General features: G+C 34.4%; 83 protein-coding genes, 5 pseudogenes and 1 riboswitch (1 of these 89 running past the window's edge). Of the genes and pseudogenes, 68 read left to right on the top strand and 20 right to left on the bottom strand.

Annotation, left to right across the window (positions count from 1 at the left end):
- From BAQ44_RS22165 to BAQ44_RS22155, 3 genes and pseudogenes are all read left to right on the top strand, one after another.
- The coding region (locus BAQ44_RS22165; protein WP_145925752.1) for an RNA-guided endonuclease TnpB family protein at positions 1-368 on the top strand (368 nt) is incomplete at its 5' end.
- An 83-nt stretch (positions 369-451) separates the two neighbouring features.
- Positions 452-1,243, top strand: a pseudogene (locus BAQ44_RS22160) (DinB/UmuC family translesion DNA polymerase); the annotation flags it as partial.
- Positions 1,240-1,581, top strand: coding sequence for a YolD-like family protein (locus BAQ44_RS22155; RefSeq protein WP_071723813.1), 342 nt, complete (start codon positions 1,240-1,242; stop codon positions 1,579-1,581). The pseudogene BAQ44_RS22160 and the gene BAQ44_RS22155, both read left to right, overlap by 4 nt.
- Before the next feature lie 497 nt (positions 1,582-2,078).
- On the opposite strand, the gene BAQ44_RS22150 is transcribed toward BAQ44_RS22155, so the two are convergent.
- The gene (locus tag BAQ44_RS22150; protein WP_063263345.1) at positions 2,079-2,669 is read right to left on the bottom strand and encodes a TetR/AcrR family transcriptional regulator; all 591 of its coding nucleotides are present in this window, start codon (positions 2,667-2,669) and stop codon (positions 2,079-2,081) included.
- A 213-nt stretch (positions 2,670-2,882) separates the two neighbouring features.
- Here BAQ44_RS22150 and BAQ44_RS22145 point away from each other — a divergent pair, with 213 nt between their 5' ends.
- Both BAQ44_RS22145 and BAQ44_RS22140 read left to right on the top strand, forming a co-directional pair.
- Entirely contained in the window at positions 2,883-4,397 is a 1,515-nt protein-coding gene (locus BAQ44_RS22145) for a DHA2 family efflux MFS transporter permease subunit (protein WP_071723811.1), read from the top strand.
- Positions 4,398-4,563: 166 nt separating this feature from the next.
- Positions 4,564-5,799: a cytochrome P450 gene (locus BAQ44_RS22140; protein ID WP_071723809.1), complete on the top strand. Its 1,236-nt coding sequence runs from the start codon at positions 4,564-4,566 to the stop codon at positions 5,797-5,799.
- 250 nt (positions 5,800-6,049) lie between these two features.
- Here the strand turns inward: BAQ44_RS22140 and cyoE are convergent, their stop codons facing one another.
- On the bottom strand, positions 6,050-6,967 hold the full coding sequence (gene cyoE, locus BAQ44_RS22135; protein WP_063263342.1) for a heme o synthase: 918 nt from the start codon (positions 6,965-6,967) through the stop codon (positions 6,050-6,052).
- 181 nt (positions 6,968-7,148) lie between these two features.
- On the opposite strand from cyoE, the gene BAQ44_RS22130 reads away from it, so the two are divergent.
- Together BAQ44_RS22130 and ppsA are read left to right on the top strand one after the other, a co-directional pair.
- Positions 7,149-7,766, top strand: coding sequence for a TetR/AcrR family transcriptional regulator (locus BAQ44_RS22130; RefSeq protein ID WP_071723807.1), 618 nt, complete (start codon positions 7,149-7,151; stop codon positions 7,764-7,766).
- A 1,021-nt stretch (positions 7,767-8,787) separates the two neighbouring features.
- A complete protein-coding gene (gene ppsA, locus BAQ44_RS22120; RefSeq protein ID WP_071723805.1) occupies positions 8,788-11,394 on the top strand; it encodes a phosphoenolpyruvate synthase in 2,607 nt (868 codons plus the stop codon).
- A 55-nt stretch (positions 11,395-11,449) separates the two neighbouring features.
- Here the strand turns inward: ppsA and BAQ44_RS22115 are convergent, their stop codons facing one another.
- Positions 11,450-12,067 carry a TetR/AcrR family transcriptional regulator gene (locus BAQ44_RS22115; protein WP_071723803.1) on the bottom strand — a complete coding sequence of 206 codons (618 nt, stop codon included), beginning with the start codon at positions 12,065-12,067 and terminating at the stop codon, positions 11,450-11,452.
- 131 nt (positions 12,068-12,198) lie between these two features.
- Between BAQ44_RS22115 and BAQ44_RS22110 the strand changes: the two genes are divergently transcribed.
- The 9 genes from BAQ44_RS22110 (at position 12,199) to BAQ44_RS22070 (ending at position 20,862) form a co-directional block, all read left to right on the top strand.
- Positions 12,199-13,419, top strand: a complete 1,221-nt coding sequence (locus BAQ44_RS22110) for a YhgE/Pip domain-containing protein (RefSeq protein WP_116758401.1) — start codon at positions 12,199-12,201, stop codon at positions 13,417-13,419.
- A gap of 181 nt (positions 13,420-13,600) precedes the next feature.
- Positions 13,601-14,035 carry a ferritin-like domain-containing protein gene (locus BAQ44_RS22105; RefSeq protein ID WP_071723799.1) on the top strand — a complete coding sequence of 145 codons (435 nt, stop codon included), beginning with the start codon at positions 13,601-13,603 and terminating at the stop codon, positions 14,033-14,035.
- A gap of 164 nt (positions 14,036-14,199) precedes the next feature.
- Positions 14,200-14,661: a DUF2691 family protein gene (locus BAQ44_RS22100; protein ID WP_071723797.1), complete on the top strand. Its 462-nt coding sequence runs from the start codon at positions 14,200-14,202 to the stop codon at positions 14,659-14,661.
- Positions 14,662-14,687: 26 nt separating this feature from the next.
- A complete protein-coding gene (locus BAQ44_RS22095; RefSeq protein ID WP_071723795.1) occupies positions 14,688-15,200 on the top strand; it encodes a GNAT family N-acetyltransferase in 513 nt (170 codons plus the stop codon).
- 4 nt (positions 15,201-15,204) lie between these two features.
- Positions 15,205-16,089 carry an aminoglycoside phosphotransferase family protein gene (locus BAQ44_RS22090; RefSeq protein WP_071723793.1) on the top strand — a complete coding sequence of 295 codons (885 nt, stop codon included), beginning with the start codon at positions 15,205-15,207 and terminating at the stop codon, positions 16,087-16,089.
- Between the two features lie 112 nt (positions 16,090-16,201).
- On the top strand, positions 16,202-17,530 hold the full coding sequence (locus BAQ44_RS22085; protein WP_071723791.1) for a YjiH family protein: 1,329 nt from the start codon (positions 16,202-16,204) through the stop codon (positions 17,528-17,530).
- Between the two features lie 478 nt (positions 17,531-18,008).
- Positions 18,009-18,596 (top strand): GNAT family N-acetyltransferase, encoded by a 588-nt coding sequence (locus BAQ44_RS22080; protein ID WP_071723789.1) that lies wholly within the window; start codon positions 18,009-18,011, stop codon positions 18,594-18,596.
- A gap of 330 nt (positions 18,597-18,926) precedes the next feature.
- Positions 18,927-19,559 (top strand): YdcF family protein, encoded by a 633-nt coding sequence (locus BAQ44_RS22075; protein ID WP_000662229.1) that lies wholly within the window; start codon positions 18,927-18,929, stop codon positions 19,557-19,559.
- Positions 19,560-19,713: 154 nt separating this feature from the next.
- The gene (locus BAQ44_RS22070) at positions 19,714-20,862 is read left to right on the top strand and encodes an acyl-CoA dehydrogenase family protein (RefSeq protein ID WP_071723787.1); all 1,149 of its coding nucleotides are present in this window, start codon (positions 19,714-19,716) and stop codon (positions 20,860-20,862) included.
- Between the two features lie 138 nt (positions 20,863-21,000).
- Here BAQ44_RS22070 and BAQ44_RS22065 read toward each other — a convergent pair whose 3' ends face one another.
- Positions 21,001-21,471, bottom strand: a complete 471-nt coding sequence (locus BAQ44_RS22065) for a DinB family protein (RefSeq protein ID WP_071723784.1) — start codon at positions 21,469-21,471, stop codon at positions 21,001-21,003.
- Positions 21,472-21,540: 69 nt separating this feature from the next.
- On the opposite strand from BAQ44_RS22065, the gene BAQ44_RS22060 reads away from it, so the two are divergent.
- The 5 genes from BAQ44_RS22060 (at position 21,541) to BAQ44_RS22040 (ending at position 26,068) form a co-directional block, all read left to right on the top strand.
- A complete protein-coding gene (locus tag BAQ44_RS22060) occupies positions 21,541-22,269 on the top strand; it encodes an ArsR/SmtB family transcription factor (RefSeq protein WP_071723782.1) in 729 nt (242 codons plus the stop codon).
- Positions 22,270-22,487: 218 nt separating this feature from the next.
- Entirely contained in the window at positions 22,488-23,633 is a 1,146-nt protein-coding gene (locus tag BAQ44_RS22055; RefSeq protein ID WP_071723780.1) for a stage II sporulation protein P, read from the top strand.
- A 195-nt stretch (positions 23,634-23,828) separates the two neighbouring features.
- Positions 23,829-24,506, top strand: a complete 678-nt coding sequence (locus BAQ44_RS22050; RefSeq protein ID WP_061676961.1) for a copper homeostasis protein CutC — start codon at positions 23,829-23,831, stop codon at positions 24,504-24,506.
- Between the two features lie 23 nt (positions 24,507-24,529).
- Positions 24,530-25,081 (top strand): signal peptidase I, encoded by a 552-nt coding sequence (lepB, locus tag BAQ44_RS22045; protein WP_061676960.1) that lies wholly within the window; start codon positions 24,530-24,532, stop codon positions 25,079-25,081.
- A 153-nt stretch (positions 25,082-25,234) separates the two neighbouring features.
- Positions 25,235-26,068 (top strand): DNA alkylation repair protein, encoded by an 834-nt coding sequence (locus tag BAQ44_RS22040; protein WP_071723778.1) that lies wholly within the window; start codon positions 25,235-25,237, stop codon positions 26,066-26,068.
- Between the two features lie 194 nt (positions 26,069-26,262).
- On the opposite strand, the gene BAQ44_RS22035 is transcribed toward BAQ44_RS22040, so the two are convergent.
- Positions 26,263-26,673, bottom strand: a complete 411-nt coding sequence (locus BAQ44_RS22035) for a hypothetical protein (RefSeq protein WP_071723776.1) — start codon at positions 26,671-26,673, stop codon at positions 26,263-26,265.
- A gap of 250 nt (positions 26,674-26,923) precedes the next feature.
- Between BAQ44_RS22035 and BAQ44_RS22030 the strand changes: the two genes are divergently transcribed.
- From BAQ44_RS22030 to BAQ44_RS21990, 9 genes are all read left to right on the top strand, one after another.
- Positions 26,924-27,676, top strand: a complete 753-nt coding sequence (locus BAQ44_RS22030; RefSeq protein WP_071723773.1) for an IclR family transcriptional regulator — start codon at positions 26,924-26,926, stop codon at positions 27,674-27,676.
- 14 nt (positions 27,677-27,690) lie between these two features.
- Positions 27,691-28,404 (top strand): 5-oxoprolinase subunit PxpB, encoded by a 714-nt coding sequence (gene pxpB / locus BAQ44_RS22025; RefSeq protein WP_071723771.1) that lies wholly within the window; start codon positions 27,691-27,693, stop codon positions 28,402-28,404.
- On the top strand, positions 28,395-29,384 hold the full coding sequence (locus tag BAQ44_RS22020) for a 5-oxoprolinase subunit C family protein (protein ID WP_071723769.1): 990 nt from the start codon (positions 28,395-28,397) through the stop codon (positions 29,382-29,384). The genes pxpB and BAQ44_RS22020 overlap by 10 nt, the downstream gene beginning before the upstream one ends.
- An 18-nt stretch (positions 29,385-29,402) precedes the next feature.
- Entirely contained in the window at positions 29,403-30,164 is a 762-nt protein-coding gene (gene pxpA / locus BAQ44_RS22015; protein WP_071723767.1) for a 5-oxoprolinase subunit PxpA, read from the top strand.
- Positions 30,165-30,335: 171 nt separating this feature from the next.
- Positions 30,336-31,031 (top strand): DUF969 domain-containing protein, encoded by a 696-nt coding sequence (locus BAQ44_RS22010; RefSeq protein ID WP_061676954.1) that lies wholly within the window; start codon positions 30,336-30,338, stop codon positions 31,029-31,031.
- Position 31,032: 1 nt separating this feature from the next.
- A complete protein-coding gene (locus BAQ44_RS22005; RefSeq protein ID WP_063260354.1) occupies positions 31,033-31,995 on the top strand; it encodes a DUF979 domain-containing protein in 963 nt (320 codons plus the stop codon).
- A 15-nt stretch (positions 31,996-32,010) separates the two neighbouring features.
- On the top strand, positions 32,011-32,658 hold the full coding sequence (pcp, locus tag BAQ44_RS22000; protein ID WP_071723765.1) for a pyroglutamyl-peptidase I: 648 nt from the start codon (positions 32,011-32,013) through the stop codon (positions 32,656-32,658).
- 243 nt (positions 32,659-32,901) lie between these two features.
- Positions 32,902-33,600: a YaaW family protein gene (locus BAQ44_RS21995; protein ID WP_071723763.1), complete on the top strand. Its 699-nt coding sequence runs from the start codon at positions 32,902-32,904 to the stop codon at positions 33,598-33,600.
- A 188-nt stretch (positions 33,601-33,788) separates the two neighbouring features.
- Positions 33,789-34,514, top strand: coding sequence for an NAD-dependent protein deacylase (locus BAQ44_RS21990; RefSeq protein ID WP_071723761.1), 726 nt, complete (start codon positions 33,789-33,791; stop codon positions 34,512-34,514).
- A 47-nt stretch (positions 34,515-34,561) separates the two neighbouring features.
- Here BAQ44_RS21990 and BAQ44_RS21985 read toward each other — a convergent pair whose 3' ends face one another.
- Positions 34,562-35,140, bottom strand: coding sequence for a hypothetical protein (locus BAQ44_RS21985; protein WP_071723758.1), 579 nt, complete (start codon positions 35,138-35,140; stop codon positions 34,562-34,564).
- 279 nt (positions 35,141-35,419) lie between these two features.
- Between BAQ44_RS21985 and BAQ44_RS21980 the strand changes: the two genes are divergently transcribed.
- Positions 35,420-37,573 carry a peptidoglycan D,D-transpeptidase FtsI family protein gene (locus tag BAQ44_RS21980; protein ID WP_071723756.1) on the top strand — a complete coding sequence of 718 codons (2,154 nt, stop codon included), beginning with the start codon at positions 35,420-35,422 and terminating at the stop codon, positions 37,571-37,573.
- An 82-nt stretch (positions 37,574-37,655) separates the two neighbouring features.
- Entirely contained in the window at positions 37,656-38,177 is a 522-nt protein-coding gene (lepB, locus tag BAQ44_RS21975) for a signal peptidase I (RefSeq protein WP_061676949.1), read from the top strand.
- Positions 38,178-38,210: 33 nt separating this feature from the next.
- On the opposite strand, the gene BAQ44_RS21970 is transcribed toward lepB (BAQ44_RS21975), so the two are convergent.
- Positions 38,211-38,834: a cephalosporin hydroxylase family protein gene (locus tag BAQ44_RS21970; protein ID WP_071723845.1), complete on the bottom strand. Its 624-nt coding sequence runs from the start codon at positions 38,832-38,834 to the stop codon at positions 38,211-38,213.
- 225 nt (positions 38,835-39,059) lie between these two features.
- Between BAQ44_RS21970 and BAQ44_RS21965 the strand changes: the two genes are divergently transcribed.
- Together BAQ44_RS21965 and BAQ44_RS21960 are read left to right on the top strand one after the other, a co-directional pair.
- Positions 39,060-39,245 carry an antitoxin VbhA family protein gene (locus tag BAQ44_RS21965; RefSeq protein WP_071723754.1) on the top strand — a complete coding sequence of 62 codons (186 nt, stop codon included), beginning with the start codon at positions 39,060-39,062 and terminating at the stop codon, positions 39,243-39,245.
- 208 nt (positions 39,246-39,453) lie between these two features.
- A complete protein-coding gene (locus BAQ44_RS21960; RefSeq protein ID WP_071723752.1) occupies positions 39,454-40,311 on the top strand; it encodes a PhzF family phenazine biosynthesis protein in 858 nt (285 codons plus the stop codon).
- Positions 40,312-40,360: 49 nt separating this feature from the next.
- Here the strand turns inward: BAQ44_RS21960 and BAQ44_RS21955 are convergent, their stop codons facing one another.
- A complete protein-coding gene (locus BAQ44_RS21955) occupies positions 40,361-41,122 on the bottom strand; it encodes a class I SAM-dependent methyltransferase (protein ID WP_071723750.1) in 762 nt (253 codons plus the stop codon).
- A 530-nt stretch (positions 41,123-41,652) separates the two neighbouring features.
- Here BAQ44_RS21955 and BAQ44_RS29940 point away from each other — a divergent pair.
- Complete coding sequence (locus BAQ44_RS29940; RefSeq protein WP_084669604.1) at positions 41,653-44,385, top strand: restriction endonuclease; 2,733 nt, start codon at positions 41,653-41,655, stop codon at positions 44,383-44,385.
- Positions 44,386-44,829: 444 nt separating this feature from the next.
- On the opposite strand, the gene BAQ44_RS21945 is transcribed toward BAQ44_RS29940, so the two are convergent.
- The 3 genes from BAQ44_RS21945 to BAQ44_RS21935 all read right to left on the bottom strand — a co-directional run bounded on the left by BAQ44_RS21945 (position 44,830) and on the right by BAQ44_RS21935 (position 47,520).
- Positions 44,830-45,600 carry a DNA alkylation repair protein gene (locus BAQ44_RS21945; RefSeq protein WP_071723748.1) on the bottom strand — a complete coding sequence of 257 codons (771 nt, stop codon included), beginning with the start codon at positions 45,598-45,600 and terminating at the stop codon, positions 44,830-44,832.
- A gap of 33 nt (positions 45,601-45,633) precedes the next feature.
- Positions 45,634-45,939 (bottom strand): iron-sulfur cluster biosynthesis family protein, encoded by a 306-nt coding sequence (locus tag BAQ44_RS21940; RefSeq protein WP_071723746.1) that lies wholly within the window; start codon positions 45,937-45,939, stop codon positions 45,634-45,636.
- Between the two features lie 114 nt (positions 45,940-46,053).
- The gene (locus BAQ44_RS21935; RefSeq protein WP_061676943.1) at positions 46,054-47,520 is read right to left on the bottom strand and encodes an amino acid permease; all 1,467 of its coding nucleotides are present in this window, start codon (positions 47,518-47,520) and stop codon (positions 46,054-46,056) included.
- 112 nt (positions 47,521-47,632) lie between these two features.
- Positions 47,633-47,825: riboswitch (Lysine riboswitch) on the bottom strand.
- Positions 47,826-48,212: 387 nt separating this feature from the next.
- On the opposite strand from BAQ44_RS21935, the gene BAQ44_RS21930 reads away from it, so the two are divergent.
- Complete coding sequence (locus BAQ44_RS21930) at positions 48,213-48,662, top strand: GNAT family N-acetyltransferase (protein ID WP_071723743.1); 450 nt, start codon at positions 48,213-48,215, stop codon at positions 48,660-48,662.
- A gap of 39 nt (positions 48,663-48,701) precedes the next feature.
- On the opposite strand, the gene BAQ44_RS21925 is transcribed toward BAQ44_RS21930, so the two are convergent.
- Positions 48,702-49,712, bottom strand: a complete 1,011-nt coding sequence (locus BAQ44_RS21925; protein WP_071723740.1) for a sulfite exporter TauE/SafE family protein — start codon at positions 49,710-49,712, stop codon at positions 48,702-48,704.
- Between the two features lie 97 nt (positions 49,713-49,809).
- Between BAQ44_RS21925 and BAQ44_RS21920 the strand changes: the two genes are divergently transcribed.
- The 5 genes from BAQ44_RS21920 to BAQ44_RS21900 all read left to right on the top strand — a co-directional run bounded on the left by BAQ44_RS21920 (position 49,810) and on the right by BAQ44_RS21900 (position 54,220).
- Positions 49,810-50,607: a VOC family protein gene (locus BAQ44_RS21920; RefSeq protein WP_071723738.1), complete on the top strand. Its 798-nt coding sequence runs from the start codon at positions 49,810-49,812 to the stop codon at positions 50,605-50,607.
- A gap of 14 nt (positions 50,608-50,621) precedes the next feature.
- Positions 50,622-51,560 (top strand): aminoglycoside phosphotransferase family protein, encoded by a 939-nt coding sequence (locus tag BAQ44_RS21915; RefSeq protein WP_071723841.1) that lies wholly within the window; start codon positions 50,622-50,624, stop codon positions 51,558-51,560.
- 13 nt (positions 51,561-51,573) lie between these two features.
- On the top strand, positions 51,574-52,317 hold the full coding sequence (locus tag BAQ44_RS21910; protein ID WP_071723736.1) for a metallophosphoesterase family protein: 744 nt from the start codon (positions 51,574-51,576) through the stop codon (positions 52,315-52,317).
- 260 nt (positions 52,318-52,577) lie between these two features.
- Positions 52,578-53,120, top strand: coding sequence for a GrpB family protein (locus BAQ44_RS21905; protein WP_071723734.1), 543 nt, complete (start codon positions 52,578-52,580; stop codon positions 53,118-53,120).
- A 275-nt stretch (positions 53,121-53,395) separates the two neighbouring features.
- Positions 53,396-54,220, top strand: a complete 825-nt coding sequence (locus BAQ44_RS21900) for a DUF2785 domain-containing protein (protein ID WP_071723732.1) — start codon at positions 53,396-53,398, stop codon at positions 54,218-54,220.
- Between the two features lie 119 nt (positions 54,221-54,339).
- Here BAQ44_RS21900 and BAQ44_RS21895 read toward each other — a convergent pair whose 3' ends face one another.
- Positions 54,340-55,212: a hypothetical protein gene (locus BAQ44_RS21895; protein WP_071723730.1), complete on the bottom strand. Its 873-nt coding sequence runs from the start codon at positions 55,210-55,212 to the stop codon at positions 54,340-54,342.
- A gap of 244 nt (positions 55,213-55,456) precedes the next feature.
- On the opposite strand from BAQ44_RS21895, the gene BAQ44_RS21890 reads away from it, so the two are divergent.
- Positions 55,457-55,771: a DUF3892 domain-containing protein gene (locus tag BAQ44_RS21890; protein ID WP_071723727.1), complete on the top strand. Its 315-nt coding sequence runs from the start codon at positions 55,457-55,459 to the stop codon at positions 55,769-55,771.
- An 84-nt stretch (positions 55,772-55,855) separates the two neighbouring features.
- On the opposite strand, the gene BAQ44_RS21885 is transcribed toward BAQ44_RS21890, so the two are convergent.
- Together BAQ44_RS21885 and pdxR are read right to left on the bottom strand one after the other, a co-directional pair.
- Entirely contained in the window at positions 55,856-56,296 is a 441-nt protein-coding gene (locus tag BAQ44_RS21885; protein ID WP_071723725.1) for a YaiI/YqxD family protein, read from the bottom strand.
- 81 nt (positions 56,297-56,377) lie between these two features.
- Positions 56,378-57,820, bottom strand: a complete 1,443-nt coding sequence (gene pdxR / locus BAQ44_RS21880; RefSeq protein WP_071723722.1) for a MocR-like pyridoxine biosynthesis transcription factor PdxR — start codon at positions 57,818-57,820, stop codon at positions 56,378-56,380.
- A 124-nt stretch (positions 57,821-57,944) separates the two neighbouring features.
- Here pdxR and BAQ44_RS21875 point away from each other — a divergent pair, with 124 nt between their 5' ends.
- Positions 57,945-58,856 carry a DMT family transporter gene (locus BAQ44_RS21875; protein ID WP_000832980.1) on the top strand — a complete coding sequence of 304 codons (912 nt, stop codon included), beginning with the start codon at positions 57,945-57,947 and terminating at the stop codon, positions 58,854-58,856.
- An 18-nt stretch (positions 58,857-58,874) separates the two neighbouring features.
- On the opposite strand, the gene BAQ44_RS21870 is transcribed toward BAQ44_RS21875, so the two are convergent.
- Positions 58,875-59,342, bottom strand: coding sequence for an NUDIX hydrolase (locus tag BAQ44_RS21870; protein WP_063260331.1), 468 nt, complete (start codon positions 59,340-59,342; stop codon positions 58,875-58,877).
- Between the two features lie 96 nt (positions 59,343-59,438).
- Between BAQ44_RS21870 and BAQ44_RS21865 the strand changes: the two genes are divergently transcribed.
- From BAQ44_RS21865 to BAQ44_RS21855, 3 genes and pseudogenes are all read left to right on the top strand, one after another.
- Entirely contained in the window at positions 59,439-59,846 is a 408-nt protein-coding gene (locus tag BAQ44_RS21865) for a DUF3980 domain-containing protein (RefSeq protein WP_071723839.1), read from the top strand.
- Positions 59,847-59,863: 17 nt separating this feature from the next.
- Entirely contained in the window at positions 59,864-60,334 is a 471-nt protein-coding gene (locus BAQ44_RS21860; RefSeq protein ID WP_071723720.1) for a GNAT family N-acetyltransferase, read from the top strand.
- A gap of 48 nt (positions 60,335-60,382) precedes the next feature.
- Positions 60,383-61,150 (top strand): annotated as a pseudogene (locus BAQ44_RS21855) (AraC family transcriptional regulator); the annotation flags it as partial.
- A gap of 284 nt (positions 61,151-61,434) precedes the next feature.
- Here BAQ44_RS21855 and BAQ44_RS21850 read toward each other — a convergent pair.
- Positions 61,435-62,190 carry a CPBP family intramembrane glutamic endopeptidase gene (locus BAQ44_RS21850; RefSeq protein ID WP_071723714.1) on the bottom strand — a complete coding sequence of 252 codons (756 nt, stop codon included), beginning with the start codon at positions 62,188-62,190 and terminating at the stop codon, positions 61,435-61,437.
- 22 nt (positions 62,191-62,212) lie between these two features.
- Positions 62,213-62,779: a TetR/AcrR family transcriptional regulator gene (locus BAQ44_RS21845; protein ID WP_071723711.1), complete on the bottom strand. Its 567-nt coding sequence runs from the start codon at positions 62,777-62,779 to the stop codon at positions 62,213-62,215.
- Between the two features lie 145 nt (positions 62,780-62,924).
- On the opposite strand from BAQ44_RS21845, the gene BAQ44_RS21840 reads away from it, so the two are divergent.
- The 11 genes from BAQ44_RS21840 (at position 62,925) to BAQ44_RS21785 (ending at position 72,043) form a co-directional block, all read left to right on the top strand.
- Positions 62,925-63,683, top strand: a complete 759-nt coding sequence (locus tag BAQ44_RS21840; RefSeq protein ID WP_071723709.1) for an SDR family oxidoreductase — start codon at positions 62,925-62,927, stop codon at positions 63,681-63,683.
- Between the two features lie 575 nt (positions 63,684-64,258).
- Positions 64,259-64,627, top strand: coding sequence for a hypothetical protein (locus BAQ44_RS21835; protein WP_023522327.1), 369 nt, complete (start codon positions 64,259-64,261; stop codon positions 64,625-64,627).
- Positions 64,628-64,692: 65 nt separating this feature from the next.
- On the top strand, positions 64,693-65,778 hold the full coding sequence (locus tag BAQ44_RS21830) for an FtsX-like permease family protein (protein ID WP_071723707.1): 1,086 nt from the start codon (positions 64,693-64,695) through the stop codon (positions 65,776-65,778).
- Positions 65,779-65,780: 2 nt separating this feature from the next.
- A complete protein-coding gene (locus BAQ44_RS21825; RefSeq protein ID WP_211274101.1) occupies positions 65,781-67,046 on the top strand; it encodes an ABC transporter permease in 1,266 nt (421 codons plus the stop codon).
- A complete protein-coding gene (locus tag BAQ44_RS21820; RefSeq protein ID WP_063260323.1) occupies positions 67,046-67,711 on the top strand; it encodes an ABC transporter ATP-binding protein in 666 nt (221 codons plus the stop codon). The genes BAQ44_RS21825 and BAQ44_RS21820 overlap by 1 nt, the downstream gene beginning before the upstream one ends.
- A gap of 187 nt (positions 67,712-67,898) precedes the next feature.
- Positions 67,899-68,924, top strand: a complete 1,026-nt coding sequence (locus tag BAQ44_RS21815; RefSeq protein ID WP_063260322.1) for an SDR family oxidoreductase — start codon at positions 67,899-67,901, stop codon at positions 68,922-68,924.
- 54 nt (positions 68,925-68,978) lie between these two features.
- Entirely contained in the window at positions 68,979-69,410 is a 432-nt protein-coding gene (locus tag BAQ44_RS21810) for an SMI1/KNR4 family protein (RefSeq protein ID WP_063260321.1), read from the top strand.
- A gap of 455 nt (positions 69,411-69,865) precedes the next feature.
- Positions 69,866-70,255: a GntR family transcriptional regulator gene (locus BAQ44_RS21800; protein ID WP_001167593.1), complete on the top strand. Its 390-nt coding sequence runs from the start codon at positions 69,866-69,868 to the stop codon at positions 70,253-70,255.
- Positions 70,243-71,115: an ABC transporter ATP-binding protein gene (locus tag BAQ44_RS21795; protein ID WP_071723699.1), complete on the top strand. Its 873-nt coding sequence runs from the start codon at positions 70,243-70,245 to the stop codon at positions 71,113-71,115. The genes BAQ44_RS21800 and BAQ44_RS21795 overlap by 13 nt, the downstream gene beginning before the upstream one ends.
- Positions 71,103-71,720, top strand: coding sequence for an ABC-2 transporter permease (locus tag BAQ44_RS21790; protein ID WP_071723697.1), 618 nt, complete (start codon positions 71,103-71,105; stop codon positions 71,718-71,720). Before BAQ44_RS21795 ends, BAQ44_RS21790 begins: the two co-directional genes overlap by 13 nt.
- A 29-nt stretch (positions 71,721-71,749) precedes the next feature.
- Positions 71,750-72,043, top strand: a complete 294-nt coding sequence (locus BAQ44_RS21785; protein ID WP_071723693.1) for a YfzA family protein — start codon at positions 71,750-71,752, stop codon at positions 72,041-72,043.
- 94 nt (positions 72,044-72,137) lie between these two features.
- Here BAQ44_RS21785 and BAQ44_RS29935 read toward each other — a convergent pair.
- Positions 72,138-72,206, bottom strand: a pseudogene (locus BAQ44_RS29935) (WGR domain-containing protein); the annotation flags it as partial.
- A 195-nt stretch (positions 72,207-72,401) separates the two neighbouring features.
- Between BAQ44_RS29935 and BAQ44_RS21780 the strand changes: the two are divergent.
- Both BAQ44_RS21780 and BAQ44_RS21775 read left to right on the top strand, forming a co-directional pair.
- A complete protein-coding gene (locus BAQ44_RS21780; RefSeq protein WP_071723691.1) occupies positions 72,402-72,869 on the top strand; it encodes an NUDIX hydrolase in 468 nt (155 codons plus the stop codon).
- Positions 72,870-72,890: 21 nt separating this feature from the next.
- Positions 72,891-73,535 carry an alpha/beta family hydrolase gene (locus BAQ44_RS21775; RefSeq protein WP_071723689.1) on the top strand — a complete coding sequence of 215 codons (645 nt, stop codon included), beginning with the start codon at positions 72,891-72,893 and terminating at the stop codon, positions 73,533-73,535.
- A 48-nt stretch (positions 73,536-73,583) separates the two neighbouring features.
- Here BAQ44_RS21775 and BAQ44_RS21770 read toward each other — a convergent pair whose 3' ends face one another.
- Positions 73,584-75,527 carry an elongation factor G gene (locus BAQ44_RS21770; RefSeq protein WP_071723687.1) on the bottom strand — a complete coding sequence of 648 codons (1,944 nt, stop codon included), beginning with the start codon at positions 75,525-75,527 and terminating at the stop codon, positions 73,584-73,586.
- Between the two features lie 264 nt (positions 75,528-75,791).
- Between BAQ44_RS21770 and BAQ44_RS21760 the strand changes: the two genes are divergently transcribed.
- The 9 genes and pseudogenes from BAQ44_RS21760 to BAQ44_RS21720 all read left to right on the top strand — a co-directional run.
- The gene (locus tag BAQ44_RS21760) at positions 75,792-76,220 is read left to right on the top strand and encodes a MarR family winged helix-turn-helix transcriptional regulator (RefSeq protein ID WP_000204172.1); all 429 of its coding nucleotides are present in this window, start codon (positions 75,792-75,794) and stop codon (positions 76,218-76,220) included.
- A gap of 18 nt (positions 76,221-76,238) precedes the next feature.
- The gene (locus BAQ44_RS21755; protein ID WP_064057546.1) at positions 76,239-76,877 is read left to right on the top strand and encodes a nitroreductase family protein; all 639 of its coding nucleotides are present in this window, start codon (positions 76,239-76,241) and stop codon (positions 76,875-76,877) included.
- A gap of 46 nt (positions 76,878-76,923) precedes the next feature.
- On the top strand, positions 76,924-77,217 hold the full coding sequence (locus BAQ44_RS21750; protein WP_071723686.1) for a putative quinol monooxygenase: 294 nt from the start codon (positions 76,924-76,926) through the stop codon (positions 77,215-77,217).
- Between the two features lie 145 nt (positions 77,218-77,362).
- The gene (locus BAQ44_RS21745) at positions 77,363-78,295 is read left to right on the top strand and encodes an AAA family ATPase (RefSeq protein WP_071723684.1); all 933 of its coding nucleotides are present in this window, start codon (positions 77,363-77,365) and stop codon (positions 78,293-78,295) included.
- Positions 78,292-79,402, top strand: a pseudogene (locus BAQ44_RS21740) (DUF58 domain-containing protein). The gene BAQ44_RS21745 and the pseudogene BAQ44_RS21740 overlap by 4 nt, the downstream one beginning before the upstream one ends.
- Positions 79,403-79,417: 15 nt before the next feature.
- Positions 79,418-80,146, top strand: a pseudogene (locus BAQ44_RS21735) (signal peptidase II).
- 258 nt (positions 80,147-80,404) lie between these two features.
- Positions 80,405-80,911 carry a DUF3902 family protein gene (locus tag BAQ44_RS21730; protein WP_000805743.1) on the top strand — a complete coding sequence of 169 codons (507 nt, stop codon included), beginning with the start codon at positions 80,405-80,407 and terminating at the stop codon, positions 80,909-80,911.
- Between the two features lie 232 nt (positions 80,912-81,143).
- Positions 81,144-82,310, top strand: a complete 1,167-nt coding sequence (locus tag BAQ44_RS21725) for a serine hydrolase domain-containing protein (RefSeq protein WP_071723683.1) — start codon at positions 81,144-81,146, stop codon at positions 82,308-82,310.
- Between the two features lie 286 nt (positions 82,311-82,596).
- Positions 82,597-82,952 carry the beginning of an adenine deaminase C-terminal domain-containing protein gene (locus BAQ44_RS21720; RefSeq protein WP_071723682.1) on the top strand. 1,399 nt of this gene lie beyond the right edge of the window, so 356 of the gene's 1,755 nt are visible here — the first part of the coding sequence; it begins with the start codon at positions 82,597-82,599; its stop codon lies beyond the right edge, outside the window.

The following is an 82,952-nucleotide window of genomic DNA, read 5'->3' as shown; positions in this document are numbered from 1 at the left end:
AAATCTCAACTGAAATCATCAAAAACCACGATGTTATCGGTATAGAAGATTTGCAAGTATCGAATATGCTAAAAAATCATAAGTTAGCAAAAGCGATTAGTGAAGTATCTTGGTCACAATTTAGAACGTTGCTAGAATACAAGGCAAAATGGTATGGAAAACAAGTCATTCCGGTATCCAAAACATTTGCTTCAAGCCAATTATGTTCTTGTTGTGGGTATCAAAATAAAGACGTTAAGAATCTAAATCTTCGTGAATGGGATTGTCCTGCGTGCAATAGTCATCACGACAGAGATATTAACGCAAGTATCAATCTTAAAAATGAAGCTTTAAGGCTTCTAACCGTAGGAACTACGGGGATAGCCTAATGAATTAGAAGCCACTAGGCTTCTGTACTTAGGAATCTCCCACTTCAAACAGTCCGTAAGGACGTTAAGTGGTGAGTAGTTCAATATTGAGTAAAGTAGCGATGGATGTGGAAGCGAAAAAGAATAACGATGGAATAGCGCAGTGGACGTATGACGATATACCCGAGAAGTTATGGAGTATTAGACCACTCAGTAAATTTTGGGGTATATCGTATAAAACGGAAATGAAATTAAATCGAAAAGGTATACATACGATTGGGGATTTAGCGCAGTACCCGTTGAAGTATTTAAAACAATCGTTTGGTTTGATAGGGGAAGAATTACACTTGCATAGTAACGGGATTGATTTCAGCAGAATAGCAGAGAAATATGTTCCAGCGACAACATCTATAGCGAAAAGCCAAATATTATTTCGTGATTATTCAATAGAAGAGTTCACCGTTATTTTATTAGAGCATGCAGAAGAAGTTTGTTACAGATTGAGAAGTGAGAAGAAATACGCGCAAACGATTCATTTTTCAGTCGGATATAGTAGGGAATACGGGGGAGGAATAAAAAAAGCACATACGTTAAATAGAGCAACAAATTTAACGATGGATGTTTACAACGTTTGTACCTATTTTTTATACGAGAGGCATACAGGAGAGCCGATCCGATCGGTAAGCCTTTCATTAACAAATTTAATACATGAAGGGGAAGAGCAAATTTCGCTTTTTGATAACATTATACAAAGAGAAAAAGAAATGAGACTAACGAAGGTTATGGACGAAATTCGAACCCGATTTGGTAAGAACAGTATTTTACGTGGAATTTCCTACACAAGCGTCGCAACAGCAAGATATAGAAACACATTATTAGGAGGACATAAATCGTGATGAATGTTAATATGCCAAAAGGAAGAGGAATGGTAAAGTGGCAACCGTTTGCTAGTATGCCAGAGCAGTTCGTCTGTATTAAAGAAATGATACAGGAGCAAACAAAAATCTCGCGTCCAATCTTAACGCAAGATGCCAAAGAAAGGATTGAAAATAAGCTGTTAATTTCATATTTAGGTGAAGAAGAGGTTTTACTTACATATTATAAAAATGGCTGTCTATATAAAAATTACATAACAGTAGCTGATATAAATCCATTAAATAAGACGATTACTTGTACGGATGCTTTTCGTAATCAAAGGATATTAAAGTTTTGTGATGTAATGGAAGTGGAGTAAAGTGTGACTGGAATCCACATTTGAACCATAACTTTGCCATTTTGGCAAGGTTATGGTTCTTTTTGTTTGCGGCAAAGATATGCTTCCTCTTTAAAAAGTAAATAGCTAAAGTATATTTTTAAAAATTTTCATGGGTGAAAAAGAGCAAGCATCCTAACACTAGAAGAGTTATGACTTAGGTAAATTACTTAACAGAAAAAAATCGAGTTGAAACCGTGAGGGCTGATAACACAGTAATCTCGATTTGTGGAAAGGAATTTAACTATGAGAAACTAAATTTAAAAAAGGTCATCAACTAAAAAACACTAATCTTATGTAAGATTAGTGTTTTTTGGTATTTTCCTCTTGTTTTTGAGTATGATTACTGGCTAATCTTGTGGGGATCAAACGCCACGAATTTAATGTAACTTTATATGGCATAAATGAACTTTTCGTTCGATAGATCCAGGCAATTGTACCTTTCAGATTTCTGTAAGTGATTTTAAATCCACACCAACTCAAACTTCTTTATTACTCGACTTAAAAAGTATATACAACTTCTTGGCAAGAAATTGTGGTGTATACGGCATGTCCCTATGTAACCACTTCACAATTGTGCCAATTAAAGCTGAAGAACCGTACCAAATAACAATATCTTTTGGCATGTCTTTAGTAACGAGAAAGGGGTGATTTTCTGTTCTCTCTGTTATTTTGTCTGAAAGTGTATTTAACAAGCGTTCTGTAAAAATCGGTGTTCGCCTAGAACCAAGAACTACTTTATAGAATTTAGCATTGTCAGCAATGTACTCAAGTAGGTCTACGAGTTTTAACCATTCTATATCCTCAGAGGAATCTGAGAGGTTTTCCGTACTTATCATTATCTTCTCAATATCCTCGACCATTTCCTGTGCCATTTTCTCCAACATGTCATGAATATCACGATAATGGAGATAGAACGTAACACGATTAATGGTCGCACGTTCTGCAATTTTATTAACTGTTATTTTGCTAATTTCCATCTCTTGTAGAAGATCTATTAAAGCCGATTTGATTAACTGGCGTGTACGGATGATTCGAGGGTCTACACGGGACTTTGGATGGTTTGTCATATCTAATCACCTTTCCTATTAATTAGAAATTTACAATATTATAAGTTCTGTCTATTATCTTAAACTTTATTAACAGAAAGCATAAGAAGTGATAACTAATAGACAGTTATTAAAAAATTGTCTGTTGTCATAATAATCTATAATAATGTAATTTATATAGTGTAAATTATTCAACACTTTGTAAAAAAAGTCTACGTTAAAATTAGAAAGGATATGAAAGAATTGCATAATCAGACTAAAACAGTCCCCAATTCGATAAAAAAAGGACCTATTATGTTCATTATGATTTTAGGTGCTTTTCTTGCAACATTAAACCAAACACTCATGAGTGTCGCTACTCCTGAACTTATGGTTGAATTTAAGATTTCAGCTACAACAGCCCAGTGGTTAACAACTGGTTATATGCTAGTAAACGGCGTCTTAATCCCTATTACCGCATATTTAATGCAACGGTTTACCACACGTGAACTTTTTCAAACTTCCATGCTTATATTTCTAGCTGGAACCATTGTTTCAGCTTTAGCAACAGGATTTCCTGTCTTGTTAACCGGACGTATGATTCAAGCAGCCGGTGCAGGAATTATTATGCCATTGCTTACGCATGTTATTTTGACCATCTTCCCTCGCGAAAAGAGGGGAGCAGCTATGGGAATGGTGGGACTTGCCGTCATTTTTGCACCAGCAATTGGTCCTACAATTGCCGGATACATGATTGATAACTATAAATGGGAGACGATGTTTTACGGAATGATTCCATTTACTATCCTTGTTATTGTGCTGGGGTTCATTTATCTCCGAAATGTATCCGACCGAATCAAGACAAAATTTAATATCCTAAGCGTCATTCTTTCGACCATTGGTTTCGGTTCATTAATTTACGGTTTCAGCCAGGCTGGAAGTCTTGGCTGGTCAGATATAGAGGTAATAGGTACGATTACTATAGGTATCTTAGCCCTTGTACTCTTTTCATGGAAGGAATTAAGATCACAAAATCCATTGCTTGACTTACGTGTATTTAAATACAATATGTTTTCTTTAACAACAATCATTAATATCGCAATTACTATGGTTATGTATGCAGATATGATGTTACTTCCGTTATATCTCCAAAATATGCGTGGTTTCACAGCCATTGAGTCTGGTCTTCTGCTTCTTCCAGGTGCGCTGGTTATGGGATTCCTTATGCCAGTTACCGGTAAGCTATTCGATCGCTTTGGTGCGAAATGGTTAGCTATTATTGGAATGACAATTACCATTATTACAACAATGGGCTTTATCAACTTGACAGATTCCACTAGTTATATCTATTTGATTCTCATGTCAACAGGACGTCGCATTGGTATGGCCTTGATGATGATGCCGATTCAGACTGCAGGTCTAAATCAATTGCCACAACGGTTAAATGCACATGGAACAGCAATAAGCAATACGATTCGTCAAGTTGCCGGTGCTGTCGGTACTTCGCTTCTCGTGACAGTTATGACGAGCCGTACGAAATCACATCTGCAGGATATGGTTCCTACCGCAACAGCTAAAGGATTGAATCAAAAAGAGCTTGTTACAGAAGCCTCTATACAGGGGATTAATGACGCTTACCTTGTCATCATTGGAATTGGTATCATCGGATTAATACTTTCCTTCTTTATAAAGAAAGTTAAACAGGCTTCCGAATTAGAATCTAACGTTCCCGCAGAGATGGTAACTACAGAGAAATTAAAAATAAATTAAAACCATTTGAATTCCCGAATCAAAAAGAAGAAATTTATACCAACTGTTAGTCATCATATTTGGAGTAAATTGTTTCTATCTTATGCTGGCTAGGAATGAGATGTACTCCAAATATGACTATTTATAGATTGAGTTATAAAATTTGTATTTTTAAGGAGGAATATCAGTGAAAAAAGAGGTAATTGCAATTCAAGAAGTCCCTAATTTCCAGACGCGTACTGAAGAATTTTTCCCTTTAAAGTGGTATAAAGAAATGCTTCACAATCATTCTGTTTATTTTCACGAGGAAACAAATACATGGAATGCGTTTAAGTATGAAGATGTTAAGCAAGTGTTAACCAATTATGAATTCTTTTCAAGTCAAGGGCCTAGAAGCGGTATTTTTGTCGGTGATAATAAAAATCAAAAAAACACTTCACCTATAACAATGATTACGTTCCTTGATCCTCCTGACCATCGAAAAGTACGGTCCTTATTGGCAACAGCTTTCACTCCCCGCAGTTTAAAAGAGTGGGAACCCCGTATTCAACAAATTGCAACGGAGCTTGTAGAAAACATACAAGGAAATTCTACGATTAATATCGTGGACGCTTTGGCATCCCCTTTACCTGCTCTAGTAATAGGCGATTTATTTGGCGTACCTGCACAAGGTCAAGGTCAGTTTAAAGATTGGGTTGATATTTTGTTCCAACCATACGACAAAGAAAGGTTAGAAGACCTTGAACAACAAAAACAAAAGGCAGCGAAAGAATATTTTGAATATCTGTATCCTATTGTAGTTCAAAAACGTTCGAACCTTTGTGATGATATTATCTCTGATTTGATTCGAGCTGAAGTGGATGGGGAAAAACTTACGGATAATGAGATTGTACAAACAACTATGTTACTTTTAGGGGCAGGTATTGAAACAACTAGTCACGCAATAGCCAATACATTCTATTCATTGCTTTATGATGACAAGTCATTATATGAAACACTAAGAAAGGATATAGGTCTAGTCCCTAAAGCCGTTGAAGAAATGCTTCGATATCGCTTTCATATTTCAAAAAGAGATCGTACGGTCAAAAAAGATAATAATCTATTAGGGATTGAGTTAAAAAAAGGTGACGTAGTCATTGCTTGGATGAGTGCATCCAATATGGATGAAAATATGTATAGCGATCCTTTTTCTATAGACATTCATCGCTCAAATAATAAAAAGCACCTAACTTTCGGAAGTGGTCCACATTTTTGTTTAGGTGCACCTCTTGCACGATTAGAAATGAAAATTGTATTAGAGGCATTCTTACAAAAGTTTTCATGTATCGAACCAGTTGAAGGATTTGAATTAGAAAAAAACTTAACTGCTTCTGCTACGGGACAGTCCTTGACTTATCTACCAATGAAAGTTTATGGGATTTAGCCCATACCCATCAACTTAAGAATTTTATAATAAACCAGGATGAAGATTCTATGTGTGCTACCTCAGTTTGATTTATTATATTTCAATTTCACTATAATAAAAAAAAGAAAACATCGAACTTTCTTAACACCAAGTCTACAAGTAAAAGAAGACATCTTAATCGATGTCTTCTTTTCAAAAACACCATCCTTTCCTATACTCTATTGAAAGAATAGTATTTTTTCGTGTTATGACTACAAAATTATAATTTTTATAAATCAAAAAAAATGCCCATAAGAGAATATATAATTACAGTCGAAAACAAGATAGTCATATGAAGAAGTGAATAAACAAACATTGATTTTGCCCATTTCTCTGAATCCATTTTTTTATAGCCGAAAATACTTAAGACGAGCCATAAAATGCTTAAAAGAAGTGCTACTAACGTAAGACCGAGGCTTAAAGAGCTAAATAGGAAACTCATTGCAATTAAAATGATTAAATAAATATTAGTTTGCAAATATGTTCTTTTAACACCTTTGACTACTGGAAGCATAGGAACTTTAGCTGCCTTATACTCATCGTGTTTGCGAATAGCTATGGCATAGAAATGAGGCATTTGCCAAATGACTGTAATCACAAAAAGACCAAGAATAGCAGGATGTGTAATGTCTGGATAAATAGCAGCCCATCCAATAAGAGGGGGCATTGCTCCTGAAATACTTCCAACCTCCGTATTATAAATTGTTCTTCTTTTACTCCACATTGTATATGGGACAATATAAAAAAATAAGCCTAAAAACCCTAAGAATGCTGCTAGCAGAGTTGTTAATGCAAGAGAAAACAATCCCAAGATGGTCATTAAAATACCTAGCCATAATACAGCTTTTGGTTTTATTTCTCCTGTCACTGTGGGTCTATTTTTTGTTCTCTCCATAATAGAATCAATATCACGATCATACAAGTTATTAAAAGCTCCTGCTGCACCCATTACTAAAATAGAGCCAATCAAAGCAAATACTATTTCTGGAAGTTTCTCAAACAAGCTAATCTGATATGTATATAATGCCAATGTTAATCCAGCAAACATTGGAATCAGGTTTGATTTAATAATCCCGGTTTTAACTGTTTGCGCTAAAATTTTTGCTGGAGTCTGTTTTGGTGTTTTAAGGGAATCTATCTTTTGCATTATTTCTCGTCTCTCCTTTTACTAGATTATCTATAATTTTCATAATCTAATCTAAAATGACATTATTGCTGATTATTTAATACATAGATTCCTTCCGTAATTTAAATACCAAATGGAATTTATATACTATATGGTATATTAGTTCTATATGATATAATTGTCAAGATACGGAGGAGGAGAAATGATTAAACGAAGATTAACTCAAGAAGAAAGAAAAAAGGAAACACGGCAATTACTTTTAGAATCAGCTGTTGAGGTCTTTGCTCAATTAGGCTTTCACGGAGCTTCTGTTGATAAAATTGCAGAGTATGCCGGGTTTAGTAAGGGAGCCGTTTATGCTCATTTTAATTCCAAAGAAGAGCTCTTTCTAGCCATATTGGAAAAACAAATGCGTTTACACGTGAATAACATCCATCAAATAATAGACCAACAGCATTCATTATCACAATTCATCGGAATTTTGGATGAATATTCTCTTTCAAGTAGACAAAAAAATCGAACATGGAGCATGCTTAACATGGAGTTTCTCCTTTATGCGATGCGTGAAGAATCGGTACGCTATAAATGGTCAAATATGATAACCAAATCGGTAGAACAAATTTCCAATGCTATTGAGAAATTGATGTCAAAAGAGAATGAGAATGAATCTGCTCTATCTGCTAACGAAATGGCATGGACTATTCTTTCATTAGAGAATGGTATGGCCCTATGTTATTATATTAGCGAAGAACATATGCCCTTAAATTTATTTGGAAAAGCATTACAAAATATGCTCCTGTCTCCTCGTCAAGAAGATTAGAAAATTCTCTTGTCTAAACAGAGTTTAAATACACAAACCTAAAAATAGAGTACAATTGTGAACATCAAATATCGAATAAGATAAATGGTTTTAATATACAAGTGATGTTGTAACCTTTTTAAAACTATTAAGTATAAGTTATCTAATAAAAGTAAAAAATCACCTTAATATATATAAACTATACAATTATTATTAGAGAGTAGATTAATTATGCTTCTTATCATTAATCTATCAAGTTCTTTAATTTAATAAAAGAAAAGTACATATAGTTCATGTCTAATATGTACTTTTCTATACTTCGTAAGGATATTTATACTTTAGATCTTGATAATACACAATAGCAACGTTTTGTCGGTAGTACATATGCTATTCAAGTTAATATTTTAAAGATTCCTAAAACATCGCTTTATCTCTAAATAGCTATTTAAGGGCCTTCAGCTCATCTTTTTCTTTTTGGGGAACAATGAATTTCTTAGCTTGATGGTGATGTGGTGCTACCCCTTATACTAAATAATTATCAAAGCCTCAAAAAATAAAGTTTTTTGAGGTTTTTTTATATAGTTAAGATGGATAAATAGAGGGTCTTTAATAGACCTTCTTATCAAAGAAATGAGGGAAAACATGTACTGATTTTTCGGAAATACTGATAAAAGCATTGTTTGTTTATTGATATTAAATATTATCTAATCGCTAAAATGAACTATTTTAGTTTGAAAAAATATATATTTATAAAACTTACATTGGAAAAGAGAGGGGAAAAGTTATCTGTTCTTAATTTCATAAGAAGAAAGCTATTTGATATAAATCCATTAAATAAGACGATTACTTGTACCGATGCTTTTCATAATCAAAGAATGTTTAAGTTTTGTGATGGAATTGAAGTGAATGAGAGGGGGGAAATAAAAATAATTATCTCTTCCTAACTTAATTATATCATGTAAATCAAGTTCGAAATAGACTGTTTATCCGTATTTACTCCTGCTACAATCAAGAACACATGCATAGTAAGGAGAGATGTTACATGAGTTCTTTCGTTCTCGATTTTCAGGAAATAGAAAACACGCAGCTTTCGCTCGTCGGTGGAAAAGGTTTGAATTTAGGGGAGTTAACAAACATTCAAGGTATACAAGTACCTGAAGGTTTTTGTGTTACAACGGTAGGATATGAAAAGGCCATGGAGCAAAATGAAGAGCTTCAAACTTTGTTGCAGCAGCTAACAAAGTTAAAAATGGAAGAGCGAGCTCAAATTGGTGAAATGAGTAAGAAGATTAGAGAAGTTATTATGGCTGTAGAAATCCCTTCTGATGTAGTGGAAGCGGTAACTCATTATCTCTCACGTTTTGGAAATGAACATGCGTATGCCGTGCGCTCTAGTGCTACGGCTGAAGATTTACCGTATGCTTCGTTTGCTGGTCAACAAGATACGTATTTAAATATTATTGGAAAAGAAGCGATTTTGCAGCATGTAAGAAAGTGCTGGGCTTCTTTATTTACAGAGCGAGCAGTCATGTACCGCATGCAAAATGATTTTGAACATAATCAAGTTTCTATATGTGTTGTCGTTCAAAAAATGGTTTTCCCTGAGGCTTCGGGCATTTTATTTACTGCTGATCCGGTTACTTCTAATCGAAAGGTGCTATCAGTTGATGCCAGCTTTGGACTTGGTGAGACGTTAGTATCAGGACTGGTCTCTGCCGATAATTATAAAGTAAAAGAAGGCGAGATTACAGAAACGATGATAGCGACTAAAAAAATAGCTATTTATGCTTTACAAGAGGGCGGAACAGAGACGAAACAGATTGATCCGGCTCAGCAAAAACTTCAAACATTGTCTGAACAACAAATTTTACAACTAGCAAGTATCGGAAGACAGATTGAAGCTTATTTTGGTTGTCCGCAAGATATTGAATGGTGTTTAGCTCATGATACATTTTATATTGTCCAAAGTCGCCCCATTACGACTTTATATCCAATTCCTGAAGAAAATGATGGGGGAAATCATGTGTATATATCAGTTGGCCATCAACAAATGATGACTGATGCAATGAAACCGCTTGGGTTATCTTTTTTCCTGTTAACGACTAATGCTCCTATGCGTAAAGCGGGAGGACGGCTGTTTGTGGATGCTACACAAAGATTAGCTTCACCTGCTAGCAGAGATTATTTAATAAACACTTTAGGGAAGTCTGATCCACTTATACGAGATGCATTAACGACTGTAGTTGAGCGAGATGACTTTATTACATTGTTACCAGATGATGAAAATGGGAAGAGTGCTGGCAAAAGTGTGCCACCTGCAAATTCGCAACCAGAAATCAAAAATGATCCGGCAATCGTTACGAATTTAATACAGAATAGTGAAGCATCCATCAAAGAGTTAAAACGAAACATGCAAATGAAATCAGGGGTGGATGTACTTGATTTTATCTTAGAAGATATTCAGCAATTAAAAAAAGTATTATTTAACCCGCAAAGTATCGCTGTCATTATGGCAGGTATGAATGCTTCAACATGGATAAATGAAAAAATGGAGCAATGGCTAGGAGAAAAGAATGCAGCAGACACGCTTTCTCAATCGGTACAAAATAATATTACATCTGAAATGGGTTTAGCATTAATGGATGTCGCTGATGTGATTCGGCCATATCCGGAAGTTATTGCGTATTTACAACATGTAGAAGATGATAGCTTTTTAAATGAACTAGTTCATTTAAAAGGCGGGGAGAAAGCTCGAGATGCTATCTCTGCTTTTCTAAATAAATACGGAATGAGATGTAGCGGAGAAATTGATATTACGAAAACACGCTGGATTGAAAAGCCAACTACTATTATCCCGATGATTTTAAATAATATAAGAGATTTTGAAGCTGGCGCGAGTAAGCAGAAATTTGAAGAAGGGCTGCAAGAAGCTTTGAAAAAAGAAGAAGAGCTAGTAAATCGATTGCAGCATTTGCCGGATGGTAAACGAAAAGTAGAAGAGACGAAGCGAATGATTCGCAACATCCGGAATTGTATCGGTTATCGTGAATATCCAAAATACAGCATGATTAATCGTTATTTCATATATAAGCAGGCGTTATTGAAAGAAGCTGAGCAACTTGTGCAGCGCGGTGTCATTCATGAAGTCGATGATATATACTATTTAACTTTTGAAGAACTTCACGAAGTTGTTCGCACGAATAAACTAGATTACGAGCTTATCCAAAAACAAAAAAAAGATTACAAATTATATGAAAAACTAACGCCTCCTCGTATCATGACGTCTGATGGAGAAATCATTACAGGTAAATATAAACGAGAAAATATCCCAGCTGACGCGATTGTAGGTTTGCCTGTTTCTTCAGGCGTGATTGAGGGAAGAGCTCGCGTTATTTTAAACATGGAAGAAGCGAACTTAGAAGAGGGAGATATATTAGTTACTGCTTTTACTGATCCGGGCTGGACACCGTTATTTGTGTCCATAAAAGGGTTAGTCACTGAAGTTGGCGGACTTATGACGCACGGAGCAGTGATTGCACGTGAATATGGATTACCAGCAGTCGTTGGAGTAGAGAATGCTACTAAATTAATAAAAGACGGACAACGAATTCGGGTACATGGGACTGAAGGGTATATTGAAGTGTTGTAATGAAATAAAAGATCATCCGCTATTATAGTGGATGATCTTTTGTTATATAGCTGGCTTATTTCTTTAAACCAGCCGCATAAAAAGGTCCATGAACTGCGATTGTAGATAAAATACGAGCAATTTCCTCAGGTGTTTCTTTTTGCCCGTTATTTAACCATTGCTGAATAACACCAATATGAGCAGATGCCATATAAGAAGCTAAGTATTGGCTTGGGACAAGTAAATTCTCCTTATTAATGAGAGCACCATTCGTATCTTCAAATATTGTTTTCCACATAAAGTCTTTCAGTTTTGTTTGGAAAGATAAATCTCCTTTTGAACTTAATACAGCTTTCATAAAATCACTATTTTCATTTAAAAATTCAAGAATAGAAGTGATAAGTATAAACGGCATTGTTGGGGAAGGATTGGAACCAAGATCAGCAATAACTTCAGGCAATCTCTGTTTGGCGATGCTAGAAACCTCATACATAATTTCTTCTTGGCATTTCGTCATTAAATCAAATTTATCTTGATAATGCGCATAGAAAGTACCGCGATTTATGTTTGCTTTCGTTGTAATATCTTTCACCGTAATGGCGTCAAAACCTTTTTCTTCAATTAGTTCCACCAATGCATTTCGTATGGCAGTTTTCGTGCGAACAACACGTAAATCTAAATTACTATCACGCAAAGCACGTCCCTCCTTCATTTTAGCCAACACATTTCAAAGATGTGTCTTATAACCGACACATTCACGATTTTTGATTATTGTATAAGGTTCAACTCGAACATATAATTCAAATATAAATAAACAACACGTTGTTGGTTATTATAAATCAAATGATAGGAGGAGAAAAGAAAATGTTTAAAAATAAACTGTTATATGTATCACCAGTTATTGCACTACTTGTTGTTTTTATTTTTTCATTAACGTTATTTCCAACTGTTCAACCTCAGCCGAAAAACTTGCCAATCGCAATTGTAAATGAGGATCAAGGAGTAGAAATTCCGAATCAACCGAAAATGAATATGGGACAAACGATTATTGATAATATGAAAAAGACATCAAAATCAGAGGAAGAACCTGCGGTGAAGTGGGTAGAAGTGAAAAATAAAGAAGCAGTTCAAAAAGGCTTAAATAATCAAGAGTATTACGCAGCATTAGTTATTCCGAAAGACTTTAGTACAAAGCAGGCATCATTACGAACACCACAGCCATCTTCGCCAGAGGTAGAAATATTCATCAATCAAGGAATGAATACAGCGGCTTCAACTATGGCAGGACAAATGTTAAATGGTGTAGTTGATAATATGAACAATACTGTTCGCGCGCAACTATTAGAAGGATTGAAAGCAAAAGGAGCTACAGTAACAGCAAATCAAGTTTCAAATGTAGTAACACCGATTGCAAAGAAAGTGACAAATGTAAATGAAACCGGCAAAAATAGTGCGAACGGTAACTCGCCGATGTCTTTATTCCAGCCGTTATGGATTGCAAGTTTAGCGAGCGCAGCAATTATATTTATTGCGATAAGTAAAATGCCAGTAAGTACAAGAAAAGAAAACTTCGTATTAAAACTAAAACAAATCGTAACAGGAGCAGTTGCGACACTTGTAATTGGATTTGGCCTTACATGGATCGCGGATGGTATGGTAGGGTTAAATATTTCGAACTTCACAGATACGGCACTGTTTTTATCTATTACATCCTTTAGTTTCTTCTTAATGATATCGGCGGTACTTTCATTAGTTGGACTAAAAGGAATTGGTGTATTCGCTCTTTTACTATTCTTCGGGGCACCATTATTATCACTAGCACCGGAAATGTTATCCTCATTTTACCAAGACTGGGTGTACGCATGGTTGCCAATGCGATTTATGATTGAAGGACTTAGAGAAATATTCTTCTTCGGAAAAGGGTTAAGCTGGAGTACACCTCTTACTGTACTCGTTTGGATTGGTGGAGTAAGTATGGTTATTATTTTAGCGACTGCTCTTAAACGTAGTGTAATAAAGGAACAAAAAACGGGATTAAACGCATAAAAGATAAAAACGTTTCACTAGGAGTGAAGCGTTTTTTGATTTGTATTAACTTATCGGGAAAGCAAGCAGGATAGATTTTTCTATATTTTAAAGGGAATAGAAAATGCGGTATCATTTTATATACATGCTCCTGCTATTTCAAATTGCATAAAATGTTATGCGAAAGAATGGAGGGGAAACGATGGATAATTCGAATTATTATGATTGGTATAGGCAAAATGATAAGTTGATTCGTGATATTGAGAAAGCAATTAATGGAGAGTTTAGTGCAATAAGTTGTTATGCGAAATTAGCTAACATGGCTCCGAATGAGGCGGAACGAAATCAAATTCTTGAAATTCGTAATGATGAAATAAAGCATTTCCATCATTTTGTACAAATCTATACAAATGTAACTGGTCAGCAGCCAAAACCACAAATTACGGAAGAATGCCCAAATACGTACTTACAAGGATTAGAATTTGCAATACAAGATGAACAGAAGACAGTAGATTTTTATTTGGGAATTTCAGATGAAACATCGGATGCACATTTGAAAGAGTTGTTGCGCAGAATAGCTGCAGATGAACAAAATCATGCGGTGTGGTTTTTATATTATTTTGTGAAGACGAAGTGAATGAATTGGAAAATAGAAAGGGAAGTACCTTGGTTTATATGTCACAACTGAGGTGCTTTTTCTTGTTTTTTAATGAATAATATGCTTGATTAGATAATAATCATCTATTTTGTATTCGGGAAAGAAACAGGAGTATTCATGGCCTATAAGGAAGGTGCAAACAAATGAAACGAGGGATTTTTGTAGATATTCCAAATGAATATGATAATCTACTTTGGGAAGTGTTAAAGCCAATTGATATTACTGCATTTGACTGGCGAGTGGAAAATGAGGAATCTTATTTCAGATTATCTGATGGATTAGGACCGGAATTATTTTCAGAAGATAACAAGGTAATGAGTGGATTAGAATTGAAAAAATTAATAAAAGACAATATATATTACCTCATTTTTGCAGATTTAAAAGCATACCCAAAAGGAGAAGTACTAGAAGAGATTGAAACATATGAAGAGTTTAAAGAAAGTAAGTGTGAATTAGTTTTACTAGTTGCGGATTGTACATACGTCACAATTTATGCTAAAGATCAAAAAGCGATTGAATTGATGTATGAAAACGCACGGAATCAAGGTTTTTACGTTGAGTACGTGACAGACGAAAATGACGGTAGAACGCGTTTGTCAGTATAGTAGTAATTTGAAAGGGGAACAGCAATATGGAGAGAAACACAGTTAAAGAATATACAATCCGAACTGCTACTGAAGAGGAAAGTGATAGCATTATTACTCTATTAAAAGAAGTAGCAGAGTGGTTACAACATAAGGAAGTTGAACAGTGGAAATATTTGTTAGGTGGAGAAGCTACGGCTGAAATACTAGAATGTATAAGAGAGAAATATACATATGTGGTTATGAAAGAAAATGAAATTGTCGGTACAGTTACAGTATCTCCTAAACAAAATGAATGGGATAAGCGTATTTTTGGTAAGGCGGAAGTTTCTGATTCTTTATATATTCATAGATTTGCGGTGAAACGGAAGTATAAGGGGAATGGGATTGGAGAATGGATTTTACAGTGGGTAGAAGAGAATGTACAAAATGACAAAGAGTACTTGAAGCTAGACTGCGTCGGGCATAATCGTACGTTGAATGATTTTTATAAGAAAAATGGTTTTGAATATGTTGGGAGTACAGATGGACTTAGTAAGTTTCAAAAGAGAAGGGGGTAAGTGAATGAATCAAATTCATACGGAGTTAGTTAAAAAATTGATAGGGGAACAGTTTCCTAAATGGGCACATTTAGAGGTGAAGCCTGTAAAGTTTAGTGGACATGATAATAGAACGTTTCATCTAGGGGATGAGATGAGTGTTAGATTACCAAGTGATGAGGCATATGCACCGCAAGTAGAGAAAGAAAATAAGTGGCTACCTATATTAAGTAAGGAGCTTTCTTTACCGATTTCTACACCACTTGCGAAAGGAAATCCATCGAAATCGTATCCGTGGCCATGGCCATGGTCTATTAATAAATGGATAGAGGGAGAAACCGTTACGAAACAAAATGTTCGTGATTTACATGAATTTGCGACGGACTTAGGCTCATTTTTAGTGGAATTGCAAGCTATTGATGCGAGTAACGGACCGGTCGCTGGAGCACATAATTTTTACCGAGGCGGGCTTATATCTATATATGATGAAGAGGCGAGAGGTGCGATCGAAAATAATAAGGACGTTTTTGATGAAACAGTATTAAAGCATCTTTGGGATTTAGCCCTTCAGTCAACGTGGGAGCGTAAACCAGTTTGGGTTCATGGAGATGTTGCACCAGGAAACTTACTCGTTAAGGACGGAAAGCTTTGTGCCGTAATTGATTTTGGTATTTTAGGAGTAGGCGATCCGGCTTGTGATGCAGCGATGGCATGGACATTTTTTGATAAGAATAGCAGAACCGTATTTAAAGAAGTATTGCGCATAGATGAAGAAACATGGAATAGAGCAAGAGGATGGGCGCTTTGGAAAGCGTTAATTACATATGATGCGAATAAGACTAGTAATAAAATAGTGGCAGACGAATCGTATCGTGTGATTCAAGTGATTGTGGATGATTATGAGAAGTAGTAGAAAAAGCCTATTTTAAAATAGGCTTTTTTATATGCTGAAATATTAGAAACTGAAAGAAGGAATCTAACATAATTATACAGAATATTTAGATAATAGGAGGTGTCGAATTTTGAGTGAAATTGAATTAAAAAGGAATGTAATTAAGACTGGGAGTGAGAAGGGGGTTATTCTCCGGTTTATACTCGCTAGTCTAGTTGGGGTGTTTATGTTTTTCGTACCAGTTACGATAAATGGTGCTTCTTCCATTATGATTGATCATATCGTATCATGGATTCGGGCTTCGGTTCCGAGCGTAGTACCTTATTACGCTCTACTCGTTATGATAATGGGTGCAATCTATCCGTTTTATACGAAAAAATGGAATGCATCTATCGTAGATATCTGTTTTTCTATTTTAAAAGTAGTTGGCGTCATTTTTGGTGTATTATATTGTTTGAAAGTAGGGCCAGCTTGGTTCTTTGCACCAGATGTAGGGCCGTTTTTGTATGAGAAACTCGTAATATCGGTAAGTTTACTCGTGCCAATTGGCTCAGCCTTTTTAGCGTTATTAGTCGGGTACGGATTACTTGAGTTTATCGGTACGTTTTGCCGTCCCATTATGAGACCGTTATGGAAAACACCAGGACGATCAGCAATTGATGCGGTTGCTTCCTTTGTGGGGAGTTATTCACTCGCTTTATTAATTACGAATCGCGTGTATAAAGAAGGAAAGTATACGACAAAAGAAGCAGCTATTATCGCTACAGGTTTTTCTACAGTATCTGCAACATTTATGATCATCATCGCAAAAACATTAGACATTATGCATTTATGGAATGTTTATTTTTGGACTACTCTCGTTGTAACATTCATCGTAACTGCTATCACCGTAAGAATCCCACCACTTAGTAGGAAACCAGATACATATGTAACGGAAGAAGGGTTCCCAGAGCCTGTTTATAAAGAGAAAATGTTAGAGCGCGCTTGGGAAGATGCGCTAGAAGTATCGAAATCTGCACCGAGTATTATGAAAAATATCGCAGTGAATTTAAAAGACGGTTTTATCATGACGATGGGAATTTTACCATCTATTATGTCAGTAGGATTAATTGGTATCGTCTTAGCGAAATTCACGCCAATATTTGATTGGATCAGTTATATTTTCTATCCATTTACGTGGGCTTTACAATTACCAGAAGCAGAACTAGCTGCTAAAGCGGCATCTGTTGGTATTGCGGAAATGTTTTTACCTTCTCTTTTAGTTGTAAGTGCACCACTTGTGACAAAGTTTGTCATTGCAGTTGTTTCGGTATCATCTATATTGTTTTTCTCAGCTTCCATTCCTTGTATTCTATCAACAGACATTCCGCTAAAAGTATCGGAACTTATTATTCTCTATGTACAAAGAACGATATTAACGTTACTTATTATTACGCCGATTGCTTATTTGTTGCTGTAAATTTTTAAAAGATAAAGTTATAACAAAAGAAGCCTTCTGTAAAAGGAAGGCTTCTTTTGTTTAAAAGCGGGGTATTCCCACATCACTATCAAGCTAAGAAAATCAAATATCCTAAAACGTAAAAATGTACTATTTTCTGTTTTTGGGATGTTTTTATTTGTTTTTTGAATATGACGTCATGCTTCTTAAGAAGATTCCTAGTCCTGCAAAAAAGAATCCTAAGCATAATAAGCTGCCAGGTGTTCCCCAAGTAATTTGATCTAGCATGTTTATCCCCTCCCGTTTATTATTATATAGTATTTATTGGAAAATATCTAAATTTTCTTTTTAAGAGGTGCGATATTAACGATTATTGATGAGCCTTCCTACCATATAACGGAAGAGTATATTCGAAAAGTAATTCTATCAATTACATTCTTTTATTCTTATAATCTGTTTTTGTTTCGTATGATATAGTAACAACAAAGGGGGCTTACAAATGGAAATGATTCATGAAAGAGTAAAGTTACGGTTAATAGATAGTGATGATGTCGAAACTTTGTTTTCGATTGTAGAAGGAAATCGGGATATTTGGGCGTATTTAATCTCTAAAATGGATACTGCGCAAGATATGCAGCAATATGTGCAAAAAGCGATACAGGGTTATGGAAAGGGTACTCAAATACCTTTCGTTGTAGTAGATCAACAGACGAATACGATTGTAGGAAGTACACGTCTATATAATATTTCAGTAGAAGATAAAACAGTCGAATTAGGACAAACGTGGTATCATCCAAGTGTGCAACGTACGAGTATCAATACAGAGTGTAAGTATATGCTTCTCCAGTATGCTTTTGAAAAACTGCATATGCTGAGAGTACAAATTAAGACGGATGCAAGAAACGAAAAGGCACAACGAGCAATTGAAAGGCTAGGTGCAGTAAAAGAGGGTGTGCTTAGAAATGAAAGGAAATTGCCAAACGGTCATGTGAGAGATGCGGTTGTGTATAGTATTATCGCAAGTGAATGGCCAGTTGTGAAAGCTCGTTTATCGGAAAAATTAGAATTGTATAAAGAAAAGTTATAATTCGTGTTTTGAAAGGTATATTGTTCGTGATGTATGAAAAATATACCTTTTTTCTTACAAAATGCTACTTTATTTTAATTCCTTTTGTTTCATCGTTCCCTTCTGAGAAAAAATTCGTTACAATGTAGTTGTATGGTAATAAACTTATGAATTTAAAATATGTAATGAAAACCGCAAATAAAAATGAATTGATAATCCTCAATTTTAAATGAAAACCCTTTTATACATAAATAACAAGTAAAGTTCCTTCTTTTAAATAAACTCAAACAAAACGATTTGATATAAATGTTTTTTTATAGAAGTATGGATGATGTACGGAGGCAATTACAAATGAAAGAAAATAAGAAGAGTAAGAAAAGACGAATCTTTCAAGTATTTTTACTAATGATTTGTTCTGCTATTTTATATGTAAGTTATGCAGCTTATGATATTTGGAGTTATCGTTTTAAAACAAATGATGGCGTGAAAACGGATGCTGGTATCGTACTAGGAGCAGCTTCATGGAATGGAAAACCATCTCCTGTATTTAAAGAAAGAATTAATCATGCAATTTCTTTATATAAGAACGGAGATATTAAAAAGATTATTTTTACAGGTGGTACAAAGTTCGAGGCAGAGCTTGAGGAATCGCGTACTGCTAGAGTGTATGCAATGAAACAAGGTGTAAAAGACGAAGATATATTAATTGAAACAAAATCCCTTTTCACTGAAGAAAACTTAAAGAATGCGAAGGAAGTTGGAATAGAGAACGGAATACGCACATACACGATTGTAAGTGATCCACTTCATATGAAACGCGCAATGAGAATCGCAAAACATATTAATATTGAAGCGTATGCTTCACCAACGCCGACATCAGCATATAAAACGCTAGACACAGAAATACCATTCTTCTTTAAAGAATTATTCTCGTACATTGGATATGTAACCTCTTTGCCATTAAAGGCATTGAAGGGAGACTAATATAAGAAAAGAACCTATCTTAAAATAGGAACTTTTCTTATTGGTCAAAAACATTGTATTTTTATCGGAATAGTGAAACAATAGAGAGGTAGCTTCATATAATCATAATGAAAAAGTGAGCGGTTGATGAATCGAACATAAAGGAGATTATAGTATGGCACTCTCATTTGTTGAAACAGAAGAACAATCCTTCATTATTGCACAAATAAATAAATTGATTCCAAAGTTCATGGAAAGGGAGCATCAACTAAGTGAATTAGGATCATTTCCGTATGAAAATATAAGTGATTTGAAAGATATCGGATATACGAAATTAACGTTACCGAAAGAATTTGATGGTAGTGCGATTTCTTTATATGACTTCGTTTTATTTCAAGAAAAAATTGCAGAAGGCTGCGGAGCTACTGCATTATCGATTGGCTGGCATCTTGGTATTGTGAAAGAGTTAGCGGAAAATCGCTCTTGGAATGATGAGATGTTCAAATGGTTTTGCGAAGAAGTGCGTAAAGGTGCACTCTTTAACCGGGCAGCAACCGAGCCAAAAACAGGGAGTCCGACGCGTGGCGGTAAACCAGAAACGATAGCGGTTCAACAAGGCGAGAAGTGGGTTATAAACGGAAGAAAAACTTTTACAACGATGGCGCCAATACTTGATTATTTTATTATTTCAGCGAGTATTGAAGGCCGAGAAGAAGTTGGTGAGTTTGTCATTCCAAGAAATACGCTCGGTGTATCCATTGAAGAAACGTGGGATAGCGTTGCGATGCGGGGGACTGCTAGTCACGACCTTGTCTTACAAAATGTGGAGATAGAAAACCGCTTTTTTACAGATATAAAGGGCGGAAAAGTGAAACAAAAGGGTATTGGCTGGTTGCTACATATACCAGCATGTTATTTAGGAATTGCACAATCAGCAAGAAATTATGCAGTTCAATTTGCGGGATCATACAAGCCAAATAGTTTAAATCATTCTATTAGTTTATTGCCGAATGTTAGAAGATTAGTTGGAGAATTAGAACTTGAGCTTATGCAAGCTCGCGTCTTTTTATATCAAATTGCGAAAAAGTACGATGAGGCAGAGGATAAATTATCACTGCAAGCCGAATTAGCAGCAGTGAAATATGCCGTAACGAATGCAGCGATATCAATTGTAGATAAAGCAATGCGCATCGTAGGGGCAAAAAGTTTATCAGAAAAAAATCCTCTTCATTGTTACTATTTAAACGTCAGAGCAGGATTACACAATCCGCCGATGGATGATGTTACACTGTCTATGTTAGCGGATGCGGCGTTTCGGTCGTAGTTATATTAAAGTTACATTTAATTGTTTATGGACAATATAGTTGTTTTGAAAGCACGTGTTTGATTAGTAATCGAACACGTGCTTTTTATGTGTTTAAAATACTAGTTTAAAACGAATCGTTGTAAACATTTGTTATATTTAATCCCAAATTAAAGGCCTTTCTAAGTTTACCATTCGTAAATATTGTAAAAACTGACCTGCATGGACGGCATCATGATAGGCAATTCGTAATAGCATGTCGCCTAAATATCTTTCATAGCCAACATCGCTTCTATCAATAAGGGTTGAATCTAGCTCGGCTATGCTTATTGATTGTACATATTCTATAAAGTCAGTAAAGTATACTTGTGCCCATTCAATTTCTTTTTTTACACAAGTAATTGGCTCGTCATCATACGGGAAATGTATGTCATTTATTGAGCCGTTGTTTTTTAAAATCATATGATAGTAAAAAGTTGAGGTCCAAACATGACGAATCATCTCACCAAAGGACATGGCCTCATGATCAGGCTTCCAATTAAGAAAATTATCAGGAAGAGAATTCCATAATTTTTCTGAGCGCCTTCTCGTTTCTTTCAAATTTAATATACTAAGATCAATTGCATTCATAATACATTCTCCTTTACTATTAAACTTAAAATAATTGTATCAGTTTAATAGTTAGGGTATCATCGAAATATGAATGTATATCCGAATATCTCATATATAGCTAAACTAATTGCTGAACCTACAAGAGCAATTATCTTAGATTGTTTAATGAACAATCAGGCACTACCTGCTAGCGAATTAGCTTATATGGCAAAGGTGTCACATCCAACGATTAGTTCTCATCTTTCTAAATTAGTAGAGGGGAATCTACTTACAGTTGAACAACATGGTAGACATCGTTACTATCGACTTGCTAATCAAGAGGTAGCAGAAGTTCTTGAAAAGTTAGGAACAATCGCACCAACAGTTCAAGTTCGTTCTTTAAAACAATCGAATCAACTAAAACAAGTACGTTATGCTCGAACTTGTTATGATCATCTTGCAGGCAGACTCGGTGTAGAGATAACCGAAAAATTATTAGATAAGGAATTTATCATTTTAGAGGAAGGAGAATACATTGTAACGGAACAAGGTAAGTGTTGGTTTCTGAATTTTGGAATAAATATTGAAACGGCAGATATAAAGAGGAGAATATTTGCAAAACCTTGTCTTGATTGGAGTGAACGACGCTACCATATTTCTGGTTGGTTAGGATCTGCAATAGCAAAACTATTTTTTGAACAGGAATGGATTACAAAAACGGATAAAAATCGGGCTGTTCATCTTACCCAAAAAGGTATGAAGTTATTGAAAGATCAATTAGGCATTGACATGGAAGATAAAAAAGTCCATCAAAATACAGTGCCTCCTATCGAGTAAACAGTATTAAATAACCTGAGTTCTATATTTATATAGACTCAGGTTATTTAATTTTTTAAAAAATCTTTGATAATATTTGCGCACGGCAACTTTAACCTCATTTGCCTTACGGAAAGAGGTTAAATGAAAACATAGTAGTTGAGGAAATTCTATTAAATTAGTAATCATATTACTTAAAAATTATGCGTAAGAATATAGTAAATGAAGGGAGATATAAAATGAATAAAATTAAACTGAAAGTATTAAATGTAAGATATGTAGTGATATGTATTTTATTCACTATTATATGTATCCTCACTTCATTCTTTATTTCTAGTAATTCTAGCGTATTTAAATCATTTTATATGAATCAGTTATTAGGAACGAATTCTACTAAAGGTCTTATGTATATGATAGGAAGTGAAAATCGTTATTTTGCAGAAGAATTTCATAAAGAAAAAGGACGAGCGTCTTTGGAATCTTTTTTACTGTCACTTTCTACAAACATTAATGTAAATGATCTTCGAAGTTTATTAACTCGAGAACTTCCTAATATGAATCAATTTTATTCGGAAATATTAATTGCTGGGGAAGGGACAGATTATACGAACATTCCGGAAGAATCCAGTATTCCTTTAGATAATATTAAAGATAAAGGTACTGCTATTGAACACCCAAAGAGTGGGAAAGAAAACAATTCTACTGGTGAAAATTCAAATACACAAAATAACGGTGAAAATAAAGTTTTTATTTATCATACACATAGTTGGGAAGCGTTTATTCCTCTTATTCCAGGGGCTTCGATACCCGACGATGCTTCTAGTACAAATAATGAAGTGAATATTACGTTTGTTGGAAACTATTTAAAACAAAAGCTAGAAGAAAAAGGTATAGGTGTTTCACATGATACGACAAATATGAGGGATTTTCTACGAAATAAAAATTTAAATTGGGCCCAATCTTATAAAGGGTCCCGTCAAATATTACAAGATAAATTGGCACAGGATAAAAATATTATGTTTCCGATGGACCTTCATAGAGATGATGCACGAAAAAATATTACAACAAAAAATATTAACGGAAAGAATTATGCTCGGCTTTATTTCATTTTAGGACGAGAAAATCCTAACTATGAAAAAAATAAAAAAATAGTAACGGCAATAAATTCATATTTAGACGAGAAGTATTACGGTTTAAGCCGAGGGATTTTTATTAAAGATCGTAAAAGCGGGAACGGAGTATATAATCAAGATCTTTCTCCAAATGCATTACTTATTGAAATGGGAGGGGTAGATAATACACCAGAAGAATTGTATGCGTCAGTTGACGCGTTAGTAGAAGCATTTAGCCACTATTATAATGAAGTAACGAAGAAAAATAATTAAAATAAAAAGGAGTGATACCCAGTCAGAAGTGCTAGGTGTTACTCTTTTTTTGTAGAATATAAAATCACCAATAAACGTCGTCGAATGAAAAAATCTTTCTTTTCATTCTTCTTTTTACAGATTTACAGGAGAATGCTAGGTTTCTTATTTTTACTAATGTTATAATAAGAAAAAAGTACGAAAAGAGGTCATCTCATGCTAGAGGTTATTGCAACATGTTTAGAAGATGTGAAACGAATTGAACGAGCTGGCGGGAAGCGAATTGAATTAATTTCATCTTATACAGAAGGCGGTTTAACGCCGAGTTATGCATTTATTAAAAAAGCGGTAGAAGCAGTACATATACCGATTCACGTTATGATTCGTCCGCATGCGAAGTCTTTTACATATACGGAAGAAGAAATTGAAATGATGAAGGAAGATATCATCATGGCGCAGAAGTTAGGTGCAGCTGGTGTTGTATTAGGTGTATTAAACGAACGAAATGAAGTGGATGAAGAGAAATTAGCGGATTTACTATCTGTTGTAGATGGAATAAATGTAACGTACCACCGTGCGATAGATGATATAGAAAATCCAGTAGAAGCGATGAGGATTTTAAAGAAGTTTCATAAAGTGACTCACGTGTTAACTTCAGGTGGACAAGGAAATATAGTAGAGAATATTCCGGTGCTTGCAGAAATGCAAAAGGTAAGCGAAGGTCAAATTCAACTTGTTGCTGGAGCTGGTGTGACGAAAGAAAATATAAAGCGATTGCTAGATGAAACTGGAATTACGCAAGCGCATGTCGGTACAGCGGTAAGAGAAGGGAAATCATGTTTTTCTGAAATTGATCTTAATTTAGTACAAGAATTAGTTCAAATCATACAATAAACACGTAAGAAAGAGGAGAAACGATGAAGGAAAATACGAAGAAAGAATTATTCTCATGGGCTAAAACGATAGGATTTACACTAGTATTAATCGCTATTATTCGCGGTGTTTTATTTACACCTTCATTAGTACAAGGCGAATCGATGATGCCTACTTTAGAAAATAACGAACGAGTGCTCGTGAATAAGATTGGTTATAGTATAAGTGGATTAGAGCGCTTTGATATTATCGTCTTCCACGGTAAAGAAGGGTACGATTTAGTAAAACGAGTAATTGGTTTACCAGGCGATACAGTTGAGTATAAAAACGATGTGTTATATGTAAACGGAGAAGCGATGGAAGAACCATATTTAAAAGAGTTTAAAGAAAAAGCGGCAGGCCGTGTATTAACTCCAGACTTTACGTTAGAACAAATTACAGGAAAAACGAAAGTGCCAGAAGGCCAAGTGTTTGTTTTAGGAGATAATCGTGAAGTTTCGAAAGACGGTCGTATGTTTGGATTTATTTCAGAAGATGAGATTGTCGGAAAAGGACAAGCTGTTTTCTGGCCGTTGAAACAAGTAAGAGCGTTATAAAGCATGTATGGGAGAAATATTCTTCCGGTGGATTTAAATCACATTTTTTGTAAAACTGAATGTTCATTTAAGAAAGACAGAGGTCATTTTGATTATTATTTTTCAAAATGGCCTCTGTTTATTTGAAGATAGTATTGCAAGGAGGGAATTTAAATGATAATGAAAGAAACAGAAGTTATCTTAAACAGGAAAGGAGCCAGGAAAGTAAACGAAATTCCTAAAGAGGTCTTACAATTACTACAGCAAGGGAAAGTAGAAAGTGTAAATCTAACAGAATGGCTAGCAATAAATCATATTGAACTACTTAAAAATGTCTTACCTTCAATAGGACTCAAGAAAAGTTTGGAATGTATAGTAGCTGAATTAGAAAAACAGAACGTTGAAACAGGAATGAAAGTCATACGAATAACAGGAACTTTATTGGATGAAATTATACTCAAAGAGTATGAAGGAAAGAAGGAAGACATACTGTTAAAATTATCTGATCATATTTCAGATAGTGTACGATGTTGGGCAGCGTTTATGAATAAAAAATCAAATAACACATTAAAAGATACATTAACGTACATTCGACCTTTTGCGGCGGATCATCATTTTGGTGTTCGAGAAATTGCTTGGATGTCTATTAGAGAAGATCTTTCACAAAATATAGAAGAAAGTGTGGAATTGTTAGTAGAATGGGCAAAAAGTGAGGATGAGAATATTCGTAGGTTCTCTGTAGAATCTATTCGTCCTCGAGGTGTATGGAGTAAACATATTGAAGTATTAAAACAAGAACCTGAAAAAGCACTTCCCATTCTAAATTTACTTAAATCAGATTCATCAAAATATGTACAAGATTCGGTTGGAAACTGGTTAAATGATGCAAGTAAAACGAAACCAGATTGGGTATTGAACCTGTGTGAAGAATGGGAAAAGGATACTGATATAAAATCAACTAGTAGAATTATTAAAAAAGCTAAAAGAACGATTTTGAAAAATAAGTAATATGTAACTAATAGACTTGTTAGTTGTACGAAGGAACAATCAATCGTGTTAAAAAAAGAATATTTCGAATAACTAGGAGAAGAGCATGTATTGATCAATACATGCTCTTTATATTTTTTTTATATTAGTGTTATGAATGAAAGCTAACCAAATTTCATTTCAAATCTAAACTCCCGTACTTTTTATTGAAACTTTTATTCTAATAGTTTTGTGGCAACATGTACTTTGGAAAGTGCACCGTCTCTATTTCTAAAAATAATTTTATATTCACCGTCAGGAAGCCAATCAGTCCAGTGAATATCGAATTCACTTATCGCTTGTTCCCCAGGTTTTAAAGTTCCGTCAATCATCCAAGCACTTTTAGCGTTATACAAAGTATAACTAAAAGGAGAATCACCTGTATTTTGTACAAGAACGCTTAAGTTATCTCCATTAAAATAGTTGAAATTATAAGTGGTTGATCCGAAAAATGCAACGTCTTCGTTAGTTATGGTACGTTGTTCAATTTGAGAGTGTAGATTTGTATCCTCGCTTGTCGCAAATATCACAGTATAACCCATACAAAAAGATAACATAATAGCAGGAATTACTAGCAGCTTTTTCAAAAGAAACACTCCTTATATGTTGTTATATATATCATGATAATTGAAGTATATTGGAAATGTAATAGTTTAATGTAAAAATTTACAAATGCATTTAATTATTTACGTTTTTAAAATTACTGACAAAATATATCGGGTCATACGCTTAAAAAAATATTGATAGAATTGAAAGAATATTTTATAATTTTAAATTATACATTTGTTTCGAAATACGGAATTAAAGTTCCGAAATTCGGAACAAGAGGGAGATAGAATGAGTATAAATAAAACGGCAGTTAAGACAATGGATATTTTAGAGTTGTTTTATGAGCATGAAGAGCTAAGTTTAACAGAGATGGTTCAGCTTACGAGTATGCCGAAAACATCTGTTTATCGTTTAATTGGCTCGTTAGAAGAAATGGAGTTTTTACAAAAAAATGAAAAGGGGAAATATCGTCTAGGAGTCGTTTTTTTACGCTTCGGACAACTTGTTTCACAAAGGTTATCCGTAAGAAATATTGCGATTCCCTATATGAAAGAGCTTAGAGATAGTTTAGGGCAGGCGGTTAATTTAATTATTCAAGATGGTAATGACGCAATTTATGTTGAAAAGATGGAAGGTGTTCAGCCTGTACGCGTGTATACAGCGGTTGGTAGAAGAGCTCCACTTTATGCGGGTGCATGTCCGAGAATTTTACTATCGTATTTCTCTGAGGAAGAGAAGCAGAAATACGTAGAGGAAACGGATTTAAAACAGTTTGCGGATGGAACAATTGTGGATAAGGAACAATTGCTAGAAGTGTTACAAATGGCGAAAAAGGAAGGACACACAATTAGCTACTCTGAGTTAGAAAATCATACAGCCGCTATAGCAGCGCCCATTTTTGCAAGTGATGGAACGGTTGTAGCGGGGATTAGTATTTCGGGATTAGCAATTGAGTACAGCGAAAGTAACATTTCATATTTTATTGCGAAGGTGAAAGAAACAGCACATCGCATTTCGAAAGAACTCGGCTTTTTGGCATAGAAAGAGGGAGTGGGATGAAATTTTCTGCGTTAGGGGATCAAGCAATTATTGTTACATTTGGTGAAGAAATGGGGATGGAGACATACGAAAAAGTGCAGCGATTATTTCAAGCGTTGAGACGGTACCCATTTACAGGAATGGTTGAGTGTGTGCCGTCTTTCACTTCATTAGCGGTCTACTACAATGTATACGAAGTATGGAAGCGAAATGGGAGAAGTGAAGGGCCGTATCATTACGTTTGTCAATATATAAAAGAGTTGTGTGATTCGTATAAAGAAGATGTGAACCAAGATGTGAAACATATTTCTATACCTGTTTGCTACGGGGGAGAATATGGACCTGATTTAGAAGAGGTCGCGCATTATAGAGGATTACAGGTAGAAGACGTCATTCGTATACATAGTGAAACAACATATTTTGTGTATATGTTAGGTTTTACACCAGGATTTCCGTATTTAGGAGGGCTATCAAAAGAACTAGAAACACCTAGAAAAGAAACGCCAAGATTGCAAATATCTCCTGGTTCGGTAGGTATTGGCGGAAATCAAACAGGTATATATCCGCTTGAAACACCAGGAGGATGGAATATTATTGGCCGAACCCCAATCTCCTTATTTAATCCAGAAGAAGAAACACCAACCTATATTCAAAGCGGTATGTATTTACGATTTATCCCAATAACGAAGGAAGAGTACGTATCACTTGAGGGGGCTAAAGAATGGATGTAGAGGTTTTACATGCAGGAATGTTTACAACAGTCCAAGATTTAGGGCGATCTCATTATCAACAATACGGTGTACCAGTTGGCGGGGCCATGGATCAAAATGCACTTCGAATGATCAATATGTTGGTCGGTAATGAAGAGAATGAAGCAGGAATTGAAATGACGATTATGGGACCTAAATTGTTAATTAAAAAAACGACTTTACTTGCGATTGGCGGAGCGGATATGGAACCTTTACTGAATGGAGAGCGTATTCCATTATGGCGCCCCATTTTAGCAGAAGAAGGTAGCATGCTTTGCTTCGGAAAAGTGAAAAGCGGTTGCAGAGCGTATGTGACTTTTGCAGGCGGTATACATATTGATCGCATAATGGGAAGCAAAAGTACTTACATACGTGCTGCGATTGGTGGTATAGAAGGAAGGATGCTGAAAAAAGGAGATTATTTTCAAATTGGTACGCACTCAAAATTAGCGAGGCGTTTCATTCAAGACTTACAAAAAGATGAGCGAATCAAAACAAAATGGGTAATTAGCAGCAGCGTACTGCCAAAGTATATGAAATATCCTAAGCTGCGTGTCATAACTGGTTTTGAATATGATCAATTTACAGAAGAAAGTGTAAGGACATTTTTTACGAAAGAGTATAAAGTGTCTAATTACGCTGACCGTATGGGATATAGAGTTGAGGGAGAAGTTTTAAATAGAGTGGAAGAAAAAGAGATTTTATCGAGTCCCGTTACATTTGGGACCATTCAAGTTCCAAATGGTGGACAGCCAATTATATTAATGGCAGATAGGCAAACGACAGGTGGCTATCCGAGAATGGGCAATATTATTTCAGTAGATTTACCACTTCTTGCTCAATTAAAACCGGGGGATTACGTTTCTTTTGAGAAAATTACGCTGGAAGAAGCGGAACAATTGTACATAGAACAAGAAGTAAATATGAATCTATTAAAGAAATTCGTCGCTTTACGAGGCTGACAATAGGAGGGAAACATCGTGACGAAAATCGATTTAAACTGTGATCTAGGAGAAAGTTTTGGAGCTTATAAAATGGGGAATGATAATGAAATTCTTCCGTTCGTGTCCTCTATAAACGTTGCTTGTGGTTTTCATGCGGGTGATCCGACTGTAATGAGGAAAACGGTCGAAAAGGCAATGCAGCACAACGTAGCAATTGGTGCGCATCCTGGTTTTCCTGATTTAATTGGATTTGGAAGAAGAAATATGAACGTTTCACCAAATGAAGTATACGACTATGTATTGTATCAAATCGGTGCATTAGACGTTTTTGTGAAAGCAGCAGGCGGGAAAATGCATCATGTAAAACCGCATGGTGCTCTATATAATATGGCGGCGACTAATCCGGAAATTGCAGATGCAATCGCAAAAGCAATTAATCATAGTAATCCAAATCTATTACTTTACGGATTAGCAAATAGTGAGGCGTTTATACAGGCTGCGGAAAAATACAATATAACTCTCGTACAAGAAGTTTTTGCTGATCGGACGTATAAGCAAGATGGGACATTAACGAGCCGGACAGAAGAAAATGCACTCATAAAAAATGAAGACGAAGCGATAAAACAAGTGATTCAAATGGTGAAAGAAGGCTATGTAAGAGCGGTGAATGGAGAGAAAGTGACAGTTCAAGCGCAAACGATTTGTTTACACGGTGATGGAGAGAAAGCGGTCCAATTTGCGGAAAGAATATACAGAACATTCGAACTTGATGGCATTTCAATTTGTGCACCGAAATAAAGTGAAACTTTAATCAGTGGGGAGGTTCATCCCCCGCTGATTATTAGTTGAACCAATCGGACATTTACGGGCAGTTAACTTCCCATCTAAATTTTTTTGACTTAGTCGAATTTTGAGGTAGGAGTTTTACAGCCCGTTAAAGCGGGATAAAAAATAGGGGGAAGTGCTGGGATGATTAAATTAATCGGAATACTACTTGTTGCAGTGGGCTTTTTATTTAGATTAAATACACTTTTAGTAGTTATGGTAGCAGGTATTGTTACTGGTATGGTTTCAGGATTAAGCTTTTATGATGTGATTAGCATGTTCGGTAAATTTTTCATAGAAAATAGATATATGTCTATGCCGATAATACTAACTTTACCGGTAATCGGAATTTTAGAGCGTTACGGTTTAAAAGAAAGAGCAGAAGCACTAATAACGAAATCAAAAGGAGCAACAACTGGAAGAGTATTAATGTCATATTTTACGATAAGAGAATCATCAGCAGCACTTGGACTGAACATTGGTGGTCATGCACAAACAGTCAGACCGCTCGTAGCACCGATGGCAGAAGGGGCTGCGCAAGGTAAATATGGTAAGCTCCCTGAAAAGTTAAGAGAAAAGATTAAAGCAAACGCAGCAGCTGCGGAAAATACAGCTTGGTTTTTCGGAGAGGATATATTTATCGCGACTGGTGCGATTTTATTAATGAAAGGATTCTTCGATTCAGTAGGTATGCATGTCGGTGTGTGGGATATGGCGCTTTGGGGCATTCCAACTGCAATATCAGCGCTTATTGTGAGCTGGATCAGATTTAGAAGATTTGATAAATATATAGAGAAAACGATGACATCAAAAGAAAAAGAAGAGAAGGAGGCAATATAAAATGAACATTATCACAATGGATACAATTTATTACGTATTAGGTATAATCGTTGCCTTTATCGCTGTTCGTATTGCATTTGATCGTGAACATCCAAACCGATGGGGTTCTAGCTTATTTTGGGCGTTATTTGCAGTTACATTTTTATTCGGAAATGCAATCCCTTCGTTTTACGTTGGCTGTATCGTGCTCGCTATGGTCGTGTTAGCTTCATTAAACAAAGTAACAAAATCAGAGGAGAAAGAAGTACCGGTACAAGAACGTGTGAAACATGCTGAGAAATTAAAAAATAAAATTTTTATGCCTGCACTATTAATTCCTATTTTTACAATTATCGGTACGTTAACGTTAGGCAAAATCAAATGGGGAAATGTTTCCCTTGTTGATCCAGATAAAGTAACGCTAGTAGCATTAGCACTAGGGGCATTACTTGCATTCGTTGCAGCGATGCGTATTACAAAATCGAAAATAACAACGCCTGTACAAGAAGGAAGCAGACTATTACAAGCTGTCGGCTGGGCTGTTATATTACCACAAATGTTAGCAGCACTTGGCGGTATTTTCGCAAAGTCTGGCGTTGGACAAGTCGTTTCTGATTTAGTCGGACAAGTATTACCGACAGAGTATCCGTTCGTTGCTGTTATGGCATATTGTTTAGGAATGATGCTCTTTACAGTCGTAATGGGAAATGCATTCGCAGCGTTTGCCGTAATTACTGGCGGAATTGGTTTACCTTTAATTGTACAAATGCACGGAGGAAATCCGGCAATTATGGCAGCACTCGGTATGTTTGCTGGATATTGCGGAACGCTACTTACGCCAATGGCAGCAAACTTTAATATCGTTCCGGCAATGCTTTTAGAGCTAAAAGATAAAAATGCAGTTATTAAAGCGCAAGTACCAATTGCTCTTTCAATCTTTATCATCAATATGTTTATCATGTACGGCCTTGTATATCGTTTCTAATTAGGAGGGAAAACTATGAAAACAGTATTACTAACAGGGTTCGATCCGTTCGGCGGAGAAAGCATCAACCCAGCTTGGGAAGTCGCAAAAAGTTTGCATGAAAAAACAACCGGAGAATACAAGATTATTAGTAAACAAGTACCAACTGTATTTCATAAATCAATACAAGTTTTAAAAGAATATATAGAAGAACTAAACCCTGAAATGATTATATGTATCGGACAAGCTGGAGGCAGACCAGATATTACGATAGAGCGTGTCGCAATTAATGTTGATGATGCGAGAATTGCTGACAATGAAGGGAATCAACCGGTAGATGTACCGGTTGTAGAAGAAGGACCGGCTGCTTATTGGTCTACGCTTCCGATGAAAGCAATTGTAAAAAGACTTCAAGAAGAAGGGATACCAGCTTCCGTTTCACAAACAGCAGGAACGTTTGTTTGTAATCATTTATTCTACGGTCTCATGCATGAACTAGAAAAACAGGATAAGAAAATAAAAGGTGGATTTATTCATATTCCGTTCTTGCCAGAACAAGCGAGTAACTACCCAGGCCAACCGAGCATGTCACTTTCTACTATTCGTAAAGGGATAGAATTGGCAGTTGAGGTAACGACGACAGTTGAAGTGGATATTGTTGAAGTTGGGGGCACGACACATTAAATAACAGTAGATTAAAGAGGGCTGATGTGGCCCTCTTTTTGTATTTGTATTTTATAATTAAAGATGCAGTATAGAGAGGAAGATGGTTGGGAGCGGTCTAACATATATGGAAAAAGGATAAAGTTAACTGGTATAAATATGATAATATTTATATCGTAATAATTTTATATTATCGAAACGTTATTATATAATATTTGGTGTATTAGGGAATTAAATGAATAATAGATATTGGAGTTGAACGATATGTTAGAGCAATCTACAACAAGATTAAAAGAATTACTGGAAACATGTGATGATACGGATTTATTAGAATTAAATGAATATATATTCGGGAAGGGAGAAGCTTTAAAATCAAGGGAGGAAATTATTGCGGAATTACAATATAGTGGAAGTAATGATGTGGCCTACTTGTTTAGAAATATATTTTTAAGTGATACTCCTGGAGTACATTATTTAGAAATTGTACGTGATGTATGTGATAAATTAAATGTAAAATGGAACGATTTTGAGGGGGAAGAAGAGTTAGAAGTAAAGATACTAATAACAATTTTGCAGAAGCATTGGGAAAAAGCTGATGAAATAGAAAAGGAAAAGATAAAGGCAATGTTTGATGAAATGGGTATAAAAAATATAGATTGGGCAGCGGGATTTCCGATAGTAAATTTATTTCTGATTTTGGGTGCTAGGGTAGGAGGATTTATGACATATCAAATTGCTGTCATTGTTGCCAATGCAATAGCACAAGTTATTTTAAACAGGGGACTAACTCTTGTTATGAATCGAGTACTAACGAAAGGATTATCAATATTTTTAGGACCAATAGGAATTATTCTTAACATAGGGTGGTTAGGTATTGATATAGCAGGTCCAGCTTATCGTAAAACTATTCCATCTGTTGTACATATAGCGTATTTACGCCAAAAACAAAAAAATGAAAATTAAGTGAATCAATTATTCAGCCACTATAAATTATATTATATCGGTCTATTCTCCCAAAAAATAAGCGTGAAAAAATAGAGGGAGAAGGGATCCTAGTAAAGGATGTATTGCATTCAACGAAACGACTCATACAACACCTCCTGTAAACAACTGGTATAATAATTATAGGAAAATACATAGAGGTGATTTTTATGCAATTTGAAGAAGTACGTTCAATTTTAGAAAAAGCGAAGAAAATTACAGTGTTAACAGGTGCTGGTGCAAGTACGGAAAGTGGTATACCAGATTTTCGTTCAGCAAATGGATTATATGCTGATGCAAATGTGGAGATGTATTTATCAAGGGGATATTATAATAGAAGCCCGAAAGAATTTTGGAAGCATTATAAAGAAATATTTCAAATTAATACGTTTCATCAATATAAACCAAATCGCGGCCATCGCTTTTTAGCTGAATTAGAAGAACAAGGGAAAGATATTACGATTTTAACGCAAAATATTGATGGTTTACATCAATTAGGTGGTAGTAAGCATGTCATTGATTTACATGGAACACTTCAAACAGCACATTGTCCAAAGTGTAAAGCGGGATATGATTTGCAGTATATGATTGATCATGAAGTGCCTCGATGCGAGAAGTGTAATTTCATTTTAAATCCAGACGTTGTTTTATACGGAGATACATTGCCGCAATATCAAAATGCGATAACACGTTTATATGAAACAGATGTACTTATCGTTATGGGAACGTCATTAAAAGTGCAACCCGTCGCTTCATTCCCACAAATCGCAAAGAGGGAAATAGGGGCAACGACAATTTTAGTAAATGAAGAGTTGACAGGGCAGGAGTATAACTTTGATTTTGTTTTTCAAAATAAGATTGGTGAATTTGTTGAAGGGGTATCTTCAATGAAATAAGTTATCGAAAAAACTGAGGTATTCACCTCAGTTTTTTATTTGGGGAATCACAGTTTAAAGCATTTCGATAATGTAGTAACCACATCTCTATAATTTATAAAAAAGTGTTTCGTAGGTAAAACAGCAGAGTATGAAGTAATATTATCTTTAGTGAATACACAATCGTCATAAAGTAAGCTAATATGTAGCTGTTGTAAAGGTCCTATTTGGTGCTGCTTTAGGTATAAAACTAAGTCATTATAAAGTTGCGTGCTATACTCACTTACAGACCATTCTAATGAAAGCTGACCTGCTATGCTAGTCCACCATACTTTAAAACTACATACTAATTCTTTAAAGGAGTCTTTATTACATAATTGAGTGTCAAAAAGCTTTTCATAAAAGATATGGTTTTCCTCATAAAAAATTTGTAAATCATAGCGGTCGTTAGCAATTCGTTTACGAAGTGTATGCCATAATTCTTTGAAATTCGCTTCAAAGTCAGTGGAGAAATTTACTTGTTTTGCTATGTAAGGAAACCGCAAATTTTCATTATTTTCTTTTTGGTTGAGATAAATATTTTGAATATAAATCATAAAGTTTAAACAATATGACGTATTAGTATGTATTGTAAATGAATCTGTCATTTCATTTTCTCCTTAGTAGTGTCTTTTATTGTTAGTATACAAAGAAATGTAAATGAATGGTATAAAAAAACGATTGTATACAATCTTTCTTTTAGAATAACATTCATGTTATTCCTTAATAAGGGAATGGTAATAAATAGGTTGTAAAATTAAAATACTGAAAATTAAATCTTTTATTTCTTTAGTAATTAATATAAAATTCTATATATATCATATAAATAAATTTGATACATAATGATTTTGCGTAGAAATGTTAATAGAATGAAGCGAGGGAGCGAAATGAGACAGAAAAAGGAGCAGAAGAAACAATCGAAAAAGAAAAAGACCCATATTCCATTTCGATTAAATGTACTATTTTTTATCGTCTTTCTTTTATTTTCAGCTATTATAATTCAATTAGGTAAAGTACAAATCATTGATGGAGAAACGTATAGAAATGAAGTGAACAAAAAGGAAGATGTAACGGTAAGCACTCCTGTTCCTAGAGGGAAAATGTTTGATCGGCAAGGTCAAGTGATTGTAAATAATAAACCACTACGAACCGTTACATATACGAAAATGAAAGGAGTAGATTCGAAAGAAGTTTTACAAGTAGCAAGAAATTTAGCCCAGCTAATAGAAATGTCGCCAGAAGATATCAATAAGTTGACAGAAACAGATAAAAAAGATTTTTGGATGCAGTTAAATGAAAAACGAGCAGCAGAAAAAGTAACGAAAGAAGATGAGAGTGCATTTAGGAAGCAAGAGATAGAGGGAAAAGAATTAGATAAAAAAGTTGAAGAGTTGCGCCGTGAAAGAATTACGCCAGAAGAATTAAGTGAACTATCAAAAGAGGATCTAGAAGTACTAGCAATTAAAAGTAGGATGAATGCGGGATATAAAATGACGCCGCAAATTGTTAAAAAAGATGTAAGTCAAAATGAATATGCAATCGTAAGTGAAAGATTGGCAATTTTGCCAGGCGTGGATACGACAGTGGATTGGGAACGTGAATACCCAAATGATAAGATACTTCGTTCTATTCTTGGTAGCGTTTCTACTGAAAATGAGGGCTTGCCAAGAGAACAGTTAGATTATTATTTAGTGCGTGATTATAACCGAAATGATCGCATTGGTAAGAGCTACATCGAGAAACAGTACGAAGATGCATTACATGGAACGAAAGAACAGTCTAAAAATATTACGGATAAAACGGGAAATATTATTCGGACAGAAAAAGTGACTGAAGGAAAAAGTGGAAATAATTTAATGTTAACAGTGGATATGGAGTTACAGAAAAAAGTAGAGGAAAGTCTTGAAAAGAATTTACGAGCATTTCATTCTGCAGAGCCGATGATGGATCGTGCGTTCGTTGTAATGATGAACCCGAAAAACGGGCAAATCTTATCAATGGGTGGCAAGAAAATTGTAAATAAAGATGGCGGCATGCAAATAGAAGACTTCGCTTTAGGAACGATGACAAGTTCTTATGAGTTAGGGTCAACTGTGAAAGGGGCTACGTTATTAGCCGGATATCAAACTGAAGCGATTAAACCGTATACGCACTTCTTTGATGCACCAATGTATTTTAAAGGAAGTTCTAAACCAAAGAAATCGTGGAAAGACTTTGGTGATATTGATGATTTAAGAGCTTTACAAGTTTCATCGAATGTTTACATGTTTAACACTGCTTTAAAAATGGCAGGTATAAATTATGTACCAAACAATCCGTTAGACATTAAACTAGAGACATTTAATAAAATGCGCTACTACTTTAGACAGTTCGGATTAGGTGTACCGACTGGAATTGACTTGCCGAATGAATCGATTGGTCAAATGGGTAGAACGGATAACATACCTGGTTTTTTACTTGATTATGCGATTGGGCAGTACGATACATATACACCGCTGCAACTTGCTCAATATATTTCAACAATTGCAAACGGCGGTTACCGAATGAAACCACAAATTGTACAAGAAGTGAGAGAGCAACCACATAAACCAGAGGATGTTGGAAAAGTTGTTCGCTCTATTGAACCGGTTATTTTAAATCGAGTGGATATGGACACTTCATATATTAATCATGTAAAAGAAGGATTTAGAAGAGTTTTTCAAGAAACTGACGGGACAGGTACTGGGACGTTTAAAGGATTACCGTATAAACCAGCTGGAAAAACAGGAACAGCTGAAACAGTATATGGTGGAGAAAGTGATATTGGAAGAGATGAAAACTATAACCGAAAAAAATGTTATAATTTAACTCTTGCCGGTTATGCACCATATGATGCTGATCCGGAAGTTGCTTTTTCAGTTGTTGTACCTTGGGTGAATGATGATAAATCAGGAATTAATTCCGCGATTGGTAAAGAGATTTTGGATGCGTATTTTGAATTGAAAGCGAAAAGAGCGGGTGGAAATCCAGTCCCAGTAGAACAACAGAACAAGCCACAGTAAAAATAGTATCACTGCATGGAGACTTATTGTGCAGTGATCTATTTTTTGAGTTAAAAAGCGTTTAAATAAGGTGGGAATGGATATGAAGCAGGAGATGAAAAGAGGCTGGGGGAAATACATACTCTTCGTGTTTGTTTTAGTAGTAGCCTATCATTCTTTTACTTTATGTAAAGTGGAAGGAAAATCAATGCAACCAACTTTATATGAAGAAGACTACGTATTTGTAAATAAAGCAGCAGTACATTTTTCTAATTTAGAGCACGGAGAAATTGTCATTATAAAGGAAGAGGATGAATCGAAATATTATGTAAAACGAGTAATAGGACTTCCTGGTGACGTAATTAGCATAACGAATGGATCAGTATATGTGAATGATAAAAAGCAAGAAGAACCGTATACAAATAAAGATTTATTCAATAATACGCAAGTGTTTTATAACTTTCAAAAGACAAAAATCCCGCCAAATAAGTTATTTGTAATGGGTGATAATCGTGAACTTAGTAGAGATAGTCGAAACGGCTTAGGGTATATTGAAGAAGATAACATAATAGGCAAAGTGGAATTTGTATATTATCCTTTTTCAAAAATGAAGATCATAGAATAAGTGGGGTTTTGTATAACCCCACTTATTAAAGTTTCACTTTATCTTCTTTAAATAACCTTTTGGATTAAATGATATGAAAAATTTATGTTTAGATTCATCGATTATGAAGTTGTTATTTTTAGCTAAAAACTCTTCTACAGCTTCCATTGGACCAGGGCCCCAATCAGGATAGAGTGGATTTCCGTTAATACTTGTATCTTCTACAATCAAGTAACTGCCTTTTGTTACAATAGATTTATAAAGTAACAGTTCTTTTGAGACATGCTCTTTACTATGATCAGAATCTAAAATAACTAAAATCACATCATCAGGTTTGCGCATATTTAAAATTGTTTGGACGGCCTGTACAGAAACAGAAGAAGCTGTTAAATACGTAATTCGATCATGTGATGGTCGATTTGGTTGAGGGAATATATCGATAGTAAGTACATGACCTTTTCCAATTAAATCTAATAAAGAAGCTAAATACAGTGCGCTACCACCATAACACGTACCACATTCAATAATTAAATCGGGTTTTAATTCGTAAACAATTTCTTGATACAAAAAAAGGTCAGAGGGAAGTTTGAAAATGGGGACACCGAGCCAGTGTGTGTCATGTAACCAAACGTTGCTGTCGTAATAAAGTTTTAGAAATTCATTGCTTATAGTATCGATGTTAATTCTCCTTTCTAAAAAGGATTCTTTCGCTTTACGCAAAGTGTTTACGTATGAAAGTTGTACTATATATTATGTAGTAAGGAATTGTAAGGCGAGTGTTTTTACTTAAAAATAAGCTAAATAACTCATGTGTAAATGAAAGAGAATGGACATATGTATAAGTACACAATTTGCTTCATTAGAGAAGGAAATGAAAATGATGTGAAGGAGATAACTTAAATTATGGCATTCAAAAGTGAGGAAGAACTAAATGAAGCTATCCAAGAAGCTAAAGCAAGTCTAGCAATAGAGAGTATGATTATTACAAAAGAAATGGAAAAAATTATTAAAGCGAAGGTAACAGGAAAGATAACGCACGAGCAATTTATCGCATTAGCTGATGCGATTGCAAGGCATGAACTTACTTAACAATCTAGAAGGCACCACAAACTTTTGCTAAATAAACGAGGAAAAAGAGATGGTAGATCCAACTCTCAGACTGTAGACAAACTATTTTGGAGAGTTCAGAGGCTAAAAAATAGTTTGTCTCTTGCTTTATGGCGAATTTATCCAACAATATATATACGTAGTACGTTCTATGCTACAATTTAATATAAGTGAGGAAGGAAGGTGTCTTATGAAAATATCTGTTTATGTTGCAAGTGCATTTAGCAAGGATCATAAAGGCGGAAATAAAGCAGGAGTGGTATTTATGGAGAATATATTGACTACTACTCAAAAAATGGATATAGCCAAACAACTGGGCTATGCGGAAACCGCATTTATATCAGAATCTGAAATTGCTGATTATAAAATTGAGTATTTTACACCTAAAGAGGAAGTTGATTTATGTGGTCATGCGACAATTGGCTCTTTCGCGATACTGATGCATGTAAATAAACTTTTCAAGAATCGCTATACGATTGAAACGAACAGCGGTGTTCTTACTATTACCATAAAAGATGACATCATATTCATGGAACAAAACGAACCGATATTCTATGATGTTATATCTCCAAATGAGTTGATCGCCTGCTTTGACATTAAAGATATAGACAATACATATCCAATTCAAATTGTCTCTACGGGCTTAAAAGATATTTTAGTTCCTATAAAAAGCGAAACACAATTACATACACTGGAACCTAATTTTGAAAAAATTAAAGAAATCAGCAAGTATTATAATGTTGTCGGGATGCATCTATATACTTTTAATGACAATCGAATTATATGCAGAAACTTTGCTCCGCTATATGACATTAATGAAGAAGCAGCGACTGGAACTTCAAATGGTGCATTAGCTTGCTATCTTTATGAACAGCGCTACTTACAAAAAGAAGACTATGTATTTGAACAAGGTTATTCTTTACACTCGCCTTCCGAAATATTAGTTAAATTAGCAACCGATAGCAACAATAAAATAGAAAAGGTTTATGTTGGCGGCAAAGGCTATTACTGTGAAACTAAGTATTTAAATTTAGAAAATATTGAGTGAAAATAAAAAAAGAGATGGTAGATCCATCTCTTTTTCATATGCTCCATGATTAACTGCGAATCGCCTTAATCATAAAACGATGTTGCTTCACATCAAAATAACCTTTTTGTAAGATGAATTCATGTATACGATATAATTCCTCATAATACCTTTCAACAGTGAAATCAGGAATTTGCCACGGAATCGCTTTTAAATAATAGACGATAGCGCCAATGTCATAAAAGCGTTGAAAAGGGAACTCTTCTTTTTCTTCTAAAATAGTAAATCCATTTTCCTTTAACTCACAACATGCAGTTTCAAGCGACCAACTTACAAATTCGCTATTTAGCGGTGAGCAAAACTGCTCATTAAGTTCCGCGCAATCAAGACCGCCAACTTGTTGGGTAAGAAATATTCCATTAGGAGCAAGGAGTCTGTTTACCTCAGGTGCAGCATATGATTCATGTTGATTTATGATCAAATCAAACTGACTATCTTGAAATGGTAAAGTAGTATCATCCGTTACCTCTACAACTGTAACCCCTAAAGGTTCTAATTTCTTCCGAGCGATTGGCACGTTTGGAGCGTAGCCCTCAGTAGCATAAGTAGTTGACGGGAACGGTTGTAACATAGATAAAAACTCTCCGCCACCAGTACCCATATCGAGCATTGATTCTGCATGCTGCATAAGCTGAAAAGCAGTGCTGCCGTACGACCACGATAAAGGCTCGCTCTTCATTCGACCCGTTTCTGAAATGAAAGAAAAATCCCAACCGCTAAAATTTGTATTAGCACTTTCTAATAAAGTTAAAAATAATGGATCACGTTTCATAATTGTATCCTCCTATTTTATAAGTAAATGGTATGATGAAAAAAGAAAAAAGGAGGACCTCTTATTAAAGGGGAACGGTTTTAAGTTTCGTGCTCGAATAGATTCATATAAATTCGCTCCTTGTGAGAATGGTTATTTATATATTCTGGATTTTTGGGTAGAATTCCTTTGAGGTATAAAAAAAGGTAGAGATTTAATGGATAAAGTTAAAAAGTCTGCTTGAGGAGAGGGCGACTCATTACGGTTTTATGGTTATATAGTAAAAAAGAATAATGAAGATAAATTTGATAAAAGGGTATATCTAGATACAGGTCACGGTTATGTTCACCTTGAAGTGGAAAAATGCTAATGATATATAATTATTTTATTCGATAAAGAATCTATATTTTTATATGGAATATTAAGGTGATCAGCGCAACATGTAGCTAAAAAACATAATCATTTTGTATAGCAGAGCATGTATGACAACATATATAATAAATAGAAGGTATAAAAATACATGTAAACAATACAGGGAGATGTGATGGGGAATGTGGGGATTTTTTAAAAGAAAAAAGTCAACAAAACTGTCGAAAGAAGAGAGAATCGAAATAAATACAAGAAATAAAGAGGAAATTCTCCGGAAATCAAGAGGATTGTTGTCAAATTTTCAGTTCGACTTTGAATTTGTAAGTGAAGATCTCCAGCGTGTTTTAATTCTTGATAAATCGTCTAGAAAGATAGCTTTTATACAGCTTTCTAGTCCTGAAAAAGAACCAACTATTCTAGCTTTAAAAGATGTAAATGGACTGGGTATTTATTATGATTTTGCCAAAATAGGCATAGAACGATATTCATTTGAAAATTTTGGGGATATTTATAATCTTGAAAAATGTGCAAGTGAAATTGATTTTACTACTATGTCTACTATGAATTCGATATCTATCTATATTAAATATGAGTTGGATTATGTCACTGAAGAAGAAATCATATTGCCCTTCTATAAAAAGGGAGAATCTTTGTATTGTTATGAGGAAAAACACGAGGAATTAAAATATATATATGAATTTCTTATTAGATGTATAAATGAAGATGAAAATTTAAGAAGAGAGGAAAGTGAAATTAAAGAACTTAAATCTATTATTGAAGACCTATACCAATATAAGAATAAAGAATTGTTGGATAATCAAAGTCCATTACTAAAAACATTATTAAGTGGTTTAGTACATGATATTCCTTATTCATGCGAGTTTGGTCGTAATATATTTGTAGATATAGATAAATTAAGATTATCTATAAAAGGATTTAGAATGGATAGGTTGTATATTGAATGTAATTTTGAAGCGATTGAATCTTTGGGAAATCAGGAAATAAGAAAGTTAATAATTCAAATAATTGAGCTTCAAATACAAAAATACGGATATAAAGAAGTAAAATTAATATCAAGTCAATCAAAGTTAGATGAATTAGAGATTAAAAATGACGTCAGTGTTCAAGAACAGATTGTAAGAGAAGTAATTGAAGTATATCCGGGATTTTATAAAGAATCATATAAGTCTTATGTGTATTACCAGGAGACATTATTTATTTATTATGATGAAAATGAAACATACAATCTAAAGCCAAGTAATATAAAGTGGGATAAAAATAAGCTCTCCGTATTGGAGTATTTAATTGGGGATCAAACTATTAACGTTGTGCTTGTTCCGAGTAACCACAAAATTCAATACTATTCTGTGGAGAATATAGAAGAGATTTGGCGTATTGTGGTTAAATATACTATTGATAACGGGTATTACTCAGATTATAGCAAAGAAACGCTTGTAGCTAGTAAAGCATATACATATAAGAATCAAGTCTTATCTATTTATAATGTAGATAGACCTGGAAATCTAACAAGTGATCTTATAGATAATATCAAATATGCTTTTTACATTTACACAGGTCAATTTGTTAATTCATTTGATATAAATGATAATCCAGAAAAAAATGTTAATCAGCAAGACGATGAAGAAAATGTACCGCTGATCGTTACTGAATGGATAAAACGAATAGAATCTCAGCCACACACACTTTTTGATGTCTTCGATTTTCGGGATATAAATTCTGAAATTTACGTTTTTTTAGATCATAAATTGTATGTGGCAAATCTTATGAATTTTAATTCCGAAAATGAACATCAATTACCTAAAGAGCCTTGGATGGACAATCTTACAAAGCGGTCTCTCCGTATAAATTATGGGTACTTATCCCTAGGAGAATGTCACTTTGGCTCTTATCATGAGAAGTTTGCAACAAGTATTAGGCAGTACTTAATAGGTTTAGATCAGGTACAGAAAAATCAAATGAAGCCGTGGAAACAAAAATGTATGGAAAATAATACGATTCAAACGTTATTCGAAAGATTTTATCAAAAGAAAGTTAAACCGTTTATTAATGCTACTTATTTAGATGATATTTTAGACGATACAGTAGATTTAAATGATGAGATTGAAACCTTTAGCCAGTTATTAATGAAAAGAAATTATATAGAAGGTGATGAATTTTTAGTTGGTGTGTTTGTAAGAGAATGTGTAGTTGAGAGTGCGATTAACGATTTTTCAGAAACATTCAAACGACATAATGGCCTTCATTTTGAAAATATAGCAAACATGACATTAACGGAATGTTTACAGGCATTCCATGCAGTAGATTTTGCTAGTATGAAAAACCAGGAAGATCTGGCAAGCTTCATGTGCTTCTTGTTGCAAAATAATAAAATCGAACTAGATGTAACGTATCAAGATTTACAAGAAAAATTAACGGAGATGTTAGTGCAAGATGGCGAAGAGCAGATGCTGCAGGATTATGAATCAGATCTCTTAGCTGAGGACGAAGATGAAGATGCTCTATCAATCACAATTGAAGATGTCGATGAGATGGATGGATATCAGTTTGAAGAGTTTGTTGCACAGCTATTTCAAGAAATGGGATATAAGACTGAAGTAACGAGTAGCTCAGGAGATTATGGTATTGATGTTATTGCGAAAAGAAAAGGATTAACGATGGGCATACAAGCAAAGAGATATAGTGATAAAGTACCGAATAAAGCTGTACAAGAGGTTATTGCTGGAATCGCATTTTACAATTTAGATCAGGGTTTAGTTATTACAAATAACTACTACACGAAACCAGCACAAAATCAGGCGAAGGGTACGAATGTACTGTTATGGGACCGTGATATGCTATTGCAAAAGTTAAGGGAAGTGTACGGAAATAAACTGAATCTTGATAAAAGTGAATAGTGTACTGTAATTAGAATCATTAATTATATAAATGAGAAAACAGGCTCTTTCGAATTTTGAAAGGGCCTGTTTGTATAAAATATAAGCTTGAGAATAGAAATATATTTTCAGTATAGGTAAGTTTTAAAAGGGTGGAGTATAATTCTATAACAAAAAATACTGGTCTTAAATGTATGGATTTGAAATGAGTGATGAAGCGCAGAATGAAATACAAAAACAAATGGATCTAAAGAAAGAGGACCATTAATTAGGGATTCAATTTTACACATAAATTCAACTATGTTTCAACACAAGAAATGGGTTATGTATTGCTTTATTCAAAAATGGTTTAATTGGGGGGAGGTTACTATTGAGGAGAATAACAATATTTGAAAAAGAGCTAATAGAGGGGAAAAAACTGCTTATACTTCATTCTTGAAGCATAAGCGTTTTTATTTAAAATACTCAAAAAGAAAAATCCTTTGGCAAATTACCATTTTTTATCACCGTTCTTAACCCATGTTTTATAATCCAAGGGTTAACAGGTTGCTGTTTATCACGTAACTGCTGTAACCATTGAAAAACGAGTTCTTTATCTTCTTTCGTAATATCGTTAATGTGATTGGCTACTGATTTTTGGACATATTTAGAAGGATCATTCATTAATGGTTCAAGAAGCTGTAAATTGTTCTTAAAGTCACCTTTCAGAGCTCCTATTTTTTTAGCCCAAGGAAGTCTTGGCCTTGTGCCTTCGGAAACTAATCTCCTAATGTGGCTATTTTCGTCATGAATCCACTGTTGTAATATTTGTAGTGTGTCTTCATGGTATGTTTCAAGAAAAGGCCGAATGGCATATTCAGCAGTATTTCTTTTTGTTATTTCATACATGGCGTTACATGAGGATTCAAAATCGTTAAGTCCATATTTTTCAACGTACTTTGCAATAGGCATATACATATACCCGTTTGTAAATGTACCTACTTCTGTTGTGTTTTCTGGTCCCAATGTTTTCAGCAAAATATGTATTGCTTCATTAAAATCTTTTTGTAATGCATCATGTAATTCATCTGCTATTACTTCTATACGCTGCTTTAACTCTAAATTTTCAACTTTACATGTTACGGATGATACAAAGTTTCTTTTTGAAAAATTAGGATCGTGCTTACAAATAGAGTCAGCCATACTTTCTGCCAATTCCTCATTAAATAAAAATTTTAACGGAACATATTTACCCATTTTTTCACCTCAATGGTCAGCTAAAAACAATTTTTATTTTTTAATCGACAACCCATAAACTAAAGTCTCACTTGGAGTCGTAATACTAAAACCAGTCGTCTTATAATCAAGTTTCACCGTATCACCAGTGTAGTCTTTCGTAAATGAATCCATTTGTACGATAAAATCAGCATCTTCATATACAACGTCATCTGCATTATATATATCCCAAATTAAATCCACATCAATGAAAATGCTACAAGAGTTTGTCATTGTCCCTCTAATGCGAATGATCTTTTTGTCTTCGCGCTCTAATCTATGTATAGCTGTTTTTGCTTCATCAGTAATGCGAATGTTCATGGTATCCCAACCTTTATTTATATTTCCTTTATTATTGCAAAAACAGGAGCAATAGGGAAGGGAGAAGCATCGGAATAAAAAAACGAGCAAACAAATTTGTTTGCTCGTTTTACTTTATTTTAGTTCACATTTATCAAGCGGAATCACTTTCGTTTTCTTCGTAAATTTATATCCTAACCATAGTACTAAGAAGAGTGGTAAACCAATGTAAGAAACGAGTACGCCGTTCCAATCAATTGCTTCGCCCATAAATGCGCCGTAGTTTTGACCTAAAATGACGATGACACAAAGTGCAAATGCGAAAATTGGACCGAATGGGAACCATTTTGCTCTATATGGTAAGTCTTTTAAATCTTTACCTTGAGCGATATATGCTTTACGGAAACGGTAATGACTTATTGCGATTCCGACCCATGCAATAAAGCCAGACATTCCAGAGGCGTTTAATAACCAAATGTATACAACGCCGTCACCGAATAAAGAAGCAATGAAAGCGATACTACCGACAATTGACGTTACGATTAATGCGTTAACAGGTACACCACGGCTGTCTAATTTTCCTAAGAATTTTGGTGCTTTCCCTTGGCGAGCTAAGTCCCAAAGCATACGAGTTGATGCATACATTCCAGAGTTACCAGCAGATAGTACTGCCGTTAAAATAACAGCGTTCATTACAGAAGCGGCAAAGGCAACGCCCGCTTTTTCAAAAATAAGTGTAAATGGACTTACTGTTACATCACTTGCAGCAAGGCTTTCTGTTGTATAAGGAATTAATAAACCGATAACGAGAATCGCAAGAATATAGAATAAAAGAATACGCCAAAAGATAGAACGAATCGCTTTCGGAATATTACGCTCTGGATCAGATGTTTCACCAGCAGCAACTCCTAACAATTCAGTACCTTGGAATGAGAAACCAGCTGCCATAAATACACCGATGATTGCCATGATACCGCCGTTAAATGGTGCATCTGCAACAGTGAAGTTTTTGAAGCCAACAGTTTCGCCGCCCATAATTCCAAAAATCATCATAAAGCCGACAATTAAAAAGATAATAATAGTAACGACTTTAATAAGTGCAAACCAATATTCAGATTCACCAAACCCTTTAACAGATAAATAGTTTAAAAGGAAAATAATAGCTAAACATAATCCGCTCCAAATGAGGGAAGGGGTATCTGGGAACCAAAATTTCATAATTAATGTTACAGCAGCGAGTTCAGCAGCAATTGTAATGGCCCAGTTATACCAATAGTTCCATCCAAGTGCAAAGCCAAGGGACGGATCAACAAATTTTGTTGCGTATGTGCTAAAAGAACCGGTAACAGGCATGTAAGCAGCGAGTTCAGCTAAGCTTGTCATTAAAAAGTAAACCATAATCCCAATTGCGGCGTATGCAACTAATGCACCGCCAGGACCAGCTGAATGGATGACACCACCGCTGGCAAGAAATAATCCGGTACCAATTGTACCACCGAGAGAAATCATCGTAAGGTGCCTTGATTTTAAACTACGTTTTAATTCACCTTTTCCTTTTGTAGTTTGCGTTTCAGAGGTAGTTTGATTCGTTGCGCTATTCATGTTCAACACTCCTTTTCTTGTAAGATAGGAAGGAGCGGGGGAGAAAAATACAAAAAACCGCCAAAGGAATTTGGCGGAACGTTTCATAAATAACCACCCCATCATACCCTTCCGTTAAGATAGCACCCCACGTTTACACGGTAATTTTGTAAACGTGACAGTTCTGTTCCTTTCGGAGACAGCCCCAGCTCATATTTCCAGAGAAGAAATAGAAACTTCGGCAACTTTTCCTTTCAAACGGAGTCGGTGACATTCTCTGCGTCTCGTCCGTCTTACTATTAAAAGTCGCAACCTCTACCTCATCGGATTGATGAGGATTTGATATATTGCTAAGATTTTTAATATATGGCAATTGTAATGACTTTCTGAATATATTGCAAGATATTTTGTTAGGAAAAGTCAAAAAATATCGGTTATTGTATAGGAAACGCTTGCAAAACTCCACCCGAACCTGCTGTTATGTAACAAAAAATAAAGAAAGAAATTGTTATACAAATGTTTCGCAAAAAATATTGAAAAACCCTTTAAAAATAAAAGAAAATTCTGAAAATATAATTCGACACAACTATTAAAATAGGATTATTCTTTAAATTCGTTTCAAAGAAGTAAGTATAAATCCGATAAATAGAATGAATATTCTTTTTATTTCTGATAAAATTGAGGTATTGTTTAATTGAAAAGGGGAAATAAATATGAAATTAGAAACAGAAAGACTCTATATAGTACCGTGTACAGAAGAGAGGATGCAAGTTGCTAACGAGCAAGGATTTATTAGTGGTCCACATATTGTAGGGCATGTAGAAACTGTAAAACAAGATGCGGCTTTATTACCTTGGGGAGCGTGGTATGTCATTCGAAAAGAAGATGACATCGTTCTAGGGGATATAGGGTTTAAAGGGAAACCAAATGAGGAACATACAGTAGAAATTGGTTACGGATTTGTTGAGAAATATTGGAATAAAGGATATGCGACAGAAGCTGTAAGTGAACTAATAAATTGGGCTTTTCAAACAGGAGAGGTAGAAACGGTTATTGCAGAGACACTTCTTGAAAATAACAGCTCGATTCGTGTATTAGAGAAATTACATATGAAGAGAATTGGCACTACAGAAACGATGATTAATTGGAAAATAGAAAAATAAAAAATACCGCTCGAAGTATATCGGGCGGTATTTTTATCATTATGGTAGCATTTGTTTTTGATCATTCGGATATCCATCTGTCGGTGTGTTAGAACGCTTGGAATGATTACGAACAGCAATGAAAATAGAAATAATAACAACAAGGCCAACTGCCACGTAAGAAAGTGAAATAATAGTTGGATCCACTTTAAATGTAGTAAGCAGTGTACGAATGTTTGTAAAGATTATAAGGCCCCCAACTAATACGCCAAGTAAATGAGAAGGAACGATGCGTACTAACCATGCAGCGATTGGTGCTGCAACGATGCCACCGAGCATGAGAGAAAATACCCAAACCCAACTTACTTGTTCCCAGCCAAGTGAAATGAAAAATCCGATTGTTGCAGCGAGTGAAACAGGAAACTCACTCGTATCTACAGATCCGATAACTTTTCTAGCTTCATTTCCTCTTGCCAAAAGTACAGGTGTTGTAATCGGCCCCCAGCCACCGCCACCAGTTGAATCAACGAATCCAGCGAATAAGCCAAGCGGAACAAGCTGTTTAGCAGACATACGTTTTTTTGAATTGACAATTTGTTTTTGAATAAGGAATCGTAATAAAATATAAACCCCTAAAGTAAATAAAAATACGGAAATGTACGGTTTAATTACATCACCAGGTAAATTGCTCAAAAAACATGCCCCAATAAATGCGCCAATTGCTCCTGGTAATGTAAGCCTGGAAACGGTATATTTATCCACGTTTCCGAATTTGATGTGTGATGCACCAGAAGCGGCAGTTGTAACAACTTCAGCTAAATGAACTGATGCAGATGCAACGGCTGGTGCAATACCAAACATTAATAAAAGCGAGGTAGATGTTACCCCGTACGCCATTCCAAGCGCTCCATCGATTAATTGAGCGAAAAATCCGATAATAGCAAAGACAATTAATTTCTGCATAAAAAATCCCCCTGTAATAATAAATGAAAAAGACACTTTTCCCGTATGAGAAAAGTGCCTTTGGTTTTTCCAATCAGCAATAATTAAATTTGTTTTATTATAATACATATTAATCGTATAAATCAACTAGGTTTTAAAGTTTTTGAATTGAATGAAAGAAAAATAAAATATACAATAAAAGGATGGAGAGAAAGGGGAGAAAGACATGTTACGATTTGATCATCTCGTACACGCAGTACATGGTACACCGGAGGAAGCGGCAAAACAAATGCAGGAGCATGGATTTCATACTGCAGTAGGCGGAGAGCATACTACTTGGGGTACTTGGAATAGTTTATGTTATTTTGATTTATCATATATAGAATTTTTAGCAGTTCAGCATGAAGAAAAAGCGAAGAAAGCAGAAAATCCATTAGTACAAGAAACGGTAGTGAAATTACAAGATGGAGAAGGTATGTTACAAATCGCAATTCGAACAGACGCAATTGAAGAACTAGCAGTTAAGTTTAATAAACATGGAATACATACGATAGGACCATTTGAAGGGAAACGAATGAGAAAAGATGCCCGCCTTTTAGAGTGGAAAATGTTATTTGTAAAGCAAGAAGAGAACGGGCCGAAATTGCCTTTCTTTATACAGTGGAACGAAACGGATGAAGAAAGAAGAAACGATTTACGTAACATAGGAACTATCACTGAGCATAAAAACAACGTACAACAAATTGAAACGATCCATTATGCAGTGAAAAATGTTCGAGAAACAGTACAAAAATGGAAAGAAGTAATGGCGCTAAATGCAAGTCCGGTCGTGAAAAATGAAGAATGGAATGCGGAATGTCAAAGTGTAGCGTTTGGTGACATTCATGTGCAGTTTTGTGAAGCAATTGGAGAAGGGCTAGTACTAGAACGATTGAAGCATCATGGCGAATATCCATTTGCAGTGGAGTTTAAAGGTGAAAATAAACGAGAGCATGAAGTGCTAGGTAGTTTGTACATATATTGATTGAGGTGAGCGTTGTGAAGGAAATACTTAGAGAGATAGAGAGGAAACTAGAATGGCCTCGTATTGTAAAGTGTACAGCTATTTCAAAAGGTTTTTCACATGAAGAGAAATATAAAATAGAATTAGAAAACAGAGTAACATATTTTGTGAAGGTATGTGATGCTGTAAACTTTGAACGTAAACAAGAAGAATATACGTATATGAAACAATTAGAGTTATTACATATTCCAACACCGAAGTTAATTCATTTTATAAAGCTTGAAGAATTAAATAAATGTGTTCAAGTATTTGAATGGATCCAAGGTGTAAACGGTGAAGAAGGTTTAGGGAAGCTATCAGTGGAAGAACAGTATCATGCAGGAAGAAAAGCAGGAGAAGTATTAAAGAGGATTCACTCAATTGAAAGAGAAAGTGCAAGTAATAAATGGGAAACGGTTCGATGGAATAAGTATGAAAGATATGTAGAAGCGTTAGCAAACTATGAAATAGATTTCCTTGATTTGAAGCCAGTATTAAGATTTGTAGGGGAGCATAAACAATTATTGAAAAATCGTCCAATCACATTTTTACACGATGACTTCCATCCAGCGAATAGTATGATTCATAATAAGGAGTTTATCGTTATCGATTTTGGTAGATATGATTTTGGCGATCCAATACACGATTTTTATAATGTAGCGATTTTTACGACAAGAATAAGTAAACCATTTGCGGTTGGACAAGTTCACGGATATTGCGGAGGTGAACCATCGCTTTATTTTTGGAAACTGTACTCCTTATATGCAGCAATGACATTCCCAGCGGATATCGTATGGACAAACCGAAGCACACCGCATTTAGTAGATGATATGAAGGAAAGATTAAACGGAATTTTAGAAGATCATAATCATTTTTCATCCTATATTCCAAAATGGTATCAATCACAACATACGGATATAATAAACTATAAGTAATGGAGGGATTCATATGGATAAAATAGCAGTAATTTCAGATATTCACGGTAATATTCCGGCATTAGATTCTGTACTGAAAGATATTAAAGTAAGAGGAATTGAGCGCATTATTTGTCTTGGAGATTTAGTCGGAAAAGGTCCTCATTCTAGCGAAGTGATTGAAATCATTCGTAAAGAATGTGATGGAGTTGTAATGGGGAACTGGGATGATTTTATTACAAAACCGACTGAATTTGAAGCGTTAAAATGGCATCAAAAACAACTATCGGAAGAACAAAATGACTATTTAAGAGGCTTACCATTTTCAATCGAATTTTATATGAGCGGTAAACTGATCCGTATGTTCCACGCTTCACCGAGAAGTTTATATGAAAGAATTCAACCACACGCTTCAAGAGAAGAACGAGTTAGTATGTTCGAAAACAGTGAGCTCACAGAGAATATAGAAGGAGAAAGAAAACCAGATGTCGTTTGCTACGGTGATGTTCACCAAGCGTTCGTTCAAAATTTTAAAGGGAAAACGTTATGTAATGCAGGTAGTGTAGGCAATCCACTTGAAATTACACAAGCTTCCTATTTAATATTCGAAGGAACATACAATGAAAAAGAAGCCGCAAGCTTTTCCATTCAACTCGTACGTGTACCGTATGATATTGAATTAGCCATCAGACTAGCAGAAGAACTCGATATGCCAGAAATAGAGGAATACAAACAAGAGTTACGGACTGCTTTATATCGAGGATTTAAGGGGAAGTAAGCCAATCATAATATATCAACGATTTTTCAAATATATCTATCATAACTTAAAATATATCGGCGATTTTTTCGATATATCGACGATTCGACAAAGGATATCGACTTACCGACAAAAAGTGACATAAACTATTACTCATAATAATATTATGTAAACCGATTGCGGATGTTGTTTTTCGGAATAGTGATTTTGATGATCCGGTAGTTGTATTTATAGGAATTTAATATGGTTATATAGAAAAATCATGAAAGGAGATGCTTTTGGTGGATAAAAAAGATAATCCGAACGATTGGCCTGTATGGGCGAATGAGTCAGTAGAGATAGTGAATGCAAATCCTGATTGGCAAGATAAAGGCCGATGTGAAGAGCAGCAACTATATGAACTGCTTGCTCCTCTCGGTATAAGCAAAGTAATACATATAGGAAGTACATCCATACCTGGTTTATCTGCAAAACCTATCATTGATCTAATGGCTGAAATAGACTCATTTGATAGAGTACTAGATATTTTAGCGGAATTGGCCATGTATAATTGGCATTATGTAAGCCCAGAATTGGATGAAAGACCTTGGAGAAGGTTCTTTGTGAAAGTTAAGAATAATAGGCGTGTAGCGCACCTGCATTTGATGGTTAAAGGAACTGAGCGATGGAAGCAACAACTTTTATTTCGTAACCGCTTACGAGAAAATCCACAATTAGTTTATGAGTATTCAAATCTTAAACAAGATTTAGCTAAAAGATTTAACAAAGATAGAGAAGCATACACAAAAGCTAAAACAGAATTTATTAAGCAAGTTCTAAAATGATTTAATTTTTGATTGTAACTACGTTTGATTATAAAAGAAAAAACATACTTTATTTTATAACTTAAACTTACATGAAATGCATGTAAACAAAGTGAGAGACTACGATGCTCTAATGTATTTCCTTTTATTTATCATGATAAATTTTATATAATTGAATCAAGTTCATAGAAAGATAGGTACTAAAACGATTCTAAAAATCGACTTGATTTTATGAAAAAATTAAAGGGAATAAGGCGGAAATATGTTAATAAAGTAAAAAAGGGGACAGGAATAGAATGAATGAAGTACTAGAGCTAAAAGAAGAACTACTACAAATTAAAAATAATAATTATGCTATACCAGAAGACGTAGATGCATATCCATATGCGCAGTGGATGCTAGATTATATCGGATCACCTGATGCTGAATTACGTGATGATTTAATTTATAGTACGCTTCACACATGGATTACAAATGATGTATTTAGACAAAAAGAATTACGAGGATTAATGTTACAAGCAATTAGTCCTGATTATTTATTTTATAAAATTGGTGAAAAGGGAACAGACTCTGTATTTAAACGTGCATTCTCCGTATTAATTCCACCACTTATTTTATCTGTTCATGAAAGAGAGCCGTTGTTATCGGAAGAACAACTGTACAGTGTGGCAGAACAAGTACTGGAATATGTATATTTAGAAGAAGATGTAAGAGGCTACGTAGAAGGAAAAGGATGGGCACATTCTACAGCACACGCTGCTGATGCACTCGATGCATTAGCACGTACTATACAAAATCGTGAGTTTTCATACGCAATACTAGCTGCTGTTCGTCAGAAGGTTCGATTAAGTGATTACGTATATGTGCACTTTGAAGATGAGAGATTAGTAGCGCCAATTATGTCGTTACGTAACCAAAATCTTTTAACTGAAGAAGAGTGGAGCAATTGGCTACATAGCATAGCAACTGTTGAGGACATCCGACATCCGCAGCATGCTGTTTTAGTACAAAATATTAGAACTTTCCTAAGAAGTTTTTATTTCAGAGTTTTAGAGACAGAAGGTAGTACAGTCTTTACAGATGATATATTGGAGACTTTGAAGGGTTTGCGTAGGTATTAATAAAGAGGTATTTAAGAAAAGAATAAGATTAAAAAACCGATTATACCTGTAGGCTACCTACAAAAATAATCGGTTTTTTAGTTGAATTGAATTATTAGACTTAACTACACACGAGCATATTAAATATGTAATTTTGGATTTTCTTCATATAAACTATTCACATACTGTTTTAAATTTTTGATGAACAATAAAATATCTTGACTAGACATTCTAGCATGTTGAAGATGAAATATATTTCTTTTTCCAATGTCAAATTCATCTGAAGTCAAAGTAATAGGGATATTTCTAAAGACATGCCAAGGGAAATACAAGTGTACAAACGTTTCTCTAAAATATATACCTGATTCACAAATTAATATTCCATCAGATCCTTTTCCCATATTCCCGAGAACAGATGTATCTAAAAAAGCAATGATTTGTTCTTCTTTTGGAACGATAAATCGTGCCTCAATTGCTTTTAACTTTTTGTCTGAAATATGAGTGTCTACAAATAATCCGTTATCGGGTTCTAATAATTCATTGTACGTTTCAAATAATGAGCAAATTGATTGTATCTCATTAATTTTTATATCTGGATGTATATCATGTTGTTTTGAATTTTGGAATGAATTCGTAAGAGTTATAAGTAATTCTTTAAATAACAGTGGGGGATAATCACTCCCGTTAATATTGAAACTTTTTTGTGCATCAAAAGATAAGAAACCATCTTTATCAATTTCAATTTGTTGCACTTCATTTAATTGATCCCATTTCAAACTTCCTTTACCTAATAACCAATTTTTCCAGTATAAACCCGAACTTGTAAAGTAAACACCATACTTTCCAGATCCAAATAAATTACAACTTAAAAATGCAATAACTTGGTCATCCGTTGGTATAGAAAAACGTTTTTGGGCAATTGATAAGAAATCTTTAGGGATTCTAGTAACATAAAATCTAGATTGCTGATACTCTAAACAAATATTAGTTAAACGATTAATATCTATATTCATCTTAACCATTCTCCATTTCAAATTTCATTTCGATATATTAAATTATAAAGTTGTCAGGAAAATATTAACACTTAAATTTACCTTAAATTAAGAAGATAAGGAACTATAAATAGATTTGTATTAGGTTACAAAGAATGATCTGTATTCTTTATTTGGAGTAGTAAAGTCTTGTTAAGTTAGTAAAAAGGTACATAAATCCACCATCTCCCAACCATACTAATAAAATATGCTGGAGGTGAATGTTATGGACAATAAAGACTTTGAAAAAGTTTATAATGATTACTTACATCAAGGAGAAGAGCAAGCTCAATTTGAAGTAGACCATGAAGTCAATTCAGGAGCAGAACAAATAATTGCTGTTCGTAAAAATGATGACGGGGATTTAATTGCTTTTAAAACAAGGAGCGGAAGAGAGTTAGATTATATGACTGCTCTTAGTGAAGCGAAATCTGGGAAGTTAGCTCATGTGGACGTATTTCATAAGTATGGTAGAGATATTATACGTAGTGAACCGGATGGAATCAAAGAAAATAACTTAGATAATTTACCTTCATTTTAAACGGATAAACCTCAAGAAGAGAATGTTCATTACAATATTCTCTTCTTTTTTTGCGAAGTTTTCCTTGCAAATAGAATGTTCATTTTAAAGTGCAATCATGCTTTTAAAGAGCGCTCTAAATTTATCTTTATCTTCTGCTGTAAATGGTTTTGGTCCCTTTGTACGCTTACCGCTTTTTCGAACCATTGCACTTAAATATCGTGTTTGTAATAATTGTTCAATGTTATCATTCGTATACTTATAGCCTTTATGATGTAGTACGATACAGCCTTTTGCTAGAGCGAGCGAAGCAAGACCGTAATCTTGCGTTACGATTAAATCTTCTTTTTTTGCTAACTGCATAATGCGGTAATCTGCAGCATCTGCTCCAGAATCCACATAAATCGTTTCTACACCTTTAGGCTGCTGAGCATTAGAGTAATGAGAAAAGCTAGTAACGAGGGTTACAGGGATTTCTGCATTCGTAGCCTCTAAAATAATCACATCTTTTACAGGGCAAGCATCTGCATCAACGTAAATTTTCATTTTTATCACTCCTATAACTAGGTTCGTGTTGATGATAATGGTAGATTTTTCTTTTGTCAAACGAGAAAGCTTTATGTAAAGTTATTTTTCACAAACTAAAATAGCTTCTCGCAAACGAGAAATACCTTCCTCAATTTGATTAATATTCACTTTTCCATATGATAAACGAATATAACCATCTTTCGCACCGAAAATACTACCGGGCATAAAGGCGATTTCTTGTTTTAAACTTTGCATTATAAGTTGTTTTTCGTTTATCGGTTCTTTTAATTTCCCCCATATGTATATACCACCGGTCGGGTTTGAAAAAGAGATTTTATCGTGAAGTTGCTCGTTTAGGGCGCGAACGATAACGTCTCTTTTTTCTGCCAATTGTTTTCGCAGGGGTACGATATGAGACTGAAATGGTACAGTTTCAAAAAATTGCTGCATAAGCCACTGCGGGAAAATGCTCATACCTAATTCCATTTGGTGCCTTGCGTCGGATAACCTTTCGACTACAGACTGCGGGGCGACAAGCCAGCCGACTCGTAAACCTGGTGCAATCATTTTAGATAAGGAATGTACATAAATGACTGTCCCGTTTTCATCAATTGATTTCAAAGTAGGGCAAGGTTGTTTCTTTTCTAGCGTAAGTAAACTGGACGGATCATCTTCCACAATCGCAATTCGTAAGTCTGCGCAAAGTGATAACAGTTTTTTTCTACGGTTTGGATGAAGCATAGTTCCCGTAGGATTTTGGAAGTTTGGATTTAAAAAGATCATTTTAATCCGATGCTTTCTATATAATTCTTGCACATCGTCTGGATTAATACCGTGTTCATCGACAGGTAATGGGAAAATACGTATACCTGCTGATTGGAATAACGGTAAGGAATAACAGTGTGAAGGACTTTCGAAAGCGACTGCATCACCTGGATTTAATAAACATTGCACGATAAGGTGAAGGGCTTGCTGTGCTCCAGATGTAATCATAATGGATTGTTCAGTCGCTTCAACTTTTAAATATTCCTTCATATATTTTACGACCGCTTGCCTTAGCGGGAGATACCCTTGCGGATGATCGTAACTTAATGAATGCGTTAACGGTTGTTCTCGTAAAATTGTTTGTAGTTGATCATGAGGATAGAGGTTACAACCGAGCTCTCCATTTGCAAAATCAATAATATTTTCATTTTGTTGTACTTCTGCCCGAATATGGCGAAGTAACGGTAAGTTTGGTAAAAACGTACCACCTTCTACGAAATTTCTCCAGTTCGGCGTTAATGTTGGAGAAACGCCCCACATATGTGTACTTACACGTGTACCTTTACCAGTCGTACTTTCTACAATTCCCATAGCGCGTAGTTCATTATAAGCAGTCGTTACTGTACTACGGTTTACATTTAACTGCGTAGCTAATTTCCGTTCAGAAGGGAGGAAGCTACCAGGTGGAAGTTCTCCGTATGTAATACGTTTTTCAATAAAGTCAACAACTTGCTGATAAATTGGGATTTTACTGTCGTTATCTAGCTTCCATTCCATACAAACACCTCCGCATCTCTTGTATATATTTAGTATAACAAATTGGCTGGGTAAAAAAACAGCCAATTGGACGGTGTTATATCCAGCCAATTTTACTATGCTAAATATGGAAGGGGAGATTCGGATGAAAAGATGGCAAATGGAATGGCTCCTAGTATCAGTTGCATTAGTATGGGGAGCAAATTATACAATAGGAAAGTATGGCGTGGCATATATGTCATCCATTCAATTTAATAGTTTACGATTTTTAGTAGCATCACCGGTATTATTACTTATTACATTTATGATGGAACGCTCATTACGTATTGAAAGAAAAGATTGGTTACGATTAGTAGCAGTCGGTATCGTTGGTACGGCGATGTATCAAACGATGTTTATGCTATCTGTGAAATATACTTCAGCAACGAACGCCTCATTATTAATTGCGATGTCACCTATTTTTACAGGGATATTAGCAGTATTACACAAACAAGAACGTTTTTCGATGAAAGTACAAATTGGTTCAATAGTAGCGTTTATTGGTGCAGCATTCGTTTTATTAACAGGACATACAGGAGGAGCTACTTATGAATATGCGTGGCTTGGAAATATAATTGGATTAGTCGCAGCGATTGCGTGGGGGTGGTATCCAATTTTAGCGCAACCTCTTATTACAAAATACTCCGCAATGAGAGTCACATCATGGTCTACTTTAATTGGAATTGTACCGCTAGTTATATACTGTTTATTCAACGTAAATACTTTAACGTGGCCAGTAGATACGCCAAGCTGGGGATCGCTTGCATATTCAATCATCTTTGCGACCATCTTCGGGCTAGCAATGTGGTATGTCGGTATTAGTCAAATCGGCTCAACGAAAGTAATGGTTTATATGTATCTCGTACCATTGTTCGCAGTTATCTTTGCAGCTGTAACAATTGGAGAGCAAATTAATATGATGCAACTCGTTGGCGGGCTGATTATATTTATCGGTTTATATGTTGTAAAAAAAGGCGGAATGAAAAAGCCTGCTCTCAATTTGAAAAAAGTAAGTTAGTAGTAAAAAGGATCTCTTTCATATAGAAGGAGATCCTTTTTGTTTTCGTAATAAAAGTGCTTGTTCAACAGCCCATTTTTGATGATCGTGAAGGAGAAGCTCGACAGCAAGTAAAGGAGACATCCATCGTAAAACATGATCCTCCTCACAATTTTCAGTTTGTTTTTGCACCATGTTCGCAATATAAAAGAACCCATCGTTTAAGTAATATGTATCTTCCTTTTCAGCATAAAAATATCGTGCGGCATTACCGATATACTGATCAATTTCAATTGCCCATCCTAATTCCTCTAGTAGTTCACGGTGCACACATTCTTCTTTAGTTTCATTACCTTCGATACCGCCACCAGGTAAAAAGTAACGGTCACCTTTTTGGATAACAGCAATCATTGAAGAAGAGGAATAGAAAATAATCGCATAACAACTAGGCCTTAATACATAATGAACAGTAGATTTTTTCGAGCCAAATGTGAGTTTCGAAATCATAAAACACAACCTTTCTCTATAAAATACATAAAAGGGGTATTAAGGTAAATGAAGAATGATATAAGTATAATCTTAATAGATTGGAGTGGTAACAACATGATAAATCGAAAATGTTCAAGATGTAAAGAAATAACGGGTACAATACATGGTGGTAAAAAAATTAAGGAAGAATTTCTATGTGAAGACTGTTTACAAAAAGGAATTGCGAGCGGAGAAATCGAATTATCACAAGTGGAAGAAAAAGAAACTTCGTATCTTTCTATAAAAATATTAAAAATAATGAGTGTGATTTATTTAATAGCATCTATTTTTATGGCTTTTTCAACCGGTCCATTTATACATAATATAGGATTTGATGAAATCTCCATTTCAGGCCCAGAATTAGGTCTAATAAGTATTGTTATGTTAGGTTCTATATTTCAGTCTGTTCTTGTATTTTGTGGGATTTGGGTATTCATCCTTTTAGTAGAAACAGTCATTAAAATTTACGAAAAAATGAAGTGAGTGAGAGGGAGAAATATATGCGAGTAAGAAACATCCAAGGGGAAGATTATGTAAAGATTCATTCTGTTTTAAATGATTGGTGGGACGGGAGAGATATGGCTGCTATGCTGCCAAAATTGTTTTTCGTCCACTTTCAAGAAACGAGTTTTATCATTGAAGAAGATGGAGAAACGTTAGGTTTCTTATGTGGATTTTTTTCACAAACATATAAAGATGAAGCATACGTTCATTTTATCGGTGTAAATCCGAAGTATAGAAGAAGAGGAATCGCATCGACATTGTATTCTTATTTCTTTGATGCCGCTCGTGCAAATAACCGTAAAGTTGTAAAAGCAATTACGTCACCAACTAATAAAAAGTCGATACAGTTTCATCAAGAAATCGGTTTTCGAATTGATGCCGGGGATGATGAGATAGAGGGTGTATCGGTACATACAAATTATGATGGGAACGGCGGTAGTAGAGTTTTGTTTTTGAAAAATGTGTAAAAGTAGGCTAGCTTAACGTTAGCCTTTTTGTTGTGAGGAGATAAAAGTATGGAGAGTAAACAAAGTATAAATGAGTACTTACGACGCATTTATAAAGTGCAAGATTATATAGAATCAAACATAGATAATCCACTTTCAATTGAAGAGTTAGCAGATGTAGCAGGATTTTCAAAGTTTCATTTTCATCGGATTTTTAAGGGGATAGTAGACGAGCCATTATCACGGTATGTAAACCGATTGAAATTAGAAAGGGCAACACATTTACTTACATATCGCACAGATATGACGATTACACATATTGCGTATCACTTCGGATTCACAGATTCAGCAGTTTCCTCCCGAACATTTAAAAATTATTACGGAATAAGTCCATCTCAATATCGAAACGACAATAGCAAGAATTGCAAAGACGTAAGCGGAATTTCTCAATACAATGAGTGTAAGAAGGTTCGAGGAAATGTTGAAACTGCATCAGCGGACGATATACACGTCGCATACATCAGACATATCGGTACATATGAAGAGTTAACGATAGCTTTTCCAAAAATGATAGAGAAATTATTTCATTACGTAGCGGAGGAAAACTATCATGTATTTGAGGATACGAAAGTATTAACCATTTACCACGATCATCATGAATTTACTGAGGACAATCATTTAAGAACTAGTTTATGTATAACAATTCCGAATGAGTCCGCAGTTGAAACGAGCGACATTGGAATCATGGTAATACCTTCTGGAAAGTATGCGGTAGGTCATTTTGAAATATTCCAAGATGAATATAAAGGAGCATGGGAATTCTTATATGGTGAGTGGCGATTGCTTCTGAAATCATACCGAATACAGAGGATAGATGGAAGTTAATTAAAGAGTGCATACTTCCTTATTCAAAAGATTAAGATGTGAATTTTTATGAAAATAAAAGGATTAGTTATACTTGTTATATTCACCATGATTGAAATTAGCGTTGTGAGAACAAAGTCGTTCAACTAAGATTAGAAAACTTCAACACCTATACGATTATTGAATAATTGCAAGGTGTTGAAGTACTTATTGAGCTAATTAATATACACAAAAATGAAATGTTTTTTTATTGGGAACTATTTTTTAACTTTTCGATGTATTAGATACATCATGCCAAACACAATTACGAGCAAGATAAATTTAATTAATTCCATTAGGCTAATATCCCATGTTGTTTCTACTCCATCTGTTAAATAAAATACATTAAACGTACCATGTAAGATTGCAGATGTTATCACAGAATGGCTATACTCTCTCGTATAAGTCAAAATTATAGATAGTATAAATAATAACGAGAGATAGCTTAATATACCTACAAACCATAATTCATAGTTTTTATAAAAGATTGATACTGGTAAATGCCATAATGACCAAAGCGATGCAGTAATGATTGCTGTTTGTTTTAATGAATATTTTTTTCGTAAATGGTAATGAAAATTTCCACGCCATATGATTTCTTCTAAAAATGCAGACAAAGGAGCGATTGTAAGACTAATGAGTAGGAGAAGTCCAAATTCATTATAATGATCAAATAAGAATTTTATATTATAAATATAAAAATAGAAATGTAGACATAGCCCTAGAAGTATTGGGAATAAAATGGAGAAAATTAATGTTTTTATTTTTGGACGTGAAATTCCAAATGTATGAACTATTTTTTGTTTCTTATATATTTTCTGATATAAAATAACAGCCAAAAGAGGAACAACCATTGTAAACCCTAAATAATTGCGACCATTTTCTATGTTCAGTAAGATGATATATACAAGCGATGTGAGGCAATACATACATAATGTTGAATGATAAACTATGTTTCTATTCATATTGTTCACCTACCTAAGTATATATAAAGTGTTAACCGTCTACTTTCATATTTAAAATTTGAACAAGTTGATCATTTAAATAACTAGTACTATAAGAAAAATCATTTTGATACCATTCAATGATGATGCCAATAATTGCATTCGCTTGGTAGGAACAATAAAGTGAATCATTCACTCCTTCTTTAAGCAAAGACCCTTTATCTTGAAATAATAAATGCTTTATTTCCTCAAAAAATAAATAATAATACATTAAAGGAACCTTTTTGGAAAAAACAATTCTATAGAACGTTTTATACTTTTCGATATGATGAAAAATCCGAATTGTAGAAGGATTTAATTTATTAGTTTTCAATACTGATACGTAGCGATAAGGTTCTTGATAAGAACGGGTTAAATCTGCAGTGATTTCTTTGAAATACTCCTCAAATAAATCTTCCACTTGATTATAATGTAAGTAAAAGGTGCCACGATTTATTTTGGCTTTTCTGCAAATTTCCGAAATAGTGATGACTTCTAAAGTTTTTTCGTTTAATAATTCTAGCAATGCGTTATGTAACGCCTCTTTTGTTTTTATAATACGCATATCTGTACGCATCATTTTTTCACCTCTTATTGAACACATTTCTTACAATGTGTTAAGTATTGAACATTTATCAGTTTTTTGCTCATTGTAAGAGTTCTTTTGTATTATTATAATTTTTATTGAACAACTGTGCAATAAAAGACAAAGGGGGCCGTTTCAGATGAGATTAAAAGATAAAGTAGCAATTGTTACTGGTGCTGCGTCAGGCATGGGGAAAGCAATTGCAGAAGGTTATGCGACAGAAGGAGCAAAAGTTGTAGTATCAGATTTAAACTTAGAAGGGGCTCAACATGTAGTACAAGGAATTAAAGCTACAGGTGCAGAGGCCATTGCTGTTCAAACAGACGTTACCTCAGATCAAGATATTCAACGTCTTTTCGATGAAACAATACAAGTTTACGGGAAATTAGATATTCTTGTTAATAATGCAGGTATCATGGATGGAATGGAGCCTGTTGGTGAAGTTTCAGACGAACGTTGGGAGAATGTATTCTCTGTAAATACAGTATCTGTAATGAAAACAATGCGTATTGCAGTGAATCAATTCTTGGAACAAGGACACGGTACGATCGTCAATAATATTTCTGCAGGTGGATTATACGGTGCACGTGCTGGTGCTGTTTACACAGCATCTAAACATGCAGTCGTTGGCCTAACAAAAAACACTGCTTTTATGTATGCGAACAACAATATTCGTTGTAACGGTATCGCTCCTGGAGCAGTCATAACAAACATTGCTTCTACGATGACAAATGTGAGTGAATTCGGTGCGAGCCGCCAAACATTAGGTATGGCAATTAATCCACGTGCTGGACAACCAGAAGAAGTTGCACAATTAGCTATCTTCTTAGGCTCAGACGAAGCTAGTTTCGTAAATGGACAAGTGATTTCTGTAGACGGCGGTTGGACTTCGTATTAATTTTAATTCAAATATATATAAGTAAATAAATTTTGAAAAGGAATGCTCTTGTCAATTTGGCAGGAGCATTCCTTTTTACATTATAAAATAATACTAATATTTAAATAGCTATCTTTATTGGTTCGTAAATGTTTGTATGTCTTTTGAATGACTATGAATAAAGTTAGTCATGTTTTGCTACGAAACAAAGATACTTCTATCCCGTGTCTAAAGACGCACTAAAGTCCTGTGTGTGCTTTATCATATCGTAAACAGCATAAGAGGAAATTCCCAATACGATGAGTGAAGGAAAAGAAATTCTATCAAAATCAACATCGTTACTTATGTTGGTTACGAGAAGAAGAGGGGGTTCATTCATATTGTGAAATGGGCGAAGATCGGAATATGAGTTTTTGAATTTAATACTAACTTTTTGTTTAATGACGGAAAGTTCGCAGGAATGTAAGTTGTATGTAAATTTATGTAAATATTAGGATTTATCGATATTTTATTATTTTCTTTATGTATAATGAGGACAAGGCCTAAAAATACTTAAATATTTAAGTGAATATTTTAAAAAGGGAGATTAAGGATATATGAAAAGCTTACTTCAAAAAACTTTAGCTGTTACAGGATTAACTGCTTCTTTATTAGGTATGGTTTCTTCCGTTTCATTTGCTTCGATTAGTTGGGATAATAATGCAACGTGGACAGGAAGCGGAGCAAAAGCTAAGGCAACTGCCTATACTGCGAAAAAGAACGAACCTCATTTTTACAAGATGACTGTAAGAGCTAGCTTTGATGATGGGACTTCTAAAGAGTTAGCATTGTATGATGCTAAAATTTCAGATCGTATAAACGTTAGCGTTGCATCCAAAGGACCGGTGACCAGGGGTTATTCGGGTCATGAATGGATAATGGTAGGGGATAGTGCGTACACTTCTAAGGAAATGGTAATTAAATAAATATCAACAAAAACCGTGAAAAAGGATAAATACCTTTTTCACGGTTTTTAAAATGAGGAGGATATATGAATCTAGTATTAAAAGAAATAGTGGTGAATAAAACAATATTCATTATGTTATTTATTGGATTTGTATTAACAATATGGTCAATCCTGATCGCAATGTCGACGCGAGATTATTATGATGAGAAATTTTATGATAGTAAAAATGGTTATTTTAATTATTACTATTCTGTTCAACTTACTAATATGGGGGAAATCAATTTCGAACAATTTCAGACGTTAGTAGAGACTGATTTTAAAAATGCTAGTGTTATTACAAATGATATTCGTATTACTATTCCGGATATCGGCCACGTAATAATGAATGGTCTCCTTAATAAAAATTGGTCTCCACCTTTGCTAAAAGGTTATCAGATGGGACAAGATGAAAAAAATAGTGTAATAGTGGGGAAGAAAATTTATAAGGATATGGAAACAATAAAATTATTTAATAAGGAATATACAGTTAAAGGCGTAGCTGGAGAAAATACTGGATATGAGTATAATATTAAAATTTACGTCTCTCTAAATGACATGCCAGATGAAGTGAAACAGATGATACAAAAAGATAATACATTCCAAATGATTGTTCGCTCTAACGAAAATCCTATCAAGGAAATAGAAACTTTCATACAGCATATGAAACAGAACAATAAAGATATAAATGCCAAAGTGATTAGTGAAAAAGAGAACTATGAGAAGGAAAAAAAATCAAGTGAAGCCGTAGAAGAGTTACTCAGTTTTCCATATAGGCTTTTATGTATAGCTTTAATTACCAGTATAATAGTAAGTTATTATTGGATTTATACGAAGAAAAAAAGTTTGTCGTTAAGGAAAGCTTTGGGAGCAAGTAATGTAAATCTTTTTATTTTTATATTTAGTCAATTATTTTTATGTGCAATCACTGCATCAGTCTGTGCAATATGCATACAATGGATTTTTAGCATTTTGAGTGAAAATATTATAGAGTTTACAAGTTATAGTATTAGTTTACAGTCTACTCATATTGTAATGTGTGTATTTCTTTCATTTACTATAGCTTTCATCCTCTCTGTAATACCATTTGTATATGTGCTTAAAAGCGAACCTGCTAAAGCATTAAAGGAGTAAAAATGATGAGAATAAAAAGTGCGTTCCTAGCATTAAAAAAGAGATTTCTATTTGCCGTACTTCTTCTAATACAGATTACATTTGGATTAGCAACTATAACGAGTTCAATTAATGTATTTTATAATTTACACTATCTAAACGATAAATCCAGCTCGGTATTAAATGTGGATAAAACATATTTAGTTACTTTTGAAATGACGACAGATAGATTACAAAGCAATCAATTTAATAAAGAGAAAATTCAAGCGGTTTATAATACAATTCATCAAAATAAAGATGTGATTTCGTATGGTACATACGAGGAGCGAGTTATTGAAATAGAGTCAAGTAATAGACCATTTCAAAACAGTATGATTACTGATTTGAAACATAAAACGTTTCACGATGAAAGACCTACTATTAAAACAATTTTTGTAGATGAAAATTACTATAAAATGTTACATTTACCTTTAAAACCTGAAGAAAGTTTCTCGCATGATGACTTTCAAAAAAATAGTGAAGAAAAAACAAAAGTTTTAATGGGTTCTTACTTTAAGAAATATTTTCAAGTTGGGGATACAATTAATAATCAATATACAATTACAGGTTTTTTGCCAGAAAATAAATTTATTGTAAATAATAATACGACGAACACATATTTGAAGTTGGATTACGCAATGATAATGCCTATGTCATTTGATAGATTTGAAAAATATGAAGCAATGTTTTTAAGACTACATCAAAGTACAGTTTTATATTTACAAAAAGGTGCAGATGTAAAGAAACTAGAAGAAGCAATTCAACTTAAAGGAAACGGCGGTACGTTTCATTTAAAAAGTTTAGGTGATGAAATAAATGAAGATGTTACTCTTAACGGCTATTCTGAAATACCTCAACTTATAGTAGGAATCTTGTTCATTGTATTTTCAATCGTCGGAATTGTAGTAACGACCATTGTTTCTATCTTGATGAGAAAGCGGGAATTTGGTATAAAAATAGCTTTTGGCGAAAGTAAATTTGGTATGTTTATTCAAATTGTTTTAGAGAACATTATTGTAGCAATAACTGGCTTAGGAATGTCAATAGCTTACTTTTCATGGAGGTATGGGGTTCTATTACAAATGTCGAAAGATTTAAAGGAAGCAACGGTATTAGACTTTAAATTGGATATGCCTATATTGCTTTTAGTATTTCTTTTCTTATTATTGATTATCATTGTCTCAAATGTAATTGTCTTCTTATTTATTAGAAAACTCGAGCCGAAAACATTAATAGGTGGGATGGAATAATGAGTTTAATTGAATTGAAAGACATTAAGAAGGTATATAGTAACAAGAACCATAGCACGTTCGCGTTAAACGGTATAAACTTAACGATAAATAAGGGCGAAATTATAGCGATAATGGGTCGATCTGGCTCGGGGAAAAGTACGCTATTAAATGTTATAGGGTTAATTGATTTGCCAAATGAGGGTGAATATACGTTAAATGAAAAAACATTAACTGAAATTAGAGCAAATAAAGTTCATAAAACAAGAAATGAAATGATTGGATTTATATTTCAATATTTTGCATTGTTAAAAGAACATACTGTACTAGATAATGTAGCACTACCACTCACATATAGAAAGCTAAAGCAACGAGAAAGAGAAACTAAGGCAAAGTTCTATTTAGAAAAAGTAGGTTTAAAAGAACATATGCATAAAAAAACGGACGAGCTTTCAGGTGGACAACAGCAGCGAGTCGCAATTGCTAGAGCATTAGTAGGCGAACCAGAAATAATTTTGGCTGATGAACCGACAGGGAATTTAGATAGAAAAACAGGAGAAGAAATTATGGATTTACTATTACAACTGAATGAAGAAGGACGAACGATTATTATTGTAACGCATGATATTGAGGTAGCGAATAAGTGTAATAGAATTATTGAGTTAGTTGATGGGGAGATTGTGTAAAGGTAAAGAATGAGCGCTAATAATTACTTATTATTTTAGAAACCGTGATGATTAACTTTTCAAAATGGTTTCTTTTTATTTTATAGAACTAAGATTATAGTGAAAATCTGCATCCACCCGTAACTTTTAAGAGCAAAAAATCGTTTAACAAAAGAAAGGATTTTCAATCACGAATGGGGGGAGAACTATGAAGATTCTAATTTTAGGTGGTACACGATTTTTAGGAAGAGCTTTTGTAGAAGAGGCATTAAAAAGAGGGCATGAAGTTACATTATTTAATCGCGGAACGAATAAAGAAATTTTTCCTGAAGTAGAGCAGTTAATCGGTGACAGAAATGATGATGTTTCAAGTTTAATAAATAGAAAATGGGATGCGGTAGTCGACACGTGTGGATTTTCTCCACTTCACATTAGAAATGTTGGAGAAGTCTTACGGGATAATATAAAGCATTATATATTCATTTCAAGTCTTTCCGTATATAAAGATTGGATTCCGCATCATATAAAAGAAGATTATATATTACAACCCGAACCTACGGGTGATCAAATAAAGGCTGTGGAGAATGGTGAAGTTTCTCCTTATGAGTATTACGGTGCGCTGAAAGTATTGTGTGAAAAAGAAGCAGAGAAGTATTGGCCGGGGCGTGTTTTACACGTAAGAGCAGGACTTCTTTCGGGAATGTTTGATTATACAGATCGGCTTCCATACTGGATTGGTCGTGTAGCAAAAGGAGGAGAAGTATTAGTTCCAGGAAGAAAAGACCGTCCAGTGCAGATAGTTGATATAAAAGACGTCGCAAACTGGGGACTAAACATGGCAGAAAACAATAAAGCAGGTACATTCAATGTTACAGGTCCAAGTTATGAATTGACGATGGAAGAGCTATTAAATACTTGTAAAAAGATTACGAATAGTGAGGCTGCATTGGTTTGGGCAAATGAATCGTTTTTGAATGAACATAAGGTGCAGCCTTGGACAGAAATGCCTTTATGGCTTCCAGAAACATTTTCATTAGAAGGTGAGACGAAGCCGTGGAAAGGTGGGTTTTCTATTAGTGTCGAGAATGCTGTTAAAGCGGGACTTACTTTTAGCAGATTAGAAGATACTGTGACGGATGTGTATGAGTGGATGAAGAGTATGGAGGAATGGGAATTAAAAGCAGGGATTTCAGGCGAAAGGGAGAAGGAATTGTTAGAAAAATGGTATCAATAAATTTAGAGGAGCTCTTTGAATATAGTTGATTGCACATAAGGAGGAGAAAAGGTTATGTGGAAAGAAACCATTCATAGTATTTCATCAAACTTAAGCTTAAAAAATCCCGCTATGAAGGAAGAGCTTATTGAAATACAAAAGTGTTTACTTGTGGAATTACCGAATGACTTATCACAGCTATTACAAGAAACAAACGGTATAGCAGGTCAATACGGGGACTTTGTTTGGTCTGCCTCGAAAATAAAAAGAGAAAATATGAATATGAGAAATATAGTTGATTTCAAGGATTTATATATGCCTTTTGACTGTTTATTATTTTTTGCTGATGGCGGAAATGGTGATTTGTTTGGTTATTCCATTTTGAACGGAATCGTGCAAAGAGATGATATATATGTATGGAATCATGAAAATGATAGTAGAACTTGGGTTGCTCCTTCGTTAGAAACGTTTATGAAGTGGTGGGAAAGTGGGAAGATAACAATTTAAACATAGTATCATGAAAAACGCCTTGTTACGAAAGAAACAAGGCGTTTTTGGCAATTAACAAATCTATCAAACTATCGATTCTTCCCCATACATGTCCCATAACTTAGGAAACATCTTTTTTATCCTTCTTCGTCATCTTCATTCCAGTCTAACTTGATATCAACTTTCTCAGATTGTTCTTCTGTTTCAAACTCTTTTTCTTTCACATTACCAGCTGTGCCAATTTCACCGTAAAACACAACGTAGTCTTTATACCGTATTAGATAGCAGTAAGACCTCCACCTCAAAATCGAGTAAATACGAGGAAGCCCCGTATAAATAAGTTGTATGAATTACATTTATTATTAGATTATGTTTGTGGATATATTTTGGGAATTTTCTGTTGATTTACAATGTGCGATAGTATATATTGTATATAAAGTATATATACAATATTTTTAAAAAGAGGTATTTGCATGCAAATCGTTATTACGAACACTTCAAAGGAACCTATTTATGAACAAATTGGTGTCCAAATAAAAAAACTTATTTTACTAGGTGATTTAAAGCAAGGAGATGCTCTTCCTTCAATGCGTCAGTTAGCAAAAGATTTAAGAGTAAGTATTATTACAACGAAAAGAGCATATGAAGAACTGGAAAAAGACGGTTTTATTTATTCAATTGTCGGAAGGGGGTCCTTTGTAGCAGAACAAAACATTGAAACTATGAAAGAAAAAAAATTAAAGACAGTTGAAGAAAAGTTGTGTGAAGCGATTCAAAATGCTAAACAAATGGATGTTTCTTTAAATGATCTAAAAGAAATGCTTACAATTTTATACGAGGAGGAAAACTCTTGGAAAACGTAATAGAACTTCAAAATGTCAGTAAATCTTTTAAAGGATTTCAAATTAAAAATTTTTCGATGGAAGTAAAAAAAGGATTTGTTACGGGTTTTATTGGGGGAAATGGATCAGGTAAATCTACAACGATTAAAATGATTATGAATTTAATGAACCCGGATAGTGGAAATGTCTCCTTATTTGGCATGAACTATTCAACTGATGCGAAGCGAATTAAAGAAAGAATTGGTTTCGTTTATGACGATAATGTGTTTTATGATGAACTCACATTAAAGGAAATTACTAATATTATTGCGCCTGCTTATAAAAAATGGGATTTTAACCAATTTACATATTATAAAGATCTGTTCGAATTACCATTAAATAAAAAAATGAAAACATTCTCCAAAGGAATGAAAATGAAAGCCTCTCTTGCAATTGCCCTTTCACATCATGCTGAACTAATTATTATGGATGAGCCTACTTCCGGACTCGATCCGGTATTTAGAAGAGAATTATTGGATGTTTTACAAAATATTATGCAGGATGGTGAGAAAACAATCTTTTTCTCATCTCATATTACAACGGATTTAGACCGCATTGCCGATTATATTACATTTATTCAAAATGGGAAGCATATTTTTACAAAAGATATTTATGCCATTGCAGAAGATTATATTTTGGTCAAAGGACCACTAGATATGTTAGATTTTGAAACTGAGCGTGAATTTATATCTGTATGTAAGGCAAATACAGGTTTCGAGGGATTGATTGAAAATGTAAATTCTATCGAAACTTTATTTAATAAAGAAGTGGTGATTGAAAAACCAAGTTTAGAGGATATTATGTATTTCATGAAAAAGGGGGAGTCAAGATGCTTAATTTAATTAAAAAGGATTTGATTTTACAAAAAAACTTTTTACCTGCGTATCTCTTATTTTTAGTTACCTATTTGTGGGCCGGCATGGATGTAGCATATGTCATAATCATTTGTAGTGCCGTTTTTGTAATTAACACATATCAATCTGATGATAAAGATAATGCTAATATTTTAGTAAACTCATTACCATATACTAGGAAGGAAATTATAAGTTCAAAATACGTTGGAACCTTATTTTTTACAATAGTAATCATCCCATTTTGTTTGGTTGGAAAATATTTCATTTTAGACAGCATGGAATTTCAACTTTCCTTAGAAAGTTACATCCTAGGCTTCTTGGCAGTCATGCTGATTACTGCATTTTACATCCCATTTTTTGTTACATTTAAAGTGAAAACACTTGTACCAGTTTTTATATTTTTATCTATTGGAGTTATATATTTAATGCGAAATACTCCATATTTATTAAATAAATATGCTAATGGCGTACTGACCTTTTTAAAAGAGATTTCAGATTTGAAATTATTTCTTATATTTGCTGTCATAGCAGTGGGGTGCTATGGGGTTTCATGGATATTATCTATTCGTATCTATCAGAACAAGGCTCTTTAATAGCAAGTTCTAAAAGGAGGATCATTTAAATGACATCAAAAAAAGGACGTCCTATTCGAATACGAAATTGGCTGAAAACTCTTGGAGCATTTTTCGTTATGCAACTAATTTTTCTCATCCTTGATATGAATTCGTGGATACCGAACTTCAAGGAAGGGGGAGTTGGGGAGCGTCTCGTTAATTCAGAGTTCTTTACGGAATGGTTCGCTCCTTATAAAACAAAGCAATTTAACGTATTAACGGTAGTTATGGCTATTTTATTATTCCTAAATGTATTAACAAGTGCAATAAAAGACGCCTTTTCTAGAAAAAGAATTAATTAGCACATAAGTTGACCTTGCGTCTTTTTTAATAATGTCTTAACAATATTTAAAAACAACAGGGGAAAGATAAAAACTCCATTTATTGAAGTTTTACTCTATCTTTCACAACGATTTTCCAAAACTTATTTGATTTCTCAGTTTGCTGGATTAATAACGTTTCCATTCGTACCCCCATAATGTTTTTCTAGTGTGCCCTGTGATTGTATCATATGTATATATACCTGTAATGATAAAGATTAAGTGTAATTAACAGAAAGTTCAAAACTCATTGAATGAAATAGAAAAATTTAGTAATCTTATTTGTACAGTACATACATTTATATAGCAATTTTTAAATTCAATATAGGGGGCAATCATTGTGGATTTAACGTTTAAAGTGGAGGAAACATGTTTTAATTACCGCGTTGGAGCAATTTGTAAACACGATAATAAAATACTCATTCTGCAAGGTGACGGTGAAGATTTTTGGTACGTACCAGGCGGAAGAGTGAAAATGCTAGAAAATAGTGAAGATGCGTTAAAACGAGAGCTTGCGGAAGAGTTAGCAGTTCCTATTGAGGTGAAGAGATTAATATGGTCGGTAGAAAATTTCTTTACACTTTCTGAACGAAAGTTTCATGAAATCAGTTTTTATTATGAAGTAGAGCTTCATGAGTTACCTGCGAATGGAGCGGATCAATATATTTTGGAAGAAGAAGGTAGAACGTATTTCTTTAAGTGGGTGCCGGTAGAAGAGTTAGATACATATAACTTACAGCCAGCATTTATAAAAGAGAAAGTAAAGGATGTATTAGTTCATACAGAGCATATCGTTTTACAAAAGTAAATGTATGCGGAGGGGAAAAGGATGAAGGGGACTAAAAAAGAGATTCATGTAGACAGCAAAGTAATTCCATATACACATATCGAAAAAGGTTCCAGTACGGTTTGCTTTATGTTTTCAGGTTCAGGATACAATTACGATAAACCGTTATTTTATTATACAACGATGTTAATGCTTGAACATAAAATAGATGTAGTACATATTCATTATTCTTATGACGAACAAGTAATGAATAAATCAATGGAAGAAATAACGAAAGTAATGATGGATGATATTAATCCTTTAATGAAAGAAGTATTAAAAGGTAAGCAATATAACGATACTATGTTTTTAGGGAAGTCACTCGGAACAATTCCAATTGCAAATGATTTAATGAAGAGAGAAGAGTTTTTACAGTCAAAAATGATACTACTTACACCTTTATTAACTTTTGATTCCATTTTTGAGTCGATTTTACATAGTCGTCACAAAGGGCTATTAGTAATTGGAGATAAAGATCACCAATATAATGCAGATCAAATCAATCAGTTACATAAAACGAATATACAGATTGAAGTTGTCAAAAACGCAAATCATTCTGTAAATGTTGGGGGATTGGAAACAGAGAATTCAATTGAGGCGATAGCAAATATAATAGAAAAACTTAAAGAAGTTATTAGGACAAACTAACCTATCAATACATACAAAAAAGAGGTGCAATTTGCACCTCTTTTTTATTTAATAAGCCCTCAACACATGAAGCAAATAATCCTTTCGATTTAGTGGATTATAATCAACACGTTTTCGAGTAGGGAAGGGGGCATTCAGTTTTTTGTAACCAGATGGCTTCATTGTAAAAATACCTTCTCCTTCTGTAAAGGAATGAAGCATTCGCTTAAAATTCTCTGTATTCGCAACAGGTAATGAGCCTGTTAACTGGTAAGAATCATTGTATAATTTAGGCTCGCTAAAAGTTGCTGAAATAGCGGCTAATTTATACATTGCAGTACTAATTGCTTGCTCTGGGACAGTTAATTCGAATTCGTTTACTGGTTCATATACACATGTTCCGGCTTGCTTTAAAGCATCCATTAAAACGAGTGGTGTTAAGTTTCTAAAGTCACTCGCTGTTGTAACAGGACTAGCATAACCTGTATGTGTTAACGTGACGATAATGTCCGTAACTTCCCATCCATATACTCCTTGTTTTAACGTTTGAAATACAGTATCTTCAATCGCTTTATGAAATGCTAATGGAAGTGATCCAAGCTCAACACCTAACTTATACGTTATGCCAGAATTAAGTTCACCACGTTCGAGTTTAAAACCAATTGTTGCGTAAAATGGATTCGCTTTTTCGCCCATTACTTCAACGCTATTCCCTATGCCAATCGGTTTCTCAATACATACGACCCGCGTATTTGAGAAAGTAACTTGCAAATTATATTTCTCCGAAAGAGTTGTTTCAATTACTTCTTTTTGTACTTCACCGAAAAGGCGAATATATAGTTCATTATGAATATCATCTTTCCACACTTTAATGAGCGGATCTTCTTCACATAGCTCCATAAGTGCAGCGTAAAGATCATGAATTCGTTCTTTTGATAATGCTTCAATAGCAGCTTCCATTTGTGGTTCGGCAAAGTGAATATCTTTTATATAATCAGTCCGTTCACCGATAATATCACCAATTTTAATATCACTCAGTCCCCACACTTTGCAAAATTCTCCGCTAGGAACGATAGAAGCTTGAACCGCATTTCCGTTATGAAATAGGCATATTTTCTTAATCTTTTCTTTATGTGCTTGAGCTTCATCACGCTGTATATTAACATGTTTTCTAACGTGTAAACGACCAGAAAAAACTCTTACATATGCAATCTTTTCCCCAGAAGGTTCACGTTCAATTTTAAAAACAACACCGGATAATACTTCATTTTCAGCAGGTTTATTAGCGGGAATTAAGTCTGAAATATTTTCGAGCAGTTCAGTTACACCTGTACCTGTCATGGCTGAACCGAAAAAGATAGGGAACACATTTGCTTGCGCTATCTGTTTAATGAGTTCCTCTCTTAATAGTGCGCCCGGTACGATTTCATTATTTACATATGACTCAAGTAATGATTCATTATATGGTGCTAACAGTTCCATACAATTTTCATATGATTTGTATTCAATGATTCGGGCGTCTTTCGTTCCTTCGTTTTCTACAGAGTAGAAAGGGAATGCTTCATTTGAAAGAACCTCTTTTATTTGTTTCATAACTTTTTCAGTATTTGCACCGCTACGATCAATTTTATTAACGAATAAAATAGTCGGTATGTTTAGTTTCTGTAATGTTCGCATTAAAATTTTTGTTTGTGCTTGCACACCTTCCGCAGCAGAAATAACTAAAATTGCACCGTCTAGAACACGAAATGATCGCTCCACTTCAGCGATAAAATCAGCGTGTCCAGGTGTATCAATGACATTTACTTTTAAGTCATTGATACAGAAAGAGACGACAGATGCTTTAATCGTAATTCCGCGTTGTCTTTCTAATTCCATTGAGTCAGTTTGCGTATTACCACTATCTACTCGGCCAATTTCTTTAATCACATTTGTTTCATAAAGAATACGCTCAGTCAAACTCGTCTTGCCAGCGTCTACGTGCGCGACAATCCCTATATTTATTGTTGTCATATGTGAATATCCTCATTTCATTTTCCATTTTTAATTCCTCATTTCTATTTGTGTATTGCCGCATTACAATCACTCTCCAGTCATTTAAATTAGTACTATTATAGTGCAATTAACATTATTTGTAACGCGACAAAGCGCATTAATTTGGAAAAATATAAATGAAAACAAAATGCTTGCATTCTAAATCGATATAGATTATATTAATTGACATATCAACTATTGATACATCAAACGTTTTTGTTTTGTATGTAAAGGAGGGGTAGTTTGACAAGTTCATGCTCAAAAGAAGCGATTATTTTATATAAATTACACTTTCTAAATAAAGAAGTAAGTTCGAAGTTTGAAGGGTGTACGGGTATGAGCCAATCTCGATTAGAGCTTATACTTCAGTTATATGAAGTAGGGGAAATTAGTCAAAAAGCACTTCAACAAGAAGTGAATATTGATAACGCTGCGATAACGAGGCATTTAAAACAGCTTGAGGCAAATGAAATGATAGTAAGACGTAAAAATCCAGACGATAACAGGATTACGTTAGTTTCTCTTACTGAAGAGGGACGAAATAAAATTCAGGCGTTTCAAGAGGAAAAAGAACGTTTTGCAGCTTCTGCATTTAAAGGATTAAGTGAGGAAGAACGCGATAATCTTTTAAATATGTTAAATCACATTCAAGAAAATATAAAAGAATTATAAAAAAGGGAGAATACAACTATGACTAACTCAGTAAAAACAAATGATTTTAACGAAATTTTAACAGGACGCCGTTCTATTCGTAAGTACGACACATCAGTGAAAATTAGCAAAGAAGAAATGACAGAAATTCTTACAGAAGCAACACTTGCACCATCATCTGTAAACATGCAACCATGGAGATTTTTAGTAATTGAAAGTGACGAAGCGAAAGCAACACTTGCGCCACTAGCGAAATTCAATCAATCTCAAGTAGAAACATCTTCAGCAATGATTGCTGTATTTGGTGATTTAAACAACTTTGATAACGCAGAAGAAATTTACGGTACAGCTGTAGAGCGCGGTTTAATGCCAGCAGAAGTAAAAGAAGATCAAATGAAAAAACTTTCAGGTTACTTCTCAATGGTTACACCAGAAGTAATGAAAGATACTGTTTTAATTGATGGTGGACTTGTAGCGATGCAATTTATGCTAGCAGCTCGTGCTCACGGTTATGACACTTGTCCAATTGGCGGATTTGAAAAAGACCAAATCGCAGAAGCTTTCGGATTAGATAAAGAGCGTCACGTACCAGTAATGTTAATTTCAATCGGAAAAGCTGCTGACAGTGGTTATCAATCAGTACGTCTTCCAGTTGAAAAAGTTGCTGAGTGGAAGTAATTTTATAAAAAGACAGAAATAAGTGAGATATGAGAGGGGAAACACCATGATTATTATTCACGCAATGTTTCAAGTAAATCCAGCAAAACAACAATCATTTTTAGAAGAAATTCGTCCGCTCATTCATAGTTCAAGAGAAGAAAGTGGAAATGTATCTTATGATCTTTATAAAGATACGGAAAAAGAAAATGTGTATACGATGGTAGAAGTATGGAAAGATGAAGCAGCAGTTGCAAGTCATAATAAGAGTGAACACTTCACATCTTTCGTTAGCAAAGTAAAATCGTTTTTAACTGCTCCTCTTGATATAAAAGCTTATAATGGAGCGTTAGTAAAATAATATGGTGAAAAGGATATCCTTAGCGTTTGCTATGGGTATCTTTTTTTATTTTGATAGGAATATATTTACTTCTACTGTGATGTGTTATAATTTGAAAATTAATAATTCTTAATTTTCAGAATAAATAAAGTTAGGAGATACATACATGAGTACATTAAAGAAAATTACGAACAATATTTCGAAGGTTATTATAGGAAAAGATGAAGCGATTGAACTTGCAGTTATAGCTCTTATAGCAAGAGGGCATATTTTATTAGAGGATGTACCTGGGACGGGAAAAACAACATTAGCAAAAAGTTTGGCTAAAAGTGTAGACGCTAAATTTCAAAGAATTCAATTCACAGCGGATACTTTGCCTGGAGATGTTATTGGTCTTGAATATTTTGATGTGAAGGAATCGGATTTTAAAACGAGGTTAGGACCCATTTTTGCAAATATCGTATTAGTGGATGAAATTAATCGAGCTGTACCGAGAACACAATCTTCGTTACTTGAGGTTATGGAAGAGCGTACTGTTACAATTGCGAAACAGACACATTCATTACCAGACCCATTTTTAGTTATTGCAACGCAAAATCCTCTTGAATCGGCCGGTACATTTCCTTTACCTGATGCACAACTAGACCGTTTTTTACTAACTATACGTCAAGGCTATCCTACGAGAGAAGCAGAAAAGGAGATGATGAATCGTTTTCAAATGAATGATCCGTTAGAAACGTTACATTCAATTATTTCAACTGAAGAAATTATTACAGTGCAAAAACGAGCAAGAGAAGTGTTAGTAGGGAATGATGTGCAAGATTATCTACTTGAGATTATTGAGGCAACGCGTAAACATGAGTTAATTGAAATTGGAGTAAGCCCGCGGGGGACGTTGGCATTTATGAGAGCGATTCAAGCAAGGGCAATATTAAATGAAAGAGATTATTGTACGCCAGATGATATAAAGATGCTTGCTGCATCTGTTTGCGCTCATCGTTTAACGTTAACGATTGAGGGGGAAATGAAAACGACGAAAGAACAAATCATGAAAGAAATTCTTCATACGATTAATGTACCAGTGGAGAATATACGATGAATCAACAGCTTGTGTATACACCATTAGCGGAGCCTTTCGTAATGGGAGTTATGTCAGTTGTAGCCATTATTTTATGTGTATTTTCAAGTAATCTACTGTTTTTATCTCTCGTATTTTTGTATGTAATTTTAATAGGTGCGATGCATGTATACATACGTAAAGTATCTCGTGTTGAATGGGAATATAGCCAAGGAAATTCAAACGTTTTTATAGGTGAAACGAAGATGTGCAAAATGAAAATTTCAAATAAGTCGATATTTCCTATTTTCAATATCGTATTTCGATTTAAATGTGAAAACAAGCTAACTTGGAATCATGATGAAATAAACAAAAATACGAATACAGGTTCAAATTATTATATGAATTTACATTTACAAGGAAGAGAGTCAGTTTCATTTGATTTGCAAGCTGTAGCTGTAAAAAGAGGAATTGCGAAATGGGAAGAAGTAGAAATTTTCATTATTGATCCCTTTGGATTCATAACGAACCATATAACATATAAACAAGTTGAAACGCCGTCCTATTTAGTTTTACCAGCTGTTCCGAAAATGCAAGTTCCTGAATTACAAGAATGGTCACGAGGATTTCGAAAAGCGATGTCATCACCCTTATATGATGAAACGAAAGTAATGGGAGTGAAGTCGTATGAAAATGAAGATTTTCGTTCCATCCACTGGAGTGCGACAGCGAAAACAGGGGGGGATAACTGCGAAAAAGTACGAGCGAACACAATCCGATAAATATGCGATATATCTCAACTTGCAAAATAAAAGTGGCATTTCTTTGCGAAATGATACAGAGGAACTAATTGAATTAACGGCAGGCATATGTAAACAATTGCTCATACAAAACTGCTCATTTGAAGTATGGATCAATAGCGTAAAAGATAACGGTTTGCTACATATAAAGAACGGTCATAACCGAAAACATTTGCAAAATGTATTAAAAGTACTTGCCTCAATATCGGACCAAGATACTCCTGTATCGTCTACTTATTTTTACACAGCAGGCTTTCGGCGAAAAGAATTGGATGCAGTTCCTTTAATTCTTGGTACTTCCCCAAAGAAATACAGTAGAACGAATAAATGGGTCGTAATTAAAGAATAAGAAGGGGTTTATGTTATGGCTAATAAAGAGCGACATATGGAGGTGAAGATTTGGAGTATTAGAGTTTTCATGATACTTTTCTTTACGGTTAGTGCGATAACGTTATCACAAGGTGTTGTGCATGTACAAGACATAGTAAAAGGGCTTTTTTCTAGTAAGACGGAGACAATATCGGAAAGAAATTATGATTTTACTAGTTTAGACGAACAGTTTGATGAACCTGAAAGAATTATAGATGAAGAAACAGGAGTTGTAGATACAAGAACAAAAATAGATAGGAAAATTCCACTTTTTGTACGAAAAAATTCATGGACTGATGTGTTTTCTGTTCTTTCAAATGCATGGATTAGTGTCGTTTTTTATGTAATTATTGCAGTGGTCATTCTCTATGCTTTTTATAAATTAATGAGGAGAAAGGTAACGAAATTAGAAATAGAACAGGATAAACAATCGATAACAAAAGAAAATACGGATAAAACCGAAAAGAACAAGCAAGTGATACATCAGTTTGAACAGCCGATACCTAAAGATACGATAAGGAAAACGTTAGTGGAATGGGAAAGAACTTTACCATTTCACTAACAGAGAAGGTCATATGAAACGATGCAACAATGGTTAAGTAGAATTTGTAGAACGCGAGATATTATTCCGATATATGAGTCTGTCCGTTATGGAGAAAAGACGTATACGGAGTTAGATGTAGAGAAGACTGTACGATGGATAGAGCGAGACGGGAAAGCGTGACATTAATATAAGTAAATGAAATTAACTGTAAATTAATTTCATTTACTTATATTTAATTACATGGTAATGTATACTTACTTTTTTATATCTCTACCAATGGAAAAAAGTTGCCTTAGTAGAGTATTGCTCGTTACATTTTTTATGAGTTTATCTTCGCTTCATCAGTATAGAATGAAAAAGAGATGAATTGATTACGGGTAGCATGTAAATAAAAAATTATAATTTATTTTTAAATTTTTATAAGGGTGTGAAAATAGAATGAAACCTGTATTGAAAAACATACTCCTTTCCTTTATTTTTTCTGCAGCAGGGATGTGTTGGTTTCTGTTTATGTTAGTTAGAGGAGGCGGAGACTGGTTATTGTCTTGGGTAGGTGTATTCATGGCCTTTTTATCTTTATACACGTTAATAGATTTATATTGTAAGTATACATACGATAAAAAATGGAGTAAATTGTTTATCAAAGCAACAGTTACTACCTTTAGTTTTGCAGTATTGGGAATCACCTTTGGTATTGTACACGAGCTATTACAGCCATGGAGTCTCAGTTTAATGGTTTGGTATTGGTTGTTAGTGTTACTTTTATTTGTAACGACCATAATATTATTAGTTTTTGTATTATTTGTTAATCGTAAAAATTATAATATTCCTGGGAGATATAGAATACTTATACTGCTTAATCTATTTCTTACGTTAGCACCAGTGCTGTGGCCATTAATACTTACTATTATCGGGAATGGCATGAACGCTAGTGCAGGATGGTAAAAGTAAATGAACTAAAAAGTTGATATAGGGTTTTAAATATGTAAAAGAACGAGTTTTCATAAATTGAAAACACGTTCTTTTTTTATTTTCATACATTACTTTTTCTCATCTAGGCGTCTAATTTTGAAAGTAAGTATTTCGTAAGGAATGGATAAGAAAAAAGAGAGTTTTATCATTTAGGATGAAAGTATAGCTTGAATCAATACGATATGAATAGAGGAGAGAAAGCCTTATGAAAAAATGTTATTCCATTAAGTTAGCGAGTTTGGCAGTTTTATTAGCGGGTACTACTTTATTCACACCCGGTTTTACTGTGAAAGCAGAGTCTATTCAAAATATTTCTAATTCATCAGAAGCACATGACCAAAAGAATCGGAATGGTTGGAAACAAGTCATGCAGGAAACAATCCAAGTTGGAGCGCCAGGGGTATTAGCTAAGACGTATAATAACGGGAAAATTAGTAGTTATAATGCTGGTTTGGCGGATTTAAATAGTAAGAAACCAATGAAATCGGATTATCGTTTTCGGATTGGAAGTGTGACGAAGACTTTTACTGCTACGACTGTTCTTCAATTAGTAGGAGAAAATCGTGTGCAGCTTGACGATTCGATTGAAAAGTGGCTGCCCGGCCTCATTCAAGGAAATGGTTATGATGGCAATCAAATTACGATACGTCAACTTTTGAATCATACGAGTGGTATAGCTAATTATTTAAAGTCAAAAGACGCTGATATTATGAATTCGAAAAAAACGTATACAGCAGAAGAAATAGTAAAGATAGGACTTGCTCTACCCCCAGATTTTTCGCCAGGTAAAGGTTGGTCGTATTCAAACACAGGATACGTAATACTAGGAATGCTTATTGAAAAAATAACGGGTAATAGTTACGCAGAAGAAATCGAAAAGCGCATTATTGAACCTTTGGATCTATCAAATACGTTTTTACCAGGGAATTCACCCGTTATTCCAGGTAAGAATCATGCTCGAGGGTATATGAAAATTGACGAAACAAGTGAATTGAAAGACATGACGTATTATAATCCGAGTTTAGCTAATTCAGCGGGAGATATGATTTCAGATGCAGACGATTTAAATAAGTTCTTTTCATCTTTACTCGGTGGTAAGTTATTGAAGGAACGCGAGCTAAAAGAAATGCTTACTACAGTTCCTGTAGAAGGAAAAGGGGTTGGTGATGGATATGGTCTTGGAATCTATGAGACTAAACTTCCAAATGGTGTCTCAGTATGGGGTCACGGAGGATCAATTCCTGGGTTTATGACTTTTGCAGGCGGAGTAATGGGAGGCAAGCATACATTTGCTGTCAATGTTAATTCTTTAGGTCCGGTTGATATTCTTACACAGTTTGATAAAATGATGCAAGTTGAATTTCAGAAATAGATGGAAAGAATGTGAATGGAATCCTGCTTTAAAGGACAGTATTAACATTCATAGTAGAACATCAAGAGTAATTCAACAATAAAAAAGGATGTCAGTTACACGACATCCTTTTTTATTGAGAATCAAAGAAGTATGTTTTGAATTTTGAAAATTGTTATTTTTGCAATTGTTCCATATAATGAAGGGTAGAGGGGTTATACAGGGGAGTTATGAATGGAGAATACTTTAGTTAGTTAATTGTTTTTATTTTAATAAATAAAAGTAAATTGATGTGGAGTGAAATTCATTGGGAGAAAATCAGTTTAGATGGAGTAACAAGCAATTAAGAGAACATGTTGAAGTAATAGATGGTAAAAGAAGTCCGCACATTTTATTGAAGAATGCAACGTATTTAAATTCCTATATGCGCGAGTGGGTACAAGCAAATATTTGGATCTATGATGATCGCATTATTTATGTAGGAGAAAAACTACCAGCGCAACTACAAGAATGCGAAGTCATTGATTGTGATGAAAAGTATGTAGTTCCTGGCTACATAGAACCACATGCACATCCATATCAATTATATAATCCTGAAACGTTAGCAAATTATGCGATGCAGTTTGGGACGGCGACTTTTATTAATGATAATTTAACTTTATT

Origin of the sequence: Bacillus mobilis (assembly GCF_001884045.1) — a bacterium.
GTDB lineage: Bacteria > Bacillota > Bacilli > Bacillales > Bacillaceae_G > Bacillus_A > Bacillus_A mobilis.
This window is presented reverse-complemented; position numbering and strand designations above follow the sequence as displayed.

Coding starts and splice junctions, on each gene's coding strand:
- BAQ44_RS22150 (WP_063263345.1), bottom strand. CDS start 2,669: ATGACAAACCATCCAAAGTCCCGTGTAGACCCTCGAATCATCCGTACA.
- BAQ44_RS22145 (WP_071723811.1), top strand. CDS start 2,883: ATGAAAGAATTGCATAATCAGACTAAAACAGTCCCCAATTCGATAAAA.
- cyoE (WP_063263342.1), bottom strand. CDS start 6,967: ATGCAAAAGATAGATTCCCTTAAAACACCAAAACAGACTCCAGCAAAA.
- BAQ44_RS22130 (WP_071723807.1), top strand. CDS start 7,149: ATGATTAAACGAAGATTAACTCAAGAAGAAAGAAAAAAGGAAACACGG.
- ppsA (WP_071723805.1), top strand. CDS start 8,788: ATGAGTTCTTTCGTTCTCGATTTTCAGGAAATAGAAAACACGCAGCTT.
- BAQ44_RS22105 (WP_071723799.1), top strand. CDS start 13,601: ATGGATAATTCGAATTATTATGATTGGTATAGGCAAAATGATAAGTTG.
- BAQ44_RS22100 (WP_071723797.1), top strand. CDS start 14,200: ATGAAACGAGGGATTTTTGTAGATATTCCAAATGAATATGATAATCTA.
- BAQ44_RS22095 (WP_071723795.1), top strand. CDS start 14,688: ATGGAGAGAAACACAGTTAAAGAATATACAATCCGAACTGCTACTGAA.
- BAQ44_RS22090 (WP_071723793.1), top strand. CDS start 15,205: ATGAATCAAATTCATACGGAGTTAGTTAAAAAATTGATAGGGGAACAG.
- BAQ44_RS22080 (WP_071723789.1), top strand. CDS start 18,009: ATGGAAATGATTCATGAAAGAGTAAAGTTACGGTTAATAGATAGTGAT.
- BAQ44_RS22075 (WP_000662229.1), top strand. CDS start 18,927: ATGAAAGAAAATAAGAAGAGTAAGAAAAGACGAATCTTTCAAGTATTT.
- BAQ44_RS22070 (WP_071723787.1), top strand. CDS start 19,714: ATGGCACTCTCATTTGTTGAAACAGAAGAACAATCCTTCATTATTGCA.
- BAQ44_RS22065 (WP_071723784.1), bottom strand. CDS start 21,471: ATGAATGCAATTGATCTTAGTATATTAAATTTGAAAGAAACGAGAAGG.
- BAQ44_RS22060 (WP_071723782.1), top strand. CDS start 21,541: ATGAATGTATATCCGAATATCTCATATATAGCTAAACTAATTGCTGAA.
- BAQ44_RS22055 (WP_071723780.1), top strand. CDS start 22,488: ATGAATAAAATTAAACTGAAAGTATTAAATGTAAGATATGTAGTGATA.
- BAQ44_RS22050 (WP_061676961.1), top strand. CDS start 23,829: ATGCTAGAGGTTATTGCAACATGTTTAGAAGATGTGAAACGAATTGAA.
- lepB (WP_061676960.1), top strand. CDS start 24,530: ATGAAGGAAAATACGAAGAAAGAATTATTCTCATGGGCTAAAACGATA.
- BAQ44_RS22040 (WP_071723778.1), top strand. CDS start 25,235: ATGATAATGAAAGAAACAGAAGTTATCTTAAACAGGAAAGGAGCCAGG.
- BAQ44_RS22030 (WP_071723773.1), top strand. CDS start 26,924: ATGAGTATAAATAAAACGGCAGTTAAGACAATGGATATTTTAGAGTTG.
- pxpB (WP_071723771.1), top strand. CDS start 27,691: ATGAAATTTTCTGCGTTAGGGGATCAAGCAATTATTGTTACATTTGGT.
- BAQ44_RS22020 (WP_071723769.1), top strand. CDS start 28,395: ATGGATGTAGAGGTTTTACATGCAGGAATGTTTACAACAGTCCAAGAT.
- BAQ44_RS22010 (WP_061676954.1), top strand. CDS start 30,336: ATGATTAAATTAATCGGAATACTACTTGTTGCAGTGGGCTTTTTATTT.
- BAQ44_RS22005 (WP_063260354.1), top strand. CDS start 31,033: ATGAACATTATCACAATGGATACAATTTATTACGTATTAGGTATAATC.
- pcp (WP_071723765.1), top strand. CDS start 32,011: ATGAAAACAGTATTACTAACAGGGTTCGATCCGTTCGGCGGAGAAAGC.
- BAQ44_RS21995 (WP_071723763.1), top strand. CDS start 32,902: ATGTTAGAGCAATCTACAACAAGATTAAAAGAATTACTGGAAACATGT.
- BAQ44_RS21990 (WP_071723761.1), top strand. CDS start 33,789: ATGCAATTTGAAGAAGTACGTTCAATTTTAGAAAAAGCGAAGAAAATT.
- BAQ44_RS21985 (WP_071723758.1), bottom strand. CDS start 35,140: ATGACAGATTCATTTACAATACATACTAATACGTCATATTGTTTAAAC.
- BAQ44_RS21980 (WP_071723756.1), top strand. CDS start 35,420: ATGAGACAGAAAAAGGAGCAGAAGAAACAATCGAAAAAGAAAAAGACC.
- lepB (WP_061676949.1), top strand. CDS start 37,656: ATGAAGCAGGAGATGAAAAGAGGCTGGGGGAAATACATACTCTTCGTG.
- BAQ44_RS21965 (WP_071723754.1), top strand. CDS start 39,060: ATGGCATTCAAAAGTGAGGAAGAACTAAATGAAGCTATCCAAGAAGCT.
- BAQ44_RS21960 (WP_071723752.1), top strand. CDS start 39,454: ATGAAAATATCTGTTTATGTTGCAAGTGCATTTAGCAAGGATCATAAA.
- BAQ44_RS21955 (WP_071723750.1), bottom strand. CDS start 41,122: ATGAAACGTGATCCATTATTTTTAACTTTATTAGAAAGTGCTAATACA.
- BAQ44_RS29940 (WP_084669604.1), top strand. CDS start 41,653: ATGTGGGGATTTTTTAAAAGAAAAAAGTCAACAAAACTGTCGAAAGAA.
- BAQ44_RS21945 (WP_071723748.1), bottom strand. CDS start 45,600: ATGGGTAAATATGTTCCGTTAAAATTTTTATTTAATGAGGAATTGGCA.
- BAQ44_RS21940 (WP_071723746.1), bottom strand. CDS start 45,939: ATGAACATTCGCATTACTGATGAAGCAAAAACAGCTATACATAGATTA.
- BAQ44_RS21935 (WP_061676943.1), bottom strand. CDS start 47,520: ATGAATAGCGCAACGAATCAAACTACCTCTGAAACGCAAACTACAAAA.
- BAQ44_RS21930 (WP_071723743.1), top strand. CDS start 48,213: ATGAAATTAGAAACAGAAAGACTCTATATAGTACCGTGTACAGAAGAG.
- BAQ44_RS21925 (WP_071723740.1), bottom strand. CDS start 49,712: ATGTATTATAATAAAACAAATTTAATTATTGCTGATTGGAAAAACCAA.
- BAQ44_RS21920 (WP_071723738.1), top strand. CDS start 49,810: ATGTTACGATTTGATCATCTCGTACACGCAGTACATGGTACACCGGAG.
- BAQ44_RS21910 (WP_071723736.1), top strand. CDS start 51,574: ATGGATAAAATAGCAGTAATTTCAGATATTCACGGTAATATTCCGGCA.
- BAQ44_RS21900 (WP_071723732.1), top strand. CDS start 53,396: ATGAATGAAGTACTAGAGCTAAAAGAAGAACTACTACAAATTAAAAAT.
- BAQ44_RS21895 (WP_071723730.1), bottom strand. CDS start 55,212: ATGAATATAGATATTAATCGTTTAACTAATATTTGTTTAGAGTATCAG.
- BAQ44_RS21890 (WP_071723727.1), top strand. CDS start 55,457: ATGGACAATAAAGACTTTGAAAAAGTTTATAATGATTACTTACATCAA.
- BAQ44_RS21885 (WP_071723725.1), bottom strand. CDS start 56,296: ATGAAAATTTACGTTGATGCAGATGCTTGCCCTGTAAAAGATGTGATT.
- pdxR (WP_071723722.1), bottom strand. CDS start 57,820: ATGGAATGGAAGCTAGATAACGACAGTAAAATCCCAATTTATCAGCAA.
- BAQ44_RS21875 (WP_000832980.1), top strand. CDS start 57,945: ATGAAAAGATGGCAAATGGAATGGCTCCTAGTATCAGTTGCATTAGTA.
- BAQ44_RS21870 (WP_063260331.1), bottom strand. CDS start 59,342: ATGATTTCGAAACTCACATTTGGCTCGAAAAAATCTACTGTTCATTAT.
- BAQ44_RS21865 (WP_071723839.1), top strand. CDS start 59,439: ATGATAAATCGAAAATGTTCAAGATGTAAAGAAATAACGGGTACAATA.
- BAQ44_RS21860 (WP_071723720.1), top strand. CDS start 59,864: ATGCGAGTAAGAAACATCCAAGGGGAAGATTATGTAAAGATTCATTCT.
- BAQ44_RS21845 (WP_071723711.1), bottom strand. CDS start 62,779: ATGATGCGTACAGATATGCGTATTATAAAAACAAAAGAGGCGTTACAT.
- BAQ44_RS21840 (WP_071723709.1), top strand. CDS start 62,925: ATGAGATTAAAAGATAAAGTAGCAATTGTTACTGGTGCTGCGTCAGGC.
- BAQ44_RS21835 (WP_023522327.1), top strand. CDS start 64,259: ATGAAAAGCTTACTTCAAAAAACTTTAGCTGTTACAGGATTAACTGCT.
- BAQ44_RS21830 (WP_071723707.1), top strand. CDS start 64,693: ATGAATCTAGTATTAAAAGAAATAGTGGTGAATAAAACAATATTCATT.
- BAQ44_RS21825 (WP_211274101.1), top strand. CDS start 65,781: ATGATGAGAATAAAAAGTGCGTTCCTAGCATTAAAAAAGAGATTTCTA.
- BAQ44_RS21820 (WP_063260323.1), top strand. CDS start 67,046: ATGAGTTTAATTGAATTGAAAGACATTAAGAAGGTATATAGTAACAAG.
- BAQ44_RS21815 (WP_063260322.1), top strand. CDS start 67,899: ATGAAGATTCTAATTTTAGGTGGTACACGATTTTTAGGAAGAGCTTTT.
- BAQ44_RS21810 (WP_063260321.1), top strand. CDS start 68,979: ATGTGGAAAGAAACCATTCATAGTATTTCATCAAACTTAAGCTTAAAA.
- BAQ44_RS21800 (WP_001167593.1), top strand. CDS start 69,866: ATGCAAATCGTTATTACGAACACTTCAAAGGAACCTATTTATGAACAA.
- BAQ44_RS21790 (WP_071723697.1), top strand. CDS start 71,103: ATGCTTAATTTAATTAAAAAGGATTTGATTTTACAAAAAAACTTTTTA.
- BAQ44_RS21785 (WP_071723693.1), top strand. CDS start 71,750: ATGACATCAAAAAAAGGACGTCCTATTCGAATACGAAATTGGCTGAAA.
- BAQ44_RS21775 (WP_071723689.1), top strand. CDS start 72,891: ATGAAGGGGACTAAAAAAGAGATTCATGTAGACAGCAAAGTAATTCCA.
- BAQ44_RS21770 (WP_071723687.1), bottom strand. CDS start 75,527: ATGACAACAATAAATATAGGGATTGTCGCGCACGTAGACGCTGGCAAG.
- BAQ44_RS21755 (WP_064057546.1), top strand. CDS start 76,239: ATGACTAACTCAGTAAAAACAAATGATTTTAACGAAATTTTAACAGGA.
- BAQ44_RS21750 (WP_071723686.1), top strand. CDS start 76,924: ATGATTATTATTCACGCAATGTTTCAAGTAAATCCAGCAAAACAACAA.
- BAQ44_RS21745 (WP_071723684.1), top strand. CDS start 77,363: ATGAGTACATTAAAGAAAATTACGAACAATATTTCGAAGGTTATTATA.
- BAQ44_RS21730 (WP_000805743.1), top strand. CDS start 80,405: ATGAAACCTGTATTGAAAAACATACTCCTTTCCTTTATTTTTTCTGCA.
- BAQ44_RS21725 (WP_071723683.1), top strand. CDS start 81,144: ATGAAAAAATGTTATTCCATTAAGTTAGCGAGTTTGGCAGTTTTATTA.